This window comes from Bacillus sp. RZ2MS9, from assembly GCF_001816185.2.
In the GTDB taxonomy this organism is placed as follows: domain Bacteria; phylum Bacillota; class Bacilli; order Bacillales; family Bacillaceae_G; genus Bacillus_A; species Bacillus_A cereus.
The window spans coordinates 1,444,559-1,559,901 of the sequence record NZ_CP049978.1; the positions used below are offsets into that span (position 1 = coordinate 1,444,559).

A 115,343-nucleotide genomic window follows, 5' to 3' on the forward strand; every position below is an offset into this window, starting at 1 on the left:
TTTTAAAGAAAATTGGTGAAGAGTGTGCTGAAGTAATTATCGCATGTAAAAATAATGATAAAGAAGAAGTAGTGAAAGAAATGGTTGATGTATTTTATCACTGTTTCGTTTTATTAGCTGAAAAAAATATTACATTGGAAGATGTCATGCGGGAGGTGAAAGAACGAAATGGAAAGCTTTCGAGAGTTGGGGATAGAAGGGAAATAGATACATTATAAGGGGGAATGTATATGAAAGTAGATTATCATCTTCACTTAGAAGAAGGACCGTATTCAATAGGATGGCTTGCTAAAATAAATGAAGCGCTGGAACGTTATGAACCGCTTCAAGAAAGGCATTCTATTGATTGGCTTATGAAAACACAAGAGCGTTTGCAAAAGCGTGTGAAGGAAGGGCCATTTACAACAGAATGGATGGACCTCTATTTAGAAGAAGCTGTGCGAAAAGGTATAACAGAAGTTGGGATTGTTGATCATTTATATCGTTTTCATGAAGCGAAAGGATATTATGAAAAATATGTAGATATTAGTGATTCTAAGCTCGGTCGTATACAGAAGGAATGGTTAGATCAAGTAAGGGTAGTTTCACTGTATGATTTTACAAAGGTCATTGAAGAGGCGAAAGAACGATGGAGTAAAAGAGGTGTCACACTTAAACTTGGAATTGAAGCGGATTATTTTATTGGTTGTGAAGGAGAGTTAAAAGAATTATTAGCGCTAGGAGACTTTGATTATATAATTGGTTCCGTTCATTTTCTAAATGGCTGGGGATTTGATAATCCAGATACGAAAGAATATTTTGAGAAGCATGACCTACGCGCATTATATGATATGTTTTTTAAAACAGTTGAGAGTGCGATTCGTACCGAGTTATTTGATATTATCGCTCATCTTGATAATATAAAGGTATTTAATTATCGATTGGATGAGAATGAACAGCTTTCTTATTATGAGGAAATTGCCTGTGCGTTAGTAGAAACGAATACGGCAACAGAAATAAATGCAGGATTATACTATCGTTATCCTGTTCGTGAAATGTGCCCAAGTCCACTATATTTACAAGTATTAGCTAAGTATGGTGTTCCAATTACGATTTCTTCGGATGCCCATTATCCAAATGATTTAGGGAATTATGTACAAGAAAATGTACAAACATTACTAGCTCACGGTGTTACTCAGGTTGCAACATTTACGAAGCGAGCAAGAGTAATGAGGTCGCTTGAAGAAGAAGTAACAAATTCAAAATGAAACGCAATTTTTTGATGAAAACCGTCCTTTTTGTTCAAAATAAGAAAGAATGAAAAGGAGGGTAAGAAATGGCGAAACAACAAAATAAACAAAATGTACAAGGTGCACAGCAACAAGCTTATACTTCTGAAACGAATGCTGAATCTCAATCGGTTATTGAGGAGCAAATTAGCGATACGGTTGCAGAAGGAACGATTGATGTGAAGCTTGGAAAAGAATCGCAGGAAAAAGCGTAAGAAAAGGGGAGAGTTGCATCTCCTCTTTTTTCATGGAAAAGTGTCGATTTTTAAAACTATAATCAAATTCCTTGGTTTTTATATGTGGATTTCTTACAATGAAATATAAGAGATATCTTATTTTCTATAGAAGAGGTGTTAGTAGTGGCAAAAATATTAGTAGCGGGAAAAATTCCGGAAATTGGATTAGAACTATTAAAAGATCATGATGTAGAAATGTACGATAAAGAGGAGTTAATTTCTATAGATGAATTAACAGAGCGTGTAAAAGATAAAGATGCATTGTTAAGTTTACTTTCGACAAAGGTGCCAAAAGAAGTTATTGATGCAGCGCCTCATTTAAAGATTGTTGCAAACTATGGTGCTGGTTACGACAATATTGATTACAAGTATGCGGGCGAAAAAGGAATTGCAGTTACGAATACACCGAAAGTATCAACGGAAGCGACTGCAGAATTAACATTTGCACTTCTTTTAGCAACGGCGCGTAGAATTCCTGAAGGGGATACGTTATGTCGTACGACTGGATTTAACGGATGGGCACCGTTATTTTTCTTAGGACGAGAAGTTCATGGTAAGACAATCGGAATTATAGGTCTTGGAGAAATCGGGAAGGCTGTTGCAAAACGTGCGAAAGCATTTGGAATGGATGTTTTATATACAGGGCCAAATCGTAAGCTTGAAGCTGAAAGTGAGCTGGGGGCAACGTATGTGATGTTGGAAGAATTATTACAAACAGCAGACTTTATTACAATTAACTGTGCTTATAATCCAAAATTACATCATATGATTGATGAAGAGCAGTTTAAAATGATGAAGAAAACAGCGTATATTGTAAATGCTTCACGTGGGCCAATTATGAATGAAGCAGCACTTGCTCATGCATTAAAAACGAATGAAATTGAAGGAGCAGCTCTTGACGTGTTTGAATTTGAACCGAAAATTACAGAAGAGCTAAAAGAATTAAAGAATGTAGTACTTGCTCCACACGTAGGGAATGCAACATTTGAAACTCGTGATGCGATGGCTGAAATGGCTGTCAGAAATATTTTAGCTGTATTAAACGGTGAAGAGCCAGTAACACCTGTAAATCAAAAGGTATTAGTTACAAAATAAAAAGAAACCTTCCGGACTCGGAAGGTTTTCTTATTTTTCTTTATTCGCTTTTTTAGACGGTCTTTGTCTAATGAATTGAGATAACATGTACAAAATATATAGTGGAATGGCAATAAATAAGAAAACAGAAAAATTTCCAAATCCTGTTTGATACATTGTAATAATGATTCCAACTAAAAATAGTGTAATAATGATGCTATATCGTGGAATTGGTACATCTTTTAAACTTGGGATACGAATGCGGCTCACCATTAAAAATGCGAACGTTACAAATACGGTAATAAGAACGATTTTTGGAATGGTATGTGAAAATAACGTTAAGAAAGCAACAAGCCCTCCCGCTGCTGTAATCGGTACTCCAGTGAAATATTTCATTGAAGTAGAAGATGGTGTTACATTAAATCGTGCTAAACGATATGCTCCGAAAAGAGGGAATAATCCCGCTATGTATAATCCGATGATTCCGTAGTTTGAGAAAGATGTGTAATACATTAAAACAGCTGGTGCTGCACCAAATGTTACGACATCTGCAAGCGAGTCGAGCTCTTTTCCCATTTGTGAATCAACACGTAATAAACGAGCAACACGACCATCAAGACTATCTAACATCATCCCGATAAGTACTAAAATAGCAGCTGATTTATAATATCCTAAAGATGCATAGCCGATTGATAAAAATCCGCTATATAAATTTCCGAGCGTAAATAAGTTTGGAATAGCTGCTCTATACAAAATCTGATCCCTTGCTTTCTGTAATAAATTCTTAATTAGTGTATGAAAGTTTACTTATTTTATCATACCATAAATTTATTCCTCATACGAAAGAAATTACCAATTTGTGAAAGATTTCATAGAAGGATGGTTTGAAAATTAAGTGAAAATAAAAAGAGGAAGCAACTTGTATAAAGTTGCTTCCTTTACTATTCAAATTTCGTTGTCATCGTTCCAGTTTTATATCGATTATTAGGATCGAAGCGTAATAAATCTCCATAAATTAATTTATCGGAGAGTTTTAATTCTGTTTTTGCTTTTTCAATATACGGCTGACATAGCGTCATGTCAGCTTCTTCACCCGTACTTCTTTTGTAGCACATATTTTTTGTATAAACATACTCTTCAGAAACAAAGCTACCATCACGCATTACCATAAGCGGGTCTTTCTCTTTAATAAATAAGTCAGTTCCAAATTCAACGGATTTATTTGTTTTAATACCAAGTAAATGAAGGAGCGTTGGCTTAATATCAATTTGACCGGATACTTTAGAAACAACTTTTCCTTCTTGGCCAGGCACATGAATAATAAGAGGGACTCGTTGTAATTGCATGGAATCGAATGGTGTAATAGTATCTTTTCCTAGGAACTGTGCCATAGCTGCGTTATGGTTTTCGGAAATACCGTAATGATCACCATAGATGACAATAACGGAATTATCATACAATCCTTCTTCTTTTAATTGTTTAATAAATAATTTAAGAGCTTCATCTGTGTAACGAACAGTTGGGAAGTAGCGGTTTACAACACCACTTTCCGAGTTGAATTCATCAACATATTGATCTTCCGGATTTAGAAGAAATGGAAAATGATTTGTTAATGTAATAAATTTTGTATAGAACGGTTGCGGTAAAGATTTTAACTTTGGAATAGATTGTTCAAAGAACTCTTTATCTTTTAATCCCCAACCGACAGACATTTGCTCCGTTCCTGCGTAATCATTTAAATTAAAGTAACGATCATATCCAAGCGCAGGATACATTACATCCCGATTCCAAAACGTTTTATCATTTGAATGGAAGACGGCAGAAGAATATCCGTATTTCTTTAATTGTTCTGGTGTCGCTGTGTATTCATTTGTTGCATGAGTAAAGAATACAGAACCACGATCTAGCGGATAAAGTGAGTTTTCAACGATAAATTCAGCATCAGAAGTTTTACCTTGTCCAGTTTGATGATAGAAGTTATCGAAATAGAAACTATCCTTAATAAATTCATTTAAAAATGGTGTAATTTCTTTTCCATTTATTTTTTTATTAATAACAAAGCTTTGTGTAGATTCCATTGAAATTAAAATTACATTTTTACCTTTTGCAGCTCCAAATAAGTTTTTATCAACTTGTTTGTCTTTTGAGTCTGTATAGTTTTTAATTTCAGAAAACCCATCCCCACTTGCAAATACACGCTCAGCTGAGGACTTGGATTGAAGCGTAATATCAAATAGATGATATGTGTATAAACCTAAATTCTTCACGACAGTTTGACGGTCAAATGAGCGTGAGAACATTTGTGGTTTATAAATAACTGATACAACAATTTGTAGTGCTAATAAAGCTGTTACACCGCTAAAGAAAGTTCGCTTCTCTGAGCGGGAAAGTGGTGTTTTGTCGCCAAATGATGGGAATTTACGCGAAATAAACATTAAAATAATTGCATCTGCAAATAAAAGTAATGTTTTGTACGTAAAGAGTTCTTTTATACTTGTCCCTAAATCAGCCATATTGTTTGTTTGGAATAAAACTGGGAAAGTAACGAAATCGTTATAGAACCCATAAAACATTGCGTTTCCAAATAAAATAAATGACAGTATAAAACTGATTCCAATTATAATTCGGTTTCGGTGCTTAGATGCAAGTAAAGCTAAGCCGAAAAATAAAAGTAACGCAGCTAGTGGATTGATAAAAAGCATGAATTCTTCAAAGAAATTATCAATTTTAATATCAAATGCTAGCTTGTACACAATATATGTTTTAATCCATAGTAAAACGACTGCAACGAGTGCAAATCGCAGTTTTGGAAACAGATGTTGTAGCATAATATACTCCTCTCCTAAAAAGCATGACAGTTCTTGAGAGTCAGTTTGCTTAACGACTCATTTTATATATACGAACAGTCCTTTGTTATTATGATTATTATACTATGAGTATCATTATACGAAAATAAAAGAAGGTTGTGGGCTTTTTTATAATAATCGAGTAGAAAAAGAGTGGTGGGAGACAATAAAACAGAATTTCTATGTATGATAATTATTGTACGCAGAAAGAATCGCGTGATAATACGGAGGTTATAATGCGAAAATTATTATATTTTATAGCATGCAGTAGTGTTATACTTTTTACTTCACCGAGTGTGTCGGTAGCCCAATATGATGCACCTCTTATGGAAGATGCACTTTATTCTGTTTTATTTCCAAAAATAAATAAAGCAATTGAAAAACAATATGGAAGTTTGAAACCTTATCAATGTCCTAAAATTATTAGTTTAAAAAAAGTGTATAGCGGTACATATTTATTTCAAGCAAGTATTGAAGTGACAAAGTATGAACGTGTTGCTGGGAAAATTGCTCCACCATTTGAGAAGGTAACGATTACATTTAATAACGAAGAAGGCGAATGGGAAGTAACAAAGGTATTAGTAAAGCGCTTACCAGACGATACGAAATTAAACTGCAAAAAAACAATATAAAAAATTGTTTGACAAATAAAATGGTCCTTTGGTATTGTTAATAGCAACAATTAGATGTTTGAAAATTAAATAGACTTACCTCATCTACTCTCAAAGGTAGAGGCCGCGATAGGAAAGAGTAAGCTATGGGAGATTTAATGGAATCTGTGATCATAGGTTGAAAGGGACTATTGCCGAAATATAAGAATAACCATCTTATTCATATATTGGGACTGCATTGAATAAATGTAGTACTGTCATAAGATTTATTTTATGGAGAGCTATTTGGAGATGTTGATGCGGTTTCTTATTTTGAGGAGATAACAACTCGTTTATTTTTTCAATATATATTTTTCCTAATAAGAAACGCGTGTGAACATTGTTCCGCGCGTTTTTTGTCTATCTAAAAGCGTGCTGCAATGAATAGAAGATTGGGGTTATGAGTTTTAGAGGAAATAAGGGAGGAATTTAAATGTATTTACACGGCACAAGCCGAATTAATGGGCAAGGACACTTAGAAATTGGAGGGTGCGATACGACGCAGCTAGCAAAGCAATACGGAACACCACTTTATGTATACGATGAAGAGTCTATTCGAGGAAAATGCCGAGCATTTCATCGTGCTTTTAAAGAAAGTGGTTTCTCTTATCAAGTAGCATATGCAAGCAAGGCGTTCTTGTGCATGGAGATGTGCCGAGTAGCTCGTGAAGAGAATATGTCATTAGACGTTGTCTCTGGGGGAGAATTATATACTGCGCTCCAAGCAGGATTTCCGGCATCACGTATTCATTTTCATGGAAATAATAAAACAGAAGAAGAAATAGTGATGGCTCTTCAGGCGAATATCGGTTGTTTTGTCGTAGATAATTTCTTTGAATTAGAAGTTTTACACGATTTAGCGATGCAACATGGAAAGTTTGTGAACATATTAATTCGTGTAACGCCTGGAGTAGAGGCGCACACACATGAATATATTACGACAGGCCAAGATGATTCGAAATTTGGATTTGGCGTTTCAAACGGTCAAGCGATGCAGGCAATTAGATTTGCTTTACAAAAATCCAATTATAATGTGCTAGGGATCCATTCACATATTGGATCGCAAATATTTGAAACAGCTGGTTTTGTTCGAGCGATTGAAGTTCTTCGCCAATTTTTAGTAGAAGTGAGAGAGCAAACAAACTATGTAGTAAAAGTGTTAAATGTAGGCGGGGGATTTGGAATACGCTACACAGAGTCAGATACACCATTAACTCTTGAGACATATGTGCGAGCTGTAACAAGTGCAGTGAGAGAACAATTTACTGTATGTGAATATCCATTGCCAGAAATATGGATTGAGCCAGGCCGTAGCATTGTAGGTGATGCTGGGACAACAATTTATACAGTTGGATCTGTGAAAGATATTCCTGGTATTCGGAAATATGTATCAGTCGATGGTGGAATGACAGATAATTTAAGACCTGCTTTATATAGTGCGCGTTATGAAGCGATGTTAGCGAATCGAGGGAATGATGAGAATGAGGAACTCGTTTCGATTGCTGGGAAATGCTGTGAGAGTGGAGATATGTTGATTTGGGATATTCATTTACCGAAAGTCGCTGCTTCTGATTTACTAGCAGTTTCCTGTACAGGAGCATACGGGTACTCGATGGCGAATAATTACAATCGGATTCGAAGACCAGCCGTTGTCTTTGCAAAAGGCGGAACATCGCAAGTAGTTGTGGAACGCGAAACATATGAAAATATTATTGGGAACGATCGCATACGTATTAAAGAACTTGTCTAAATAGGAAAAGGAGTTGTTCGTATGGGCAATTCCTTTTTTATAAAATAAAATAATTAAAATATATCGGAAAACTAGGATTGAAAAAAATCAGAATTGTGATAAAATACAAATACAAAGCTTATCAAGAGAAGCGGAGGGAACTGGCCCGAAGAAGCTCGGCAACCTGCTTATAGAAAGCAAGGTGCTAAATCCAGCAAAATGGGATCCATTTTGAAAGATAAGGTAAAATATATTACCGAACAGTCTTTTCGAAATGGGAAAGATTTTTTTTATGAATAAAAAGGGGGGCTGTTCGCGTGGGTGTACGGGAACATTTTGCTGAAGTATCCGAGAAGATTGAAGCGATGCTTGCTGATATGAAATATGGTTCAATTACAATTGTTGTGCAAGATGGAAAAGTAATTCAGTTAGAGAAAAGTGAAAAAGTACGTTTAAAGTGAAAAGCGCTGACTAGAAAAACTAGAGGCGGTTTTAACCTATTTTCATTAGGTTAAAACCGTCTTTTTGCTTTTACAGGGGGAAAAAACATGTTGACGTATGAAACGTGGGAAGAAAATGTTGTTTCGTTTTCGGAAGAAGATGAAACAAAAGGCGCGCTATCAGTATTAAAGTGGGCTTATAAAGAATATAAAGATGAAATCGTCTACGCATGTAGCTTTGGGGTGGAAGGTATGGTATTGCTGCACCTTATAAACCAAGTAAATCCATCTGCTAAAGTTGTATTTTTAGATACAAATGTTCATTTTCAAGAAACATATGAATTAATTCAAAAAGTGCGGAGGCGATTTCCTTCATTAAATATTATAGAAAAACAACCGGAACTTACGCTTGATGAACAAGAGAAGTTGCATGGTGAGAAATTATGGGAAAGTAATCCGAATCTTTGTTGTAAGATTAGAAAAATTTTACCTTTAGAAAAATCATTAGTGGTGGAAAAAGCATGGATATCAGGCTTAAGAAGGGAACAATCAGAAACACGTAAGCATACAAAGTTTATAAATCAAGATCATCGTTTTCAATCTATTAAAGTTTGTCCACTCATTCATTGGACGTGGAAAGAAGTTTGGCGATATGTATACAAACATAGCTTGCCGTATAACCCGTTGCATGATGTTGGTTATCCAAGTATTGGGTGTGAGAAATGTACGTTACCTGTTGGGAATGGTGGCGATTCAAGAGATGGTAGATGGGCTGGAAAAGTGAAAACTGAATGTGGTCTTCATTACCAATAAGATGAATCTTGAAATAAAGCTAAGAGAGGATATAGAAAAATGAGCATAGTAAACGAATTAGTAAACCGTATAGATGAGGCATATGACGTATCACAAATTGAAAAAGAAATTAAGTTAGACAATATTGCGTTAAGTGATTTAGAACTATTGGCGACAGGTGGATATAGCCCCCTTACTGGTTTTTTAGGGAAGGAAGATTATGATTCAGTTGTAGAAACGCTTCGTTTAGCAAATGGTAGTGTGTGGAGTATACCAATTACATTACCTGTAACAGAAAAAGTCGCAGAAAGCCTGAAAGTTGGAGAGGAAGTAAAGCTTGTCAACAATGGAAATATATATGGTGTCATTCAAATAGAAGATATTTTTGTACCAGATAAAGAAAAAGAAGCGTTACTTGTATATAAAACAACGGATGAGGCTCATCCAGGAGTGGAAAAATTATATGAACGACCAAACGTTTACGTTGGAGGAACTATTATTCTAACAAAACGCTTTGAAAATAATCAATTTCCTTCTTATCATTTAGACCCAATTGAAACGAGGGAAGAATTTAAAAAACGTGGGTGGAAAACAGTGGTCGGGTTTCAAACGAGAAACCCGGTACATCGTGCCCATGAGTATATCCAAAAGTCTGCTCTTGAAATTGTAGATGGTCTCTTTTTAAATCCGCTCGTTGGAGAAACGAAATCGGATGATATTCCTGCTGATGTAAGAATGGAAAGCTATGAAGTACTTCTTCAAAACTATTATCCGAAAAATCGTGTCTTTTTAAGTGTATTTCCTGCTGCCATGCGTTACGCAGGACCAAGGGAAGCGATATTTCATGCGTTAGTAAGAAAGAATTTTGGATGTACCCACTTTATAGTAGGGCGTGATCATGCTGGAGTAGGAGATTATTACGGAACATACGAAGCGCAAGAAATTTTTACGAACTTTACAGTGGAAGAGTTAGGAATTACACCACTATTCTTTGAACATAGTTTTTACTGCACGAAATGTGAAGCGATGGCTTCAACGAAAACATGTCCGCACGGAAAAGAAGATCATGTTATTTTATCGGGTACGAAAGTAAGAGAATTATTAAGAAACGGTGAGATTCCGCCAAGTACATTTAGTCGTAAAGAAGTAGTGGAAGTGCTAATTAAAGGCTTGAAAAAAGAAGTAGTAACAGAATAGGGAGAGAACGAGATGGATACGAATATTACTTGGCATACAGCTTCGGTTTCAAAAGATGAGAGAAGAGTGAAGAATGGACATCATAGTTTTGTAATTTGGTTTACTGGTTTATCAGCTTCGGGTAAATCTACAGTAGCGAATGCGGTCGCTCGTAAACTGTTTGAAAAGAATATTGGAAATTATGTGCTGGATGGGGATAACATTCGCCACGGTTTAAATAAAGACTTAGGATTTTCTGAAAGTGATCGCATGGAAAATATAAGACGTATTGGCGAAGTGGCAAAGTTATTTGTAGATCAAGGAGCAGTTGTCCTTACAGCATTTATTTCACCATTTCGAGTAGACCGCAAACAAGTACGAGATTTATTAGCGGCAGATGAATTTATTGAAATTTTTGTGAAGTGTCCGATTGAAGAGTGTGAGAAACGTGATCCGAAAGGACTTTATAAAAAGGCAAGGAAAGGTGACATTAAGGATTTCACAGGTATTGATTCGCCTTATGAAGAGCCAGAGCAAGCGGAATTAATTGTAGAAACGCACAAATATTCTATTGAAGAATGTGCAGAACAAATCGTGAAGTACTTACAAGAGCGTAGTTTTATATAGGGGGATAAACAATGAGTTATGAAAAAGTATGGGCTAACAATGAAAAATTAAATCAGACCGAGAAAAATAAATTAGAAAAAGATGGCTTAGAAATTTTTAATGATATTCCTTACTATGCGGAAAATGGTTTCGAATCTATTCCGAAAGAAGAGTGGGATGCCTTTAAATGGGCAGGATTGTATTTACAACGTCCAAAAGAAGCTGGTTATTTTATGATGCGGGTAAATATTCCGTCAGGGATTATTACAAATGCACAGGCAGAAGTACTTGCTTCTATCGCTGAAGATTATGGACGTGATGTAATAGATATTACGACGAGACAGGCGATTCAGTTTCACTGGTTAGAAATTCAGCAAATTCCAGATATTTTTAAAAGATTAGCAAGAGTTGGATTGTCTTCAGCTGGAGCGTGTGGTGATATAACGCGGAATATTACAGGTAATCCGCTTGCTGGCATTGATGCAAATGAATTATTTGATACAACGCATATTGTAAAAGAAGTATACGATTACTTCCAGCATAATGAAGAGTTTTCTAATTTACCACGTAAATTTAAAATGTCTATTAGTTCTAATATTTATAACTCAGCAAACGCAGAGATTAACTGTGTTGCATTTACACCTGCTACGAAAGAAATAGATGGTGAGAAAAAAGTTGGTTTTCATATAAAAGTAGGTGGAGGATTATCAGCCCGTCCGTATTTAGCTGAGGAATTAGATGTATTCGTTTTACCAGAAGAAGTGAAGGCGGTGGCGATTGCAATTGCTACTATATTCCGTGATTTTGGATATCGTGAAAAACGTCATTTAGCGCGTTTGAAATTTCTTGTTGCGGACTGGGGAGCAGAGAAATTTAAAGAGAAACTAATAGAGTATACAGGGCCTTTACAAAGTAAAGGGGAAAGTGCACTCAAAGGATGGAATGCAGGCTATTTTTATGGTGTTCAAGACCAAAAACAAGAGGGATTAAAATATGTAGGTTTTAATGTACCGGTAGGTCGTTTACATGCAGAAGAAATGTTTGAGGTTGCAAGAATCGCAAAGCAATATGGAAATGGACAAATTCGTACATGTAACTCACAAAACTTCATTATTCCGAACGTTCCTCCGGAAAATGTAAAAGGATTACTTAGTGAACCGCTGTTTGAAGCGATATCTGCTAGCCCGAAATCATTTATTGGTCATGCGGTTTCATGTACCGGTATTGAATATTGTAATCTTGCACTAGTAGAAACGAAAGAAAGATTACGAAAAATTGCAGAATACTTAGATACACAAATTGCACTCGATGTTCCAGTTCGAATTCATATGGTAGGCTGCCCGAATTCATGTGGTCAACGTCAAATTGCTGACATTGGGTTACAAGGGGTGAAAATGAAGACGAAGGAAAAAGGCATTGTTGAAGCGTTTGAAATATACGTAGGTGGAACATTGTTAGATGGCGGTGCCTACAATCAAAAGTTAAAAGGAAAAATAGATGGCGAGGATCTACCTGATGTACTCGCATCATTTATAAGTTATTTCAAAGAGAATAAATTACCAGCCGAAACATTTTATGATTTTGTAGGTCGTATTGGTGTAGATACATTACAAATAGCGTTAAATAACGTGCTAGAAGAAGTAATAGCGTCTTAGGAGGGACGATATGGATTTATATCGATTTGAAGCTGTGTTAGTAAATAGTATTGTTCCGATTGTTGTTGTTGCTCAAAGTGAAGAACAGGCATTTAAGCTTGCGGAGATTGAGCTTGAAAAGCATTTTTTACCGTTGCCAGAGGTAAAAGAGATTTCTTTGTTTGAAAAAAAGAAGATTCGAAAAGGTGGGGCATTTGTTATCCATGAGTAGAGATCAGTAATACGAAAAAATAAAAACTTCCATTCTTATATACGAATGGAAGTTTCATTTTAATAGAAGAAATGAGGAGAGATGATGGGAAAGGTTTATATTGTTGGAGCGGGTCCTGGCGATCCAGATCTAATTACTGTTAAAGGGTTGAAATGTATTGAGAAGGCAGATGTTATTTTATACGACCGACTTGTGAATAAAGAGCTGCTTTCACACGCAAAGCCTGACGCGGATTTAATTTATTGCGGAAAACTCCCGAATTATCACACGATGAAGCAAGAGACAATTAACACGTTTCTTATTAAGTATGCGAAAAAAGGAAAAGTTGTAACGAGACTTAAGGGCGGCGATCCATTTGTGTTTGGTAGAGGGGGAGAAGAAGCTGAAGCATTAGCAAAGCAAGGTGTACCATTTGAAATCATTCCTGGTATTTCAGCTGGAATAGCTGCTCCTGCTTATGCGGGCATTCCAGTGACGCACCGTGATGCAAGTGCAAGTTTTGCTATTGTGACTGGGCATAGGAAAGAAGGTGCTGAAGAAGAAGTGAAATGGGAGAGTTTAGCGAAAGGTGTAGAGACTTTAGCGGTATATATGGGGGTTAGTAATTTGCCCTACATATGTGAGCAACTTATGAAGCATGGAAAAGATAAAAGTACGCCAGCTGCTATTATTGAGCAGGGGACGACGTCTATGCAACGCACAGTTGTTGGAACGTTAGGGACAATTGTAGATGTTGCGAAAAAAGAGCAAATTCAAAATCCGAGTATGATTGTAATTGGAGAGGTTGTCCGTTTTAGAGAAAAAATTCATTGGTTTGAGAAGCAGACAGAAAATGCTTATCAAGTAAGTGGAGTGTTGTAAAATGAAAGCCGTCTTATATATATGTCATGGAAGTCGTTTGAAGACAGCGAAAGAAGAGGCGATTCAATTTATTACATCGTGTATGAGCCGTATAGAAGCGACTATTCAAGAAGTTTGTTTTTTAGAGTTAGCGAATCCTTCTATTGAAGATGGTTTTCGTACATGTGTGAAGCGTGGGGCCACTGAGATTATTGCTATCCCTGTTTTTTTATTAGCGGCAGGGCATGTAAAAAAAGATATCCCTTTTGAATTAGAAAAATTAACCAATCAATTTTCGGATGTTAAAGTGACCTATGGTAATCCGTTTGGTGTATCAGAAACACTTGTTAAATCGGTGTATAGCGGAAGTGGCATCGAACAGGAAGAAAAAAATGAAGTGACGTTACTTCTTGTTGCAAGAGGGAGCAGTGATCCTGAAGTATTAAGAGATATAAACTGGATTGCTTCTTTATTTCAAACAAAAGAGAAGGTTAAAAAAGTAGAAGTTTGTTATTTAGCGGCTGCAGAGCCAAAATTTGAGGAGAAATTAAAGGAAGTTGTAGAACAAAAAGAAAAGAACATCGTTGTACTGCCTTACTTGTTATTTACAGGTTTACTTATGAAACATATTGAGAAAGAAGTGCGCCAATATGAATTGGGAGAGATAAAAATCAGTCCATATTTAGGGAAGAATGAAGCGTTTCAAGATATGTTAATTCAGAAAACGACGGAGTTATTGAAAGGAGATCAGTATGTATCCACTTACAGTGCGAGTTAATGAGAAACGCGTTGTTGTTATTGGTGGGGGAAAAGTTGCAGGATTTAAAATTATTCCTTTACTCAAACAGGGTGCGGATATAGTTGTGATAAGTCCAGAATTAGATGCGAATTTAGTAAAACTTGTGGAAGAAAAGAAAATTCGTTGGTATCAAAGAGAATATGAGAAAAGTGATATTAAAAGTGCTTTTTTAGTTGTTGCAGCGAGTAGTGATTCAATATTAAATGAACAAGTTGCTGAAGATGCCGCCGAGAATCAATTAGTAAATGTTATTACAAATCCGGAAAGTGGTAATGTTCATTTTCCGGCAGCGATTCATCGTGGTTTACTTAATATAGCAGTTTCTACTGGGGGAGCGAGCCCTAAGCTCGCAAAAAAAATTCGAGATGATATTGCAAATAAATATGATGAGACATATGAATCGTATTTAGATTTTTTATATGAAGTAAGGTTGAAGTTAAAAGATTTACAGTTAGAAAAGAGGGAACGAAATATATTGCTCCAAGAAGTGTTGAAATCAGTATATGTGCAAAATGAGGGGAAAAGAGAAAGTTTTTTACGTGAGTTAGAGGAAAAGGTTTTAAAATAATAAAAGATAAAGTGCGCTTTACAAATATAAAAATATAATTTATAATCACAAGTAACTTCAATAGATGAAATCGATGAGCAAGAAGAGTACGTATATTTGATGCGTTCAGAGAGCTGGGGTTAGGTGGGAGCCCGGTACGATAAAATATACAGAATGGGCTTGCGAGAGGTATGTTGAACATTGTAGTAGGCAACCCGGGTTCCGCCGTTAAAAGGATAGAGTATCGGAATTATTCCTGTACTTGAACAAGTGGGATTTATCAATCCAATTGAGGTGGTACCACGGTATTTACATTACATATATCGTCCTCTACATGCATATTTGCGTGTAGGGGACTTTTTTATTTTCTAAAGGAGGTGTGCGAGTATGAAATGAAAGTGTATAATTAACAAAAGTTTAAATATTCAGAAAAGGAGAAATTATGATGAAAGAAACACAGCAATGGACGTCGAAAATAGGCTTTGTACTCGCAGCAGCCGGAGCCGCAGTAGGTCTTGGTGCGATATGGAAATTTCCATATGTTGCAGGTAATGGCGGGGGAGGCGCATTCTTCCTTGTATTTTTACTATTAACTTTATTTATAGGTATGCCTCTTCTAATAGCGGAGTTTGTTATTGGACGTAGCACGCAAAAAGAGGCGGTTACAGCTTATAAAGTACTAGTGCCAAATAGCAAATTATATCCTTGGATTGGTCGTATGGGAGTTGTTACTTGTTTTAGTGTACTATCTTTTTATAGTGTTGTAGGTGGATGGATTTTACTTTATTTATATTATAGTGTGACAGGAAGTTTCTGGAATGGAGCAGCTGATTATGGACAATTGTTCGGTGAAACGATTTCAAATCCATTAAGCGCGATTGGAGCACAATTTATCTTTATGCTTTGTACGATTTTTGTTGTAAGTAAAGGTGTAGAGAAAGGTATAGAAAAGGCAAGTAAATACATGATGCCGCTATTATTTATTTTATTTATTGCGATTATTGTTCGTGCGCTAACACTCGATGGTGCTTTTGCTGGAGTAGAGTTCTTCTTAAAGCCAGATTTTTCAAAGCTTACAGCAGATACGATTTTATATGCGATGGGACAATCTTTCTTCTCGCTAACTGTAGGTGCCTCGGTAATGGTAACGTATAGTTCGTATTTAAAGAAAGAAGAACATTTAGCGAAATCAGCAACATCTATTGTAAGTTTAACGGTTTTTGTTACAGTACTTGCAGGATTAGCAATTTTCCCAGCGATTTTCGCATTAGGAGTAAAACCAACTGAAGGACCAGGATTACTGTTTATCGTCCTTCCAGCAGTATTTGCAAAAATACCATTTGGTCAATTTTTCTTTATTATGTTTTTAATTTTATTCTTCTTTGCGACTTTAACATCAGCAATTTCAATGCTTGAAATTGTAGTAGCATCTGTTGCGAAAGGTAATGAGAAGAAGCGTCCGTCAGCATCATTATTAATCGGTATTCTTATTTTTGCAGTCGGTATTCCATCAGCTTTATCATTTGGGATTATGAGTGACGTGAAAATATTCGGGAAAACATTCTTTGATTTAGTTGACTTTTCGGTAAGTAACGTATTGCTGCCGTTAGGAGTACTAGCTATTTCATTATTTGTACCAAATAAAATGAGTAAAGAGTTATTGATGAAAGAATTAGAAGTGACGGAAACGAAGGGGAAAACGTTATTTAACATTTGGTTCTTCTTACTTCGTTATGTTATTCCGGTAACTGTAATAATTGTATTTTTAAATGCGATAGGTGTATTTAAAATGTTTGCATAAAAAAAGGCGGGGATCTCCCGTCTTTTTTTATGTGGATGTTGATGAGTGTAATAAACGATTATATGCTTTATAGGCTGTAGTGACTGCAAGGAATGAACCGATTAAAAATAATACTGAGCCGCCAAATGTAAATATCCGGCCAATATACGTCTCTCTAGCTTCTTCTATTTTTTGTTGTAATTGCGTATTCATATTGATCACCCCGTAAACTATAGGCATTTAGTTATAGTCTATGTAGAATGCCTATATTGTGTGAAGTGTAAATAAAAAACCTCGGTAGGCACCGAGGTTTTTTATAATCCGATATAAGGAGATGGGTCAACTGCGTTTGTCTTGCCGACATTCCATTCTCCAAGATGAAGTTCGAAGTGTAAATGTTGTCCGTATGATTGGCCCGTGTTCCCCATAAATCCAAGCTGATCGCCTTGTTTTACAGTTTGTCCATTCGATACAGAACGGCTATTCATATGAGCATATACTGTCGTATATGTTTTTCCGTTTATACGGTGAGATAAATACACTACGTTTCCGTAACTAGATGATAATTCTGAACGAATAACAACGCCATCTGCAGCGGCGATAATTGGAACCGTTCCCGAAGCAGCGATGTCAATTCCTTTATGGTTATCTAAAGAACGTACACCAAATCCGGAAGTTTTTGATCCAGCTGCTGGTTTGATAAAGCCACCGATGTTTGTATCATGTGGTGTTGGGGCCGCTTGAGTTGCTTGAGCAGATTTAGTAGCTTGTTGTTTGCGAGCCTCTTCTGCCTGGCGAGCTTCTTCCGCTTTACGAGCTTCTTCGGCCCGTTTTTCTTCTTCAATTGCTTTTTGAACAGCTTGACGTTGATTTTCTAAAATGCCTTTGGATTCTTCTAATCCTTCAATCTCTGAATCTACTTTTGCTACTTTCGTATGTAGATCGTTAATAAGAGTTTGTTGCTGTTGTTGGTTATTTTGTAATTCTTGCTGTTTTTGTTCTAGTTTTTGCTCAGATTCTTTCAGGTGTTGTTCTTTTTTCTCAACAGCCTCTTTTTCTGACGTTACAGCATTTTGATCAGATGTTTGTTTTTTTACAATATCTGTATCGTTGTTTAATATTAAACTTACGGAGTACATATTATCAACAAGATCGGCAATATTTGAAGAATTTGTTAGTACCTCTGTAATGATATTTGTACGAGGTTTTTCTTGCATAGATTGTAATCGTTGTTTAATAACTTCCTGACGTGTATCTATGTTTGTTTGTAATTGTTCTATATGTTTCTTTTTGTCAGCAATTACTTGTTGTGTTTTACTAATTTCTTTTTTTGTATCGTTTAATTCAGCTTCGTTTTTATTAATAGAAGTAGTTAATTCATCAATTTTCTTCTGTAATTCTTGAATTTCTTTTTCTATTTGTTCTTTCTCGACTGATTTATTTTGTAAGTCACTTTGTTTGCCTTCTAATTCAGATTGAATGTTAGATAATTTATCTTGATTTGTTTCAGCGTATACGGGTGAAAGTAACGGGGAAGCAAAAATCGTTCCTGCTGCTAAAACACTAAACGCTGCAAATTTCTTTTTCATAGTTGTCTGACTCCTTTCTCTATGAATGTTATATATCATAAGAAGAAGAGTGTCTATCGTTGTAATCATAATGTAAAGAAAACTTTATAAAATTGCTAAGTTTTGTCGGAATTTATCATTTTTCAACTGTAATTGTCATAGTACATACATTTTATTCATATGTGTAACAAAGGTATATTTTGGAATTAATCTGTAAAATGAAGAAGGAAAGTAATCGTTTTTATGAGGTGAAATATTACTTGGAAAGCTAATAAAACACTAGTGAGGAATCGTTCTCATGTTAGGTTTTCTGACATGAGTCTGCTTTTTGTCAAGAAAATTATTTGTGTTCGGGCAAAGTTATTTTGTTGTCAGATTTAAATTTTTGATTTATGATTTTTAACAGGGACAAAATGTAGTGAATTGTCGAATAATATGTAATACTCTTAATTTCTTAGTTTTATAGAGATAGAATGAGAGATAGAGTGACACATCGAAGAGGGGGTTACAACAAATATGAAAAGAATAGGACTTGCATGGCAAATATTAATAGGGCTTGCGCTTGGTATTGCGGTTGGGGCGATTTTCTTTGATAATCCAGCTGTTGTGAAGTACTTACAACCAATTGGTGATATTTTCATCCGATTAATTAAAATGATCGTTGTACCGATTGTTGTAGCAAGTATTGTTGTTGGGGTTGCTGGTGTTGGCGATGTTAAAAAACTAGGTCGACTAGGTGGAAAAACAATTCTTTACTTTGAAATTATTACAACAATTGCAATTATTGTTGGTCTATTAATAGCGAATATTTTCCAACCAGGAAAAGGCGTAAATATGGAGCAGTTAACAAAGACAGATATTTCGAAATATACACATACGACAGAGCAAGTACAAAGTCATTCATTTGCAGATACGTTTGTAAATATTGTTCCAACGAACATTATGAAGTCGTTAGCTGACGGAGATATGCTTGCTATTATCTTCTTCTCTGTACTATTTGGTTTAGGTGTAGCAGCAATTGGTGAAAGAGGAAGACCAGTTCTTCAATTTTTCCAAGGTGTAGCTGACGCAATGTTTTACGTAACAAACCAAGTTATGAAATTTGCACCATTTGGTGTGTTTGCACTAATTGGTGTTACAGTTTCTACATTTGGTCTTGCTTCATTAATTCCATTAGGGAAATTACTAATTGTCGTATATGGGGCAATGATCTTCTTCGTCGTAGTTGTCTTAGGACTTACAGCGAAAATATTTGGAATCAACATTTTCCAATTCTTTAAGATTTTAAAAGACGAGCTGATCTTAGCGTATTCTACAGCAAGCTCAGAAACAGTGTTACCAAAAATCATGGAGAAAATGGAGAAATTCGGTTGTCCGAAAGCAATTACATCTTTCGTTATTCCGACAGGTTATTCATTTAACTTAGATGGATCAACTTTATATCAAGCAATTGCGGCTATTTTCTTAGCGCAAATGTACGGTATTGATTTATCTATTACACAACAAATTACATTATTGCTTGTATTAATGGTTACATCAAAAGGTATCGCAGGTGTACCGGGCGTATCATTCGTTGTATTATTAGCGACACTTGGTACAGTAGGTATTCCACCTGAAGGCTTAGCGTTCATTGCTGGTATTGACCGTATTTTAGATATGGCTCGTACAGCAGTTAACGTTGTAGGAAACTCTTTAGCAGCTGTAGTTATGTCTAAGTGGGAAGGTCAATATGACGCTGAAAAAGGACAAGCTTATTTAAAAGAGATTTCTGAAAAGGGTCAAGCGGCTTAATTATAATATGAACAAGCTCTCACATAATATGTGGGAGCTTTTCTGTATATAGAAGAGGAGCAGACATAATGAAACGTAAATATGGTGACGGTTCTTCGTGGAAGAGACTAATAGAAAAGAGTTATACGGTTAAGCAAGTGGAAGAGGGAATGCTCGGAATACTGGATATAAAAAAGGTGAGAGAGCCTAGTTGTAAAGAATATGATGGTGAAGAACTTTGTATTGCAGCGGATCAGTATACGTGGATTCAATATTTCATAGACGGGAAAAACTTTGCGATTACCGCTATGTTAGATGATCAGAAAAAATTAGTGCAATATTATATCGATGTGGTGAAAGAATATAGAATAGACGATCGTGGTTTACCGTATTTTGATGATTTATATTTAGATGTAGTATTATTACCTAGCGGTAAGGTGTATGTATTAGATGAAGAGGAGCTAGAGGATGCTTATAAAAGTGGTGATGTCACGAAGGAAGAGTATGAGTTAGCTTGGTACACTACGAAATGGATATTAGCAACAATAAAAAATAGTGAATTTTATTGGATTTCAATATTGAAAGAAGAAATAGAAAGGTTAAAATGATTGTTTTATTCAAATTTTTGTATAATTACCAAAAAAATCTATACAAAAAATAATTGACTTTTGTTTTGTAAGCGAGTAAAGTTAGGGAAGAAATTATTATTAAAAAATAAATATGAAACCTTCTTATAAAGAGAGGCGGAGGGACTGGCCCTACGATGCCTCGGCAGCGGACTCGATTTCAGAGTGCTGTGCCAAATCCAGCAAGCGTGTGCTTGAAAGATGAGAAGAGCGTTTCTTATAGATGTATAAGACCTCTTCTCATCGGAAGAGGTCTTTTGTTATTCATTAGAAAAAGGTTGAAACTAGGGAGAGATGGTACTTTGAAAGAAACGAGAGGAAATGGTTTAGCTTTATTACCACTTGGGATATTTTTGGCGCTATTTATTGGTTCTGGGATTATTACAGGTGATTTCTATAAATTGCCGATACTTGTAGCGATTTCAATTGCTGTAGGAGTCGCTTTAGTGATGAATCGTAAAGAAAGTTTTAATGTGAAAGTAGAGCGGTTCGCTAAAGGTGCAGGAAATCCGGATATTATGATTATGGTATTAATTTTTGTGCTTGCAGGTGCATTTTCTGAAACTGCTAAAGGAATGGGTGGAGTAGACTCAACTGTTAATTTAGCGTTAACTATTTTACCGCCAGGATTTATCGTAGCTGGAATCTTTGTTATTGGTGCATTTATTTCATTAGCGATGGGAACTTCAATGGGAACAATTGCAGCATTAGCGCCGATTGCTGTAGGTATTAGTGGTCAAACTGATATCTCAATTGCGCTTGCAATGGCTACTGTTGTTGGCGGAGCGATGTTTGGTGATAATTTATCATTTATTTCAGATACAACAATCGCAGCTGTTCGTTCACAAGGAACAGAAATGAAAGATAAGTTTAAAACGAACTTTTTAATTGTGTTACCAGCGGCTATTATTACAATTGTATTATTAGTAATAGTTACTTCAGGGAGTGACACGCAGATTAAAGCACATAGCTTTGATTGGATAAAGATTTTACCGTACGCAGGAGTACTGATTACAGCGCTACTTGGCTGGAATGTACTTATTGTATTAACTGGTGGAACTGTACTATCTGGTGTTATCGGTCTTATAGATGGAAGTTACACGTTAGAAAGTTTCTTTAAAAGTGTAACGACTGGAATGGGCGGTATGATGGAGTTAGTATTACTTGCTATATTAATTGGCGGTATGGTTGAATTAATCCAATATAATGGTGGTATTCAATATTTAATGAATGTATTAACACGTAATATCCGTTCGAAAAAAGGAGCGGAATTTGGTATTGCTGGTTTAGTGAGTATGACGAATATGTGTACAGCGAATAATACGATTTCAATTATTTTTACAGGCCCGCTTGCAAAAAATATTGCAGATCAATATGAAATAGACCCTCGTAAATCAGCGAGTGTATTAGATCTTTTCTCATGTTGTGTGCAAGGATTAATTCCGTACGGTGCCCAAATGTTAACGGCAGCAGGATTTGCAGCGTTATCTCCAGTTGAATTGTTACCGTATGCATTTTATCCAATTTTAGTTGGAGTATGTGGGATTGTTTCTATTTTAATTGGGTTTCCAAGGTTTTCGAAAGTAGCTGAGAAAAAAGAGTATCATAAAACTGCTTAATTTAATATGAATGTTAGTAATTAAAAAACGTGCAGAGAATAGACTCTGCACGTTTTTTTGCGTAAAGGGCTGAATATGACTCGGTCTTAAGTCTGAGTAGAAAACGGTTCTTAAGCTCGTTATGGAAAGATGAAAAAATAGTTAAGATAAGAGTATCAAATCGAAGGGAGGCAAGCACAAGATGAAACAATTTCTAGCGTTTATCGCAGCCGGTATTTTGGCTTTAATTGCTCTTGGTAGTCTTGCTGGTATTGTAGGATTCGCAATCGGAGCAGGGGTTGTATATTGGAGCTATAAATCATTTGTGCGAGCTAAATCATTTTTTGGAAAGTTAGCTTGGGGTATTGTTGGTTTAATCGGTTTATCCATTGCACTTTCTCATTCGCCAGCATTAATCGGTATCGCTGCTTTAGTGGTTTTATACTACGGATACCGTGAGTGGAAAAAAGAAAAAGATGTAGTTGTTGAATCTGCTCCAGAAAGTTCTAAATCATATAGCAACTTTGAAGATGAGTGGAACAAATTAATGAAAAACTAAAACAATAAATCAAATTATAATTAAAGTAGAAGAGAGGAAGATTTATAATGAAACAATCTTTATTCGGACGTGTACGCGATGCAATTTTAGCTGATTTTCATAACGTGTTAGATGAGAAGGAAAGAAAAAATCCAATTGCGATGTTAAACCAATATTTACGTGATAGTGAGCGTGAAATAACAAAAATTGAGAAGTTAATTGGGCGTCATAAAACATTAAAATCTAACTTTGCTCGTGAGCTTGAGCAAGCACGTTATTTCGTTAATAAAAGATCAAAGCAAGCTATCATTGCTCAAGAATCAGGTGAATTACAATTGCACGAACGTGCGTTAGAAGAGGTAGCTTATTATGAAGGGCAAGTAACTCGATTAGAAGAAATGTATGCAGGTGTTGTAGAGCAAATTGATGAGTTAGAGCGTCGTCTTTCTGAAATGAAAAATAAATTAAAAGAAATGCACGCAAAGCGTATGGAACTAATGGCACGTGAAAATATGGCACATGCAAATCGTCGTATGAATACTGCGATGCATAAAATGGATGAAAATAATCCATTCTTACGATTTGAAGAGATTGAAGATCATATTCGTGACTTAGAAACTCGTATGAATGAAGAGCATGAGCGTGACACATTTGATATGAAAATTGCAAAACTTGAGCGTGAAATGAAAGAAAAGAATGATGTATCGTTAACGAAAGAGTTAACAAAATAATAGTAGTATATTATAAAACAGGCTTATGATATAGTGATAGAAGAAAAGGTGTTGGAAAGCAATGCCTTTTCTTCTATGTATATGTGACAAGAAGGGGGGAGCTGAAATGAAGAAACATTTTTCAAAGACACAATTAATGGGGATGCTCCTCATCATATTTGGGTTCGGTCTTTTTCTTGATATGATACTTGGACATTTTGAACCAGGTGGTCTCATTTTTGCATTTATTATGCTTATGTTTGGAAGGCATTATCGTAAAAAGAATCGTTATGTACGGGGAAATGTATTTTTATTTGTTGGTGGTATCGTATTTTTATTCTTCTTATTTTCATCAGCAGCATTTGTTCTTGTCGTATTTGCTTGTTTAGCTTTAATTGGTTATCAATTGATTCAACAAGGGCATCAGCAAAAAGCAATGAAGGTTGAAATTAAAGAAAAAGGGATGATAGACGAAGAGAAGCAAATATATCGTACAGAACCATATTTGAAAAATATGTTTGTAGGCAATGTGCGAATGATGGATCATATTTATGAACTTGAGGATATTAATGTTCAATATGGTGCTTGTGATGTGGAAATAGATTTAACAACTGCTATGATTCCAGAAGGGGAAACGGTAATTGTTATTCGAGGTGTCGTTGGTAATATTCGTTTATATGTGCCATATGATATTGAACTTTCTTTAAATCATTCTGTTATTGTCGGGCGTGTGCTCTTGCCAGGTCATGAAGAGACAGGGTTTAACCGCAATGTTACATTTAGAACAGAGCAGTATAAAGAGGCTCCTCGACGTATTAAAATTATTTCTTCGCTTGTCGTAGGCGACATGGAAGTGAGGAAAGTATAATGAAGAAACAAAAAAATATTTCGTGGATGTATATTCGTTATTCTATGTTGTCCTCTGTTAGTATCGCACTCATTTGTACAATTGTATATGTATGGAAAAGCGAGCAACAAGTGTATGATTTATTATGGAAGGAATCCATCGCTTCTGTTCCAATTGGCTTGTTTATTATGACTACAAGTTTACTTATCGGGGGAATTGTAGGATATGCAATCGGTTACTATATAGAGCAGCGTATACAAGGATTAAATACGTTTCTATTTGAAGTAGAGCGAGGGAATTTTCCGAGCGATGTTTCGTTTACTGCAGATGATGAATTTCATGAAGTGGAACGAAAAGTAATCGTTCTGGCTCGTCGATTAGAGGAGCAAGCTGGACTCTTTCAAAAAGTAACGAATGAACGAGCTCATTGGAATGAAGAGATGAGACAAGAAGCGATTTCTCAAGAAAGGCATCGTTTAGCAAGGGAGTTGCATGATTCAGTAAGTCAGCAGCTTTTCGCAATGTCGATGATGATGTCAGCGATTAATGAACAAATAACTGAATTTCCAGATGTGACAAAAAAACAATTGCAACTTGTTGAAAATATGGTTGTAAATGCTCAATCAGAAATGAGAGCATTGCTCCTTCATTTACGTCCTGTACAATTGGAAGGTAAGAAACTGACAGAAGGTATAGAGGAATTATTAACGGAATTATCGCGAAAACAACATATGAAAATTGAATGGCTTATTGAGCCAATAGAATTAAAAAAAGGTGTAGAAGATCATTTATTCCGTATTGTGCAAGAAGCGCTATCAAACACGTTGCGACACGCGAAGGCAAAGAAAACAGAAGTGCGCCTTCGAAAAATTGATCAATATGCGATTTTAAAAATCATTGATGACGGCGTTGGGTTTGAAGTAGGGGTTAATAAGGCTGGTTCATATGGCCTAAGATCGATGCAAGAGCGTGTTCATGAAATTGGTGGGACACTCAAGGTACTTAGTTTCCCGGCCAAAGGTACACAAATAGAAGTAAAAGTACCGATTATGATTGAGAGAGGAGGAGAAGTATGATAAAAGTATTGCTTGTCGATGATCATGAAATGGTTCGTATGGGTGTATCGGCATATTTATCTACACAGCCAGATATTGAAGTAGTAGGGGAAGCTGAGAATGGAAGAAAAGGATCAGAATTAGCATTGCAATTAAGGCCGGATATTATTTTAATGGACCTTGTTATGGATGAGATGGACGGTGTCGAAGCAACACGTGCTATTATTCAAGAATGGCCAGAAGCAAAAATTGTAGTTGTAACAAGCTTTTTAGATGACGAAAAATTGTATCCTGTTATTGAGGCTGGGGCGACCAGTTACTTATTAAAAACATCAAGAGCAAGTGATATTGCTGATGCTGTACGAGCTACTTATGATGGAGAAACAGTATTAGAGCCGAAAGTTACCGGGAAAATGATGTCCCGTATGCGTCAAAAGAAAGAGCAACCTTTGCATGATGATTTAACGGAAAGAGAGTTTGAGATTTTGTTATTAATCGCAGAGGGAAAAAGTAATCAAGAGATTGCGGACGAGTTATTTATTGCACTGAAAACGGTAAAGACACATGTGAGTAATATATTAAATAAATTGAATGTAAGTGACCGTACTCAGGCGGTTATTTATGCATTTAGGCATCAATTAACGAAGTGATAAAGTGAAACTTTAATCAGTGGGGAGGTTGTTCCTCCCCCACTGATTATCAGCCCTCACCAATCGGGCTTTTACGGGCAGTTAATGCGGGATAAAGTGAAACTTTAATTGGCGGGGAATTCCTCGCTGATTATTGGCTCGATACAATATAGATTTGGCGTTAAAACTATTGAATGTTTTTATTGACGATAAAAAATGTAAGCGTTATCATTGAGGTATTAACAGTACATATAAAGGGGAGAATGTATATGTTAGTTCAAACTATATTCGGAATGGATAAGTCTAAAAAATTAGGGGATTATGTGAACGCATTACAAGCGCTTTGTGAACAATATAATGTTGAAACAGATAAAATTGCGATTATTGAGGCTACAGAGGAATACTATTTATTTTTAGTAAAGCAAGAAGAGCACTATGATGTTGTCAAGGTAGAAACAGTTGATACGAATATTGAATATTATACGAAGGCTTATAAAATAAGCAGTTTTAATCATACTGCGTATCAAATGTAAAAAAACTCCCTTTTGGGAGTTTTTTTAGGAGGCTTTTACTTCGTGAGATTCGGTTACTAATGGAACTTTTTTCGTACCGCTTAATTTAGCCATTGCAAGACCAATAAGAGCTCCTGCTAATGCTGGTATTAGCCAGCCGATTCCTTCATTATATAAAGGGATAAATTCAAAATATGGTGTGATAAATGAAACTGAAATACCACCTTGTTTTAATCCATCAAATACGCTCACTACAGCTGCTCCAATTAAAGCACCTACATAAACAGAGCGATATCCACCGAAGTATTTATGAAGTAATGATAGTAGTACGAGTACAATCGCAATTGGATACACAACAAGTAGAATTGGAACAGAGATTGCGATAATTTTCGTTAAACCTAAGTTGGCAACTAGTAATCCTAATGCGCAAATGATACTCGCGAACGTTTTGTATGAAAATGTAGTCAATAATGTTGAAAAATATTGGCTGCACGCAGATACGAGTCCAACGCATGTCGTTAAACAAGCGAGTGTAACGATAAGAGATAATAGGAGCAAACCGTATGGACCGAATAATTGTTGTACGATAACAGTAAGTAGCTGTCCGCCATTTTTTGCATATCCGAGCGAGACGCTAGTTGCCCCAAGCCAGCCGAGTGCACCGTATACAAGTACGAGCCCTGTAGCGGCAATAAGCCCTGCTTTTGCTGTGGCGATGGCAATGGACTTACGATCATTCACACCTTTAGAGCGAATTGCATTTACAACGATAATTCCGAATGCAAGTGCTGAAATAGTGTCCATTGTTAAGTAGCCTTCCATAAAGCCTTTGAAGATTGGAGAAGTTTGATACTCTTGCATTGCTGGTCCTGATTGCCCAAGTGGTGTAAATACACTTTTAACAAACAATAAGAAAATAGAGAGTAATAAAATAGGTGTTAATACATTTCCAATACGATCAACAAGTTTAGATGGATTCAAACTCAGCCAAAATACGATAGTAAAGAAGATGATTGTATATACAAATAGCACTAGGCTGCTAGAGCGGATTGTTTCTGGTAAGAAAGAACTAACACCCATTTCATAAGCGACATTTGCAACACGTGGGATGCCCATAGATGGACCGATAGCAATGTATACAATTACTGTAAAGAAAATTCCGAATAATGGATGAACATGACTTGCAAGTTGCTGCATTCCATTTCCAGATAGAGAAATTGCGATAACAGTTAGTAGTGGTAAGCCAACTCCTGTTAGTAAAAATCCAATCATTGCTGGCCAAAAGTTTTCACCTGCATTTTGGCCAAGCATGGGAGGGAAAATTAAATTACCTGCCCCAAAAAATAAAGAAAATAGCATAAGACCCGTGAAAAAAATATGTTTTTTTGATACAGTGTTCATTGTTTTTCCTCCTTTTTTAAATTCATTTGTAAGAACACAAAAAACTCGTCCCTAAAGAAAGGGACGAGTTATATTTACCCGCGATACCACCCTAATTTACACATGTAGAAATAAATCTATATGTATACGGCTTTGCAACGTACAACATGATACGTGTTCCTTGTAACGGGGGACGGCCGGTAAGAACTTACTGTAACATTCGGTTCTACTTCTCGGAGATGATTTTCGGTTACGCGCTGAACGTTGGCTTTCAGCAAATCGCCAACTCTCTGGGGAACAGTTCTATAACGTACTCGTTCTCGTCAATGAATTTTTATTCAAGTATTCTGACAGTATTGTTGCATGTTTTTTTTAGAAAGTCAATATGTTTTTTGAAAGATATATTTATATACGGAAATATCGAAAGTAATATTCGTTGTTGTAAAGGAAATGATGAATTGTAAAATGGGAGTGAAAATTTGCGGAGAATTGTAAATTTTATAGAGAAAATTGATATTTATAGGAGTGAAGAAGGGATTGTTTGAATTTATAGAGAATAATACAACAATCCACTTGCTGGAAAGAACAAACCAAAAGAGGTGACTGAAATGCTTGCGATGGGAGTATTATTTGGCATTATTGCTATAATTGGTTTTATGTGGTTATATTATTCGCGTTCGTTTAAACAAGCAGAAGTTTTACTCTTTCAAAAAGGTAGTTTGTTGACAAATCAGTCTAGATATTTAGTATGTCCGAAGTGTGGAAGTGCACAGGCCAGAAGTGGAGGATATCAAGAGTGTTGCAAAATTAGATTATGAAAGAAAGGAAGCCTCACATTATTTTGTGAGGCTTCCTTCCTTACAACTTCATGGCGCTCCAAATTGTCCATCGATCTCTTTCAATAATAGGAGAGACGTTTTGTAATGCGTTCTGTATATGTTGTAGAAGTTGAGAAAGTTCATCATCTGTTAACTCATATAGAATGGATCGACCTGTTCGAGGAGATAAATCTTGCAATAATGTTTCTACAGAATCATGTATTTTTCGTATTTCCCATTGTGTTTGTGTGGGAAGTACATGAAGAGAATGTTTTTGTAATTCTGTCTGTATAGTGTTGGTTTTTGGACGTCTTTTTGACTCTATTTCAATAAGTTTTGGAAATAGAGAGAAAAAATATCCGCGAATGTGTTCGGGACTTCCTGGAATTGTACAATCTTCAATTGTTCGATCTTGTAAAATAAGTACACCGTTTTTATTTAATATACGAGAAGCTTCACGTAAAAATGTAGGAATGTCTTGTAAATGATGAATAACTGCACGCGAAATAACTATGTCGAATGTTTCATTAGGGTATGGGATATTATGTGCATCACCGTGGATGAATGAAATGTTTGAAAAGTTGTTACAATTTTCTTTTGCAGCTTGTAATATTTCTTTTGAAAAATCAAGTCCCACAACATTATTGGCTCCCATAAGAGCGAGTTCTTTCGTATAAATCCCACCACCACAGCCGATATCAATTATTTGCTTGTTTTGTATTTCTGTAATGTTTTTTACCATTTCAGCCCAAGAAATATGAGCGTTTCTTGTTGCATATGTGTACTTATTATTTTCATCATGAAAATTAATGGACATGATAAAGACCTCCTTTCAATGATTAGTATAGCGTATTTAATAGGATGTCACGTTTTTGTTTTATGTATGAAGATTATAAGGATTTCTTATCGTAAGAGGAGGATTAATTTGAAAGGGAAATATGTATTGGTGTTGTTGTTTGTTATGTTACTAGCAGCTTGTGGTCAAGTTGAGCCGAAAAAAGAAACAAAAAAAGTAGAAGAGACGGTGAATGAAGTGAAAGAAACAATAGGGGTAACCGTTATACAAAAAAAACATAAAGAGAAAAAGTTGCAGGAATCAGAAGCGAAGTTAGTAATAGACATTTTGAATAAAGCTGAGAAACAAGAAATAACAGGAAGCCTCGGTGAACCTGAATATGAAATACAAATTAGTAGAGATGGGAAAAAAGAAACTTATTATGCATGGTTAAGGGGAGAAGATAGACGAGGATGGGTGCAATATAAGAAAGCTATGTATATGTTGAATGAAAAAGATACGGAAAAGCTTTTGGATATATTTCCAAATGTCTCAGAACAAAAAGAAGATGAGATGCAGGTAAGCCCTTTAACGGAAGTAACAAAAAAAGATTTGCAGATTACCGCGTTTCATATTAAAACAGGCGATCAAAACGTGAATTATACGGTACGGTATACGATTTCACAATCACTATACAATAAGTTAGTGAAGGAGCAAGAATATTATTTGCAACTCAATTTTCCAGAAAAAGTTCAAAAATTAATTGGAGCAAAAGAGAGTGAAATGATTTTAGGTGAAAAAGTAAAGGAAGGGTATAAGCAATATGAATTACATGCTACTGTTCCGATAAAAAGCGCTTCAGAATCACAATTAAAATCATTAGAAACATATTACGAAAGTTATGATTTGAAAATATTAAACAGTAAAAAAGAAAAAATAGGTGTGTTTCAAAATATAATTCAGATTGTTAAAGATTATGGTGAAAAAATGAATTTTCAAAGATAAAGTGAGACTTTAATTAGCCCTTACGGATTGGAATGAATATAAACTCGTCAAATCTATATGACCTTTCCTAGGAAATGATAATAGAGAGGGGAAAGCACCCCTCTCTATTACTTTGCTTTTGCAGATGGCTCATTCATTGATTTTCGTGTAATAAGAAAAGAAATCATAAGAGCGGAAAGGATGACAAGGGCAATAAATACGTGATTGGGCAACAAATCTAATAATAATACGTAACTAACGGTATAAAAAATAAGAGTTGAAGCTAAAAACGATAGAGCACCTATTATAAGAGATTGTAAATTCATTTTTGTACACCTCCTTTTATTTATATTTTTGGCTGAAAATGGATTATATAAACATTATTTCTAACAATAGAAAAAAATATGTCATAATAGAGAAAAGAACAAGCTTTGATGAATGATATGATTCATTAATGAGGGATAAAGGAGAGGAATATGAAAAATAATAAAAAAGGATTATGGGGAATTATTGTTGCGATAGGTCTATTTTTACTGTCTAAGTTAAAGTGGGTATTTGCAATTTTTAAATTAGCAAAGTTTTCAACGGTATTTAGTATGTTTCTATCGCTTGGCGCATACGCAGTTCTATATGGTTGGAAATTTGGAGTGGCACTCATTTATTTGTTGTTTGTTCATGAAATGGGCCATTTATGGGCTGCGAAAAGAAAGGGGATCCCAACATCGCCAGCAATCTTTATTCCATTTATGGGGGCCCTTATTGGAATGAAAGAGATGCCGAAAAATGCGAAAGATGAAGCTTACATTGCCTATATGGGTCCGCTTTTCGGACTTCTGTCATTTTTACCCGCGATACCGCTTTATATAATGACGAAAGAGCCATTTTGGGCGCTTGTTATTTTGCTTGGAAGTATGATTAATTTCTTTAATTTAATTCCCGTTTCGCCGCTAGATGGTGGGCGAATTATTTCAGTTGTCAGTACTAAAATTTGGGGAGCAGGCCTTATTTTATTACTTGGCTATTCAATTTACTTTAAAAGTATTTTGGGAGGATTTATTGTTATTATCGGTTGTATGGAGTTATATAGAGTAATAAAGAGAGATGAGCCGATTAAGGAATTAGGGCATAAAATTGATGGGATGAAAGAATATGTTACTAGGCTTGAAGAGGAATTAAAAGAAACGGGTGCTGTACATCGGACTATATACGTGATGCATCATGAGATGAATGCATTAAGACAAAGAGAACGGGAAAAAGAGTTACAAATAGGTGAACTTCAAAAAATGGAAGTGTTAGAGTATCTTTTACCGAAGTTCGAACCGTTAGATTATGTTCCATATGAAAATGAAAAAGATGAGTATACAATTCACATAAGGGAAGCATTTGAAGCGTCAGAAAGAAAATTAAATGAATGGAAAACAGAAAAGGAACAACAAGAAAACTATTATAAAGTGGATGCGAAAACGAAATGGACAGTATTTGCTTGTTATATTGGATTAATGGCTATACTCGGTTACACAGCTTATGAAGGATATATTGTTTTACAAGAACATTTGCCAACGAGAAATGTATAGAAAAATATTGTCGAAATGATAGGAAGAATTTATACAGGAATTATATTTCTACGAGAGAAAGTTACAAGTATAGTCATACATTGTAATATTTTTAGTAGAGAAGGAGTTCTGTATATGAAGAAATTGTTAAGTGTATTCGGGATTATTATCGTGATGATCATTGCAAGCTATAGTCTTATGAAAGTGCTGTTACATTATGCGAATAGCCTGCTGAGGTAAATACAATAGCTCAAATAGAAGATGTGCAAGAAGAGACAAAAGTGCTAAATTTTATTCGAATGACACATGAAAGCTATAATAATTTCTTAAATTACGGTAAAGCAGAGAATTATACAGACGGGGATTGGAATCAATTTAAGCAATGGTTTCAACAACAAGAATCATCGTTAAAAAATATACATACAGAAATAAAGAATGAAAAAATAAAACGTGATGTAAATAGAAGCTATGAAATTGTAAAAAAAGGTGTGGAACTTCAAAATATTGAGTATGTAGTGTATGCCCACCGTGTATATCATGACTTGGATATTATCGTAAATAAATATAGAGGTGAAACGAATATCTGGGGATATACGGAGTTTGGCGATGGGAAAGATATAAAAGTAATTGAACAAGCTATACAAACAAAATAATAAGCTAGCTAGAATTCTAGTTAGCTTATTTTCTTTTGTAAATACAATGTTCATATATTATTCACAAAAACACCGTGTTAATAGTGATTAAAATCACAATCTGCATTATAAGATTCAGTTAAACTAAAAACAGTTAAGGAAATAGAGGAGTGGGATACAATGTTAAGTGCAAAAACAATTGAAATCGTAAAGTCAACAGTACCATTATTACAAGAAAAAGGCGTTGAAATTACAACGAGATTTTATGAAATTTTATTTTCGGAACATCCGGAGTTATTGAATATTTTTAACCATACAAATCAGAAAAAGGGAAGACAACAACAAGCGTTAGCGAATGCTGTTTATGCAGCTGCAACGTACATTGATAATTTAGAAGCTATTATTCCAGTTGTAAAACAAATTGGTCATAAGCATAGAAGTTTAGGTATTAAAGCAGAGCATTACCCGATTGTAGGTACATGTTTACTACGTGCCATTAAAGAGATCGCAGGTGCACCTGATGAAGTTTTAAATGCATGGGGAGAAGCATATGGTGTCATTGCTGATGCATTCATTAGCATTGAAGCAGAGATGTATGAAGAAGCTGCACATAAAGAAGGTGGATGGAAAGACTTCCGCAACTTTGTGATTGTTAAAAAAGTGAAGGAAAGCGATGTTATTACGTCATTTTATTTGAAACCTGAAGATGGAGGGAAAGTTTCTTCATTCATCCCAGGTCAATATGTAACGATTCAAATCAATATTGAAGGTGAGACATATACACATAATCGTCAATATAGTTTATCCGATGCTCCTGGGAAAGAATATTATCGTATTAGTGTAAAAAAAGAAAAAGGTGTAGATACACCAGACGGTAAAGTGTCTAATTACTTACATGAACATGTAAAAGAAGGAGATGTTTTACCAGTAAGTGCACCAGCGGGAGATTTCGTGTTAAATATGGATTCAACATTACCAGTTGTACTAATTAGTGGTGGAGTAGGGATTACACCGATGATGAGTATGTTAAATACGTTAATTGAACAAGATTCAAAACGTAATGTATATTTTGTTCATGCAGCAATAAATAGTAATACACATGCAATGAAAGAACACGTTAAGACAGTAGAAAATGAATATGAACAAGTTAAAGCATATACTTGTTATTCTGCACCGACTGAAAAAGATTTAGAAATGAAGAACTTTGATAAAGAAGGTTTCATTGAAAGTGAATGGTTAAAAACTATTATTCCGACAACTGAAGCAGAGTTTTATTTCTGTGGTCCAGTAGCATTTATGAAGCATATAAATGCTGCACTAACTGATTTAAGTGTGAAACAAGAGCATATTCATTATGAATTTTTCGGCCCAGCAACAAGCTTACAATAAGCAAAAAAACGAGGTATTTATTTTACCTCGTTTTTTATTTGTTCTCGTAATAAACGGTTTACTGTTTCACGACGTATACCTATCAGTTGACCAATTTCGGTTTGTGTTAATATTTCATATATAGGAATGTCACCTAAATATAGGGCGAACCATTCTTGTAAACGATGAAGACGTTCTTTCGGAGAGACGGTTGTCAATTGATCAATTCGTTGTTGCATCATTCTTAATTTAGATTGCAATTGCATAGCGATGTTAGCATACGATTCGGGATTTGCTTGAAGTCTCTCGTACCATTCACTACTAGTGATCGGTTCCACTTCTGTTTTTATTAAAGCGATAGCTGTACCGTGATATTCTTTCGGTGAAATTAAAGAATGATGAGGTATCGTTTCACCTGGAACGATAATGTTGAATAAAAATGGTGTTCCGTCTTCTTCTAGCCGAACTACTTTTAATAAGCCTGTTTTTATAAAGTATAAAGGACCGTCCTCGCCTTGACGGAATAGTACATCTCCTTTGTGTAGAATCAATGTTAGCCCCCCATTAATATGTTTCTATTTCTTCTATTTTAGCGTATATGTATATAGACAATATGCTATTTCAACAGCAATTTCATTGACGAAATGTATGCTATTACAGTAGTATACTATTTAGTGTGTAATAGTACTAGCAATGAATACGCTGTAGGGGGTTTAGTATATTGTTAGATGCGATGAGAATGACGGATATGAGAATTCCGGCGAATGCTATCATTCATGTAGAAGAGATGAAAGGTGGAGTCGTTTTATCCGTTGAAGTAGACGGCCAAATTATTTATACGATGGCTTATGATGAAGAAACAGATAGCTATGCTGAATTATATGATCGAAACGATAAGAGGGCGTGCCAAGTACATGAAGACTTCATGGGGTGGTCACTTCTTCATTAAAAAAGATGTCAATATGACATCTTTTTTTATTAAATCGATAGAATATACAAAGAAATGAAATATAAGGATAAAATTTGTAATAATTGATTTTGCATTGTTAGCACTCTGTAACTGCAAGTGAACTATTTTTTCGCTATCATAAAGATAACAGTCGCAGTTATAGGAGTGGTCAACTTGAAGAAAGTACATATTTCAAATTATATGTTATTATGTGTTTGTTTAATTTTATTTGTTCTCCTCGGAGGATTTTTATATTCATGTGTATAAGAAAAACGCATTCTAAAAAGAATACGTTATAAAAGGGAAATAATGATTAATCTAGTTCCAAGAATAATCAACGTAATACGTAATAAATTAATTACGGCGTTACCACTTAGTTTTGTATTAATGTAAGCCCCGATTTTTCCGCCAATCCATGCACCCGGAATCAGGATTAATGCATAAATCCAGCTGACATTTCCAAGTGAGATGTGAGTTGCAGAACTTACAATTGCTGATAGAAATACGATGAACATTGAAGTTGCTACTGCAATATGTGCTGGGAATGCAAAAAGAAGCATCATTGCTGGAACAAGTAAGGCACCGCCACCAATTCCAAATAATCCAGATATAAACCCAACTATAAAGGCGATAAAGATAGCAAGAAACGGTGGGAATTGGTAGTGTACAGTATTTCCATCATTATCTGTAAAAGAACGCTTAATTACAGACGTATTTGAGAGGGAAAGAGGTTTTAATTTGTCTCGAAGCATAAGTAGAATTGAGACGAATATAAGGAAAATCCCAAAGTATAAAGAAAATGTGTCTTGGTTTAAAAATTTATTTGCCCATGATCCGATAATACCACCAGGGCCGCTTCCGATAAATAAAATAAGTCCACTTTTATAATCTACTCGCTTATGCTTCATGTAAGTAAGGGTGGAAGATAGTCCTGTGAAAACGACTGTTACCATAGAAGTCCCTACTGCAAGTTGTGGTGATAAACTGTGTAATCCAATTAATAACGGAACAATAATAATTCCGCCTCCAAGCCCAACTAGGCTGCCGACTGTTCCGGCGATTAGTCCGATGAAAAGTAACATGATGTATTCCAAAATTGCCAACTCCTCTAAATAACTTATCCATCAATTATTATACACGCTTTTTAATGAGAAATAGGCTTGTTCACAAAAAAGTCGTCTTCCTAGAAAAATAAGGAAGACGACTTTTGATTAGAAAACAAAATGTAATAGGTAGTAAAACAGAGCAGCTAAAGAAGCTGAAATAGGAAGTGTAATAACCCATGTAATTAACATACGTTTTGCAGTTCCCCATTTTACCCCTTTCACACGGTGAGAAGCACCAACCCCTAAAATAGAAGAAGAGATAACGTGCGTCGTACTAACCGGTAAGTGAATGAATGTTGCACCGAAAATAACAAGTGATGATGATAAATCGGCAGCTACACCATTTACAGGACGAATTTTCATAATTTGTCCACCGACAGTTTTAATAATTTTCCATCCACCGACAGAAGTACCAAGCCCCATTGCGACAGCACAAGATAATTGTACCCAGAACGGGATATCGCTAGAAGTATGATAGTTATTAGCCATAAGTGCCATCGTAATGATCCCCATTGCTTTTTGTGCATCATTCGTACCGTGTGTGTAGGCTTGTAATGCTGCAGTGAAAATCTGGAATATACGGAAGTTCTTATTCGTTTTTGTTAAGTTAAAGTTTTTAAATACTACTTTAAAAATACTGTATACGGTATAACCAATAACGAAAGCGATAATCGGTGAAATGATTAAAGCTTCAATAATTTTAATAAATCCTTTAAGATTTAGCGAGCTAATCCCAGCGGCCGCAATTGCTGCACCTGCGATTGAGCCGATAATTGCATGCGAAGAACTACTTGGAATACCGTAGTACCAAGTAATTAAGTTCCAAGCTATCGCCGCAAGCAAAGCAGCTAAAATTACAAGAGAACCATTTTGTAAGGCGAATGGATCAACGATATCTTTTGTAATCGTTTTTGCTACACCTGTAAATGTCATTGCGCCTAAAAAGTTCATAATAGCCGCCATAATAATGGCATGTCTAGGCTTTAGAGCTTTCGTTGAAACAGCCGTTGCAATAGCGTTTGCTGTATCGTGAAATCCATTGATAAAGTCAAAAGCTAAAGCGCAAATGACTACTAAAACGGTCAGTATCAAGAGTGTATCCATGATCAAACTCCTTACGCGTTCTTCATAATAATTGTTTCTAATACGTTTGCAACGCTTTGACAGCTATCAGCTACTTCTTCAAGCTCTTCGTAAATCTCTTTAAATTGAATAATCTTAATCGGATCTTTTTCACGAGAGAATAAGTTCTTAATCGCATGACGGCGAATATCATCACACTGTGATTCATAATCCTTAATCTTAATCGCATTTGTACGAATGTCGACTAATTTTTTGTTAGACATTAATTCAACAGAGTTTGCAATCTCAATCGCACATTGATTAATTGCTTCTACGAATTTAATCATGTATTCATCAGCTTCTGTAATAGAATACATTTCGAACAGACCAGCACTGTGATCTAATCCGTCTAATACATCATCCATACTCATTGCAAGTTGTAGGATGTCCTCACGCTCAATCGGAGTGATAAACGCTTTGTTTAACTCCATAATGATTTCGTGAATAAATGAGTCACCTTTTGACTCATACTCTTTCATGCGCATAGAAAACTCTTTTAAATCGCTAGCATTTTTAATTTTATACTCCACGAAAAACTGCGCGCCTTCTTTTAAATTTTCGGAAACATTCATTAACATTTCAGAAAATTTATCTTTTTTTGATTTAAAGACCATTATTGTTACCCCCACAAAAGTAATATATGTAAAATATATTGGCTAATCAATTCTAACAAAAAACTGTCGTTTTTTAAAACATTTTATCGAAAAGTTTACAAAAACTTAACATAACTCTCGTTGTTCTATTAATAATATTAATATCCAATAGTGAATATCTTACTTGTAGAATGTCCTTTTCTTGCAAAAAGTATGAATGTAAAAGAAAAGCTTTACACTATAGGAATGACTACGTTATTATAATAAATTTAAAAGGCGGTATATTCTTCCTTTTAAAAAGAAGAGTGTAAATAAATGAAGGAAGTGAACGAATGAAATTGAAGAACACTCATTTTAAAAAAATGCTTGAGTGGTTCAATAAGAGGAAGAAACTTCGTAATTCATTAATTGTATTGGGAAGTGTATTCGTTACTCTATTTATTGCTGTAAATATAATAATTTCCATTCAAGACATATCTGAACTAAAACAAGCTGTTCCACAACCGACTTTAATTTATGATGCAAATAATGAGGTCGCAACTAAATTAGCTTCTTCGAAAACAGAAGGCGTTAAAAGAAAAGATATTCCTGATATTATGGTTCAGGCAATTGTTGCAGTAGAAGATAAGGAATTTTTTAACCATCATGGTATTTATTATAGTGGAATTATAAGTGCGGTTTTTAAAAATATTACAGCAGGAGAAGTTGTAGCTGGGGGAAGTACAATTACACAGCAGCTTGCGAAGAATGTATTTCTGACACAAGATCGTACATTTTCTCGTAAAATAAAGGAATACTTTTTAACAAAAAAAATAGAACGTACTTATACAAAAGATGAAATTATTGAAATGTATATGAATCAAATTTATTTTGGGGAAGGTGCTTGGGGTATAAAAAGGGCAGCTAAATCTTATTTTGATAAAGAGGTAAAAGATTTAACAATTTCAGAAGCTGCAACGATTGCAGGCTTAATTAAAGCACCATCTGCATATTCACCTTATAAAAACTTTAACAAGTCAATTGAAAGACGTAATGTCGTATTAAGCTTAATGAAAGAGCAAGGGTATATTTCTGACGAACAGTATAATAAAGAAAAAGAGAGCGGTCTTGTATTAAAACGTGGTGTAGATGATAAATACAAGGGAAAATATTCTCAATATGTAGACTATATTGTTAGAGAAGCAATGGACAAGTACGAATTGACACAAAATGAAATTTTAGCGGGTGGTTATCGTATTTATACAGAGCTTGACCCGAAAAAACAACAGGCTGTAGAAGACGTTGTGAATAATGATAGTTATTTCAAAGATAATGGCTCAGACCAACTGATGCAAACGGGTGTAGTTCTTATGAATCCAAAAACAGGTGGTGTACCAGCTTTAGTTGGAGGGAGAGGACCGTATCAGTTTTTACAGTTTAATCATGCAACCCAATTAAAAAGACAACCTGGCTCAACGTTAAAGCCTTTAGCTGTATATGTACCCGCGTTAGAGCAAGGGTATGAAGTATACGATATATTGAAAGATGAACCATTTAATATTAAAGAATATAAACCACAAAATAGCGATCATACTTTTCACGGTGATGTGACAATGTATGAAGCTGTGGCAAAGTCGTACAATGTTTCGGCTGTTTGGCTATTGGAACAGATTGGATTAGATAAAGGATTGAAATCTTTAGAGCGATTTGGTATTCCATTAGTGCCAGAAGATCGTACGTATCCAATCGCTTTAGGCGGTATGCATGTAGGAACATCCCCATTTGTAATGGCTCAAGCGTATAGTACATTTGCAAATGATGGTGTTCAAGTGGAAGCTCATGCGATTAGAGAGATACAAAATGCGGAAGGTGAAACGATTGGAAAGTGGTATAAGAAAGAGACACGAGTGACAAGCGAGAAAATTTCTCAAAAGATGACATATTTATTAAAAGGCGTTGTCGAAAAGGGAACGGGCGAAAAGGCGAAAGTTAATAATGTTGATACGGCTGGTAAGACAGGAACTACTCAAATTGTAAATGGCCCAAGCACCGGCGCAAAGGATTCATGGTTTGTTGGATACACACCAGATTTGGTAGGTGCGATTTGGGTAGGATATGATAAAACAGATAGCGATCATTATGTTCCGGGTGGTAGTCAAATTACGACGACAATGTTCCGGGATATTATGAAAAAAGCGAACGCAAATCCAGCTCAAAAAGCATTTCAGTTATCGCTCATATCTGAGGCTGATTATAAAAAACAATTGACTACAATAGAAGAGGAAAAACGAAGAAAAGAAGAAGAGAAGAGAAGGAAAGAAGAGGAACAACAAAGAAAAAAAGAGCAACAAGAGTGGATTGATAAAGTGAAAGAATGGATTCCTTCATTTTGGTAAAAGAAAGAGGCGAATAATGAAATTCGCCTCTTTTTTGTATGAAAAACAAAATGAAACTTTAAACGATTGAAATTATCCCTTCTCCGTACTAGTTACTACTCGTTAAGTATAATGTTCGTATTGCCAAAGGATTGAGAATCGTATGTGACAATTATTTTTCCTTTACTAATAGGTTCGAAAGGTAATTCTTCTTCGTAATTACCATTATTTTCATTGTGGATAGAAAGTGTAATTTCATCGATTTTTTTATTTGTATACTGATCTTTAATCGTTTCAGCAATTTGAAGTAACGCTTCGGAACTAGAAGCTTTCGTAATAAGCATTCCCGTTATAACTTTCTTTTCATTTTTTTTTGCATTGGAATAAGGGATGTTGCTTTGTTTCGTATACAAAATTTTGTATGGAACAGTTTTTCTATCTGCTTTTGAAATAGTGGAATATTTTAGAGTTAAAAAAAATCCTACACATAAAATAATGCATACCATAAGAGCAATCCAAATGCGTATTAGTGACATAACTCTCATTTTCATCCCTCTTTCATATCTTTGACTTCACTATTTATCATACAAAATGAGGATTAAGATAGAGTAAATTTGAGGTAAAGAAACGTAAAGAAGGAGCACTTATCCTCCCAAACAAGTGCTCCTTTTTATTAAAAGAGAGATTTAATAGACAATCAAAATCACATCTATTAATTATAAATGTGCTTAGTCCTACCAAAATATTATCGGAAATTGTGGTTAGTAAATTCGGAAGACAGATAGTGTCGCAGTTGTATCGCCCGCAGGTCCTTGAGGCCCTTGAGCACCAGTAGCCCCCGTAGTTCCTCCGCCTAGGCAACCAGATCTATATTGAACTAGAATAGCTTGACCAAGAGCTTGAAGAAGTCTTTCTGTAAGTTCTGACTTAGGGATGTTAATATGGCTACATGCTCTTAATTTGCAACAATCATTACCATAAAATACTTTTCCTTTATTTTTATTGTTCATCTTTTCATTCTTTTCTTTCATAGAATCATTAGTCATTACTATATATTAAAATGAAATTTATACTAAATTCGTGATGGACAAACTACCATTTCTAAAAAAATAAGAAATTGGCCCACCTAGAAAGAAATAAGTAAGATATAGAGAAAGGTTTATATAATGTAAAGAAGAAAAGTGCAACATAAAAAACTACATGCTAATTGTTGGGAGTGTTTAACAATTGGCATGTAGTTCGTGGATTAGTCCTTTATTTACATTGATTTAATTTTTCAAGGGTTGTTTTAGGTAAGATTGGAATTGAAATAGTGAAAGTTGTACCATCTTCATTACTAGTCATTTTTAATGTGCCGTTATGATTTTGGATGATTTTTTTTGTTACTGACAAGCCTAGTCCTGTTCCCGAATCCTTCGTTGAGAAGAATGGATCAAAGATATATTCTTGAATAGCTGGATGAATACCAATTCCATTATCTGTGAAAGTAATCCGAACGAAGTTATTAAGGCGATAACTAGTAATTTGAATAGAAAGAGGTTTGTCGCCTTGAGCATCGACGGCATTTTGAAATAGATTTAAAAACACTTGAACAAGTTCATGTCGATCAATATTGACTAAAATATCATCTAATTCATTAGAGAAGTTATAATCAATTGAAATATTATGCAAGGAGACTTCACTAGCTAGTAACTGTTGAATATAGTCACGTAAAAATGTATTGATGGGAAACGGTTCTCTTGTAAATTCCCGTGTTTTTGAAATGGCTAAAAATTTTGTAATAATATTATTTGCACGATCTAATTCAGGGATAAGCAAGTTTTTAAATAACTCTTTATTTGATGGAGAAATGCTTTCTTGTAAAAATTGTAAGTATCCTCGTACTGTTGTAAGAGGATTTCGTACTTCGTGTGCAATTCCAGCTGCGATTCGCCCTGCTAACGAAAACTTCTCAGCATCACGTTCTGTATTTAAATAATGAAAGACACTAATAACTCTAAAAATCTCCCCGTTATAATCGCGAATAATTCGGTTATTTATAATGCCATAGTTTTTGTCTAAAACTTCTTCATTATATATTTCTGTTCCCGTTTTTAATGTTTCAATTGCTTTAATTTTTTCTTCCGGCAAGTTTAGTAATTGTTGAATCGGTTTTCCGATAATATCATTTCGTATTACACCGAAATCATCTGCAGCAACTTGATTACATAAAGTAATATTCCCTTTACTATCGATAAAGGTTACATGATGTGAAAAGGCATCAAAAATATGTACAAAGTGTTTTTCAAGTTGTTCAAATAAAAATAATGAATCACAAGTAAGTTGAAAATGAGCCTCTTTATTCTCTTTTGGTATTTCTTGAATGGAATGAGTCGTTCTAGTTTTCTTTATTCGTAAACCAATATGTGGATTTTTGTATGTGAAATGATGTGGTAATTGATTCACAAGTTCTTCATAAAAACGTACTTTATTTTCTAGTTCTTCAATTCGTTTTTCATGAGATACAGTAGCATCGTTTGGAAGCATAAATAAATAACCCCTCATTTTAAAAATTCTTCCATATAGTATATCATATTTTTATAAGGATACTCTTAAAGAAAAGGCTACATGATGCAAAGTGTTTGGAAAGTGAATTGAAGATGAAGTTAAAAGGGAGGGGTATATGTGCTGTTTATTGGAGTGACAGGATGGGGAGATCATGATTCTTTATACATAAATCCCTATGAAAATAGAAATAAATTACGAACATATAGCGAGTATTTTCCTATTGTGGAAGTGGATAGTTCATTTTACGCGATGCAACCTGCACGAAATTATATAAAATGGGCAATGGAAACGCCGAAAGATTTTTCCTTTGTCGTAAAAGCGTATCAAGGAATGACAGGACATATGAAAGGTGAAATTCCTTTTTCTACGTTCGATGAGATGTTTGATGTGTATAAACAGTCTATTCTTCCTTTAATAGAAGCTGATAAATTAAAAACAATTTTATTTCAATATCCACCATGGTTTGATTGCAAAAAGAAAAATGTAGATTTTCTTCGATATACGAAAGAAAAAATGGAAGGTTTACCATGTGCAATAGAATTTCGAAATCAAACATGGTTTTATCCAGAAATGAGAGATAAGACGTTACAGTTTCTAGAACAGGAGAAATGGATTCATACAATTTGTGATGAACCACAGGCTGGGATAGGTTCTGTGCCACTCGTGTTAGAGGTTACGAATTCAGACATGGCATTAATACGTTTTCACGGTCGAAATGTTCATGGTTGGCTTGATAAAGGGGAAAATTGGAGAGCGGTTCGCTGTTTATATCGCTACAACAATAAAGAACTGGAAGAATGGGTTGAACGACTAGAGCAATTAAAAAAGAAAACAAAGGATATATACGTACTGTTTAACAACAATTCAGGTGGGGATGCAGCAGATAATGCGAAACAGCTTATGAAAATGATGAACATTACATATGGTGAGCCGAAGCCGGAGCAATTAAATTTTTTTGAATGATAATAAACAAGAAAGGCACTGTACAAACAGGGGGAATGTACAGTGCCTTTCTATATGAAAAAGAGGGGTAACAATGTTACTGAGCGTTTGGTTGATTCATCAATTGTTGGCTTCATAATAAATGATAATGGTTATCATTATCATTGTCAATGGTTTTTTTAAAAATATATAAAAAACTTTATATATTTTAAATAGAGATAAAAAAAGAACAGCGATTAATGCTGTTCTTTTCCATTGACGAATTGTTGTAAATCAAAAGGAGTTATCGCTTGGATAAATTCTTTTGAGATAAGTGTTTGAACGAGAGTGCTCTCAGAGATAGAAGCACCTGTTTTCTTTTCATAAGCTTGTTTTAATAAATCAAGTTTTTCAGCCGTTTCTTTTGGTAATTCAATTGTAAGTGTGTTCATAATTTCTCCCCCTTATTATTAGAGTACCACTACAGTATAGGAGAGACAAGAAAAGAGAATATGAAATATAAAAAAGGTTACCAAATTTTAAAATGGTAACCTTTTTTATGTATAAGAGTTATTAAGCAATACCGATATACTTTAAAGTTTTTGATGGAGTACTGTGATCAAAGAAGTGTTGTAAAAACGCAATATCAACACCTGATTTGTATGCACAATAACCCCAAGTTTTTCGAAGTGTATGTGAGCTAATCCCTTCTAATCCAACTTCTTTTGCAGCTTTGTTTAAAATGTACCATGCATGTTGTCTCGTAATAGATTTTGTTCCTTTTTGAGATTTTAACAATGGTTCATTACGTTTCCAAGTTTTACGTTCTTTCATGTAGTCTTCGATTGCGTGCTGTAAGTCTTCATTTACCGCAAACCATTTATGTTTCTTCACTTTTTCATTGTAAAATAAAATGGAATGGCGAACATTTTCATTTTCATCGATTACATCACTAACTTTTAATTGTAAGATTTCACTTACTTTCAAGCCAGAATTTACAGCTAATACGAATAATAAGCCATCACGTTTCGAAGATTGTAAAAGTATATTTTTGATAGTTTCTAATTGTTTTTCATTTTGAATAGGTTGTCCTGCTTGTTTCATTTCACGCACTCTCCTCTTTTATATGTGTAAAGGAAAGGATTAACTTGTTTCTTACTATAAAGGGAGAGTGTGAATTTCATGTGAACTCCTAGTGAAATTAAGACAAATTATTTGACTTCTTTTACTTTTTGTAAATTGAAATAGAATACAACACTGTTAGTCGTATTATATACACCATACTCGGCATGATGTAGGTCTAAAATGTTTTTTACAATAGATAATCCGAGACCGGTACCTCCAGTGTGACGGCTACGTGATGCATCTAGACGATAGAAGCGATCCCAAATTTTTTCAAGACTTTCTTCAGGGATAGGGTTTCCTGTATTTTCGATTTCGACTTTTACGGTATCTTCTGCTTCTATAATGGAGACTTGTATTTTTTCTCCCTCTGGTGTATACCGAATTGCATTACTTAGTAAGTTCACCACTACTTGCTCAATGCGACTGCGATTTGCTGTAACAAGTATAGAAGGGTCTGCATCGACGTTCACTTGTAAATGTTTTTCTTCCATGCTAAATAATAATTTTGTGTAGACTTGTTGCGTTAATTCACCGATTGAGAACGTCGTCATATCTAGTTTGTAAGTACCAGATTCCAACTTTGCTAATTCTAACATTTCAACAATCAGCCTGTTCATATTTTCTGTTTCTTCTAAAATAACATCAGTATAATACGAAGTATCCTTACTAACACCATCTTTAATTCCTTCTGCAAAACTTCTAATTACACTTAGCGGTGTTTTTAATTCGTGTGATACGCCAGAAATGAATTCTTTTCTTGTTTTTTCTAATTGACGTTCACGTTCAATATCTTGTTGTAACTTTGTATTAGCAACATTTAATCGATCGATTCGATCTTTTAAATTTACAGATAATGTATTGATACTGCCAGAAAGCCCGCCAATTTCATCGTCAGCTGTAACAGGTAATTTCTCGCTGAAATCAAAATTAGCCATTTTTTTTGTAACACGATTTATTTTAATTAATGGCTTTACAATAATTTTTGAGTAGTAGAAGGATAACAAAATAATTACGAGAAACACGATGATTAAGGCATAGACATAATAATCTTTTAAAACGAGCATCGCTTCATTAACAGGCTGCAAAGATGCTATCGCAAAAGCATATTCTGTAATCCTTCCATTTTCTATAATCGGTTTTACAAAGATACTATTTTTTATATTTTCTCCGCCATCTAATATGAAAGTACTTAATTGGTTCGAGTTAGAAGTGCCCTCTCTAATCATATCAGCAAAATATTGAACGGCTTGTAATGTTTCAATATCATTTGCAAGGCGAACCTCAGCTTTGGATGGGAGCTGTAACTTAGTTATAACACCTGTAAAGACGATTCGAGTTGTAGATTTGTATCGGCTCGCAAGTCTATTCTTAGAAGGATTTCCATTAATTGATTGAAAATCCGAATAGAAATGTTCGTTTTGCCATTGATTATAATTCGTTCCTAATTTTTGTGGTGTGATTATATTATTCTCTTGCACGACTCCATCAACATTGATTATTACATCTTTTTTTAAACCTAAATTTTCGAATTTATTATATTCTTCTGGTGTTAAAAGATTATTGAGTGGAATGGAATACTGTTTATTATTGTTGGGATTAAATACATCGATATAGTAATTGTTATCACTTTTAATAATACCGTTAGAATCTAAAAACTGCATATCGGCATTTGTTTTATCATGAAATTCTTGTTTTAGTTTTCTAACCTTCTCATAACTTTTATCACTTTTATCATAATTATCTACGAATTTTTCAAAAGCAGTTTGGACTGTTTTTACTTTCTTATTAATATAAAATTTCTCTAAAAATAGAGATTGTCCTAGGAAAAAAAGTAGGAATATGATTGTAAATAAAGTGGATGTTAATAAAAATAGTTTAAAGACGATACTTCTGTTTTTCACTGCGTCACCTCTTATGAGAAATACTGTAAATGATTTCTTTATCCCGCTTTAACGGGCAATAAGACTCCCACTTCAAAATTCGGCGAATACAAGGGAGTTAAGTGGGAGATCAATTGTCCGTAAAATCCGATTGGTTCAACTAATAATCAGTGGGGGATGGAAAAAACCCCCACTGATTAAAGTTTCACTTTATTATAACAAACGTTACAAGAAAGTAGAGGGGAGAAATCTGTCTCTTTATAAAGTAGTTATTTATAAAAAGTCACATAAAAAGAACTCGCCAGACGTATGACAAGTTCTTTAGTGTACTATTGTTGAATTGCTGCATCTAAAGCGATTTCAATCATTTCGTTAAATGTAGTTTGACGCTCTTCAGATGTTGTTTCTTCGCCAGTGAAGATGTGATCGCTAACTGTTAATACTGATAATGCATTTACACCGTATTTCGCTGCTAATGTGTAAAGAGCAGTTGTTTCCATTTCTACTGCTAATACACCGTAATCTCCAAGTTTTTTAACCATGTCCATGCTTTCACGATAAAACACATCTGCTGTTAAAACGTTACCGACACGAACGTGTAATCCTTTTTCAGTTCCAGCATCATAAGCTTTCTTTAAAAGGTCAAAGTTTGCAGCTGGTGCAAAATCAAATCCTGGGAATGTTAAACGGTTCATATTAGAATCAGTACAAGCCGTCATTGCGATAATAACATCACGAACTTTTACATCTTTTTGAATTGCACCGCAAGTTCCAACGCGAATTAAATTTTTAACTCCGTAGCTTTGGATTAATTCGTTTACATAAATAGAAATAGAAGGAACACCCATACCTGTACCTTGAACAGATACACGTTTTCCTTTATAAGTTCCAGTGAAACCTAACATACCACGCACATTATTATAGCAAGTAACGTCCTCTAGAAATGTTTCAGCGATATATTTTGCACGTAATGGATCACCAGGTAATAGAATAGATTCAGCGATTTCACCTTGTTTTGCTTCGATATGTACACTCATAAAAAAGTCCTCCTTATAATGTATTGATAGAAATCAATATCATTTGCATTATACACTACGAATCCTTTCAATTAAAATCTTTTTATTATTTGTAATATGTGCAAAATAGGAGGATTTCATAAATCATAATCTAGAATATATATCTTAAGAAGTTTTGTATGAATAGAGACAATAAAAATGGTAGGTGATGTTTTGAAAAATCTTGTCATCGGGCTTATTGCGTTAGTACTTATTGTGGCAGGAGGATTTTACATAAAAAAATATCAAGAAAACGAAGAGACTGTAGGAGATGTTCAGGAAGTAAAGTGGGATGTTTCGAATGGAAAGGAAAATGAGAAAGTAGATATTGTATTTCAGTTGTTAAACAACAAGAATAATGAAATTCGTGGTGTAAATGATCAAATGCGGGCAGTGATTGTAGATGGACAGTTAAAAAACATACAACAAATTAAACCCACATTTGCAGGGAACGGGTCATATAAGTTATCTTCCAAAATAGCGAAAGACGAAGAATATACAATATTTTTATACGAAGACAAAAATAAGTCCGTAGAGTCATTCGCTAGGAAGAATTTTGGTAGAACGAAAGAGGAGAACAATAAGAAAAAAGTGAAATTTCCAATCGACAGTGTACTTACAAAAAAAATAGGAGAGTATGAAGTTTCTCTTTTATTTGGTGCATTACATCCGAATGAACCAGTTACGTTAACATTTCAGTTTCAAGCGAAAAAGGGTGAAAAATTGAAATTACATTCAGAGAGAGGAGAAGTAGAGTCACTCTATATAGTGGATGAAACGAAGGAGAATTTTTTATACGCTATGCCTGTAGATACGGATGAACAATTACAATACCGAATTACATTTCCTGCCGAGGGCACGTATAAAATGTGGGGGAATTTCTATATAAATGGTAAGAAGTATGAAAAAGAATTTATTGTACAAGTTCAAAAAAGAAAAAACAGCTAAGAATTTAGCTGTTTTTTCTTTTTCCTATTAATTTTGTTACAGAGAGCATTGTAATTGGTAAAGAATGATTCTTCCTAAATGCTAAATATTTACCGCTCCATGCTGGTTTATATTTTTCTTTAAAATGTCGTAATCCGCTGAAACTATACGTATAACGAACGTTATTAAAGATTGCAGCAGCCACTCGTTCAGACCAGAAAGACTGTGTGGATAAACCAACATTTGAAAGTGGTGCCATACCGATATTAAAGGAGTGGTATTCATTTTCTTTTGCCCACTGGAATAAGTGGATGAAAATTGCGTCCATAATGCCGCTAGGCGCATCTGGATAATATCGCATTAAATCGACAGATAATGATCCGTTTTGATATACAGGCATGAATGTTGTGAATGCAATAATTTTTCCATCCGCATCAGATAATGTTGCGATAGGAGCGCGACTAATATATTCACGATCGAAGTATCCGAGTGAAAAACCTTTCTCTTTTTTTCCACCAAGCCATGCATCTGAAACTTTTCTTAACTCTTCATATAATTCGTCGGAGAAAGGTGGCTCATGAATAGAGAATGTATAGCCTTCTCTTTCAAAACGGTTGAAAGTAGCTCGCATGCCAGCGCGTTTCTTTCCTGTTATTGTAAAGGTATTTAAATCAACAACAGCTTCTTCACCAAGCTTAAAGAAGTTATAACCAAAATCGTGGTATAAACTCATCCATTTACTTTCAATTTGATAGAATACACAAATGTATCCAAATCGATCAGCCTCAGCTAAAAACTCTTGCAATACAGTACGATAGGAGGAAGGGTCCCCAATTGGATCACCTAGTACAATAAGTCGTTTTCCAGTTATTGAGAAGAGAATGAGTGCTTTTCCATCACTACTGAAAAAGAACTGTTTATCTCCTAAAAAACCTAAATGACTAAGTACATTTCCACCATGTTCATCTAAGAAGTTTTGTAATCTTTTATCATTAGCTGGTTGCCCGGGAAATTCATTTCGATAACGATTTGCAATGAGTGAACCAATTAGTAAAAAAGTAGGAACAAAAAAGGCAGCTGCTAATGCACTTCGTTTCACTTGTGTAATATTACGAACGACAAAATCAGGTTTGAAAGCTTCTTTTGCACCTGCAAATAAAATACCTAAGTTTTTATATAAATATAACGTTACAAGTAGGAATATAAAAACTTTTACGATATCGGAAAGTGAGACTTCCATTTTCTCACGTACAAACCTTTTACGAAGCATATACAATACAGCGAGTACGATTAATAAAATAAAAGTTTCTTCAACATCAATTCCTTTTAGTGTGTTAAAAATAGCCGCTCCAATTAAAGAAACAATCGTCATATAATAAGAACGTTTTGTTCCGTAATATATCCCCCGCGAAAGAATGAGGAGGAGAATACCGAATGTTAGCGATAAGCTAAAAGAAAATTGAATAAGATGTTTTGGAGCTAGAATATGTAAGGCGTGTGCCCGATTTATACTTGTCGGTAGAATGGTTGATAAAATAACCATTAAGCCAGCAAATACTGTTAAAGCAGCAGATGCCCAAGAACCTAACTTTCCTAGAAAGTCACGCTGCAAAGTCCATATAACACCAGTTGTCTCTAATGCAGGCGCAATAAAAGGTTTATCTTCAAACTTTTTAATGGCTACTCCTGTCATTTCAAAAGCTGCAAAAATGAGACCAAGGCAGAAGGGCAAGATGTAATAGACGAGACGATATAATAACATAGCAGGGAGTAAAACACCTGTATCGATGCCGTATTGCCCAAGCCCAGTTAAGAAGACAAGATCAAATGATCCAAGGCCACCAGGAACAAGACTAACGACACCAGCTAAAGCAGCAATAACATATACGCCTAAAAACTTTTGGAATTCGATTTCAATGCCAAATAATAGTAATATGACGTACATAACAATACCAGCAGATACCCATTCGACTAATGAAACTAATGAGTATAAAACAGTTGGGTTTTTCTCCTCTTCTTCTTGTTCCTCTGTTTGCGTCGCTTTTCTATTTTTTAATTTAGAAAATCCGATATATATAGGGACGAAAAGAGCGAAGAAGATAAGAACAGGCCATAGCCATGGTTTTTCATGCAAAATAAATCTCGTGTCTAATATTCCGATGAGACCAAGAAATGAAAGAATGGCTAATCCATTAATAAAGGCAGTTGTCATCCAAGCGATACTTTTAATAAGTTTTCCATTTTCTTTTATATATGGACGATAAAGCATTGTGCGTACGCCGGCTCCAACAAGACCACCAAACCCGATAAATCCATTTAAAGTATTAGCAATCCACGAGATACGGAAAATCTTTTGGACAGGGATATCAGCTTTTAAGTAACGAAGCATAACATAGTCATAAAAGAACATTGTTGATACAGCGAATGCACCAAGTGTAATTGCTAAAAAGACTCCTCCAGTTGGAATGTTTTTAATTGTATCAATCGCTTCTAAAAAAGAAATGCCCGCTAATTCTTTTTTTGCTTGAAAGAATACAATTGTTAATACAACAAATGGGAAGACAATTTTCCCGATTTGTAAGAAACGTTTCCATGAAAACGACATAAATACAACTCTCCTTGTATAAGAAAACTGAGACAATAATATTATTATGACAAACTTCAAGAAAAATAAAAAGGTAAATTCCTGTATAGGCGAGCTATTTTTTATATAGGTATATTTAAAAGAATATTTTGTTTATCAGAAAATTAAGTTAGAATAAGATGAAAGAGGGGGAGGGGAGTATATGATTATAAAAGGTTACGTAGGATATGAGTTAGAAAAAGCGAAACCTAATACATCAGAAGATTTTTTTAACAGATCTGAAGTGACATATATATTAAATGGTAAAGAGAAAACTTTTTCGGTTTTATACGTTCGATATTTTGAAGAAGTTTTACAAGAAATTACTCCTTTTGAAGGAAATCCAGTGTATAAAGTAGAAGAACAAAACATATATTTGCGTGATATTGTAGCGATATGTTGTTTAGTGAAAGATAAGGAGCTTCGTGCGCAAAAACGTTTGTATTTAAATAATATGGAAGAATTTCAACAATATTTTGATGAGGGAACGGTGTCGAAAGTACAAGAAATATTGGCTGAATTACATAAAAATAAAAGAGTAGAAATAGCGTGAAATGGCAAAGGAGAGAGAAAAATGTCTAATTTGATGGTTGAAAATCAAACAGAACAAGTTTCTATATTTTTAGAAGATGCTATTAATTTGATAACCAATTATGTAAATTATCATACGTTACCTTCTTTATTAGAGGAAACACCAGCAGGGAATGAGCAATATTATAAAGGGGTATTAGCATCAATGAGACGACTTCTCGTTTTTTGCGAAGAAGGACAGGATGCATGTTTTGTTTTGTTGAATAGCCAGCCATTTCGAAAAACAGCAGCTGAAAAAATTTTATATAAGATTTACCATCAAGTAATTGCAGAGTTTTTTTCACCGAAGAGTGATCATTGGTATGAAAATAGTCGGTCTGCATATACAGGGAAAAATTCTATCGTTTTTCAACAAACACCACCTGCATCTTTGGAGCAAGTGATGAAGAGTTTAGAAGGTAAATTTCAATTGATGCGTGAAGAACTAGAATATTATGAGACGGATTATCAGACAAAGATGTTACACAAATATTGATTGAGGAAAAGAAGCTAAGGTTACTTAGCTTCTTTTCCTTTTGTACAGTTATATAAGGGATTTTCATTGAATATAGTTAAGTGGATAGCATTAGGGAGGTGCAACATGAATCAGCAAGGTGTATTTACAGATTACTTTCATGAAGTAGAAAATTGGTGTGAAAGTGTTCTTCACGTATTAGATAGCCGCGCAATGGAAGTGTATGATGTCCATATGCTTGCCTATAAAATTCAGACGTTATTAGAGCGTATGAAAGAGCATGAGTATGAAACAGATGCAGAGTTTATGTATGAAATAAGCGATGATGTAGAACATATTCAGCATCACTTGCAGGAAGTATTTATGCAAGAAGAAGAGGAATATGAATTATATGAAAGAGGGGATAGTGAACGAGCTGTCCCGATTGGAGGACATACACTCCCGCCATTACCTTATCCGTATAATGCATTAGAACCGTATATTTCTAAAGAAATTATGATGTTACATCATGATAAACATCATCGGAGTTACGTGGAAGGGTTAAATAAAGCAGAGAAGATGATGGAAGAAGCGAGAAAAACAAATAAATTTGATTTAATTAAGCATTGGGAAAGGGAAGCGGCTTTTCATGGGTCAGGTCATTACTTACACACGATATTTTGGAATAACATGAAAAAAGACGGTGGTGGAAGTCCAAGAGGAGCTTTTTCACAACAAATTGAACAAGATTTTGGGAGCTTTTTACGTTTCCAAAAACATTTTACAGAAGCGGCCTCTAAAGTAGAAGGTTCAGGCTGGGCAATTCTCGTTTGGGTACCCCGGTCTGGAAGGTTAGAAATTTTGCAAAGTACACTTCATCAATTATTTACACAATGGGATACGATACCGCTCCTTGTACTAGATGTCTGGGAACATGCGTATTATTTACAATACCAAAATCGAAAAGATGAATATATTAAAAACTGGTGGAATGTTGTAAATTGGCCTGATGTAGAAAAAAGGTTTGAAACTGCGAAACAAATTGAATGGACACCATATTAGACGCAAATTCTCTGCGTCTTTTTTAATGGAAGTAGAAGGAAGATTTCGTTCATATTTTAAAAGGCCAAGCATACACTTGTACAAAAAGTGCCAAAAGGACGTGGGGGGAAATATGAGACGAATTTGTGTAATCATTACGCTTCTTATGATGTATGCAAGCGTTATGCCGATTCCTACATATGCAAAGATGAACAGCAATGTCAGTGCTCGAAATGCTGTATTAATGGAGCAACAGTCTGGTCGTGTATTATACGGAAAAGCAGAACATGAGCCTCAAAAAATTGCTAGTATAACAAAAATTATGACCGCTTTATTAGCTGCTGAATCAGGGAAGATGAAAGAAATGGTATCAGTTAGTAATGAAGCGGTGAGGGTGGAAGGATCGGCAATCTATTTAAAGCCTGGGCAAAAAGTGAAGTTAGAAGATTTAGTATACGGACTCATGCTTAGATCTGGTAATGACGCAGCGCAAGTAATTGCTGAAAGTGTGGGTGGGAGTATAGATGGATTCGTATATTTAATGAATCAAAAAGCGAAAGAAATTGGAATGAAAGATACGCACTTCTCAAACCCTCATGGCTTAGATGGAGATGGATCACATTATTCGTCGGCTTACGATATGGCATTATTAACGAAATATGCAATGGGAAACGAGACATTTAAGAAAATCTTTGGAACCAAAACATATAAATCAGATTCTTGGGATTACCCGTGGAAAAATAAACATAAGCTGGTAACGTCTTATTATGAATTTGCAACAGGAGGAAAAACAGGCTTTACGAAGAAAGCTGGGCGAACGCTTGTGACAACGGCATCAAAAGATGGACTAGATTTAATTGTCGTAACTTTGAGTGCCTCTAGTGATTGGGATGATCATATGAATTTGTTTGATAAAGGTTTTGAACGTTTCAAACAAACGAAAGTTTTAGGACAAGGAGCAATTGCTGAAATAAATGAAAAGAAGTATGCCAACCATGTTTATACGAAAAATAGTTTTTCGGTACCGTTAACTGAAGAAGAAAAAAAGAACGTAGTATTAAAAGTTGAACTCCATAAAAGTATAAAACTTACGGATGGAGTAAAGGTTGGGAAGACAGACATTTATGTTGGTAATGAAAAAGTTGGAGAACGGAATTTATTTTATAGTAAACGGAAGTTAGTAGCTACAACGGGACTTTACTGGAATAATGTGAAAGAAATTTTTTCTTACATGATAGGTGTTGGGAACGATGGTTAATCTCGTATGGGTAGCGATGGCTGTCATTGGGATTGTATACGCCATGATAAATGGCACGATGGAAGAAGTGAATAAAGCTGTATTTGACGGAGCAAAAGATGCGGTAACGATTTGTATAGGACTTATTAGTGTTTTAGTATTTTGGCTCGGTTTAATGAAAATTGCAGAGGAAGCCGGATTGTTAAAAAAATTAGTTACACTTTTTATGCCGATAGTAAAAAGGTTGTTTCCAGAAATACCAAAGGATCATCCGTCCATGGGATTTATTCTATCAAATATGATGGCAAACTTTTTTGGTCTAGGTAATGCAGCAACCCCTCTTGGTATTAAAGCGATGGAACAACTGAAAGAGTTAAATGGAGGAAAGGATTCGGCGAGCCGTTCTATGGTGACGTTTCTAGCATTAAATACATCAGCCATTACATTAATTCCTACGACAGTCATTTCCATTCGAATGACGTATGAATCAGCGAATCCTACTGAAATTGTTGGGGTAACATTTATTGCACAAGTACTTTCTATGATTGGAGCAATTTGGATTGACCGCTATTTTTACCGAAGAAGGAGTAGAAAGGGGCGGAAAAAATGAGTATTGTAAATACAATTTCCTTATGGGTAATTCCTTGTGTAATTGGTTTTATCCTTTTATATGGCACAATAAAGAAAGTACCGACGTATGAATCGTTCGTTGAGGGAGGAAAAGAAGGGATTCAAATTGCAATTTCCATCTTACCGTTTATGGTTGGAATGCTTGTGTCTATTTCTATATTCCGGTCTTCAGGTGCGTTAGACGCAATGATATCGGTAATGAAGCCAATGTTAGATTTGATCCATGTTCCAGCAGAAATTGTTCCACTAGCACTTATACGCCCTATTTCAGGCTCTGCTGGTTTAAGTATTACGACCGATTTAATTGCCACATATGGGCCAGATTCGTTTATTGGGAGATTGGCTTCTACGATGCAAGGGAGTACAGATACGACTTTCTATATTTTAACTGTATATTTTGGAGCGGTTGGGATCAGAAAAATGGGGGATGCACTAAAAGTAGGACTTTTTGCAGATTTAATCGGGATTATATGCTCAATTGTGTTCGTTTCTTTATTGTTTCAGTAATACTATTCATTTTTTACGCTATTTCGCTTATAATACGTATACGACCACTATTAAGGTGTAGCTTAATAGTGGTTTTTTTATGTGGTATTTTTGACAAAATGATGAACTTTTATTGTGAGAAATATGAAAAATATGGACAATAATAAAGGGTAAAAACATGATTTAACCTTTATATGTTTATTATCATCGCTATGTTGTTTAAGTAAGATGAAGCGAATAGCCGTAAAGCGTATGCGGTTGCCAAGTCTTTCTAATGTAAGGTAAGATAAATTCGAGGTGAAAAAAAGAAATGGAACGATTACAAAAAGTGATTGCGCAAGCAGGTATTGCATCGAGAAGAAAGGCTGAGGAATTAATTCAGCAAGGAAAAGTGAAAGTTAATGGAAAAATAGTGAAGGAGTTAGGGACAAAAGTAACTCCTCAAGATAAAGTAGAAGTAAATAACATCCCTCTTGAAAAAGAAGAACCTGTTTATTTTTTACTATATAAACCAACTGGCGTAATTTCAAGTGTATCAGACGATAAAGGAAGAAGTGTTGTAACGGACTTTTTCCCGGAAATTACACAACGTTTATTCCCAATCGGACGCTTAGATTATGATACGTCTGGCGTATTATTAATGACAAACGATGGGGACTTCGCAAACGTATTAATGCATCCTAGATATAAAGTTGAAAAAACATATGTTGCAAAAATAAAAGGGCCATTAACAGGTGAGAAAATTCGCATGTTAGAACGCGGTGTTACGTTAGAAGACGGTAAAACAGCACCAGCACGTGTGAAAATTATTTCTTGGGACAAGCGTAAAGAAATGGCTATTGTACAATTAACAATTCATGAAGGACGTAATCGTCAAGTACGTCGTATGTTTGAAGCGTTAGACTGTAAAGTAGTGAAATTAAAACGTGAACGTTATGCTTTCTTAGAAGTAGGAAGCCTGCGACCTGGTGATGCGAGAGAATTGACACCACATGAGGTGAAACAATTACGCGCGCTTGCTTCTACAAAGCCAAGATAAGCTATAGAGTTAAAAATTCACCAGTGGAGTGCTCTGCTGGTGATTTATTCAATACAACATTTACAGAAGATAATACATAACATTTATCGAGGAGAGGAGAAGTAATATGAAGAAAAATCGCTTATTATTTCGCGTTATTATTCTACTCATTTTATGTGGTGCTGTAGGATTTACCCTTTATCAAGGATTCTTTGCTAATAAAGAGAAAATGCAAATCGGAAAAGAAGCACCTAACTTTGTTGTGACGGATTTAGAAGGGAAGAAAATTGAACTAAAAGATTTAAAGGGAAAAGGTGTATTTTTAAACTTTTGGGGCACGTGGTGTAAACCTTGTGAAAAAGAAATGCCTTATATGAATGAATTATATCCAAAGTATAAAGAAAAAGGTGTTGAAATCATAGCGTTAGATGCAGATGAAACGGATATTGCAGTAAAGAACTTTGTGAACCAGTATGGTTTGAAATTCCCAGTTGCCATTGATAAAGGACAAAAGATTATAGGAACATATGGAGTAGGTCCATTACCGACAAGCTTTTTGATTGATAAAGATGGAAAAGTAGTGGAGCAAATTATAGGTGAACAAACGAAAGAACAGTTAGAAGGGTATTTAAAGAAAATTACTCCGTAATAAAGAAAGCCTTTACATAAGGGGTGCGTGTCTATAGTGCCTCTGGTTTAAAAATTCTGAGTATTGCGGTAACTTGAGGTTAGAATATACAATAGTACATATAGATACAAGGGCGGTGAGAGTGTTGAAAGAAATTAAATGTGAATGTGGACATGTTAATCCGATAGGAACCGTTTTTTGTGAAGCTTGCGGGAAACCATTTGAAAGCAATGAAAATACAAAACTATTGGATATGCGCTATGAGGGGAGTGCACGGAGATCTCTCACGCAGACAAAAACGATAATCGATAAAATTTGGAGCTTTTTCTCTTCTGTAAAAGTGGGTGTATGGCTAATCGTAATAACTTTAGCTGCATCAGCGATAGGAACTATTTTTCCGCAAGAAATGTACATAACTCCAGGGATTGCACCAGCTGAATATTATAAACAAGAATACGGATTTTTAGGACAATTATACTATCAATTAGGGTTTAATAATTTATACGGTTCATGGTGGTATATGATTTTGATTGCTTCTATCGGTATTTCACTTGTGATATGTAGTTTAGACCGTGTTATTCCACTTTATAAAGCTTTAAAAAAGCAAGGCGTAAAAAGACATCCTAGCTTTTTAAAGAGACAGAGATTATATGGGACTGGTACACCGCAAGAAGGTGACCTGGAAAGAGTGCAAAAGAATTTAAAGAAAAGAAACTATAACGTGAAAGTGGAAGACGGAAACGTTTTAGCAGAAAAGGGACGCTTCTCGCGTTGGGGTCCATATGTAAATCATATCGGTCTTATTATCTTTTTATTCGGTGCGATGCTTCGTTTTTTACCGAGTATGTACGTAGACGAAGCACTTTGGTTACGTGACGGTGAAACGAAAGAGATACCAGGGACGGATGGACAATACTACTTAAAAAACGAGAAATTTATAAAAGAAGTTTATGATAAAAGTAAGGACAAGGAAGTTTTTGATGAAGCGATTGATCGTGTAGGCGATAAAATGATTGCGAAAAACTTCCAAACGAATGCCGTATTATATAAAGCAGTAGGAGAAAATATAGCAGGACAAAAACCGAAATTAGAAAAAGTAAAAGAAGCGGAAATTCGAGTGAATGAACCACTGAAATTTGATCAATTTGCAGTGTATCAAGTGGATTATAAAGAAAGTGAATTTAAAAGTATGTCCTTTAACTTACAAAATAAAGAAAATAATCAAAAGTGGGGACCGATTAAAGTAGATTTAACGAATCCTAAGGAAAAATATGATTTAGGAACTGGTTATTCTCTAGAACTATTAAGCTATTTTCCTGATTTTTATTTTGATGAGAATGGAAAACCAAATACGAAAACGAAATTACCAAACAATCCTGCATTTGTATTTAAAATGTTTACACCTGAAACACCAGATGGTGAAGTGAGTTTTGTTGGTATTCAGCAAAATATAGAACCAGATGGAAACAACAAATATAAAATGTCGTTTGCAGGTGTTGAAATGCAAAATGCAACAGCACTTACTGTAAGAAAAGATTTAACGCTTTGGATTCTCGGCATTGGAGGATTTATATTTATGGTTGGTGTCATTCAAGGTATGTATTGGAATCATCGCCGTATTTGGATACAACGTGTTAATGATGAATGGTGGATTGCAGGGCATACAAATAAAAATTGGTTCGGTTTAAAGAAAGATATTGAAAGAGTAATAGAAGGTACAGCAATTCCACAGCCAAATGATAAAGTAATTGATAAAAAAATTAGTTAAGGTGGGGAAACGATATGGTGCAAATAAGTAGTAACTTTCTCTTTACCGCATTTATTTTATATTTAATTGCGACTCTATTTTTTGGGGGAGCCATTAAAGAAAAGGGTCATAAATGGGCAAATGTAGGAATAACGATTACAATTTTAGGGTTTATAGCACAAACAGTATATTTTGTTACAAGGTGGATTGCATCAGGGCATGCGCCAGTTAGTAACTTTTTTGAATTCGGTACATTTTTCGGCATGATGCTTGTAGGAGCATTTATTGTCATGTATTTTATGTACCGTGTAAGCATAATCGGACTATTTGCATTACCAGTTGCGCTTTTATTAATTGCCTATGCAAGTATGTTTCCGAGGGAAATATCTCCGCTTATTCCATCTTTAAAAAGTAATTGGTTACATATTCACGTGACGACTGCAGCAGCAGGACAAGCCATTTTAGCGATTAGTTTTATTACAGGCGTTATGTATTTATTGAAAAATGTAGATCAATCGACGAGAAGTAAACGTACATTTTGGCTAGAGACGGTAGTATTTACACTTGTTTGTACAGTTGGATTTATTGGAGTAACAACGGTATTTTCTAGTATGAAATATGAAGCGAAGTTTCAATGGATTGATAAAAATGAACAACAACTGGAAATGAAGTACAATCTTCCGGCTTTAGTTGGACCGCATGAAGGGAAGTTACTGACAGAAAATAAATTAGAACCGGCAGTTGAAGTTCCAGCAATTGTAAATGCAAAAAAATTAAATACTGTTATTTGGTCAGTGTTAGTTGGAACATTACTGTATATTGTATTAAGACTCGTTTTACGGAAGCGAGTATCGGCGGCACTTCAGCCGTTAGTAAAGAATACGAATAGTGATCTACTAGATGAAATCGGATATCGATCTATTGCAATTGGATTCCCAGTTTTCACATTAGGTGCATTAATTTTTGCGATGATTTGGGCTCAAATAGCGTGGACGCGCTTTTGGGGCTGGGATCCGAAAGAGGTTTGGGCACTTATAACGTGGCTCTTTTATGCTGCAGTACTACATTTACGATTATCTAAAGGGTGGCATGGGGAGAAATCAGCTTGGCTTGCAGTAATTGGTTTTGCAATCATTATGTTTAACTTTATTGTAGTAAACTTAATTATTGCCGGTTTACATTCATATGCATAGAGAAATAAAATAGGAGAGTGCATGTCACTTTCCTATTTTATTTTTGTCAACTTTTCTTCTTTTTTGAGAAAAACATGACAAAGTAGCGGTTGATTTTGTAAAATGATGTCGAGGACATTATATACAGTTCAAAAAAAATACATAGTTTTGGAAAAAAATTGAACAAAATTTATTATTCTTGTGAAGCATAATATGGGAAGTGAAACATTTAGAAGATTGCTTAAATAAACGAGAATAGCGCAACATAATAGTTAAAGAAGGGTAGGTGTGAACCGCTGAGGTGAGAGTACGCAGCGGGTAGAGATGGAAAATGAATCAAGAATTTTAATTGTAGATGATGAGGATCGTATTCGTCGTTTATTGAAAATGTACTTAGAAAGAGAACAATATACGATTGAAGAAGCAGATAATGGTGATACAGCTTTAGAAATGGCGTTGCAAAATGATTACGATTTAATCTTATTAGATCTTATGATGCCTGGTAAAGATGGCATTGAAGTATGTAAAGGGGTTCGTGAGAAGAAAGCGACACCAATTATTATGCTGACAGCAAAAGGTGAAGAAGTAAATAGAGTACAAGGATTTGAAGTTGGAACAGATGATTATATTGTAAAGCCGTTTAGTCCACGTGAGGTCGTGCTACGTGTGAAAGCGGTATTACGTCGTGCTGTACCAACAACATTCTTTACACAAGATACAACGACAAAAGATGTTACTGTATTCCCTCACTTAACAATTGATAACGATGCACACCGTGTTACTGCAGATGGCAATGAAGTAAACTTAACGCCGAAAGAATATGAGTTACTATTATTTTTAGCGAAAGCTCCTGATAAAGTATTCGATCGTGAGCAGCTGTTAAAAGAAGTATGGCAATATGAATTCTTCGGAGATTTACGTACAGTTGATACACATGTAAAGCGTTTACGTGAGAAGTTAAGCAAAAAATCACCAGATGCAGCGAAAATGATTGTTACTGTTTGGGGTGTAGGTTACAAATTTGAGGTTGTGAACGACTGATGCTTTGGAGAAGTGTAGTAGGGAAGTTATGGATGACCATATTACTTCTCGTTTCGTTTGTTCTTGGATTTGTTGCGATTTTACTTTCACAATTTTTTAGAACGTATTATGTTGATATGAGTGAAAATAGACTTCAAAAAGTCGCAACAAGTGTTACGGAATTAATTGAAGAAGGTGCCGATGTAAAAACGATTGAGAACATCGCGTACAAATTCTCTGATCCACTTTCAAGGATTATTATTGTAGAAGATGGCAAGGAAATCTCTTCTTCACCGAAACAAGAAGGGTTAGTCACCCTTACAATGGATAATTTAAAAGAAGATAAAGAATTAGCCGCTGTTTTTACGGACAAAAAAGAAATTAAGAACAACATTAGAAAAGCTTCTGATAGTAGAAAGAATAAAAGCACTGAAAATGATATTGTGATCGTTGGGAAACCAGTGCAATCAAAAAATCAAAGCGCAGTGTTCGTATATGAATCTTTACAAGTGCCAATAAAAGATATGGAGAGAACGACTGATTTCATTTTCTTAGCCGCTGGGATTGCGATTATATTAACAACTTTCTTTGCGTTCTTCTTATCTACTCGGATTACAGCACCGCTTCGTAAAATGCGTGAGGTTGCTTTTGAAGTGTCACGTGGGAAATTTGATGCAAAGGCTCCTATGGTATCTCAGGACGAAATTGGTGAGCTGGCAACGGCCTTAAATCAAATGGGTAAACAGTTGAAGTTTAATATGAATGCTTTGCAGCAAGAAAAAGAACAGTTAGCTAGTATTTTGAGTAGTATGGCAGATGGAGTTATTACGTTAAATCAAGAAGGTGAAGTCGTAGTTATTAATCCACCGGCTGAACATTTCTTACAAGTTTGGCAAGAAGAAAAAGAGATAGAGTTAAGTAAAAAATTACCTTCTGAACTTGTGGAACTATTCCATCTCGTTGTAGAAAGCGAGCAACAACAAGTTGTTGAAATTAATTTACAAAAAGGGAACTATGTAGTTCTTATGACACCACTTTACAATCAAACGAAAATTCGTGGGGCTGTAGCGGTACTGCGAGATATGACGGAAGAACGTCGTCTTGAGAAAATGCGTCAAGACTTTATTGCGAATGTATCACATGAACTTCGTACACCGATGGTCATGCTGCAAGGGTATAGTGAAGCGATTTTAGATGATATTGTGCAAACGAAAGAGGAAATAGATGAGTTTGTTCAAATCATTTATGATGAATCCGTTCGTTTAGGTAAACTTGTAAATGAATTGTTAGATTTAGCTCGTATGGAAAGCGGTCACGTAGAGTTACATATTGGTGAAGTGGACATACATCCGTTTGTGGAAAAAATTGGTCGTAAATTCCAAGGGATTGCAAAGGATAAAGAAGTTGAACTAACAGTTGATTTCCGGAATCAGATTGAAGAATATGCGTTTGATGCAGATCGGATGGAACAAGTGTTGACGAACTTGATTGATAACGCAATTCGTCATACGAATGCGGGTGGACATGTAACGCTTGTAATTGATACGAAAAATAATGGCCTCATTTTTGAAGTACAAGATTCGGGTGTAGGCATTCCAGAAGAGGATATTCCATTTTTATTTGATCGTTTCTATAAAGCTGATAAAGCAAGAACACGTGGGAAAAAGGGTGGAACAGGACTCGGGCTTGCAATTGCGAAAAATATTGTTCAAGGCCATGACGGTAAAATTTCTGTATCAAGTGTTGTTGGAGAAGGAACTACATTCTCTGTATATTTACCGAATCGTATAATTTAGATATGCTTTTTTAAAGTTGATAATGAATAAAGTTCTGCTGTTTTTTATTTTTTTGTAAACTCAATTAAATAAAGAATGGTAGAACTTTTTTCTATCTTGGTCGAATTAAAAATAACAAGAGAGGTGCTGTGAAGAAATGAAATTATATACAAAAACAGGAGATAAAGGAACGACAAGTGTAATAGGTGGCAGGGTTGATAAAGATGATATCCGTGTGGAAGCGTATGGAACAATAGACGAGGCAAATTCTCATATTGGATATGCAATGACTAAGGTTCAAGGCAAGGCTTTTAGAGATATTTACAATGAGCTCGAAAATATTCAACATGAACTATTTGATTGCGGAGGAGACTTGGCAATAGTGGAACAAAAAATTCCTTATAAAGTGACAATTGAGATGGTTGAAAGTTTAGAAAGAAAGATTGATTTATATATAGAAGAAGCCCCGCCATTAGAACGCTTTATTTTGCCAGGTGGTAGCGAGGCGGCGGCTACTATTCATATTGCACGTACTGTTGTAAGGAGAGCAGAACGCTCTATAGTATCATTGCAAAAAGAAGTGAAAATAAATGAAGTTGTCTTAAAGTATGTAAATAGATTATCTGATTATTTGTTTGCGATAGCTCGAGTAATAAATGCCCGATTACAAGTGAAAGATGTGGAGTATAACCGTAGTGCATTAGTTTTTCGTGATAAGAAAGAGAAGGAAGTGGAGTAATTCACTTTCTTTTTTTGTATACTTTTTTCTGTAATATACCAAAATAGAGAAGGTATGGTGGTAATTAGAAAACGGAGGATGTATATGAAAGTTTTAAAATGCGGCGTCATGTTATTGAGTATACTGTTTGTATCTCAATTACATGTTTATGCAGAGGAAAATCGATGGACATGGCCTGTTGAAGGTCAGATAAGTGATTATTTTGGGACAAGGCATGGAAAACACTATGGTATTGATGTAGCTGCGCCGATTGGAACGCCTGTGGCAGCTATTCAAGATGGTAGGGTAACGAAGTCTTATTATTCAAGTAGTTATGGAAATGTTGTATTTATTAAACACGGAGAATATGAGGCTGTATATGCACATTTAAATAAGAGATATGTGGGGCAGGGAGATTATATTTCCAAAGGAGAAAAAATTGGAGAAGTAGGGAACACGGGAGAATCGCGAGGTGCACACTTACATCTAGAACTTCATCAAGGAAGATGGACGATGGCGAAAAAGAATGCGATGAACCCATTGCTTGTTTTAAATGAACAAAGAAATGAAGTTGTTTCTTCATCATTATATGTCGTACAAAAAGGGGATACTTTAGTTAGTATTGCACGGAAATTTAGTATGACACTTAAGGAAATTAAAGAAAAAAATGGATTGCAGCAAGAGCTAATTTATCCTAATCAACAATTATATGTTAAGTGAAGGAAACATTTCAAAAATTAAACTTTGAACAAATTTATGTTCTTCTTAAATAAGGTTCAATGTAAATGAAATTATATGGGCGCTTTTGCTAGAACTATTGAGTGAATTAGAGCATCTATATCTAAAAGAAAACCGTCCCAAAATTTATTTTGGGACGGCTTCTTTTACCAAAAAATAAAGACACATATAAATCCAGAAATAGCTAAATAGCTATATAAGTAAAAAACTTTTGTTCTTGTTTTCTCTTTTGTTCGAAACAGTACGATAGTCGGTTCAATTAAACCGATTGTCAAACAAAGTAGGCCAAGAAGCATACAACCAATCGAAATAGAATACAGGGCGATTTGTGGTGCTTGAAATGGAATCATCCATTTTAATAAAAATGCAATAAGTGCAGTGTAACAAATACTACCGATGTATTTATTCAGTGGTGTATTAGAACGAAAACCAGGAAGTTTTTTTAAGAAAGAGCGGGAAACAACTTCTGTTTGTAAAGATGTATGCTCTTCAATAATTTTTTGAGCTTCTTTTCCTTTTTGAAAAAGAGATAAGATCCAATTTCGCTCACCCTGAAAAATAAATTGAGAAGTTGTCAAATAGTGATCAATCTTCACTTTATTCCAACTCTTCCACGGATGACGCTCACACAATTTTAATTTACTTTCTGTTTTTTTATCATACTGATAAATACTAATGCCATCTTCATCGAAAGTAGCATAGTATGTCTCGTTTGAGAATGTGCCTAAATCAATTGGGCAGTAGAAAAGTAATTCTTTTTTTAAGTAAAAGTATTCTTTTCTTAAGTTTTTTTTCATTGCTTCTCGAATAGAATGTCTCTTGTCTTTTTTCATGACATTTCCTCCATAACTCAGAAAATGTTCTTATCTTAACAATTCAATATCTTATCACTTTTAATTATATATGACTAGGTAATTCAAAAGAGAAATGCCGAATAATAAAAAATATGGATTGTATTGTAAAATATCTCGCAATTTATTTTTTTGTTACGAAAAATAAATAACTAATTTTAAATAAGTTACAATTTTTTAGTTCACAATGTTATGAGGTTGTTGTATAATGAAGGGGAAAATAGAATATCGGTCTATCTTCGGGGCAGGGTGAAAATCCCGACCGGCGGTGATGAACTATTTATGATTTTGTTCTAAGCCCGCGAGCCGTTAAGGCAGGATTTGGTGTGATTCCAAAGCCGACAGTATAGTCTGGATGGGAGAAGATGGAGGTTCAAGCGTTCAAAAAAGATATGGATTTGAACGTCTGTTTGATGTGCCTTAAATTCTCCCTTTGTGTAAAACACAAAGGGTTTTTTCGTTCTATGAAAAAATAGGCATAGCAGAACCTTTCCACTTTCCATGAGATGATCGATGGAAAAGGAGAGAGAAAGATGAAACAAAAAAACAGTGTAGTGCAGATGGTGAGTGTAGCGATGCTAAGTAGTATTGCATATTTACTAATGATGTTAGATTTCCCGTTCCCAGGGCTTCCGCCATTTTTGAAAATTGATTTTAGTGATGTACCAGCTCTAATTGCAGCAATTATCTTTGGACCAGTAGCAGGAGTGATTGTAGAGGCGATAAAGAACATTTTACATTACGGGATTCAAGGAAGTTTAACGGGAGTACCAGTTGGAGAAATTGCAAACTTTATTGCAGGATGTTTATTTATTGGACCAGCAGCTTTCTTATTTAGAAAGTATCGTACTGTGAAGAGTTTAACTACAGGATTAATGCTAGGGACAATTACAATGGCGCTTATTATGAGTGTATTAAACTACATCATCATATTCCCGGCTTACACTTGGTTTTTAAATTCACCGGCTATGTCTAGCGAAGCTATAAGAACAACGGTTGTAACGGCAATCTTACCATTTAATTTAATTAAAGGGATTGTTGTAACAATTGTATTTGTAGCATTATTCTCACGCCTGAAAGTATGGGTGTTTGCAAAAATGAAAAATGCATAATATATATTAAAACCATTAGTAGTGTGAAACTACTAATGGTTTTTTATTAAGGAAAATAAAATTTAGATACAAAAAATGCCCCTCATCAATATGAGGGGCATTTTTTGAAGTTAATAAAAGACTATTCGAATTTTAAAGCGTCTCCGTCAAATGATTCGTCAGCAACTTTAATTGAGTCAGTTGGACAGCCTTCGAATGCATCCATCATATCTTCAATTAATACATCTGGAATTTCAACGATACCTTGGTTATCATCTAATGTTACAAATGCAATACCTTCATCATCATAGTCATAAATGTCTGGTGCAGCAGCGCCACAAGCACCACATGCAATACAAGTATCTTTATCAACGATTGTATATTTTGCCATCTTTTTTCCCTCCTGATAATATGTATGTGAAAAGCTCGCCATAAAAATTATAACCTTATTGTAAAACGGTTTGTAAAACTTTTCAACATAAAATTATAATGATAATGCTTATCAATTAGAGTGTCAACTTATTTTTGAATTATGTCATAAGATTTTCAAAATACGTAAATATGATTTCGTTTGATACAATAGAATATATACAAGTATATAGTTCTTATATGATAAGTTTAATGAGCGAAAGTAGATAGTGTAATTGTACTGAAAAGAATGAAGTTAAGATTGGAAGGTGGAAGCGGTCATGCAAATACAATATACTTTGTTGCATTGTTTAAAACAATTGAATGGTGAAAGAACCGTTTCTTCTATTTATTATTTACTAAAGGGCAAACGTTCTTCGCAAACTTTACAAGATGGAAATATGTTCCGAATTTCTTTTTTGTTCGGAATATATAAATCATTGAATAGAAATGACTATGATGGTGAAGTTGCAAAGTTGTTGCAAGCGAATTTTATTCAAGAAATACATGAAAATACATATGTGTTAACACCTACGGGTAAAATGCAGTTACATAAATGGGGGGAAGTTTATGCTTTTCCGGCGCATTTGCATGGTTTACATTATGGTGAATTAGGTGAAACATTTTGGAAAAGATTATCATTAATTATTCAAACTATATCAAATTTACAACAGAATAATACGAAGTTTATCCCAATTCAGCAAGATACAGAAATAATGATGTGGGTGAAACGTTTTCTAACAGGAATACCATATAAGAGAAGTGAGTTGGCGAGAAAACTATGGACGGAAGTACATAATCTTTTAGAAAAGAGCAATACGATAGAAGCGACGATTGTAACATATCGACTAACGGGTTATGAACGTATTGGTTGTACATTGCAACAATTAGCAGAAATTACGAAACAAGATATATTCAGGGTGTATTTTTTATTTTGGGGTACAATGCATTTCTTTATACAAGAAGTTCGTGATAAAGAAAATGAATTTCCACTATTAGCTGAAATTATATCTTATCCAAATGAGAGAGCTGAATTATTTAGTTTATCCACGAAAAAAACATATAATTTTTGGAGACAAGGACGTTCTTTAGAAGAAATAGCGACGATTCGGAATTTAAAGGTTGCAACGATAGAAGATCATTTTGTTGAAATTGCTTTGCGAGAAAAAGATTTTTCTATTGAAATGTTTATGGAAAAAGAAAAGATAGACAAAGTAATAAAAGTAATTGAAGCATTGCAAACGCGGAAGTTACGTGTTTTGAAACAAGCGGTTGGAGAAGATATCTCTTATTTTGAAGTTCGTCTTGTATTAGCGCGGATGGAGGGTGTAAATGAAACTTGAAGAATATTTATATAAGTGGTTTGGATATTCTGAATTTCGTCCAGGTCAAAAAGGAGTTATTACAGATTTATTAGAAGGAAAAGATGTGATAGCAATGCTTCCGACTGGAAGAGGGAAATCTATGTGCTATCAGTTTCCGGGGCTTATGCGAGAAGGAACAGTGCTTGTTGTATCACCGTTATTATCTTTAATGGAAGATCAAGTGACACAATTAAAGTATGTTGTGAAAAACCGAGTAATAGCATTTAATAGTTTTCGGACATTAAATGAAAAAAGAGAAGCGATGAAAAAATTATCTTCATATAAATTTATTTTTGTTTCACCAGAGATGTTACAGTCGGAGTTATTAATTAGGGAATTGAAGAAAATTCATATTTCATTATTTGTTGTTGATGAGGCTCATTGTATTTCTCAATGGGGTTATGATTTTAGACCGGACTATAAAAAACTAAATGTAGTTATTGAAAATATTGGTTCTCCTACAGTATTAGCATTGACAGCCACAGCGACAAAAGGGGTACTGCAGGATATCGCAAATAGTTTAAATTTAAAGGGTGCCGCGGAACATGTATACTCTATTGATCGTCCTAATATTGCAATGGATGTGCAATTTGTAGAGACGATAGAAGAAAAGAAAGAGGCGCTTTTAGAGCAGGTGATGTATTTACAAGGGCCGGGGATTGTATATTGCTCAAGTAGAGCGTGGACAGAAAGGTTAACGGAATACTTGAGAGGGAAAGGTGTTACTGGTGTAGCTTTTTATCATGGTGGTATGGAACATGAAGAGCGTATGTTAATTCAACAGCAGTTTATGAACGATCAATTGCAACTTGTAATATGCACAAGTGCATTTGGTATGGGGGTAAATAAGGCGAATACGCGATATATTATTCATTTTCATTATCCAACTAATATAGCTTCTTACTTACAAGAAATCGGAAGAGCTGGAAGAGATGGCGAACCGAGTATAGCTATTTTATTATGTAGTCCGCTGGATCATGATTTACCAATTTCAATCATTGAGGATGAATTGCCAAGTAAGTCACAAATACAATTTTTATTTTCTTTACTACAAGAAAGAATGTTTCAAACGAAAGAATTACCAATAGAAGATGTAGAAGAAATTTGTTATAATGCAGCAAGATTTAATGAGCAATATTGGCGTTTCGTTCGTTATCATCTCGAACAGGTTGGAATTATACAACAACGAAGATTATTATTAGAAGGTTTGTCAGATGAAATTATGAACCGATTAATAGCTGAAGTAGAAATAAGGTTGCGTAATAAATATAGTGAGCTAGAAAATATGAAATCATGGATACAAGTTAAAGGGTGTAGACGTGAATATGTGCTGCAACAGTTCGGTTATAGGAAAGAGCAAGAGTTAATTAATTGCTGCGATTATTGCGGTATTATAAAAGAAGATTATAAAAAAAGACGAGCGCAACAATCGGATTTCGACTATAATTGGGAAACAGAGTTACAAAAGCTTTTCGGCCTAGAAAAGATGGAGGAATGATGAACATTCAAAGGCATAATGTTGAAGATATGAGTCCGCAGGAAATAAGGCTGAATCTATATATAACACAGTTAATTATTATCGGTATTGGCTGTTTACTGGCATATATATTATTTCAAGATGTAAAAGAAGTCTTTAATTTATGGAAATGGGAACCAGTATCTATACTTATTATAGGTGGTTTGTTAGCGATTGGTATTGTGTTATTAGATTATGTTGCAATGCGAGTGTTTCCGGAGTCTTGGTTTGATGATGGTGGTATTAACGATAAGATGTTTCGAGGAATGTCCGTTCTACACTTACTCGTTATTACGTTCTTAATTGGTTTTGCAGAAGAATTTTTATTTAGAGGTGTAGTACAGACTCATTTTGGAATTGTAATTGCGAGCTTCGTATTTGCAGTGTTACATATTCGTTATATAACAAAGCCATTTTTGTTTTGTTTCGTCTGTTTCATTAGTTTTGTCTTTGGTTATGTATTTGAATGGACAGGAAATTTGTTTATAACAATCTTTGCACACTTTCTTGTTGATTTTATAATGGGACTCCAATTAAGAAAATAAATGGAAGGTGGTGGTGAACAACATGAGGAAACGAATTCCTGATTTTGAAGAGGAATTAGAAGTTGAGCGAGTGGAAGAAAAAGAAAGTTTACCGCCGCGTAGTGAAATTCATAGAAATAAAGAAAAAAAACAAAAGTTTAAAATAAATCACATTTTCGTCCGGGTTTTAACATTTCTATTCATTCTGCTGCCGATTAGTATTTTGTGGTACACGGATAAATATATTCAGGTGAAGGGTGATAGTAATAATGCCGGAAAAAGTGCGTTTGAAGTAATCTTCTTTGATTCAGCTAAATCTGAGTCGCAGAAACATTCTGAAAAAGTAATAACGCATACTGTGAAAGAGGGAGAAACTTTAGAAAGTATAGCGAAGCAATATTTTTCAGATGGAAATGGAATTGAAGTAATTAAAAAGTATAATAACTTGCAAGAAGATGAAGTGAGTGCAGGTCAAGAATTAAAAATTCCGATAAAAGATAAGTCCACAAAGCAAGAAAGCTAGTGAGTTAAGCGATCACCGTTTGTTATAAAAGCCTAGGATTATCTTTATGAGGAGGGGAGTCAAAAATATGATATGGATTATATTATTCAGTACTCTCATAGGCATGGGGATTTTATTGCTTCTTGTGATGTATAAAGAAGCGATGCGTAATACGGTGTTGGAACATACTTTAGTATTTAAAGAATTTCCGAAAAGTTTTCAAAAAGTAAATGTGTTTTTTATTTCTGATATTCATAGAAGAGTCATTTCGAATTTGTTAATTGAACAAGTAAAAGGAAAAGTAGATCTCGTAATTATCGGAGGAGATTTAGCAGAGAAAGGTGTCTCTTTATCAAAAATCTCTGCGAATATTCAAAAGTTAAGAGAGGTAGCTCCTGTATATTTTGTGTGGGGAAACAATGATTATGAGATAGAATATCATGAATTAGATGCGTTATTATTAGAAAATAACGTAAAAGTTTTAGATAATACAAGAGTGGTATTTGAGTCTGAATTAGGCGAGAAAATTTGTTTGCTCGGTATAGATGATGTTGGATTGCACCGTGATCGTCTAGATTTGGCATTGGCGGATTGTAAAGAAGATGGTTTTCGTATCCTAGTTAGTCACAACCCTGATATAATAAAAAAAATGTCTGGAAATGAACAGATTTCACTTGTCTTAAGTGGACATACGCATGGAGGGCAAATCCGATTATTCCCATCTAAAAAATATTTAAAAGGTGGCGTATATAACCATTTAAATACGATTCTCTTTGTTAGTAATGGGTATGGAACAACATTGATACCACTTCGTTTCCGAGCACCTGCTCAAACACACATCATTACATTGTGCGGAGGGAAATGATGCCAACTCTTAATGGGAAATACAATATAAAAGCCGTTTCGAATATAATTGGAGTTCAGCCGAGTACGCTTCGTGCATGGGAAAGACGATATCAAATTATTGCCCCAAAGCGGAATCAAGCTGGGCATCGTTTATATACAGAAGAGCATATTCAAATTTTAAAATGGTTAATGGAAAAAGTTTCTTCCGGTATGATGATTGGACAAGCAGTTCAATTATTAGAAGAAAATCGTTTGCAGAGTACAGTTCAAAAAGAGATACATTTCGATAAAGAAGTTGTTTTAGTGGACGATTTGCTACAAGCTTTGTTAAAATTTGATGAAATTACAATTGCTGCATTATTAAACGAAGCTTTTAGTATATATTCAACAGAGAAGGTTGTTGCCAGTATTGTTCTTCGAGTGACAGACAAATTATTAACGTCAAAAAATAATAATGAGATTTCAATGGTGCAATTTCAATATGCACTATCATTTTTACAAACGCGTCTAGGGATGGTGTATCACAATGCCTCAATGTTTTCCTCTTTACACAAAGTTATTGTGTTAGAAAAGGATGCATTGAAAGGATTTATTTTTTCAACTTATTTACGCTTAAAAGGATATGAGGCGATATATATTAGGACAAGCTTAGCTGAAGATGGTATGTTATCAGCGGTAGAGGAAATACAGCCGAAATATGTATTTATATCTTTTGCTGACGAACAAGAAATGAAAAAGACGATGAACTTTATAAATTTATTACAAGAAAAAAGGGAATCTCTTTCTGTTGGATTTATCGGAAAGCTAGGCGTTCTAAACCAGTTGGACATTGAAACAATCTTAATTGGTGATACGAAAGAAGAATGGGATGGATGGTTAAAAATGTCGGAATAGTTGTTCGAAAAGAACCATCTATTTTCTATTTCATATAATAAAAATTAGATGCATTGGTTACGTAGGGAGGGTATGAGATGAGGCTGGAACGATTAAATTACAATAAGATAAAAATTTTTCTAACATTTGATGATTTATCTGAACGAGGATTAACGAAAGAAGATTTATGGAGAAATGCACCGAAAGTACAGCAATTATTTCGTGATATGATGCAAGAAGCAAATAAGGAATTAGGATTTGAAGCAGATGGTCCGATTGCAGTTGAAGTGTTTTCTCTACAAGCACAAGGGATGGTTGTAATTGTAACGAAAGAAAATCAAGAAATAGATACAGATGATGAGTTCCGTGACGAGTTTATTGAAATGCAAGTGACTCTAGATGAAAGTGAGCATATATTATATGAGTTTGCTACGCTAGATGACGTAATTAACCTGTCGAATCGCTTATATAACCTTGGTGTAACTGGCGGAAAGCTATATACGTGGGATGAGCGCTTCTATCTTTGGGTGGAAGAAGAGGAACAAATTCAATTGTTAAAGGCGGATTTTATAGCTATTTTAGCGGAATACGGTAATCCGTCTACAGCAACCATTTATCGCATCATGGAGTACGGTAAAGAATTAATGGATGTTAACGCGATAGAACAAATACACAATTACTTTGTGAAAAAACAAAACCTCAGCTAATACAACATAGCTGAGGTTTTGTTCTTATTTGGAGAAGGGAAGGGATGATTGTAAATACTCGAACATACTTTTTGAAAATAAAATATGCAGTTTTATGGGAGTGTGGTTGATGAAAATAAAAAATATTTAAATATTTAAGTATTTTACTTTTCTAAAAGTAATAAAAGGACTATAATAATAGTGAAAACGCTTGCAATAGAAAATAGTTTGTATATATTTGTTAGCGTTTTCTATTGCATTCCAAATTTAAGGGTGTATACTAGGCAATGAAGGTTTACTAAACAAGTGAAATTACAGGGGGTTTACTTACTATGGTAGCCGAAAAGGGAACTCAAACAAAAACACAACAACAAAGGGAACAACATTTTGAACTATTGAATTCAACACAAATTGTTATTAGTGAAGCGTTAGAAAAATTGGGTTATCCAAACGAAGTATATGAATTATTAAAAGAACCAATTCGTATGATGACAGTGAAAATACCAGTTCGTATGGATGACGGGACTGTTAAAATATTTACAGGATATCGTGCGCAACATAATGATGCTGTTGGTCCAACGAAAGGTGGAATTCGCTTCCATCCGAATGTAACAGAAAATGAAGTGAAAGCACTTTCAATCTGGATGAGTTTAAAATGTGGTATTGTTGATTTACCATATGGTGGAGGTAAGGGTGGAATTATTTGTGATCCACGTGAAATGTCATTCCGTGAGTTAGAAAGATTAAGCCGCGGTTATGTACGAGCAATTAGCCAAATCGTAGGACCGACGAAAGATATTCCAGCTCCAGATGTATTCACAAACTCTCAAATTATGGCATGGATGATGGATGAGTATAGCCGTATTGATGAATTTAATTCACCAGGATTTATTACAGGTAAACCGCTTGTACTAGGTGGATCACATGGACGTGAAACAGCAACAGCGAAAGGTGTAACAATTTGTATTCGCGAAGCTGCGAAAAAACGTGGCATTGATATTAAGGGTGCACGCGTTGTTGTTCAAGGATTCGGTAATGCTGGTAGCTTCTTAGCTAAATTTATGCATGATGCAGGTGCGAAAGTTATTGCAATCTCAGATGCTTACGGCGCGTTACATGATCCAAACGGATTAGATATTGATTATTTATTAGACCGTCGTGATAGCTTCGGTACAGTAACAAAGTTATTTAACAATACAATTTCAAACAAAGAATTGTTAGAACTTGATTGCGATATTTTAGTTCCAGCTGCAATTGAGAACCAAATTACAGAAGAAAATGCTAATGATATTAAAGCGAAAATCGTTGTTGAAGCTGCAAATGGTCCAACAACATTAGAAGCGACTAAAATTTTAACAGATCGCGGAATTTTACTTGTTCCAGACGTGTTAGCAAGTGCTGGTGGTGTAACAGTATCTTACTTTGAGTGGGTACAAAATAACCAAGGTTACTACTGGACTGAAGAAGAAGTAGAACAACGTTTAGAAAAAGTAATGGTAAGATCATTTGATTCTATTTATGAAACAGCACAAGTTCGTAAAGTGAACATGCGCTTAGCGGCGTACATGGTTGGTGTTCGTAAAATGGCTGAAGCAAGCCGCTTCAGAGGTTGGGTATAAAATATTATATCTTGAGAAAACGTGATTTCCTTTCGAGGGAATCACGTTTTTTTGTTGAAGTATTAAATGAGGTGTTGTATATGGAGAATGAAATGTTGGAACGAGTAGAACAATTAGAAGAAAAGGTTAATAGGTTAGAGGGAGAACTCGCAAGAACGATGAAAGCTCGCAAAATAAGTACCGTTCGGATGTTCGGGGAAGGGCTACTGTTTCTGATATTTGGTGTGGTTGTAGTAGGGCCGATTATTGCCGTTGTAATCTCAATTTTTACTTGGCTTGCTGAAAAATAAAATAAAATAAAAATAAAAAAGAACGCTTGTTCTACACGAACAAACGTGCTATACTCTCCTTAGATAAACAAAACGGAAATGATTTTAAGGAGAGATAAATGATGAAAATGACAGTAGACCAAAGATTTATGATGCCAGCAGATGTTGTAGAGCGAGTGGAAGTATTACGAAACAAACAAAGCAAGCGTGGCACATTATTACAATCGGTAAATAAATTTTTCGGTTTAGATACGAAAGAAGATTGTGTTTGGTTTTACGGTTTTTATGGAGTGGCTGTAAGTATCTTGTTGTTTATGGTGTTCACTTCAAATATTTTCGATTTTCTCTTCGCGTAAGAAATATGCGATAAGGACATTGCTACCGAATACATATATAAGGAAGTAAGGTAATCTTCTAGAGCGGGAGTTGGTAGCAATGGCGATGTTTCCTATAGAGCGCAATTATATTGGATATGGAAGTTCACGACCGGGGATTCCTCTGACTAAAGTGAGATTTATCGTAAGCCATGATACGGGGAATCCTGGAAGCAATGCGATAGGCAATCGAGATTACTTTAATGAATTACAACCGAAAGCTTCGGCACATACATTTATAGATGATAAAACAATATTGGAGATTATTCCTATAAATGAAGTTGCGTATCATGTTCGATATGGTGTGCCGACGGATAATGACTTATATGGCTATGACGCGAATAAGGCGGCCATTGGAGTGGAACTTTGTTATGGTGGTGATGTTAACTTTTGGGAAGCGTATAATCGTTTTACATGGTATCATGCGTATTTATGCCAAAACTTTGGCTTAAATCCGAAAAAAGATATCGTGTCACATAAAACGCTTGATCCAGCTAGAAAGATTGATCCTGAGAATGTATTAGGGAAACAAGGTATTAAATTTCAACAGTTTTTAGCAGATGTCTATCGGATGTACGTTTCGTTTAGATGACAAATATATGAAAAATGAATACAATAAAGATAGGTGCCTACTGCTGTAAGTAGGTTTTTTCTTGTTTTTATAAATAGTGCATTGGTAGAAGACTAGGAGTGGACGAGTATGCAGAAAGAAACAGTTATTATAATCGGAGGCGGTCCGTGCGGATTAGCGGCTGCAATTTCGTTGCAAAAGGTAGGGATAAATCCGTTAGTAATTGAAAAAGGAAACATTGTAAATGCCATTTATAATTATCCAACTCATCAAACATTTTTCTCTTCTAGTGAAAAATTAGAAATTGGTGATGTAGCTTTTATTACAGAAAATCGTAAGCCATTTCGAAATCAAGCGCTTGCGTATTATCGTGAAGTAGTAAAACGTAAATCTGTACGTGTAAATGCTTTTGAGCGAGTGGAGAAAGTTCAAAAAGATGGAGAAGTTTTTCAGGTTGAGACGACAAAGCGTGATGGAAGTAAGGAAATGTATATAGGGAAATATATTGTTGTAGCAACTGGATATTATGATAATCCAAATTATATGAATGTTCCAGGTGAGGAATTGAAGAAAGTAGCTCACTATTTTAAAGAGGGGCATCCTTATTTTGATCGAGATGTAGTAGTTATAGGTGGGAAAAACTCGAGTGTAGATGCCGCGTTAGAACTTGTTAAATCTGGTGCACGTGTAACGGTACTGTATCGTGGAAGTGAGTATTCACCAAGCATAAAGCCTTGGATTTTGCCGGAATTTGAGGCGTTAGTACGAAACGGTACAATTCAAATGCATTTTGGAGCTCATGTGAAAGAGATTACTGAGCATACATTAACGTTTACAGTTGATGGTGAAGCTTTTACAATCAAAAACGATTTTGTATTTGCGATGACTGGTTATCATCCTGATCATAGCTTCTTAACGAAGATGGGTGTTCAGATTGATGAAGAAACAGGACGTCCAATTTATACAGAGGATAGAATGGAAACGAATGCTGAAAATATTTTCATTGCAGGTGTCATTGCTGCTGGAAATAATGCAAATGAAATATTTATCGAGAACGGTAGATTTCATGGAGATGCGATTGCGCAAACCATTGCATTAAGAGAAAAATAAAAAGGAGCTGTCGGGAAAATCTCGACAGCTCCTTTTTATTCGTGCATAAACATATTTTGAATGGATTCATGAGAATTTGTATTCTCTAATGCAACAAGTAATTTAATGCGTGCTTTTTGTGCATTTAAGCCGTATGTGAATACAATGCCCATATCTTTTAAGTGTTTACCGCCACCTTCATACGAATATACGTCTTGAACGATACCGTTGAAACAGCGAGAAACTAATACGACAGGAATACCTTTATTTAATAATCTTTCTAGGCTAGGCAGTGTTCTTGGAGGGAGGTTACCTTGTCCAAGAGCTTCGATAACAATGCCGTCTACAGGAAGATTTTCGATTGCTGCTAATAATGTATCATCCATGCCAGCATATGCTTTTAGAACAACTACATTTTTAGACACTTTGTTTATCGTATATGATTCGCGATGTACTAAAGCGTGATGGAAGACAACGCCGCGTTTTGTTACCATTCCAATTGGTCCGTATTGTGGACTTTGGAATGTTGCGACATTACTTGTATGTGTTTTTGTTACATTTGTAGCGCAATGAATTTCGTCGTTTAATACGACTAAAACACCTTTTTCTGCAGCTTCATCACAACTAGCAACTTTTACAGCTGATAAGAAGTTATATAGACCATCAGCACCTAACTCATTGCTAGAGCGCATTGCACCTGTCACTACGATCGGAATAGTTGCTTGTACTGTTAAATCTAAGAAATAAGCTGTTTCTTCTAATGTATCCGTACCATGCGTAATAACTACGCCATGAATGTTGTCTTGTTTTACTCTTTCATCAATGATGACTTGTAATTGTAACATTTCGCTCGGTGTCATATGAGGAGATGGTAGATGGAACACATCTTCAACGATTAAATCAACATCGCCTTCTAAATCAGGAATGAATTTTAAAAGAGGATTTTTTTTACCTGGTTGTACGACCCCAGTTTCTTTATCTTCCTCCATTGCAATTGTTCCACCTGTGTGTAAAACTAGGATTCTTTTCAATGCTTATACCCCTTTCAAGTAAAAAAATACATTTAGAACATAACATGTTTTGAGTAAATTCGACAATGGAAATGTATAAAAGTATGCCTCGAAAATGACAATAAAATTAACTGCTATATGTACGATGTATAAAATTACGAAACGAAATGTGCAAATATAGTATAGGAGGGAGAAATTACGTTGAAAAAGATGGAGAGAATTTTTATTCGTATATTGATAATACAATTCATTTGTCTTTCTGTTGTACAATTGTTATTTATACATAAGTCATCAGTGAAATATTTATCTAAAATTGTTTATTATGAGGGTGTTATGGTAAAAAACAAAGTGGAAATCTTGCAGGTGAATCGGTAGTTTTCATTTTCTTCTATGAAGGATTATGCTACAATAATTGAGGATTTAATGACGCGAAGCAAATGAGAAGAAGCAGGGTGAACACCTGCTTTTCGTTTTGTTTTATAAGTGAAAAAATGAGGTGTTACAATGGATAAACGAATTTCAATTGCTATAGATGGTCCAGCAGCTGCAGGGAAAAGTACAGTGGCAAAAGTTGTTGCGAAGGAACTTTCTTATGTTTATATTGATACAGGCGCAATGTACCGTACGCTTACATATGCAGCCCTTGAACAAAAAGTAGACATTGAAAATGAAGAGCAGTTAATGGAAGTTGTAAAGAATGTAAATATTGAGTTTCAGCAAGGAGAAAATACACAGCTTGTATTTTTAAATGGACAAGATGTTTCTGAAGTAATTCGTACACCTGATGTGACGAATCGAGTATCTATTGTAGCGAAACATCGCCTTGTTCGTGAAGAAATGGTACGTCGTCAGCAAGAGTTAGCGAAAAAAGGCGGCGTTGTAATGGACGGCCGTGATATTGGTACACATGTATTACCGGATGCTGAAGTGAAAATCTTTATGCTTGCTTCTGTTGAAGAAAGAGCGGAAAGAAGGCATTTAGAAAATTTAAATAAAGGTTTCGATTCTAATTTAGAGCAGCTAAAAGAAGAAATTGCTCAGCGTGATAAATTAGATTCAGAACGCGAAGTTTCTCCACTAAAAAAGGCTGATGATGCATTGGAATTAGATACGACTTCTTTATCAATTGAAGAAGTTGTCCAAAAAATTATGAGCATTGTTTCTGGAGTGTTTGCGAAATAAAGAAAGGGGATAATCCTCTTTCTTTTTTTGTTTAAATAGAAATGTAAAGGATACGTGAATTGTGAGTCTCTTTCCTTGACAAATGAGCTGATTTGTAAGAAGTTAGTTAAAGAGGAATAAAACTGTCAGAATATATTCGCTATTATATTTCAAAACATACTTTTTTCAAGCTGGTTTTGCTGTATACTATTTATATAGGTTTAATATATTTTCTTGTGAATGTTATTGAAAAAGAGTATGTGATGAGAAATTCTTAAACATGCAAATGAAAACTTTGTTTTCATTTCGTATATACATAAAAAATGCTTTGTCAATTCTGTAGGGAGGTATTTCCATGGTAGAGAAAATGAATGAAGAAGTTATGGATTCAAAAGAATTACAAGTTGGTGACGTTGTTACAGGTTCTGTAACGAAGGTTGAAGAGAAACAAGTGCTTGTAAATGTTGGATACAAAACAGATGGCGTAATTCCAATTAGTGAATTAGCTAACGTTCATATTGAAAAAGCAAGCGATGTTGTAGAATTAGATCAAACACTAGAGTTGAAAATTATTAAATTAGAAGAAGATGATCTTGTCTTATCTAAACGTGCTGTTGATGCAGAAAAAGCATGGGTAGAACTACAAGAGAAATTTACTTCTGGTCATGTATTTGATGTTACTGTAAAAGATATTGTGAATGGCGGATTAGTTGTGGACCTTGGTGTTCGCGGTTTTATTCCAGCTTCACTTGTAGAAGTACATTATGTAGAAGACTTTACTGACTATAAAGGTAAAACATTAGCTGTGAAAATTGTTGAATTAGACCGTGAAAAAAATCGTGTAATCCTTTCGCATAAAGCGGTAGTAGAATTAGAACTAGATTCTAAGAAAAAAGAAGCAATTTCTTCATTAAAAGAAGGGGACGTTGTTGAAGGAACAGTACAACGATTAACTGACTTTGGCGCATTCGTTAATGTTGGTGGAGTGGACGGTTTAGTTCACATTTCACAAATTTCACACGAACGTGTAGAGCAACCTTCTGAAGTGTTAGAGCAAGGTCAAAAGGTTAAGGTAAAGGTGTTATCTGTTGATGCTGATACACAACGTATTTCTTTATCAATTAAAGCAGCTCAACCAGGACCTTGGGAAAACGTTGCTGGCGAAATAAAAGCTGGAGATATTCGTGAGGGAGTAGTAAAACGCCTTGTTACATTTGGTGCATTCGTTGAGATTTTACCGGGCGTTGAAGGACTTGTACACGTATCTCAAATTGCAAATCGTCACGTGAAAAATCCGAATGAAGTATTGGAAATGGGACAAGAAGTAAAAGTGAAAGTACTTGAAGTTCACGTAGCAGAGAAACGTATTTCTTTAAGTATAAAAGAAGCGCTTGAGGAAAATAATGTAACTGAAGATTATAGTCAGTATGAGCCAAATGCTGATTCTGCTACTTTCCAATTAAGTGATATTATTGGTGAACAACTGAAAAAATTAAAGAAATAATGAGGGGTACAAGTGGTAAGGGCAAAACGTAAATTAGATCATATTGAATACGCTCTTTCTACTGGTCAGTCTCGTACGCATGGCTTTCATGATATTGATTTTGTGCATCAAAGCTTGCCAAATTCAAATTATGACACAATAACATGTGAAACAAAAATCGGCGAACTTTCACTAAGTTCGCCGATTTTTATCAATGCGATGACTGGTGGTGGAGGAGAGAAAACGTTACATATTAATGAGCAATTAGCATATGTAGCGAAACATCATAACCTTGCTATGGCTGTAGGTTCGCAAATGGCGGCGTTAAAAGATGAAAGTGAAGCTGCTTCTTATAAGGTGATCAGAAAGGTAAATCCAAATGGTATTTTCTTTGCTAATTTAGGTAGTGAGGCAACTATCGAACAGGCAGAGCGTGCCGTTGATATGATTGAAGCGAATGCATTGCAAATTCATTTAAATGTCATACAAGAGTTAACGATGCCAGAAGGAGACCGTGATTTTACTGGAGTACTTCAGCGCATTGAGAAAATTGTTTTAAATAGTAAAGTTCCTATCATTGTAAAAGAAGTTGGATTTGGGATGAGTAAGGAAACAGTGCAGCAGTTAGCGAACGTAGGTGTAACAGCAATTGATATTGGTGGGCAAGGTGGTACGAATTTTGCTGCTGTTGAAAATGAAAGAAGACAGCGAATGCTTTCTTATTTTAATAACTGGGGCATACAAACAGCAACCTCGATTATTGAAGCAACCTCTACAAATAATAACCTCTCTTTTATTGCATCTGGGGGCATACAAACAGCGCTTGACGTAGCGAAAGCGATCGCATTAGGGGCGAATACAACTGCGTTTGCTGGTTACTTTTTACGTATTTTAATGCAAGATGGTATCGAGAAGTTAGTGGATGAAATTGAGCTCCTACATACAGATTTGAAATTTATAATGACAGCTCTTGGTGCGAAAACGATAGAAGAGTTGCAATCTGTACCTCTTGTTGTAAAGGGTGAAACGTATCATTGGTTAATGCAGCGTGGTATTGATACTGCGCATTATAGTAGGAGATAAAAAATCAACCGTTCGGTTGATTTTTTTTGTTCTATTCTTTTTCGTAATATAAAGTGGAGAAAGGAATTAGTATTATATAAAAATATCATTTCGTAAAAATTGCAATTGAAAAAGGGTTGAAAAATGTAGATGGTGTGTTGTCGAATTACTGGAGAGAACTTAATTTTTAATAGGAATAGGTGAAGATAAAAAGAAGTAATGGGAGGATATAGTGTGCAAAATATTATTTCAATATAAATAGAAAACATTAAACTGATTATGTAAAAGACGGTTTCGTACAATATCGAAACCGTCTTTTTGCATTAATTAGTGCTGGTTTTGTTTTCGAGCCTGTTCTGGTGTATCAAGTCCAGTTGCACCTGGATATTGTAGTGATTGATCACGATCGGATTCAACGCGGCGTGATTCTCGTAGTTTTCGTTCTTGGCGATCTTTACCCATAATGAATAACACCTCCTTGTTAAAAGTGTTGCTGTTATAAGAAAAAACTATGCGTAAATAAAGTGGATTAACTTTCATAAAAAGTTCCCATAATGGAAAACATAGGAGGTGAAGTTGATGGATGGAAGTACTTTTTATTTTGTAGCTTGGATAGGGTGGATCATTGTAACCTTTTTTATGAAAAAGGACCTTATTCGGTGGAAGTTAGGCGCTTGTATACTGATTTTTATAATTTGCTCTCCGTTACATGTAACGATCGCCTCATTCGTGGTATCAGTAAATGCTCTTTTACTTTGTATTATTTCTTTTATAGGGATCACGCTATATTCTGTCTGGAAAAAATTATATAGCTTACTTTCGGCGCTTATTATTGCAATGTTATATACAAGTTTTCATCTGTTAGAAATATATGATCCGATTTGGATTGTGGTGGATAGAGTGTTTCTGCTAAGTAGTGCTCTTGTGTATGCATCGGTGTTATTGCATGGAGATCGCATATTACGATTATGTTCTCTATATGTAGGGATGTTACAAGGAGAGCTGCTAGTGACATTTATTTTTAGGAAATTGAATTTTCCATATGATTACGGTAGTTTAGCATTTTTTGATATCGTCGCCATTTCTACATTATTCATGGCAATATTGTTTTGGATTGCAAAAGCATCAGTATACATGGAACGGTTTAAGAGAAAAACACGTAAAAGAAAGGCGAGGGTAATACATGACTGAATATACACCAGCCATTTTATGCGGCGTAATAGCGGGGACAGTTACAAGGGTGCTAATGCTTCGGACGGATACGCGGCAATATCCGACGAGGCTACATGGGAAAATTATTCATATTGCAATGGGGTTAATTGCAGCTGCTTTAGGAGCGATTGCAATCCCGTCTATTTTGAAAAAAGATTTTTCTGCCATTACATTTCTTACATTAGCAGCGACACAATTTCGTGATGTACGTAATATGGAAAGAAATACGCTTCAACAATTAGATGGGTATGAGCTCGTACCGCGTGGAAATACATACATTGAAGGAATTGCATTAGTTTTTGAAAGTCGCAACTATTTGGCGATGTTAACGTCGTTTGTGACGACGTTTGCATATATAGGGTTTCGTTCGTGGATTGCTGGAGTAATTATGGCGATCATCGCATTTTTTATTGCGAAAAAATTAATGTCTGGCAGAAGGTTACATGATCTTGTTGATATCGAGCATGTTCCGCTTCGGTTTGAAGGAGCGGGGCTATATATTGATAATATTTACATTATGAATATTGGATTGCCAGCAAGACAAGAAGAAATTATGAAATATGGTATGGGTTTTATTTTAAAGCCGAAATCAATTGATGCGATGGTTACAATCTCAAATTTAGGGCAACGACAAGCTATTTTACACGATGTTTCAGTAGCGTTAGGGATTTATAGAGATTCTGGTACACCAGCGCTTGTACCGTTAGCAAAGCGTGATTTAGAGGATGGCAGGGTTGGGATTTTTGTCCTGCCGCAAGATCAAGATGCAGAGAAAGCGATAGGTGTCATAGGAAATGTACCAACGTTAGAAAGTGCTGTCCATATGTCATCGGAAGCCCCGAAAGGAAGGGGAGATAAGAGATGATGTTAGAAAGTGTTATTCTGGCAGTTATAACAACGACTCCAGAAAAATTTGCAGGTGGTGCTCCTTTATTCGTTTGCGAATCGACAGAGGAACTAGAATTTGTTGCAAATAATTTAGAGGCAATTTTAGATGGTATTGCACATCGCTTACAAGAGAATGTATATATTATTGTGAAACATTAGCAACGTGTGTTATAATGTGAGGTGTTTTGATACGTTGAGAAATATTCTGGAATGCAAATCCCTTCTTGCACAAAGAAGGGTTTTTTACATAATAAACAGAAGCAAGTTGAAAGGATGAAAGTATATGCCGAAACCAGTAATAGCGATAGTAGGTCGCCCGAACGTAGGGAAATCTACTATTTTCAATAGAATTGTTGGAGAAAGAGTTTCAATCGTAGAAGATATTCCAGGTGTAACGCGCGATCGTATTTATAGCGCTGGAGAATGGTTAAATCATGAATTTAACATTATTGATACGGGCGGAATTGATATTGGAGACGAGCCGTTTTTGACACAAATTCGTCAACAAGCTGAAGTAGCAATTGATGAAGCGGATGTTATCATTTTTATGACAAACGGTCGTGACGGTGTAACAGCAGCTGATGAAGAAGTTGCAAAAATTTTATATCGTTCAAATAAACCGGTTGTACTTGCAGTAAATAAAGTGGACAATCCGGAAATGCGCAGTGACATTTATGACTTTTATGCATTAGGATTTGGCGAACCATTCCCAATTTCAGGTACACACGGATTAGGGTTAGGTGACTTACTAGACGAAGCTGCACAACATTTTCCAAAGATTGAAGAAGATGGATATGATGAAGACACAATTCGTTTCTCTTTAATTGGACGTCCAAACGTAGGAAAATCATCACTTGTAAATGCTCTTCTTGGTCAAGAGCGTGTAATTGTTAGTAATGTAGCAGGAACAACTCGTGATGCTGTCGATACACCATATAGTAAAGATGGAAAAGATTATGTAATTATTGATACAGCTGGTATGCGTAAAAAAGGAAAAGTGTATGAAAGTACAGAAAAATATAGTGTACTTCGTGCGCTAAGAGCGATTGAACGTTCTGACGTTGTTTTAGTCGTTTTAGATGGTGAAGAAGGAATTATTGAGCAAGATAAAAAAATCGCTGGATATGCTCATGATTCAGGGCGAGCTGTTGTTATCGTTGTAAATAAATGGGATGCAGTGAAAAAAGACGAAAAAACAATGAAAGCATTTGAAGAAAATATCCGTGCTCATTTCCAATTCTTAGAATACGCACCAATTGTTTTCTTATCTGCAAAAACAAGAAAACGTACACAAACATTAATACCGGTTATCGATGAGGTAAATGAAAGTCATAGTATCCGTATTCAAACGAACGTATTAAACGATGTAATTATGGATGCGGTAGCGATGAATCCGACGCCAACTCATAATGGTAGCCGTCTGAAAATTTTCTATACAACACAAGTTGCGGTAAAACCACCGACATTTGTTGTGTTTGTAAACGATCCAGAATTATTGCACTTCTCATATGAGCGTTTCTTAAAGAATCGCTTACGTGAATCATTTGGCTTCGTAGGAACGCCGATTCACATTATCGCTAGAGCAAGAGACTAATGGAGAGGATGTGATTTTATGACAAAAATCACAGTAGTAGGAGCAGGTAGCTGGGGAACAGCGTTAGCGATGGTATTAGCTGACAATGGACATGATGTACGTATTTGGGGAAATCGCCCAGAACTTATGGATGAAATTAATACGAAACATGAGAATGGTCGATATCTCCCAGGCATTACATTGCCAAGCACAATCGTAGCCTACTCTTCTTTAGAAGAAGCATTAGTAGATGTAAATATAGTACTGCTAGTAGTACCAACGAAAGCGTACAGAGATGTATTACAAGAGATGAAAGAAATTGTTACTGAACCAATTACTTGGATTCATGCGAGCAAAGGAATTGAACCTGGTACGTCAAAACGTATTTCGGAAGTGATTGAGGAAGAAATTCCAGAGCACTTAATTAAAGATGTTGTTGTACTGTCTGGACCGAGTCATGCTGAAGAAGTCGGTTTACGACAAGCGACAACAGTTACGTCTGCAGCAAAGCGTATGGAAGCGGCTGAGGAAGTACAAGATTTATTTATGAATAGTTATTTCCGTGTATACACAAATCCAGATATCGTTGGAGTTGAACTTGGTGGTGCGTTAAAAAATATTATCGCATTAGCTGCTGGTATAACTGATGGTCTTGGATTAGGTGATAATGCAAAGGCGGCATTGATGACACGTGGTTTAACAGAGATTGCTCGTTTAGGAAGAAAAATGGGCGGGAATCCGTTAACGTTTGCTGGTCTAACTGGTATGGGAGACTTAATTGTAACTTGTACAAGTGTTCATAGCCGAAATTGGCGCGCTGGAAATATGCTTGGAAAAGGACACTCTTTAGAAGAAGTGTTAGAAAGCATGGGTATGGTTGTGGAAGGTGTAAGAACAACGAAAGCTGCTCATGAATTGGCAGAGAAAATGGAAGTTGAAATGCCGATTACAGCTGCTTTATATGACGTGCTGTTCAATGGGAATAACGTAAAAGATGCGGTAGGCTCATTGATGGGACGTGTTCGAAAACATGAAGTGGAAGCTATACCTGATTTACTGTAAAGAAAAGCGACAGAAGTACATTTGTACTTCTGTCGCTTTTTTTATTTTTTGGGTCTTTTCACCATTTTTTCATTTTTGCATAGGATGAAGAGTAACTTGAGGAGAGGGTGAAAAGAATGGATAATAACATTTTTAATAATATTGAGAAGGAAGCGAAAGTAAATAAAGAGGATATTTTTAAATTAGCATCATCCGTGCAAAATGCGAATTTACGTGATGAAACTGTACTTCGTCAATTAATTCATCAAGTGGCTCTTATGGCGGGACGTGAAGTGCCGAAAGAGCAAGAGGATCAAATTGTAAAAGCGATTATTAATAATAATATGCCAACAGATTTTGGCTCGTTAAGCAAAATGTTTAAAAAATAAATTATGAGAAACAAAGAGTTTGTAGATTGCATATGATAGCCATGAAAGAATGGGAATAGAGCTGTTTTTGGGCATATTTGGTCAACCGAAGCGAGAGATACAATCGCTTCGGTTTTATTTTTGTCTAGATTGGTGAGAAATGCTGGAAAACCTATTGATTAAAGTTATATATTCGCAATTTGTAGTAAAATGTTCTTTTTGTATTTGTTTAAAGATTTTAATTTGTTAAAATAGTATAAAAATAGATTAATAAAAAGGGGTGTGTATATGTCAGAAGGGCTTATGAAAATGTGGTTAGCTTTAGGGGCAATTGGATTTATGTTTTTTGCAGTAAGTTTTATTTTATTAAGTAGACATAAAATAAAGAATAAATTTTTGAAAGGGATTACAGCGTTAGTAGCGTACACCCTTATGATTGTGTCAGGAATTGTTATTTTTCTTGTTGTATTTAGTGGACCTGTACAGCAGTAAATGGAATGGTCTCGAAAATACTACATACAGAGCAAATTAGATTAGTATGAAAAGGTGATGCTAGTGAAAAAATTACATATTATTTTAATATTTTGTTGTATGAGCCTTTTAACGGGGTGTCTGTATCCGAAAGAAAATATGAAGCAAAATGCGGTTCCTTATGAAGATCAGCTACAGGTTGTTCAAAAAGCTGTTGTGACATTTAAGGAGCAAAATGATGGGATATTGCCAATTAAGACGAGGGATATGAGTACACCTATTTATCAAAAGTATCCGATCGATTTTCAACAGATTGCCCCGCGTTACATACAAGAAGCGCCAGGGAATGCGTATGAAAGTGGAGGAGTATATCAATACGTATTAATAGACGTTGAAACAAATCCAACAGTAAAGTTAATTGATGTTAGGATGGCTGAACAAATTCAGGAACTATCTTTAAAGCTTAGGATATATCGTGATGAACATCAATATCCACCTTTTAAAAAAGTAATTTCAGATGGTGTATATGAATTGGATTTCAAAAAACTAGGATATAAAGATGTGCCACAAGTGACAAGCCCATATTCTGGTAAAGGACTTCCTTTTGTAATTAATGAAAAAGGAGAAGTTTTTGTTGATTATAGAATTGACTTATATGACGCTTTGAAAAAAAATGAAGGGCAGTTTGCGGAGGGAGAAGATATTCGAAATATACTTTCAAAAGGATCCCCGTTTGTACCAGCTTATTCTTTACCGTACACAGTAAAGGACGGAGAACCAATTTTTTTAAAATGATAAGTCATGAACCTTTCTTTTAGTGAATAAGTTCTACAAGAAAGGTTTTTTATGTTATACAACTTACGATGCAAACAAAAGATATTTTTTAATAGTCATATGAAATTGGACAAAATTATATGATATATTGTCCGAACTTCTAGAATACCATTATATTATATCAGATATTATAGGCAACGTTAGAGAAGGTATTAGTTGACTATAAACGCGGAATTATTCCCAAAAATTTTGAGGGAGGGAATCACTTGGAAAAGGTAGATATTTTTAAAGATATTGCAGAACGAACAGGCGGTGATATTTATTTTGGAGTTGTAGGAGCTGTTCGAACAGGGAAATCAACATTCATTAAAAAATTTATGGAACTTGTAGTTATTCCAAACATTGAGAATGAGTCTGACCGTCAAAGAGCGCAGGATGAATTGCCTCAAAGTGCTGCTGGTCGTACAATTATGACGACGGAACCGAAGTTTGTTCCAAACCAAGCGGTTTCTATCGAAGTAGATGAAGGACTTGAAGTGAATATTCGATTAGTAGATTGTGTTGGATATACGGTTCCTGGAGCGAAGGGCTATGAAGATGAGAATGGCCCGCGCATGATTAATACCCCTTGGTATGAAGAACCTATTCCATTCCATGAAGCTGCAGAAATCGGCACGCGTAAAGTAATTCAAGAACATTCAACAATTGGTGTTGTAATTACAACAGATGGAACAATTGGTGAAATTCCAAGAAGAGATTATATAGAGGCAGAAGAACGCGTTGTAAATGAGTTGAAAGAAGTAGGAAAACCTTTCATTATGATAATTAATACGGTACAGCCGTATCATCCAGATACAGAGCAATTACGCCAAAGTTTATCAGAAGAATATGATATCCCGGTTATTGCAATGAGTGTGGAGAGTTTAAGAGAAACAGATGTATATAATGTACTTCGTGAAGCGCTATTTGAATTCCCTGTATTAGAAGTGAATGTGAACCTTCCAAGCTGGGTAATGGTGCTAAATGAAGGGCATTGGTTGCGTCAAAGTTATCAAGAAGCAGTTCAAGAAACTGTGAAGGATATAAAACGTCTTCGTGATGTGGATCGCGTTGTTTGGCAGTTTAGTCAATATGAATTTATTGATCGAGCGAGCCTAGCGGGCATTGATATGGGGCAAGGTGTGGCGGAGATTGATTTATATGCGCCAGATGAATTATATGATCAGATTTTAAAAGAAGTAGTAGGAGTAGAAATTCGAGGGAAAGATCATTTATTAAAGCTTATGCTCGATTTATCTCATGCGAAAATAGAGTACGATCAAGTGGCGGATGCACTGCGTATGGTTAAGCAAACAGGATATGGTGTAGCAGCGCCTGCATTAGCGGATATGAGCTTAGATGAGCCAGAAATTATTCGTCACGGTTCAAGGTTTGGTGTGAAGTTAAAAGCGGTAGCGCCATCTATTCATATGATTAAAGTAGATGTAGAGTCAACGTTTGAGCCGATTATTGGTACTGAAAAGCAAAGTGAAGAATTAGTTCGTTATTTAATGCAAGATTTTGAAGATGACCCGTTATCAATTTGGAATTCTGATATATTTGGACGTTCACTTAGCTCGATTGTTCGAGAAGGAATTCAGGCGAAATTATCTTTAATGCCAGAAAATGCTAGATATAAATTAAAAGAAACGCTAGAAAGAATTATTAATGAAGGATCTGGCGGATTAATTGCGATTATACTATAAGAAAAAATCCCTCTCACTGTAGAGGGATTTTTTGTTTTTTTGATTATAAAATAGAAAAATAAACAGTCATTATCTAATACATTGTTGTAAATTGTCAAGTTTCATCAGATTTTCACATTTTCAGAGTAACAATTTCCTTAAAAATATTGAATTATAAAGGAGAATCGTATAATATAGGCGTTGATAATGATTTATCTACATCTTTGTAGTATAGAATTTGCAAAAATTGCCTACAAATGAAAGTAAGACTCATTTTATGATCATTATACAGTCTTATCTTTGGGAGGAGGTGAATGGCATGAACAAGACAGATTTAATCAATGCTGTTGCAGAAGCAAGTTCCCTTTCTAAAAAGGACGCAACAAAAGCAGTAGACGCTGTTTTTGATTCTATCTTAGAAGCTTTAAAACAAGGTGATAAAGTACAACTGATCGGATTCGGTAACTTCGAAGTTCGTGAGCGTGCGGCTCGTAAAGGTCGTAACCCACAAACAGGTGAGGAGATTGAAATCGCTGCAAGTAAAGTACCTGCATTCAAACCTGGTAAAGCGTTAAAAGATGCGGTTAAATAATCCTTACATATTAACAGGGAAGAAGAGTTTCCTTTTTGGGAACTCTTCTTTTTGCTTTTAAAAACATAAATATGCTAGAATGTGTTCGTATCACTTTTAGGTTTTCGGGAGGGCTAGCGGATGGCAAAAGTTAATTTAGAACAAATTGAACATGCAGTACGCCTTATTTTAGAGGCGATTGGGGATGACCCAAATCGTGAGGGAGTACTTGATACACCAAAGCGTGTTGCAAAAATGTACGCAGAAGTGTTCTCAGGTATGCATGAAGATCCGAAAGAGCATTTGCATAAAGTATTCGGAGAAGATCACGAAGAGCTTGTACTAGTAAAAGATATACCATTTTATTCGATGTGTGAGCATCATTTAGTTCCATTCTATGGAGTTGCTCACGTTGCATATATTCCGCAAGGTGGAAAGGTGACAGGGTTAAGTAAATTAGCTCGTACCGTAGATACAATTGCACGTCGCCCACAACTGCAAGAACGTATTACATCAACAGTAGCGAACTCTATTATGGAAGTACTAGAGCCTCATGGTGTAATGGTAGTAGTAGAAGCAGAACATATGTGTATGACGATGCGTGGTGTAAAAAAACCAGGTGCGAAAACAGTAACGACAGCAGTGCGTGGTGTGCTTGAAAATGATGCTGCAGCGCGCAGTGAAATTTTATCGTTTATTAAAACGAAGTAAAGAAAAGCGGGAAACTGCTTTTCTTTTTTTTTTTAGTAAATAAATGATATAGTTTTAACTAGACAGAGTGAGATTAGAAAGATTGCTTACATGAATGGCAGGTGTAGCCAAGTTTTGGTTATAGAAAATAGAGTGTATGTGTTATAATAAGTTTTATGAATTAGAAAACAAGGGTGATTTTTTGTGTGTGACATCTACGGAGGGTATGCGGGTATAAAAGAAAAATTGATGGAGAAATTACGCCATCCTTACTTTATAAACTATATTGAAGAACCATTTATTGATGAAGAAAAGATAGCATTGTTATATGGTGCTTTAAAGAGTGCAAACTTACATATAGAACAAATTGAGCATTACGTAGTAACAATTATGCTTGTACAAATTGCGCTTGATACGCATGAAAGGGTATCAAATAAAGCAGGCGAGGAAGAGATTGAATTCCATAAATGTCGTCAATTAACAGTACTTGCAGGCGATTACTATAGTGGACTATATTATTATTTATTGTCTATGAATCGTGATATTGTTTTAATTCGTGCACTTGCTGAAGGAATTAAAGAGATAAATGAACACAAAATTATGTTATACCAAAAAGCGCATGAAACGACGGATGACATAATGAAAAGCGTAGTAACGATTGAGTCTGCGCTCCTTCAAAAAACATGTGATCATTTTCATTTATCACATTGGAAGCCATTTATCACATACGTATTAGGTGGAAATCGCCTTCAAAAAGAAATTCAATTGTATGCTGATAAGCAACATTCACCTGTTTTTCAAGCTATGCAAGATGCTTTAGGGGATAAAGCAGAAGTAGTGATTATTGGTTGGATGAAGGAATTGAGAAAGAAAGAAAAACAATTTTTAGAAAATCACACAGACATAAATGAAATAAATTCTGTGTTAAGGAATAAATAGAAGACATAAGCAATTTTACATTGGAAGAAGGTACGAGCATGCAACAATCAAAAGAAGAAAGAGTACATGACGTATTTGAAAAGATTTCTGATAAATACGATGTGATGAATTCTGTAATTAGTTTTCAAAGACATAAAGCGTGGCGTAAAGAAACGATGCGAATTATGGATGTACAACCAGGTAGTCAAGCGCTTGATGTATGCTGTGGAACCGCAGATTGGACAATTGCGCTAGCTGGAGCTGTAGGTGAACAAGGAAAGGTTGTTGGCTTAGATTTCAGTGAAAATATGTTATCTGTCGGTAAGCAAAAGGTAGAGGCGTTACAATTAAAACAAGTAGAACTTCTACATGGGAATGCAATGGAACTTCCGTTTGAAGATAACACGTTTGATTATGTGACGATTGGGTTTGGTTTACGTAACGTACCGGATTATATGCACGTATTAAAAGAAATGACACGTGTAGTAAAACCAGGTGGAAAAGTAATCTGTTTAGAAACATCTCAACCAACAATGATTGGTTTTCGACAAGGGTATATTTTATACTTTAAATATATCATGCCGTTATTTGGAAAGATGTTTGCGAAAAGTTATAAAGAATATTCATGGCTTCAAGAATCTGCTAGTACGTTCCCAGGGATGAAAGAATTGGCTCAAATGTTTGAGCAAGCTGGACTTGAACGTGTGCAAGTGAAACCATTTACTTTTGGGGTAGCAGCGATGCATTTAGGTATTAAACCAGAATCAAAATAGAAAAAAGAAGTTTTAGGTTAAGGTGAACAATATGAAGTTACAACTTATGTACTCTTTTTTACGATCGGATATTAATGTGATAGAAAAAGAATTAAAAAAGACAGTTGCTTCTGAACAGCCATTAGTAGAAGAGGCAGCATTACAGCTTATTGAAGCTGGTGGGAAACGAATTCGTCCTGTATTTGTGTTGCTTGCAGGGAAATTTGGAGATTATAAGTTAGATGCGATTAAGCATGTTGCTGTTGCGTTAGAACTTATTCATATGGCTTCTCTTGTTCACGATGATGTTATTGATGCTGCATTTTTACGACGCGGCAGTGCGACTGTGAATGCGAAATGGGGAGATCGTATTGCGATGTATACAGGGGACTATCTGTTCGCTAAGTCTCTTGAATGTATAACAAATATCGAAATTCCAGAGGCGCATCAAGCGTTATCACATACTATTTTAGAAGTCTGTAAAGGTGAAATTGAACAAATTAAAGATAAATACAATTATGACCAAAATTTAAGAACGTATTTAAGAAGAATAAAGCGAAAAACAGCATTGTTAATTGCCGCGAGTTGTCAATTGGGAGCGATTGCTGCTGGTGCTAATCGTGATACGGTAAATCGTCTATTTTGGTATGGGTATTTTGTAGGGATGTCTTATCAAATTATTGATGACATTTTAGACTTCGTTTCCACAGAAGAGAAACTTGGAAAGCCTGCTGGCGGAGATTTACTACAAGGGAATATTACACTTCCTGCTTTATATGCGATGGAAGATCCAGTACTTCGTCAGAAAATCACATCTGTACATGAAAATTCAACAGCAAGTGAAATGCAAGAAATTATTGATGCTGTAAAAAATAGTACAGCAATTGATCAAGCATTTGCGTTTAGTGAACGTTATTTACATAAAGCTTTAGAAATAATAAAACCACTTCCACGTGGAAAAGCAAAGTACGCATTACAAAATGTTGCAAAGTATATTGGAAAACGAAAATTTTAATGTTTATTCTAAAAAATAAAATAATCTCTCTATTTCAAAACTATTGCACAATTGTGATAAGGGTGATAATATGTGTGTGGGGATATACAATTACATACATAATTCAGAAGTGGAGAGATTTTTTATGGAAAAAACATTTCTAATGGTAAAACCAGACGGTGTACAACGTGCCTTCATTGGGGAAATTGTAGCTCGTTTTGAGAAAAAAGGCTTTCAATTAGTTGGTGCAAAATTAATGCAAGTCACTCCGGAAATTGCTGGACAACACTACGCTGAGCATAAGGAAAAACCTTTCTTTGGTGAGTTAGTAGACTTTATTACATCTGGACCTGTGTTCGCAATGGTATGGCAAGGTGAAGGTGTAGTAGATACAGCGCGTAACATGATGGGGAAAACAAGACCACATGAAGCAGCTCCTGGAACAATTCGTGGAGATTTCGGTGTAACTGTTGCGAAAAACATTATCCATGGTTCTGATTCTTTAGAAAGCGCAGAGCGCGAGATTGCTATTTTCTTTAAAGAAGAAGAATTAGTTGACTACTCAAAATTAATGAATGAATGGATTTACTAATTATTTTGAAATAATTTGTAAACGCTTTAATCACTGTGATAATAGTAAAAAGTGCAAGGAGAATAGGGGTATTCTTCTTGCACTTTTTTTATTTTCAGTTAGTTACGAAGTTTGAGCTGTTATGATATGTTGATATTTAAATTAGGCCTATCGGAAATATAGAATAAGAAAATGGTCGATTTATGATATAATTTCTTTAATATTTTTAGAATGATAAAAGTTAATATAGTGAGATAAATACATATACGAAAAGAGGAATAACGTATGCGATATATTACAGCTGGTGAATCTCATGGTCCACAACTTACAACGATTATAGAAGGTGTTCCGGCAGGATTGTCTTTAGTAGCAGATGATATAAACGAAGAGTTAGCTAGAAGGCAAAAGGGATATGGGCGCGGTAGACGCATGCAAATTGAAACGGATCAAGTGCAAATTTTAAGTGGTGTTAGACATGGAGAAACATTAGGTTCCCCTATTGCACTTGTTGTTGAAAATCGTGATTTTGCACACTGGACAAAAATTATGGGGGCGGAGCCTTTAACTGAGCAAGAAGAAAAAGAGATGAAAAGGAAAGTGACAAAACCAAGGCCTGGGCATGCTGATTTAAATGGTGCGATTAAATATGGTCATAGAGATATGAGGAATGTACTGGAACGTTCGTCAGCGCGCGAAACGACGGTGCGTGTTGCTGCTGGTGCGGTTGCTAAAAAGGTGTTAGCAGAACTTGGTATTAAAGTGGCGGGCCATGTAATTGAAATTGGCGGTGTACAAGCTAAGGAGATTACGTATAGTTCAATTGAAGAATTAAAGAGTATTACAGAAGCATCTCCTGTACGTTGCTTAGATGAAGAAGCTGGTAACCAAATGATGAAAGCGATTGATGATGCGAAAGCAAATGGTGATTCAATTGGTGGAATCGTTGAAGTAATTGTGGAAGGGATGCCAATTGGAGTAGGTAGCTACGTGCATTATGATCGAAAACTGGATGCGAAATTAGTAGCTGCAATTATGAGTATTAATGCTTTTAAAGGTGTCGAGATTGGAATTGGTTTTGAAGCAGCGCATAGACCAGGAAGTGAAGTTCATGATGAAATTCTGTGGGATGAGGAGCATGGATATACACGAAGAACAAATAATGCAGGTGGACTAGAAGGCGGTATGACGACTGGAATGCCAATTGTTGTGCGCGGTGTGATGAAACCGATACCTACACTTTATAAACCTCTTCAAAGTGTAGATATTGATACGAAAGAGCCTTTTACAGCGAGTATTGAACGTTCAGATAGTTGTGCAGTGCCAGCAGCTAGTGTCGTTGCAGAAGCGGTTGTGGCTTGGGAATTAGCGACAGCTTTAATAGAACAATTCGGATTAGATCGTATGGAACTAATTCGTGAAAATATTGAGAAACATAATGAATATGCGAGGGGATTTTAATGGGAAACATACATATTCAAACGAAATCAAAAGAATATGATGTACATGTTGGTAAAGAAGCGTTGTCAAACTTAACAACGATCGTTCAAAATATGCAGCCAGCGGTATCTAACGTAATGATCATTTCAGATGAAGCTGTTGCATCACTACATTTACAGACAGTTATCGATGCATTACAAGTAGAGCAGCACGTGTTTTCGTTTGTTGTACCAAGTGGCGAAAAAGAGAAGTCTTTCGAAAATTTCTATGCGGCTCATACGTCAGCTCTTGAAAATAAATTAGATAGAAATTCTTTAATTCTTGCACTTGGAGGCGGAATGATTGGAGATTTAGCTGGTTTTGTTGCTGCATCGTTTATGCGTGGTATTCGCTTTGTGCAGGTTCCGACAACTTTATTAGCGCACGATAGCGCAGTGGGTGGGAAAGTAGCGATTAACCATCCGTTAGGTAAAAATATGATTGGTGCATTCCATCAGCCAGAAGCAGTTGTATATCATACACCGTTTTTACAGTCTCTTCCTGAAAAAGAGTGGCGTTCAGGTTATGCAGAGGTGATAAAGCATGCTCTTATCGGTGATGTGGAGCTATACCATTGGTTAAAAGAAGAAGTGCAAACATTAGCGGATCTTCATGATGAGAAGTTAATCCATATATTAACGAAGGCGATTCCTGTAAAGGCAAATGTTGTGTCACAAGATGAAACAGAGAAGGGTGTACGTGCTCATTTGAACTTTGGACATACGTTAGGACATGCTCTTGAAAAAGAGCTAGGGTATGGAAATATTACTCACGGTGACGGTGTAGCGGTTGGAATGTTATTCGCCATATTTTTAAGTGAGCAAGTGTACAAGGTTGATCTTGCTTATGAAGATATGAAGCAGTGGTTCTTGAAATACGGCTATCCAAAAATGCCAAGAGATTTGAATGTAGAGCGCCTCGTTCAATTGATGAAACAAGATAAGAAAGCAAATGCAGGAGCAATTCATATGGTGCTTATGCAGGAATATGGGGTAGTGAATGTCGTATCTATTTCAGATGAGACTGTTCATATTGCGTTAGAGGCATTTCAAAAAGATATGGTTTAAAATGATAGCGAAGTGCTGTGAAGTGCTCATTTAGAGGTATTCTCGTAATAGTGACGGTTATGACAAAAGATTACAGTAAGGGGCTATAACCGTATTGTAATCAAATTGAATGAAATGACTGGGGGAAGAAAAATGAGAGTGAAAGAGCAATTGTTAACTTTGAGAGCGTATGTGCCTGGGAAAAACATTGAAGAAGTAAAAAGAGAATATGGTTTATCAAAAATTGTGAAATTAGCATCCAACGAAAATCCATTCGGTTGTTCAGCACGTGTGACAGAAGCATTAACTTCTTTAGCGAGCCAATATGCCCTTTATCCAGATGGATATGCCTTTGAACTTCGGACAAAAGTAGCGAAACATTTAGGTGTAAAAGCAGAACAACTACTATTTGGTAGTGGATTAGATGAAGTCATTCAAATGATTAGCCGAGCGTTATTACATGAAGGAACAAACGTTGTAATGGCGAATCCTACGTTTTCACAATATCATCACCATGCTGTTATTGAAGGAGCAGAAGTTCGTGAAGTATCACTTAAAGATGGTATTCACGATTTAGATGCAATGCTAGAGCAAGTAGATGAGAAAACGAAAATTGTATGGATTTGTAATCCGAATAATCCAACAGGTACATATGTTGAGAAACAAAAATTACTTTCATTTTTAGAATCAGTTCCTAAGTCGGCTCTCGTTATTATGGACGAAGCATATTATGAATACGCGGAAGCAGAAGACTATCCGCAAACATTACCACTTCTTGAAAAGTATGAAAATCTTATGGTTTTACGCACGTTTTCAAAAGCATATGGTTTAGCTGCTTTTCGTATCGGATATGCGATTGGGGATGCGAAGTTAATCGGACAGCTAGAAGTAGCTAGGTTACCATTCAATACATCAACTGTAGCCCAATCTGTAGCACTCGCTGCATTAGAAGATCAAGCCTTTTTACAAGATTGTGTGCAAAAGAATGCTGAAGGTTTAAATCAGTATTATGCATTTTGTAAAGAATATAACGTATTCTATTATCCATCTCAAACAAATTTCATTTTCTTAAAACTTGGTATACCGGGTAATGAAGCTTTCGAACGATTAATGAAAAAAGGATATATCGTTCGTTCTGGTGCTGCATTTGGTATCGATGATGGTATTCGTATTACTGTCGGTTTGAAGGAAGAAAATGATGAAATTATAGAGTTGCTGAAAGAGCTTGTAAATGAGCAAGTACAGAAAGAAGAAACATATTCTTAAGAGATTGTGAAGGCTCCTAGTATAGGAGCCTTTTTTATCGCATTCAAAATAAAGGTTGAAGACTGCTAATTAAGTTATTCTGTAAACCACGGTTTGTATGGCTCGATAATTAGTGAGAGAAGTTATTTGCACGGTCATAAAAGAAAGCGGTACAATAGAAGATGATGGTAAGGTATCGGTGTCATATCCGAACCTTTTGAACAATTAACTACTCTGTAAGAAGAAGTATAAGAAGAAGTATGCTCATTCTAAAGGTTGCGTTCTAACAGTGAGTTGCTTATGATAAATGAACAGAAGAGAATATTTTTTAGAATTAAAGGAGACGTTTATGCAAAAGTTTGAACAAGCTGTTTCATATATTGAAAATGGTGAAGCGGAAAAAGGATTACAATTATTAAAAGAACAATTAAAAATTGCGAATGATGAAGAGAAGTATGATATCGCTCGTTACTATCATACGCTTGGATTTACAGATGAGGCATTAGCAATTACTGAAGACTTACGTTTACTGTATCCAGAAGAAAGTGAATTCACTGTATTTTTAGCAGAATTATATATTGATCTAGATAAAGAAGATGAAGCGATTGAAGTGCTTCATGATATTCCAGAAAATGACGATTTATATGTTCAATCGTTATTACTTGTTGCAGATTTATTCCAAATGCAAGGTTTTGATGATGTAGCAGAGCAAAAACTATTAAAGGCGAAAGAAATGATGCCTGATGAACCTGTTATTACGTTTGGGTTAGCAGAATTATATAGTAGTAAAGGTGAAGAACAAAAGGCAATTACTTATTATGAATCGCTATTAGCGGAACATAAAGTAATGGGTGGTGTTGTGATCGCACTTCGCCTCGCAGAAACGTTAAGCGCGATCGGAAACTGGGAAGAAGCGATTTCTTATTATGAAGCAGGCCTAGAGGAACAAAAAGATATTCACTCATTATTTGGATATGCCTTTACATTATACCAAGGTGAAGAATATCAGAGAGCAATTGGTGCTTGGCAAGAACTAAAAGAATTAGACCCTGAGTACGCATCACTGTACATGTATTTAGCGAAAAGCTATGAAAAAGAAGGAATGCTTCAAGAAAGCTATGAAACGCTTCATGAAGGAATTAAAGTAGATGAGCTTTCAGTTCCATTTTATGTAGAGTTAGCGAACATTGCGGCGAAATTAGGGAAAATAGTAGAAGCAGAGGAAGTTCTTCAAAAAGCGCTTGAGTTAGATCCAGGGCATTTAGGTGCAACATTAAAATATGCATATATCTTAAAAGAACAAGAAAAGTACGAAGAGTTAATTGCAATTGTAGAGCGTGCTATTGATAGTGGAGAACCAGATACACAACTACTTTGGGATCTTGCGTATGCAAAAAAACAATTAGAAATGTATTCGGATGCATTAAAACACTATGAAAGTGCATATACTTCTTTTAAGAATCATCCAGACTTCTTAGAAGAGTACGGTTATTTCTTATTGGAAGAAGGAAAACGAAAAGAGGCGAAAGAAGTATTTACCCAGTTATTACAACTAGACCCGACACAAATTCATATTGAAGAATTGTTATATAATTTAGAGGATTTTTCATAAGTTGGAAGGAAACTGAATGCCGCTTCTTGAATCTAAAAAGAAAAGAGAAAGACAGAGGAGGGACTTAATTGCTATGAATACCCCTGTTTCTGTAAACGAGAAGAAGGATTTTGTAAAATGGTTTTTGAATAATTACCAACTGAAACAGCGTGAATGTGTATGGATTCTGAATTATTTAATGAGTCACGACCAATTGATGCATAAAGTCCACTTCGTAGAGCATGCAAAATATTGTCCGCGTGGCTTAGTGATGTCAGCGAATTGTGTGAAAGACACACCGTTTCACTTTTTTAAACAAAATGTTATGACAACAGATGCTGAAAAATCGTTTCATGATATTCGTTTAAATCGAGATGAGGATATTTATATTCAACTCAACTTTAAATCATCGTTTCAAAATGCGAATTATGTAGCTGTATTAGAAGAAAACCCATATCTACCAAAGCATATTGAAGTAAATGAAAAAGATCGTTTACTTGCAGAAAGGTTTTTGGAAGAAAGTGTATTTTCGTTTAGGAGAGAACGCCTTTTGAAACAAATTGATGAAGCGTTAGATAAGCAGGATAAGGAAGCGTTTCATAGATTAACGGCAGAGTTAAAGACTTTATAGAATTTATTTGGATTAATTAATTTTTACAAATTTCAGACTTTTATAAAGAAAAACTACCTATATTGGGTAGTTTTTCTTTTTTTACCTCTTTTAGTGTGGTTTAATATATATAAAGTGAAAGTTCTGTCATTTGCAAGTGAAGGAGGGAAGGGATTTGAAGTGGATTGTAAAAGATGTAGAACAGTTTGAGCAAGCAAGAGAGTATGTTGATACAGGAGTAATACCGCTGTTATCAATTTCGGCAGCAAAAGAAATGAAAATGGTTGTAGAACAAGGTGAATTTATCGAATTGTTGAGCACGGAATTGGAAAGAGAGTATAAAGGAAGAGTGCTTTTACTGCCTGCGTTTACGTATTTGGTAGAAAGTCAAAAGAATGAAAAAGGTCGTTTGCAAGAATGGACAAATCATTTACGAAGTGAAGGTTTTAAGCATATTGCTTATGTTACAAGTGATTTTTCATGGAAAGAGGATATGCAAGAGTTACAGGGAGATTTATTTTGGTTTCCTTCATTAGCGTTAGAACAATTTAGTGATCAAGCAAAAAGAGAAGTTATTCATGCGCATATAAAAAATATAATGGTGATGTTGGAAGAGAAATGGGGAAACTCGCAATAAACAGAAAGTTCTTATTATTATGAGTAGTATGATATTGACCTGTGCATGAGCGTATTATATCATGATAGTGTCCTAGTTTTTATTTTTTATATAATTTATCACGAGGGGACAATTTCTGATAGAGGGGGGAAATTTTCGTGAGCGACAAAGAACATCGCGTGTCAAGAAGACAATTTTTAAATTACACACTCACAGGGGTAGGAGGCTTTATGGCTGCCGGTATTTTAATGCCGATGACGCGATTTGCGCTTGATCCGGTGTTAAGAAAAGAAGCGGGAACAGATATGGTTGCTGTTGCGCAAGTAAAGGATATTACAACAGAGCCGAAGCGTTTCGATTTTAAAGTGAAGCAGGTTGATGGTTGGTACAAGTCTGAAGAACCAAAATCGGCTTGGGTTCATAAAGATGAAAGCGGAGACATTGTTGCGTTCTCTCCAGTATGTAAACATTTAGGATGTACAGTTAACTGGAATTCGGACAAAGCACATCCGAATCAATTCTTTTGCCCATGTCACGGGGGGCGTTATACAAAAGATGGGATTAACATTAAAGGTACGCCACCCCTTGCTCCGCTTGATGTGTACGAGTCTAAAGTGAAAGATGGAACGCTGTATCTAGGAAAAGCGAAGCCAAGAGGGGGTGCAAAGTAGATGTTAAATAAAATTTATGATTGGGTGGATGAAAGATTGGATATTACACCAATATGGCGTGATATCGCTGATCATGAAGTACCTGAACATGTAAACCCGGCACATCACTTTTCTGCATTCGTCTATTGCTTTGGAGGACTTACCTTTTTCGTTACTGTAATTCAAATTTTATCTGGAATGTTTTTGACGATGTATTATGTGCCTGATATTAAAAATGCTTGGGAATCAGTTTACTATTTACAAAATGAAGTTGCTTATGGGCAAATTGTTCGTGGTATGCACCACTGGGGTGCTAGTCTCGTAATTGTAATGATGTTTTTACATACACTCAGAGTTTTCTTCCAAGGTGCGTATAAAAAGCCCCGTGAGTTAAATTGGATTGTTGGTGTTCTTATTTTCTTTGTTATGTTAGGTCTTGGTTTTACCGGATATTTATTGCCGTGGGATATGAAAGCTTTATTTGCTACAAAAGTAGGGATTCAAATTGCAGAGCAAACACCGCTCATTGGTCCTTATATTAAAACATTACTCGCTGGTCATTCCGAAATTGTTGGCGCTCAAACATTAACTCGCTTCTTTGCTATTCACGTCTTCTTCTTACCAGCAGCACTTCTAGGTTTAATGGCCTTCCACTTCATCATGATTCGCAAACAAGGTATTTCCGGTCCACTATAAGAGATTGCTAAATTAAAGGGGAAAGAACTAAAGGAGGGAGATTATGCATCGCGGCAAAGGGATGAAGTTTGTAGGAGACTCTCGGGTACCAGTAGCTCGGAAACCAAATATTCCAAAAGACTATTCTGAATACCCAGGGAAAACAGAAGCATTTTGGCCGAACTTCTTGTTAAAAGAATGGATGGTTGGTGCAGTTTTTTTAATCGGTTATTTATGTTTAACAGTGGCGCATCCGTCGCCGCTTGAGAGAATGGCGGACCCAACAGATGCTGGATATATACCACTTCCAGATTGGTATTTCTTATTCTTGTATCAGTTATTAAAGTATTCTTATGCTTCCGGTTCATTTACTGTAATTGGAGCATTTATTATGCCAGGGATTGCGTTTGGAGCATTACTGTTAGCTCCATTTCTTGATCGAGGTCCAGAAAGACGTCCATTGAAGCGTCCTGTGGCAACTGGATTTATGCTTTTAGCAATTGCATCGATTATCTTTTTAACTTGGGAATCTGTAGCACACCACGACTGGGAAGCTGCAAAAAAACAAGGAGCAATTGTAAAAACAGCGCCAGTTGATAAAAATGATGATGGCTATAAATTAATGCAAAAAAATACTTGTTTAACATGTCATGGTGACAATTTACAAGGCGGGGCAGCAGCACCGGCACTGCAAAACTTAACTTTAAAGCCAGAAGAAATTGCTAAAATTGCGAAAGAGGGAAAAGGTTCAATGCCTAAAGGTGTATTTAAAGGTACGGATGAGGAACTGAAGAAGCTTTCGGAATTCGTTGCAAAGTATAATAAAAAATAATAAAAAGCTGACTACAAAATTTGTAGTCAGCTTTTCTATTTAGTTGGATGAAGTTTGTTATAATAGAGTAGGATTTAATGAATGAATTACTTTGCTTGAAAGGTGTTGGACATACGGATTGGTGTACTTGTATGCAATGTTAAGACAACGCTCGGTATTATTATTTTTATTAATTGTTAACATATTAGGTACAATTTACGGATTTATATGGTACGGAAATCAATTGAAAGAAACGTCACCTATATTTTGGCCGTTTGTACCAGATAGTCCTATGGCGAGTCTCTTTTTTGTCTTTGTTTTAATTGCTTTTTTGGCAAAGAGAAACTGGGGATTAATAGAAGCGTTAGCGATTGTAACTTTAATAAAATATGGTATTTGGGCTGTTGTTGTAAACGGGATTATGATTTACGTAAAAGGGCCTATTGGCCTTATGGGCTACATGTTAATGCTTTCGCACTTCGCGATGGCAGTGCAAGGATTTTTATATGCTCCATTCTATCGTATAAAAAAATGGCATTTTATAGTAGCAGCTGTGTGGACGTTGCATAACGATGCAATTGATTATTTATTTTGGCAAATGCCGCGATATGGAATTATGCATTTGTTTGTAGAGGAAATTGGTTATTTTACGTTTTGGTTAAGTATTGCTGTACTATGTATTACATATTATTGTTGCTTACGTGAGCAAAGGAAACAATTTTCTTTATGATGGTTAGAACATTTAGGGGGAGAACATGGAGAAAAATAAGAGTGGTACAAAAATATTGGATCGATTGATTACTTTAGTTGTTTCATATAGCATAGCATTTTCTATTTTTGCACTCGCAACAACGGCAGTTGTCTATGGAAAATGGCTGTATTATTTTGAAATTGATTTTTTAAATATTCCTGATTTAGCGGATATGACGAAGGATGAAATTAAAAGAAATTACGATGTGCTTATTACATATTTATCCCCGTTTTATGACGGAGCATTACATTTGCCAACATTAGATATGTCCACAAATGGCCGTATTCATTTTGTAGATGTTAAAAATATTTTAGTAAAGATTCAATATGTGATGTATGCGACAATTATGATTGCAGTGATAGGCGGAATTTATTTATTAAAAAAGAAAAATGAAAAGTTTTTACTGCATGGATCGATTTTAACAATCATTTTTCCGATAGCGCTTATGTTACCAATTGCTATTAATTTTGAAAAGAGTTTTGTATTATTCCATAAACTTTTATTTAGTAATGATTATTGGGTTTTTGATCCTGAAAAAGATCCAATTATATTAATGTTACCAGAAGAGTTCTTTATGCATGCTGCGTGTGCTATTTTATTATTCATTTTAGGTGGTAGTATACTTTGTTACAGTTTATATCGATATTTCGTAAAAAAGAAAAGGATGTCACAGAAAAAATTCTCTGCTTAAAGAGAATTTTTTTCTTTGTAAAATGATAATATATTTTTCGGTCTAGTTCTGTTCTATTCTTGTCCAAATTAACATATTTTGTACTAGTAGTTATAGGGGGGACCGGGATGAAGAGAACATTAATTGGATTGATAGCATTTCTAATTATAATGTTTCCGTTACGTATATATGCTGAAGAGTGGAATGAGCTAACAGGGTTGTTAGACGACTCGTTACAGTTAGTGAAGCGTAATGAAGATGAAAAAGCGGTACAAGTATTACAACATTTCTCGGAGCGATTTTTAATAAAGGGGAATGAAAAGAAGCAGGAAGTAACACCAGATCAAGTTAGAGTTATTTCTTTAGCTTACGATAAGGCGCAACAATCGCTCTCTGAAGAAGGTTTAGGTAAGCAAGCTAAAATTGATAATGTGCTGGCATTACAACTTGCTGTTGATGCACAAGTATCGAAATATCAACCACTTTGGATGGAAAGAGAAAGGAAAGTAATGGATGCCTTTTCTCAAATGGAAAAAGCGATGGAAAAAGAAGATGCTGGGCAGTTTCAACAAACGTTAAATACGTTTTTAAATGAATTCAATATTATTTATCCAAGCTTAATGATTGCTTTGCCAGAAAACGAGGTTCAGCGTGTAAATGTTCATTTATCTTATTTAGATGAATTTCGTAACGTTATGTTAAAAACGAAAGGCGGCCAAATGCAATTAGGGATTATTAAAGGGGATTTGCAAAAGATATTTCACACAGTAAAAAAAGATGAAATTGCACCCTCTCTCATTTGGTTTATGACAATTACTGGGGGACTTATTTTCTTCACATTAACTTATGTTGGATGGAGAAAGTATAAAGGAGAAAGAGAAAAAAGAAAAAGTAATGTACATTCTAAAAATAGATAATGCAATAAATAAAGATATGGATTGTAAGGTTTATTCATTGACAATAGTGGCAGAAGAAAATAGAATGAGAAGTACTATAATTAAAACTTCAATGGAGGTTCATGATGTTTTATTTAATTTACTTCGCGATCATAATGATCATACCGTTGTATGCACAGTCAAGAGTACGTAGTGCCTATAGCAAGTATTCACAAGTTTATTCAACATCAGGTATGACAGGAGCGGAAGTGGCTCGAAAAATTTTAGATGAAAATGGATTATACAACGTAGCTGTAGAAGAAACACCAGGTCATTTATCAGACCATTATGATCCAACCGCTAAGACGGTTCGATTATCAACAGATAACTATTATGGACATTCAGTTGCTGGTACAGCAGTTGCAGCACACGAAGTAGGACACGCAATTCAAGATGCAAAAGATTATAAATTTATGCGCGTTCGTCATTCGTTAGTGCCAGTTGCAAACTTTGGTTCGAATATGTCTTGGATTTTCGTCCTAATCGGTATATTTGCACAAATGTCTGGTTTGTTGTTATTAGGTATCATTTTAATGGCAGCAGGTGTTGTGTTCCAGCTCGTTACATTGCCAGTTGAGTTTGATGCGTCAAAGCGCGCAATGCAACAAATTGAAGCGTTAGGTATTGTATCAACAGATGAATATGGGCAAGCTCGTAAAGTATTAAATGCGGCAGCATTAACATATGTAGCAGCTGCAGCTGTAGCGGTATTTGAATTATTACGTCTCGTATTAATGTATACTGGTATGCAGCGTAGCGACGACTAAAGACTATCAATTTTGATAGTCTTTTTTTGTTGTATGGATTGAATTATATAATGTATTGCAAATAGAAATAATAGAAGTAATGCGGAAAGGCGGTGGGGGGAAATGAAATATCCAGATCATTTAGTAAAACAAGTGCAAGAGCGCAGTGCTCCTTATCAACTAGAAGGTTTTTTAAGTGGACAAGGTCCTGAAAATCCCAAATTTATGTTGTTAGGAGAAGCGCCTGGTGAAACAGAAATTCATAATGGGATTCCGTTTAGCGGGAGGGCGGGAAAACAATTAATGGATTTTTTAGAGCGTATTGATGTTACAAGGGAAGAAGTATATATTACGAGCGCTGTTCGAAGTAGACCTTATAAATGGCGAGAGAAAAAAGAAAGAAATGGTGAAATCATACAAAAAAAGTATAATAGAACGCCAAATCGGGGAGAAATAGTTGCCCATGCGCCTTTGTTAGATTATGAATTAGAGAAAATACATCCGAAGCTTATCGTCACGCTTGGAAATATCGGTCTTCAACGTTTAACAGGAAAAAATAAAAAAATCACAGATGTACACGGGCAATTATTAAAACAGCCCATTCAAAAATTAAAGGATATGCAAAGTGCAGAGTTTACATGGTCAGAGAAAGAATATCATGTTTTTCCGACTTTTCATCCAGCTTCCATTTTTTATAATCGGAGTTTATTGGAGCTTATTCATGAGGATTTTGAGAAGCTTAAAAGACTTGTAATAAAAAACTAGAAAAGCTAAGGCGCTTTTCTAGTTACATTTAATTATGTAAAGGGTTTTTATTTTCATCTAACGTAAATCCTTCACCAACTACATCATGTACATCACTTACAGCGACAAAAGCATGAGGATCTACAGAAGTAATGATATTCTTTAATTTCACGATTTCATTTTTAGCAACAACGCAATACAATACGTTACGTTCCACTTTTGTATACGATCCAACAGCTTTTAAAAAGGTTGCTCCGCGCTCCATTTCAGATAAAATTTTGGCAGCAATTTCATCGTTTTTCTCTGAGATAATAGTCGCTCCTTTGGCAGCATAAGCTCCTTCTTGCATAAAATCAATGACTTTAGCACCGATAAAAACAGCAACTAGCGTATACATGCCCTCGCGGTATGATAAATAGGTAAGAATAGAGACTACGATAACGACAGCATCAAACATAAACATTGTTTTCCCCATACTCCAGCCAACATATTTGTGAGCTAGTCGTGCGATAATATCTACACCGCCAGTAGTCCCGCCATATTTAAATATTATTCCAAGGCCGATACCGATAAATGCCCCGGCGAATAAAGCTGCGAGTGTCATATCATTTTGCAAGTTTAAATGTAAGTTGAGTACTTCGTAACGCTGGAAAATCCATAGAAATAAAGATACGCTAAAGGTGCCAATTAATGTATATAAAAATGTCGTTCTGCCAAGTAACCTCCAACCAATAAAAAATATAGGGATATTTAAAATTAAGTTTGAGTAGGAAGGATCAAACTTAAATAAAAAATACAATAATAGTGTAATACCAGTAAACCCACCCTCTGCAAGGTGGTTTTCAATATTGATATTGACAATACCGAAAGAAAATATAGCGGAACCGATTAAAATAAAAATAATATTTCGCATCTTCAATTTTGATGTCATATAGAAATCCCCCTAATTATGTAATGATTGCATTGCTCCGCTGAAACAGTAAAACATAATAATAAGTAATTTCTAGTTGCTAGTGAAAATAGTAAGAACTTGATTGATGTGGGCTGATCTTTTGTGAAAAGCACAAAAGAAGGTTTCACTTTATCCCGCTCTAACGGCTGATAGGAGATGAAGCAAAGAAGAGGGGCAAACCAGCCGTAGGAACTCGATTAGTTCAACTAATCTTTTGCAAAAAGCGCAAAAGAAGTTTCACTTTACCCCGTACCAACGGCTGGTAGGAGATAAAGCTCTGAAGAAAGGCGAACCAGCCGTAGGAACCCGATTAGTTCAACTAATCTTTTGCAAAAAAACGCAAAAGAAGTTTCACTTTATTATAGTCTATCCAAAAATGGGTCGCAAATAGGTGTTTGGCGGGGAATAATATTTGTCAAATCGCGATGAATTGGCTAACATGAAAGAGGAAGGATTAGAGGTGAATAGTATGGAAGCAAAAACGATGAAAGATATGCAGAAAGAAGTAGATGCATATATTGGTCAGTTTAAAGAAGGTTATTTCAGTCCGCTTGCAATGATGGCTCGTTTAACGGAAGAAATGGGAGAGCTTGCAAGAGAGGTAAATCATTATTATGGTGAGAAACCGAAGAAAACAACTGAAAAAGAAAGAAGTATTGAAGAAGAGCTTGGAGATGTATTATTTGTTATGATTTGTATGGCAAATAGTTTAAATATTGATTTAGAGACAGCACATAACATTGTAATGAATAAATTTAATACACGTGATAAAGATCGCTGGACACGTATTGATGAGGGAGAGAAAGAATAATGAAAGAAATTAAAGTAATTATCGCCGGACCAAGAGGACGTATGGGACATGAAGCAGTTCTTCTTATGGAAAGAACGGAACATTTTAATTTAGTAGCAGCAGTGGATTATAAGCATGGTGGTGAGAAGATTTCTGATTTACCTGGCATGCCAGCATTACATGCACCGATTTACGCTGATTTACATACTTGTTTAGATGAAGTAGAAGCAGATGTGTTGTTAGATTTAACAACACCAGAAGTGGGGAAACAACACGTTACACTTGCAGTTGAGCGTGGACTTCGTTCGGTTATTGGTACAACTGGATTTACAGAAGAAGAATTGGCACGTTTAACAGAGAATGCAAAAGAAAAAGCAGTAGGAACAATTATTGCTCCAAACTTTGCAATTGGTGCAGTTCTTATGATGAAATTCTCACAAATGGCAGCGAAATATTTCCAAGATGTTGAGGTAATTGAATTACATCATGATCAAAAATTAGACGCACCATCTGGTACAGCTGTAAAAACGGTAGAGTTAATTCGTCAAAATCGTGAATCAAAGCAGCAAGGTCATCCAAAAGAAGTAGAGCAACTAGCAGGTGCACGTGGTGCAAATGTAGACGGTATTCACATTCATAGTGTACGTTTGCCAGGGCTTATTGCACACCAAGAAGTAATGTTCGGTGGAGATGGACAAATGTTAACAGTTCGTCATGATTCATTCAATCGTGCATCATTTATGTCAGGTGTAAAACTATCAATTGAGACAGTAATGAACCTTGATCATCTTGTGTACGGTTTAGAAAATATTATCGACTAAAGGGGAGACAACGGATGAAAATTGCCTTAATCGCACATGACAAAAAGAAAAATGATATGGTTTCGTTTGCATACGCATATAAACCAATTTTTGAACAACATGAATTATTTGCAACAGGAACGACAGGGCTTCGTATTATGGAAGCGACTGGATTAGTTGTAACAAGATATCAATCTGGCCCTCTTGGTGGAGATCAAGAAATTGGTGCAATGATTGCAAAGAACGATTTAGATATGGTGATTTTCTTCCGCGATCCATTAACAGCACAGCCGCATGAACCGGATGTGAATGCATTGCTTCGTTTATGTGATGTATATGCGATTCCACTTGCAACGAATATGGCAAGTGCTGAAATGTTAATGCACGCATTAGAGCGAGGAGATTTAGATTATCGTAAGTTAAGAAAATGAGGGGAACAATTATGAGTGGATTACATATATTAGCGTTTGGTGCTCATGCCGATGATGTTGAAATCGGCATGGCTGGTACCATCGCTAAATATACAAAGCAAGGGTATGAAGTAGGTATTTGTGATTTAACAGAAGCTGATCTTTCTTCAAATGGAACGATAGAGTTGAGAAAAGAAGAAGCGAAGGTTGCAGCTCGTATAATGGGAGTAAAAACGAGGCTGAATTTAGCGATGCCAGACCGTGGTTTGTATATGAAAGAAGAGTATATACGTGAAATTGTCAAGGTGATCCGTACATATAAACCAAAACTAGTTTTTGCACCGTACTATGAAGATCGCCATCCAGATCATGCAAATTGTGCAAAGCTTGTGGAAGAGGCTATTTTTTCAGCAGGAATCCGTAAATATATGCCGGAACTTTCACCACATCGTGTGGAGTCTTTTTATAATTATATGATTAATGGTTTTCATAAACCGAATTTTTGTATAGATATAAGTGAGTACCTCTCTATAAAGGTGGAAGCATTAGAAGCGTATGAAAGTCAGTTTTCAACAGGGAGCGATGGTGTTAAGACACCGTTAACAGAAGGTTACGTTGAAACTGTAATCGCTCGTGAGAAGATGTTTGGAAAAGAAGTTGGAGTCTTGTATGCCGAGGGATTTATGAGTAAGAAACCGGTTTTATTACATGCTGATTTATTAGGGGGATGTAAATGAAATTAAAAATAGGTATTACATGTTATCCTTCTGTAGGTGGTTCTGGAGTTGTTGGAACAGAATTAGGAAAGCAATTGGCGGAACGTGGGCATGAAATTCACTTTATTACATCGGGTTTACCATTCCGGTTAAATAAAGTATATCCAAACATTTATTTTCATGAAGTGACGGTAAATCAATACTCTGTATTTCAATATCCACCATACGATTTAGCGTTAGCAAGTAAAATGGCCGAGGTTGCACAAAGAGAAAACTTAGACATTTTACATGTGCATTACGCAATACCACATGCAATTTGTGCATATTTAGCAAAACAAATGATCGGAGAGCGTATTAAAATTGTTACAACCTTACATGGAACAGATATTACTGTGTTAGGTTCCGACCCTTCGTTAAATAATTTAATTCGTTTTGGTATTGAGCAATCGGATGTTGTCACTGCTGTCTCGCATTCATTAATTAACGAAACACATGAGCTTGTAAAACCAAGTAAAGAAATTCAAACGGTATATAACTTTATAGACGAACGTGTATATTTCAAGCGTAATATGTCTCAATTAAAGAAAGAATACGGTATAAGTGAGAGTGAAAAAGTACTTATTCATATTTCGAATTTCCGTAAAGTGAAACGTGTGCAGGATGTTGTTCAGGCATTTGCTAAAATTGTTAAAGAAGTAGATGCGAAGTTGCTTCTTGTTGGAGACGGACCAGAATTCTGTACGATTTTACAGATAGTGAAGAATTTACATATTGAAGATCGCGTTTTATTCCTAGGGAAGCAAGATAATGTTGCAGAACTACTTGCGATGAGTGATTTAATGTTGCTTCTATCAGAGAAGGAAAGTTTTGGTCTTGTTTTATTAGAAGCAATGGCGTGTGGTGTACCTTGTATCGGAACGCGGGTTGGAGGTATTCCAGAGGTTATTCAACACGGGGAAACAGGATATTTATGTGAAGTTGGCGATACAACAGGAGTGGCAAATCAAGCTATTCAGCTATTAAAGGACGAGGAACTTCACCGTAATATGGGAGAACGAGCAAGAGAAAGTGTTTATGAGCAATTTCGCTCAGAAAAAATTGTTTCACAATATGAAACGATTTACTATGACGTACTAAGGGATGACAAAAATGGAAAGATTTAAAAAAGCTAGTTCTATTATTGAGACATTAAAGCAACAAGGACATGAGGCTTACTTTGTTGGTGGGAGCGTACGAGATCTTATTATCGATAGGCCGATTGGAGATATTGATATTGCGACATCTGCTCTACCAGAAGAAGTGATGGCTATATTCCCAAGAAATGTTCCTGTTGGTCTTGAGCATGGAACTGTAATTGTTGTAGAAAATGGTGAGCCTTATGAGGTAACTACTTTTCGAACAGAAAGCGAATATGAAGATTTTCGAAGACCTAGTAGTGTTCAATTTGTTCGTTCATTAGAAGAGGATTTAAAACGTCGTGATTTCACGATGAATGCAATTGCTATGACAGAAGAAGGCAAAATGGTTGATTTATTTGCTGGACAGGAAGCCATTCAACAGAGAGAAATTGTGACAGTTGGAAATGCTGCGGATCGTTTTCAAGAAGATGCCCTGCGAATGATGCGTGGTATTCGGTTTGTAAGCACGTTAGGTTTTTCATTAGAAATGAAAACGAAGCAAGCGATTGAAACGCATGGGCATTTGCTAGAACATATAGCAATTGAGCGTATTACAGTAGAGTTTGAGAAACTGTTAACTGGTACATATTGTGTGAAAGGTCTCAAAGAATTAGTAGAGACGAAGCTATTTTCTCATTTGCCATATTTACAAATGTCAGAAGAGAGACTGTTAAAAGCTACGCAGTATAAATGGGATTCTTTCGAAACGGATATTGAGGCGTGGGCATTTTTCTTATATTGTATCGGAGAAGAACATCCATCTGTCTTTTTACGTCAATGGAAGTTTTCGAATAAAAAAATAAAAGATATTGTTGCAGTTTTATTGGCAATTCGTACTAGAAAGGAGAAGGATTGGGATACAGTCCTTCTTTATAAAACGGGAATTCATATCGCTGAAATGGCAGAGAGAGTATATGAAGCGATGATTGAAAGCTATGACCCTACATCTGTTGAACGAGTACAATTAATGTTTCATGCATTGCCAATCCAGGAACGTCAAGAAATGAATGTGACTGGTAATGATTTATTAAACTGGGCAAACAAAAAGCCTGGTCCGTGGGTTGCTGAAATGCTTCAGAAAATCGAAGAAGCAATCGTACAAGGAAACGTAGTTAATGAGAAAGAGCGTATAAGGGAGTGGCTGCAAGCATGCAATCTACTATAAGAAAGCAGTTATTGCAAGTTTTTTCTGAAGCGGATGGCGAGTTTGTATCCGGCCAAACAATTAGTGATAAACTTGGTTGTTCAAGAACTGCTGTGTGGAAACATATGGAGGATCTGCGGAGTGAGGGATATGAACTTGAAGCTGTGCGCCGATTAGGTTACCGAATTGCAAGTAAGCCAGACAAAGTGACTGCTAATGAAATTCAGTTAGGGCTACAAACGAAGCGGATTGGTAGAACAGTGTATTTTGAAGAAACTGTTGAATCAACGCAGCACATTGCAGCAAAACTTGCTTATGAAGGTGCAGAAGAAGGAACTGTCGTTGTAGCAGAAGAACAAACAGCGGGAAGAGGTCGTTTAAGCAGAAAATGGCATTCACCAAAAGGAACAGGGATTTGGATGAGTATTATTTTACGCCCGTCAATCCCAGTTCATCATGCACCGCAACTTACTTTGTTAGCGGCTGTTAGTGTTGCACAGGCAATTGAAAAATGTACAGGTGTAAACGTAGGAATAAAATGGCCAAATGATATTTTAATTCAAGGTAAAAAGGCTGTAGGTATATTAACAGAAATGCAAGCGGATCCTGATAAAATTAATGCTGTCATTATGGGCATCGGTATTAATGCGAATCAAAAGCAAGAACATTTTGATGAAGAAATTCAGCACATCGCTACTTCATTAGCGATTGAATCAGGTAAGCCGATTGTTCGTGCAGAACTTATGCAACAAATCTATTTACAACTAGAAAAATTATATGAAGAATATTTACAAAATGGTTTCTCTGTCATTAAAATTCTTTGGGAAAGTTACGCTGTGAGCATCGGGAAAGAAATTACCGCTCGAACGATGAGAGAGACAATTACGGGGTTAGCAAAAGGAATCACAGAGGATGGTGTATTACTTCTGGAGGATCATGAGGGGAAAGTACATCATATTCATTCTGCAGATATCGAAATTAAGTAAAAGAAGTTCCTCTTTTGGAACTTCTTTTTATTTCAATAGTTTTGAGTTGAATTTGTAACATGATAATAAATTCTTTTCATCTGCAATTCTCCTTTGTTAAGTACTTTCCTCAATTAACCTGCATCATTAGTTTAAGAGTTATACTATATAGTTAAATTGATTACAGAAAAAATCAACTTGGACTTTTTTAACATGCGTTGAAAAAACATGTATCTTTTCAGGATTGAATTATCCATAAAAACTGTATAGCATATATACTCTCGTGTTAAATTTCATATACCGTAATAAGAATAAAAAATTATTTTTTCGAAAAAATGTAGTAATTCCTTTTTGTAGTTTGCTATAATTAGTTCGAATGTGGGCAGTATCAGAGCGAACTGCACCATGATTCGAAGTCATACGAAAAATAATAACTTGGATTCTGCCTTGATCCAATAACGGACTGGGACAGAGGGATGAATAATGCCGACTAACACACAACCCTTCTGCCCTTTTATGGCCAGAGGGGTTTTTTTATATGATTTCGGCCATCTCCTCTCTCCTGCATAAAGGAGGAGTAGTTTTTGAAAACAAAAACAGATTTTTTGAAGATGAAAGAGCAAGGTGAGCCGATTACAATGCTAACGGCGTATGATTATCCATCTGCTAAATTAGCAGAAGAAGCTGAAGTTGATATGATTCTAGTTGGAGATTCTCTTGGAATGGTTGTACTCGGATACGATTCAACAGTACCTGTAACAGTAGAGGATATGATTCATCATACGAAAGCTGTACGCCGCGGAGCGAAAGAGACGTTTATTGTAACTGATATGCCATTTATGTCGTATCACGTATCATTACAAGAAACGATGGTGAATGCACGCCGCATCGTTCAAGAGAGCGGGGCACACGCACTGAAGGTAGAAGGTGCTGGAGAAGTTATATCGACGATTCAATATTTGACGAACGCAGGAATTCCTGTTGTAGCGCATTTAGGTTTAACCCCTCAATCTGTAGGAGTGTTGGGTGGATATAAAGTGCAAGGAAAAGATGCGGAGAGTGCAAAAAAATTAATAGAAGATGCAAAGAAATGTGAAGAAGCTGGTGCAATAGCGCTTGTGTTAGAATGTGTACCAATGCAGTTAGCAGAACTTATTTCAGAGCAACTAACAATACCGACAATTGGGATTGGCGCAGGACAAAAAGTAGATGGGCAAGTGCTTGTTTATCATGATCTTATCTCATACGGCGTAAATCGTGTTCCGAAATTTGTGAAGCAATATACGTCTGTTCAAGAGGAGATTGTGCGTGGGATTTCACAATATGTTACTGAAGTAAAGACAAGGCAATTTCCTGAAGAAAAACATTCGTTCACAATGAAAGAGGAAGAATGCTTAGCGTTATATGGAGGAAAACAATAATGAAAATCGTAACTACAGTGCAAGAGATGCAGCAAATTACGAGCGAACTTCGTGCAAGTGGAAAGAGTATTGGTTTTGTTCCAACAATGGGTTATTTACATGAAGGC

126 protein-coding genes, 1 pseudogene, 4 riboswitches and 2 other annotated features (2 of these 133 running past the window's edge) are annotated in these 115,343 nt (G+C 35.4%); of the genes and pseudogenes, 103 read left to right on the plus strand and 24 right to left on the minus strand.

Annotated elements, in window-relative coordinates:
* The 4 genes from hisE to BHV55_RS07490 form a co-directional block, all read left to right on the plus strand.
* On the plus strand, positions 1-218 hold the 3' portion of the coding sequence (gene hisE / locus BHV55_RS07475; protein WP_000426357.1) for a phosphoribosyl-ATP diphosphatase. Its footprint begins 106 nt before the window's first position; the window shows 218 of its 324 coding nt (coding positions 107-324); its start codon lies beyond the left edge, outside the window; the stop codon is at positions 216-218.
* A gap of 12 nt (positions 219-230) precedes the next feature.
* Positions 231-1,247, plus strand: a complete 1,017-nt coding sequence (locus BHV55_RS07480; RefSeq protein WP_000861846.1) for a histidinol phosphate phosphatase domain-containing protein — start codon at positions 231-233, stop codon at positions 1,245-1,247.
* Between the two features lie 68 nt (positions 1,248-1,315).
* Positions 1,316-1,483 carry a YozQ family protein gene (locus tag BHV55_RS07485; RefSeq protein WP_001118880.1) on the plus strand — a complete coding sequence of 56 codons (168 nt, stop codon included), beginning with the start codon at positions 1,316-1,318 and terminating at the stop codon, positions 1,481-1,483.
* A gap of 144 nt (positions 1,484-1,627) precedes the next feature.
* Positions 1,628-2,599 carry a 2-hydroxyacid dehydrogenase family protein gene (locus BHV55_RS07490; RefSeq protein WP_070757148.1) on the plus strand — a complete coding sequence of 324 codons (972 nt, stop codon included), beginning with the start codon at positions 1,628-1,630 and terminating at the stop codon, positions 2,597-2,599.
* 30 nt (positions 2,600-2,629) lie between these two features.
* Here BHV55_RS07490 and pssA read toward each other — a convergent pair whose 3' ends face one another.
* Positions 2,630-3,331 (minus strand): CDP-diacylglycerol--serine O-phosphatidyltransferase, encoded by a 702-nt coding sequence (gene pssA / locus BHV55_RS07495; protein ID WP_000285417.1) that lies wholly within the window; start codon positions 3,329-3,331, stop codon positions 2,630-2,632.
* 188 nt (positions 3,332-3,519) lie between these two features.
* Positions 3,520-5,406, minus strand: a complete 1,887-nt coding sequence (locus BHV55_RS07500) for an LTA synthase family protein (RefSeq protein WP_000939082.1) — start codon at positions 5,404-5,406, stop codon at positions 3,520-3,522.
* Positions 5,407-5,660: 254 nt separating this feature from the next.
* Here BHV55_RS07500 and BHV55_RS07505 point away from each other — a divergent pair, with 254 nt between their 5' ends.
* From BHV55_RS07505 to BHV55_RS07560, 12 genes are all read left to right on the plus strand, one after another.
* Positions 5,661-6,056 carry a DUF3888 domain-containing protein gene (locus tag BHV55_RS07505; protein ID WP_001228824.1) on the plus strand — a complete coding sequence of 132 codons (396 nt, stop codon included), beginning with the start codon at positions 5,661-5,663 and terminating at the stop codon, positions 6,054-6,056.
* Between the two features lie 89 nt (positions 6,057-6,145).
* A riboswitch (Lysine riboswitch) is annotated at positions 6,146-6,327 on the plus strand.
* A gap of 180 nt (positions 6,328-6,507) precedes the next feature.
* Entirely contained in the window at positions 6,508-7,824 is a 1,317-nt protein-coding gene (lysA, locus tag BHV55_RS07510) for a diaminopimelate decarboxylase (RefSeq protein WP_070757147.1), read from the plus strand.
* Positions 7,825-7,939: 115 nt separating this feature from the next.
* A riboswitch (SAM riboswitch) is annotated at positions 7,940-8,048 on the plus strand.
* Positions 8,049-8,120: 72 nt separating this feature from the next.
* The gene (locus tag BHV55_RS07515) at positions 8,121-8,264 is read left to right on the plus strand and encodes a YezD family protein (RefSeq protein WP_070757146.1); all 144 of its coding nucleotides are present in this window, start codon (positions 8,121-8,123) and stop codon (positions 8,262-8,264) included.
* Between the two features lie 87 nt (positions 8,265-8,351).
* Positions 8,352-9,056 carry a phosphoadenylyl-sulfate reductase gene (locus tag BHV55_RS07520; RefSeq protein ID WP_000959014.1) on the plus strand — a complete coding sequence of 235 codons (705 nt, stop codon included), beginning with the start codon at positions 8,352-8,354 and terminating at the stop codon, positions 9,054-9,056.
* Between the two features lie 39 nt (positions 9,057-9,095).
* Entirely contained in the window at positions 9,096-10,232 is a 1,137-nt protein-coding gene (gene sat / locus BHV55_RS07525) for a sulfate adenylyltransferase (RefSeq protein WP_044584250.1), read from the plus strand.
* 12 nt (positions 10,233-10,244) lie between these two features.
* Positions 10,245-10,838: an adenylyl-sulfate kinase gene (cysC, locus tag BHV55_RS07530; protein WP_000380499.1), complete on the plus strand. Its 594-nt coding sequence runs from the start codon at positions 10,245-10,247 to the stop codon at positions 10,836-10,838.
* A gap of 11 nt (positions 10,839-10,849) precedes the next feature.
* A complete protein-coding gene (locus BHV55_RS07535) occupies positions 10,850-12,472 on the plus strand; it encodes a nitrite/sulfite reductase (protein WP_048568835.1) in 1,623 nt (540 codons plus the stop codon).
* A 10-nt stretch (positions 12,473-12,482) separates the two neighbouring features.
* A complete protein-coding gene (locus BHV55_RS07540) occupies positions 12,483-12,683 on the plus strand; it encodes a DUF3906 family protein (protein WP_000366914.1) in 201 nt (66 codons plus the stop codon).
* An 84-nt stretch (positions 12,684-12,767) separates the two neighbouring features.
* Positions 12,768-13,544, plus strand: a complete 777-nt coding sequence (cobA, locus tag BHV55_RS07545; protein ID WP_000521255.1) for a uroporphyrinogen-III C-methyltransferase — start codon at positions 12,768-12,770, stop codon at positions 13,542-13,544.
* Position 13,545: 1 nt separating this feature from the next.
* On the plus strand, positions 13,546-14,301 hold the full coding sequence (locus BHV55_RS07550) for a sirohydrochlorin chelatase (RefSeq protein ID WP_070757145.1): 756 nt from the start codon (positions 13,546-13,548) through the stop codon (positions 14,299-14,301).
* The gene (locus BHV55_RS07555; RefSeq protein ID WP_000283356.1) at positions 14,276-14,890 is read left to right on the plus strand and encodes an NAD(P)-binding protein; all 615 of its coding nucleotides are present in this window, start codon (positions 14,276-14,278) and stop codon (positions 14,888-14,890) included. Before BHV55_RS07550 ends, BHV55_RS07555 begins: the two co-directional genes overlap by 26 nt.
* Positions 14,891-14,954: 64 nt before the next feature.
* Positions 14,955-15,203 (plus strand) — a binding site (T-box leader).
* A gap of 111 nt (positions 15,204-15,314) precedes the next feature.
* Positions 15,315-16,670, plus strand: a complete 1,356-nt coding sequence (locus BHV55_RS07560) for a sodium-dependent transporter (RefSeq protein WP_000665430.1) — start codon at positions 15,315-15,317, stop codon at positions 16,668-16,670.
* 27 nt (positions 16,671-16,697) lie between these two features.
* Here the strand turns inward: BHV55_RS07560 and BHV55_RS07565 are convergent, their stop codons facing one another.
* Positions 16,698-16,862 (minus strand): hypothetical protein, encoded by a 165-nt coding sequence (locus tag BHV55_RS07565; protein ID WP_001096002.1) that lies wholly within the window; start codon positions 16,860-16,862, stop codon positions 16,698-16,700.
* A gap of 101 nt (positions 16,863-16,963) precedes the next feature.
* Positions 16,964-18,238, minus strand: coding sequence for a murein hydrolase activator EnvC family protein (locus tag BHV55_RS07570; RefSeq protein WP_048568836.1), 1,275 nt, complete (start codon positions 18,236-18,238; stop codon positions 16,964-16,966).
* Positions 18,239-18,733: 495 nt separating this feature from the next.
* Between BHV55_RS07570 and gltP the strand changes: the two genes are divergently transcribed.
* The 9 genes from gltP to BHV55_RS07615 all read left to right on the plus strand — a co-directional run bounded on the left by gltP (position 18,734) and on the right by BHV55_RS07615 (position 26,523).
* Positions 18,734-20,008, plus strand: a complete 1,275-nt coding sequence (gltP, locus tag BHV55_RS07575) for a glutamate/aspartate:proton symporter GltP (RefSeq protein ID WP_000821130.1) — start codon at positions 18,734-18,736, stop codon at positions 20,006-20,008.
* A 68-nt stretch (positions 20,009-20,076) separates the two neighbouring features.
* Positions 20,077-20,595, plus strand: a complete 519-nt coding sequence (locus BHV55_RS07580) for a ribonuclease FAU-1 family protein (RefSeq protein ID WP_048568837.1) — start codon at positions 20,077-20,079, stop codon at positions 20,593-20,595.
* A 120-nt stretch (positions 20,596-20,715) separates the two neighbouring features.
* Positions 20,716-20,821: riboswitch (SAM riboswitch) on the plus strand.
* Positions 20,822-20,915: 94 nt separating this feature from the next.
* The gene (locus tag BHV55_RS07585) at positions 20,916-22,232 is read left to right on the plus strand and encodes a Na+/H+ antiporter NhaC family protein (protein ID WP_000665496.1); all 1,317 of its coding nucleotides are present in this window, start codon (positions 20,916-20,918) and stop codon (positions 22,230-22,232) included.
* A 181-nt stretch (positions 22,233-22,413) separates the two neighbouring features.
* Positions 22,414-22,770, plus strand: a complete 357-nt coding sequence (locus BHV55_RS07590) for a lmo0954 family membrane protein (protein ID WP_000808641.1) — start codon at positions 22,414-22,416, stop codon at positions 22,768-22,770.
* A gap of 47 nt (positions 22,771-22,817) precedes the next feature.
* Positions 22,818-23,480 (plus strand): PspA/IM30 family protein, encoded by a 663-nt coding sequence (locus BHV55_RS07595; protein ID WP_000814134.1) that lies wholly within the window; start codon positions 22,818-22,820, stop codon positions 23,478-23,480.
* A gap of 106 nt (positions 23,481-23,586) precedes the next feature.
* Positions 23,587-24,327 carry a cell wall-active antibiotics response protein LiaF gene (gene liaF / locus BHV55_RS07600; RefSeq protein ID WP_070757144.1) on the plus strand — a complete coding sequence of 247 codons (741 nt, stop codon included), beginning with the start codon at positions 23,587-23,589 and terminating at the stop codon, positions 24,325-24,327.
* Positions 24,327-25,382 (plus strand): sensor histidine kinase, encoded by a 1,056-nt coding sequence (locus BHV55_RS07605; RefSeq protein ID WP_000744326.1) that lies wholly within the window; start codon positions 24,327-24,329, stop codon positions 25,380-25,382. The genes liaF and BHV55_RS07605 overlap by 1 nt, the downstream gene beginning before the upstream one ends.
* Positions 25,379-26,011, plus strand: a complete 633-nt coding sequence (locus BHV55_RS07610; RefSeq protein ID WP_000598707.1) for a response regulator — start codon at positions 25,379-25,381, stop codon at positions 26,009-26,011. Before BHV55_RS07605 ends, BHV55_RS07610 begins: the two co-directional genes overlap by 4 nt.
* Positions 26,012-26,184: 173 nt before the next feature.
* A complete protein-coding gene (locus BHV55_RS07615) occupies positions 26,185-26,523 on the plus strand; it encodes a DUF3922 domain-containing protein (RefSeq protein ID WP_139147409.1) in 339 nt (112 codons plus the stop codon).
* Positions 26,524-26,547: 24 nt separating this feature from the next.
* Here BHV55_RS07615 and brnQ3 read toward each other — a convergent pair whose 3' ends face one another.
* Positions 26,548-27,903 carry a branched-chain amino acid transport system II carrier protein BrnQ3 gene (gene brnQ3, locus BHV55_RS07620; protein WP_001099140.1) on the minus strand — a complete coding sequence of 452 codons (1,356 nt, stop codon included), beginning with the start codon at positions 27,901-27,903 and terminating at the stop codon, positions 26,548-26,550.
* Between the two features lie 56 nt (positions 27,904-27,959).
* Positions 27,960-28,218, minus strand: a binding site (T-box leader).
* Positions 28,219-28,490: 272 nt separating this feature from the next.
* Between brnQ3 and BHV55_RS07625 the strand changes: the two genes are divergently transcribed.
* Complete coding sequence (locus BHV55_RS07625; RefSeq protein WP_000880630.1) at positions 28,491-28,700, plus strand: hypothetical protein; 210 nt, start codon at positions 28,491-28,493, stop codon at positions 28,698-28,700.
* Between the two features lie 40 nt (positions 28,701-28,740).
* Here the strand turns inward: BHV55_RS07625 and BHV55_RS07630 are convergent, their stop codons facing one another.
* Positions 28,741-29,517, minus strand: coding sequence for a class I SAM-dependent methyltransferase (locus tag BHV55_RS07630; RefSeq protein ID WP_070757143.1), 777 nt, complete (start codon positions 29,515-29,517; stop codon positions 28,741-28,743).
* 108 nt (positions 29,518-29,625) lie between these two features.
* Here BHV55_RS07630 and BHV55_RS07635 point away from each other — a divergent pair, with 108 nt between their 5' ends.
* Complete coding sequence (locus BHV55_RS07635; protein ID WP_070757142.1) at positions 29,626-30,480, plus strand: YhfM domain-containing protein; 855 nt, start codon at positions 29,626-29,628, stop codon at positions 30,478-30,480.
* A gap of 107 nt (positions 30,481-30,587) precedes the next feature.
* Here the strand turns inward: BHV55_RS07635 and BHV55_RS07640 are convergent, their stop codons facing one another.
* Complete coding sequence (locus BHV55_RS07640; RefSeq protein ID WP_001053356.1) at positions 30,588-30,785, minus strand: hypothetical protein; 198 nt, start codon at positions 30,783-30,785, stop codon at positions 30,588-30,590.
* A 150-nt stretch (positions 30,786-30,935) separates the two neighbouring features.
* On the opposite strand from BHV55_RS07640, the gene BHV55_RS07645 reads away from it, so the two are divergent.
* From BHV55_RS07645 to hmpA, 3 genes and pseudogenes are all read left to right on the plus strand, one after another.
* Positions 30,936-32,033 carry a site-2 protease family protein gene (locus BHV55_RS07645; protein ID WP_070757141.1) on the plus strand — a complete coding sequence of 366 codons (1,098 nt, stop codon included), beginning with the start codon at positions 30,936-30,938 and terminating at the stop codon, positions 32,031-32,033.
* Positions 32,034-32,147: 114 nt separating this feature from the next.
* Positions 32,148-32,665, plus strand: a pseudogene (locus BHV55_RS07650) (hypothetical protein).
* A gap of 159 nt (positions 32,666-32,824) precedes the next feature.
* Positions 32,825-34,033, plus strand: coding sequence for an NO-inducible flavohemoprotein (gene hmpA, locus BHV55_RS07655; RefSeq protein ID WP_000947317.1), 1,209 nt, complete (start codon positions 32,825-32,827; stop codon positions 34,031-34,033).
* Between the two features lie 17 nt (positions 34,034-34,050).
* Here hmpA and BHV55_RS07660 read toward each other — a convergent pair whose 3' ends face one another.
* On the minus strand, positions 34,051-34,563 hold the full coding sequence (locus tag BHV55_RS07660; protein ID WP_070757140.1) for a Crp/Fnr family transcriptional regulator: 513 nt from the start codon (positions 34,561-34,563) through the stop codon (positions 34,051-34,053).
* A 170-nt stretch (positions 34,564-34,733) separates the two neighbouring features.
* Here BHV55_RS07660 and BHV55_RS07665 point away from each other — a divergent pair, with 170 nt between their 5' ends.
* On the plus strand, positions 34,734-34,961 hold the full coding sequence (locus BHV55_RS07665; RefSeq protein WP_000883009.1) for a hypothetical protein: 228 nt from the start codon (positions 34,734-34,736) through the stop codon (positions 34,959-34,961).
* A gap of 293 nt (positions 34,962-35,254) precedes the next feature.
* On the opposite strand, the gene BHV55_RS07670 is transcribed toward BHV55_RS07665, so the two are convergent.
* The 3 genes from BHV55_RS07670 to BHV55_RS07680 form a co-directional block, all read right to left on the minus strand.
* Complete coding sequence (locus BHV55_RS07670) at positions 35,255-36,055, minus strand: sulfite exporter TauE/SafE family protein (protein WP_000455762.1); 801 nt, start codon at positions 36,053-36,055, stop codon at positions 35,255-35,257.
* A gap of 117 nt (positions 36,056-36,172) precedes the next feature.
* Positions 36,173-37,171, minus strand: a complete 999-nt coding sequence (locus tag BHV55_RS07675) for an inorganic phosphate transporter (RefSeq protein ID WP_070757139.1) — start codon at positions 37,169-37,171, stop codon at positions 36,173-36,175.
* An 11-nt stretch (positions 37,172-37,182) separates the two neighbouring features.
* The gene (locus tag BHV55_RS07680; protein ID WP_000231449.1) at positions 37,183-37,803 is read right to left on the minus strand and encodes a DUF47 domain-containing protein; all 621 of its coding nucleotides are present in this window, start codon (positions 37,801-37,803) and stop codon (positions 37,183-37,185) included.
* Positions 37,804-38,114: 311 nt separating this feature from the next.
* Between BHV55_RS07680 and BHV55_RS07685 the strand changes: the two genes are divergently transcribed.
* Positions 38,115-40,157 carry a transglycosylase domain-containing protein gene (locus BHV55_RS07685; protein ID WP_070757138.1) on the plus strand — a complete coding sequence of 681 codons (2,043 nt, stop codon included), beginning with the start codon at positions 38,115-38,117 and terminating at the stop codon, positions 40,155-40,157.
* A gap of 95 nt (positions 40,158-40,252) precedes the next feature.
* Here BHV55_RS07685 and BHV55_RS07690 read toward each other — a convergent pair whose 3' ends face one another.
* The 3 genes from BHV55_RS07690 to BHV55_RS07700 all read right to left on the minus strand — a co-directional run bounded on the left by BHV55_RS07690 (position 40,253) and on the right by BHV55_RS07700 (position 42,662).
* Entirely contained in the window at positions 40,253-40,681 is a 429-nt protein-coding gene (locus tag BHV55_RS07690) for a hypothetical protein (protein WP_070757137.1), read from the minus strand.
* Between the two features lie 216 nt (positions 40,682-40,897).
* Positions 40,898-41,167, minus strand: coding sequence for a hypothetical protein (locus BHV55_RS07695; protein WP_065704509.1), 270 nt, complete (start codon positions 41,165-41,167; stop codon positions 40,898-40,900).
* A 223-nt stretch (positions 41,168-41,390) separates the two neighbouring features.
* Positions 41,391-42,662: an ATP-binding protein gene (locus BHV55_RS07700; RefSeq protein WP_000937241.1), complete on the minus strand. Its 1,272-nt coding sequence runs from the start codon at positions 42,660-42,662 to the stop codon at positions 41,391-41,393.
* A gap of 138 nt (positions 42,663-42,800) precedes the next feature.
* Here BHV55_RS07700 and BHV55_RS07705 point away from each other — a divergent pair, with 138 nt between their 5' ends.
* On the plus strand, positions 42,801-43,646 hold the full coding sequence (locus BHV55_RS07705) for a DUF72 domain-containing protein (protein ID WP_000897354.1): 846 nt from the start codon (positions 42,801-42,803) through the stop codon (positions 43,644-43,646).
* A 215-nt stretch (positions 43,647-43,861) separates the two neighbouring features.
* On the opposite strand, the gene BHV55_RS07710 is transcribed toward BHV55_RS07705, so the two are convergent.
* The 4 genes from BHV55_RS07710 to deoD all read right to left on the minus strand — a co-directional run bounded on the left by BHV55_RS07710 (position 43,862) and on the right by deoD (position 47,646).
* Positions 43,862-44,056, minus strand: a complete 195-nt coding sequence (locus BHV55_RS07710; RefSeq protein WP_001094860.1) for a DUF3924 domain-containing protein — start codon at positions 44,054-44,056, stop codon at positions 43,862-43,864.
* Positions 44,057-44,177: 121 nt separating this feature from the next.
* On the minus strand, positions 44,178-44,708 hold the full coding sequence (locus tag BHV55_RS07715) for a tyrosine-type recombinase/integrase (RefSeq protein WP_000806236.1): 531 nt from the start codon (positions 44,706-44,708) through the stop codon (positions 44,178-44,180).
* 107 nt (positions 44,709-44,815) lie between these two features.
* A complete protein-coding gene (locus BHV55_RS07720) occupies positions 44,816-46,630 on the minus strand; it encodes a sensor histidine kinase (protein WP_048568843.1) in 1,815 nt (604 codons plus the stop codon).
* Positions 46,631-46,938: 308 nt separating this feature from the next.
* A complete protein-coding gene (gene deoD, locus BHV55_RS07725; RefSeq protein ID WP_000110707.1) occupies positions 46,939-47,646 on the minus strand; it encodes a purine-nucleoside phosphorylase in 708 nt (235 codons plus the stop codon).
* Between the two features lie 177 nt (positions 47,647-47,823).
* Between deoD and BHV55_RS07730 the strand changes: the two genes are divergently transcribed.
* Positions 47,824-48,612, plus strand: a complete 789-nt coding sequence (locus BHV55_RS07730; RefSeq protein WP_048568844.1) for a hypothetical protein — start codon at positions 47,824-47,826, stop codon at positions 48,610-48,612.
* A 4-nt stretch (positions 48,613-48,616) separates the two neighbouring features.
* Here the strand turns inward: BHV55_RS07730 and mprF are convergent, their stop codons facing one another.
* Complete coding sequence (gene mprF / locus BHV55_RS07735; RefSeq protein WP_000010892.1) at positions 48,617-51,196, minus strand: bifunctional lysylphosphatidylglycerol flippase/synthetase MprF; 2,580 nt, start codon at positions 51,194-51,196, stop codon at positions 48,617-48,619.
* Between the two features lie 181 nt (positions 51,197-51,377).
* On the opposite strand from mprF, the gene BHV55_RS07740 reads away from it, so the two are divergent.
* The 14 genes from BHV55_RS07740 to BHV55_RS07805 all read left to right on the plus strand — a co-directional run bounded on the left by BHV55_RS07740 (position 51,378) and on the right by BHV55_RS07805 (position 64,430).
* Entirely contained in the window at positions 51,378-51,767 is a 390-nt protein-coding gene (locus BHV55_RS07740) for a hypothetical protein (RefSeq protein ID WP_000584363.1), read from the plus strand.
* Between the two features lie 21 nt (positions 51,768-51,788).
* Positions 51,789-52,280 (plus strand): YpuI family protein, encoded by a 492-nt coding sequence (locus BHV55_RS07745; RefSeq protein WP_000067556.1) that lies wholly within the window; start codon positions 51,789-51,791, stop codon positions 52,278-52,280.
* Positions 52,281-52,385: 105 nt separating this feature from the next.
* Positions 52,386-53,300, plus strand: a complete 915-nt coding sequence (locus BHV55_RS07750; RefSeq protein ID WP_001075739.1) for a superoxide dismutase — start codon at positions 52,386-52,388, stop codon at positions 53,298-53,300.
* A 112-nt stretch (positions 53,301-53,412) separates the two neighbouring features.
* Positions 53,413-54,537, plus strand: a complete 1,125-nt coding sequence (locus tag BHV55_RS07755) for a D-alanyl-D-alanine carboxypeptidase family protein (protein WP_001252636.1) — start codon at positions 53,413-53,415, stop codon at positions 54,535-54,537.
* Positions 54,530-55,126, plus strand: a complete 597-nt coding sequence (spmA, locus tag BHV55_RS07760) for a spore maturation protein SpmA (RefSeq protein WP_000247811.1) — start codon at positions 54,530-54,532, stop codon at positions 55,124-55,126. Before BHV55_RS07755 ends, spmA begins: the two co-directional genes overlap by 8 nt.
* Positions 55,123-55,653: a spore maturation protein SpmB gene (gene spmB, locus BHV55_RS07765; RefSeq protein ID WP_000029514.1), complete on the plus strand. Its 531-nt coding sequence runs from the start codon at positions 55,123-55,125 to the stop codon at positions 55,651-55,653. The genes spmA and spmB overlap by 4 nt, the downstream gene beginning before the upstream one ends.
* A 289-nt stretch (positions 55,654-55,942) precedes the next feature.
* Entirely contained in the window at positions 55,943-56,671 is a 729-nt protein-coding gene (gene rluB / locus BHV55_RS07770; protein WP_000440556.1) for a 23S rRNA pseudouridine(2605) synthase RluB, read from the plus strand.
* A gap of 106 nt (positions 56,672-56,777) precedes the next feature.
* Complete coding sequence (resA, locus tag BHV55_RS07775; RefSeq protein WP_000742194.1) at positions 56,778-57,299, plus strand: thiol-disulfide oxidoreductase ResA; 522 nt, start codon at positions 56,778-56,780, stop codon at positions 57,297-57,299.
* A gap of 121 nt (positions 57,300-57,420) precedes the next feature.
* On the plus strand, positions 57,421-59,046 hold the full coding sequence (gene resB / locus BHV55_RS07780) for a cytochrome c biogenesis protein ResB (protein WP_000910547.1): 1,626 nt from the start codon (positions 57,421-57,423) through the stop codon (positions 59,044-59,046).
* A 14-nt stretch (positions 59,047-59,060) separates the two neighbouring features.
* Complete coding sequence (resC, locus tag BHV55_RS07785; protein ID WP_000250081.1) at positions 59,061-60,218, plus strand: cytochrome c biogenesis protein ResC; 1,158 nt, start codon at positions 59,061-59,063, stop codon at positions 60,216-60,218.
* A 303-nt stretch (positions 60,219-60,521) separates the two neighbouring features.
* Positions 60,522-61,238, plus strand: a complete 717-nt coding sequence (gene resD / locus BHV55_RS07790) for a DNA-binding response regulator ResD (RefSeq protein ID WP_000426861.1) — start codon at positions 60,522-60,524, stop codon at positions 61,236-61,238.
* On the plus strand, positions 61,238-63,013 hold the full coding sequence (gene resE / locus BHV55_RS07795; RefSeq protein WP_000964697.1) for a sensor histidine kinase ResE: 1,776 nt from the start codon (positions 61,238-61,240) through the stop codon (positions 63,011-63,013). The genes resD and resE overlap by 1 nt, the downstream gene beginning before the upstream one ends.
* Positions 63,014-63,149: 136 nt before the next feature.
* Positions 63,150-63,731, plus strand: a complete 582-nt coding sequence (locus tag BHV55_RS07800) for a cob(I)yrinic acid a,c-diamide adenosyltransferase (RefSeq protein ID WP_000781278.1) — start codon at positions 63,150-63,152, stop codon at positions 63,729-63,731.
* An 84-nt stretch (positions 63,732-63,815) separates the two neighbouring features.
* The gene (locus BHV55_RS07805; RefSeq protein ID WP_000866120.1) at positions 63,816-64,430 is read left to right on the plus strand and encodes a peptidoglycan DD-metalloendopeptidase family protein; all 615 of its coding nucleotides are present in this window, start codon (positions 63,816-63,818) and stop codon (positions 64,428-64,430) included.
* Between the two features lie 164 nt (positions 64,431-64,594).
* Here the strand turns inward: BHV55_RS07805 and BHV55_RS07810 are convergent, their stop codons facing one another.
* Complete coding sequence (locus tag BHV55_RS07810) at positions 64,595-65,281, minus strand: hypothetical protein (protein WP_000710837.1); 687 nt, start codon at positions 65,279-65,281, stop codon at positions 64,595-64,597.
* 249 nt (positions 65,282-65,530) lie between these two features.
* A riboswitch (FMN riboswitch) is annotated at positions 65,531-65,670 on the plus strand.
* Between the two features lie 162 nt (positions 65,671-65,832).
* Here BHV55_RS07810 and BHV55_RS07815 point away from each other — a divergent pair.
* Positions 65,833-66,411: an ECF transporter S component gene (locus tag BHV55_RS07815; protein WP_000810856.1), complete on the plus strand. Its 579-nt coding sequence runs from the start codon at positions 65,833-65,835 to the stop codon at positions 66,409-66,411.
* 121 nt (positions 66,412-66,532) lie between these two features.
* Here the strand turns inward: BHV55_RS07815 and BHV55_RS07820 are convergent, their stop codons facing one another.
* Positions 66,533-66,781, minus strand: a complete 249-nt coding sequence (locus tag BHV55_RS07820; protein ID WP_001151993.1) for a ferredoxin — start codon at positions 66,779-66,781, stop codon at positions 66,533-66,535.
* A 298-nt stretch (positions 66,782-67,079) separates the two neighbouring features.
* Here BHV55_RS07820 and BHV55_RS07825 point away from each other — a divergent pair, with 298 nt between their 5' ends.
* From BHV55_RS07825 to BHV55_RS07880, 12 genes are all read left to right on the plus strand, one after another.
* Positions 67,080-68,141, plus strand: a complete 1,062-nt coding sequence (locus BHV55_RS07825; protein ID WP_001167013.1) for a YpbB family protein — start codon at positions 67,080-67,082, stop codon at positions 68,139-68,141.
* Positions 68,131-69,660: an ATP-dependent DNA helicase RecQ gene (gene recQ / locus BHV55_RS07830; RefSeq protein ID WP_000762979.1), complete on the plus strand. Its 1,530-nt coding sequence runs from the start codon at positions 68,131-68,133 to the stop codon at positions 69,658-69,660. Before BHV55_RS07825 ends, recQ begins: the two co-directional genes overlap by 11 nt.
* Positions 69,660-70,223, plus strand: coding sequence for a CPBP family intramembrane glutamic endopeptidase (locus BHV55_RS07835; protein WP_001025780.1), 564 nt, complete (start codon positions 69,660-69,662; stop codon positions 70,221-70,223). The genes recQ and BHV55_RS07835 overlap by 1 nt, the downstream gene beginning before the upstream one ends.
* 22 nt (positions 70,224-70,245) lie before the next feature.
* Positions 70,246-70,725, plus strand: a complete 480-nt coding sequence (locus BHV55_RS07840; RefSeq protein ID WP_001231553.1) for a LysM peptidoglycan-binding domain-containing protein — start codon at positions 70,246-70,248, stop codon at positions 70,723-70,725.
* 67 nt (positions 70,726-70,792) lie between these two features.
* The gene (locus tag BHV55_RS07845) at positions 70,793-71,569 is read left to right on the plus strand and encodes a metallophosphoesterase (protein ID WP_000637799.1); all 777 of its coding nucleotides are present in this window, start codon (positions 70,793-70,795) and stop codon (positions 71,567-71,569) included.
* A complete protein-coding gene (locus tag BHV55_RS07850; protein ID WP_001142650.1) occupies positions 71,569-72,444 on the plus strand; it encodes a MerR family transcriptional regulator in 876 nt (291 codons plus the stop codon). Before BHV55_RS07845 ends, BHV55_RS07850 begins: the two co-directional genes overlap by 1 nt.
* 77 nt (positions 72,445-72,521) lie before the next feature.
* Positions 72,522-73,130 (plus strand): genetic competence negative regulator, encoded by a 609-nt coding sequence (locus BHV55_RS07855; protein WP_001235397.1) that lies wholly within the window; start codon positions 72,522-72,524, stop codon positions 73,128-73,130.
* Positions 73,131-73,441: 311 nt separating this feature from the next.
* Positions 73,442-74,728: an NAD-specific glutamate dehydrogenase gene (gudB, locus tag BHV55_RS07860; RefSeq protein ID WP_000225173.1), complete on the plus strand. Its 1,287-nt coding sequence runs from the start codon at positions 73,442-73,444 to the stop codon at positions 74,726-74,728.
* A gap of 80 nt (positions 74,729-74,808) precedes the next feature.
* On the plus strand, positions 74,809-75,018 hold the full coding sequence (locus tag BHV55_RS07865; RefSeq protein ID WP_000426768.1) for a hypothetical protein: 210 nt from the start codon (positions 74,809-74,811) through the stop codon (positions 75,016-75,018).
* A gap of 98 nt (positions 75,019-75,116) precedes the next feature.
* The gene (locus BHV55_RS07870) at positions 75,117-75,353 is read left to right on the plus strand and encodes a DUF3961 domain-containing protein (protein WP_001983018.1); all 237 of its coding nucleotides are present in this window, start codon (positions 75,117-75,119) and stop codon (positions 75,351-75,353) included.
* 79 nt (positions 75,354-75,432) lie between these two features.
* Positions 75,433-75,963: a peptidoglycan recognition protein family protein gene (locus tag BHV55_RS07875; protein ID WP_001240655.1), complete on the plus strand. Its 531-nt coding sequence runs from the start codon at positions 75,433-75,435 to the stop codon at positions 75,961-75,963.
* 108 nt (positions 75,964-76,071) lie between these two features.
* Positions 76,072-77,052, plus strand: a complete 981-nt coding sequence (locus tag BHV55_RS07880) for a YpdA family putative bacillithiol disulfide reductase (RefSeq protein ID WP_001168509.1) — start codon at positions 76,072-76,074, stop codon at positions 77,050-77,052.
* 35 nt (positions 77,053-77,087) lie between these two features.
* On the opposite strand, the gene ansA is transcribed toward BHV55_RS07880, so the two are convergent.
* On the minus strand, positions 77,088-78,062 hold the full coding sequence (gene ansA / locus BHV55_RS07885; RefSeq protein ID WP_000822026.1) for an asparaginase: 975 nt from the start codon (positions 78,060-78,062) through the stop codon (positions 77,088-77,090).
* A 180-nt stretch (positions 78,063-78,242) separates the two neighbouring features.
* On the opposite strand from ansA, the gene BHV55_RS07890 reads away from it, so the two are divergent.
* From BHV55_RS07890 to BHV55_RS07905, 4 genes are all read left to right on the plus strand, one after another.
* Positions 78,243-78,416, plus strand: coding sequence for a YpfB family protein (locus BHV55_RS07890; protein WP_000738057.1), 174 nt, complete (start codon positions 78,243-78,245; stop codon positions 78,414-78,416).
* Positions 78,417-78,545: 129 nt separating this feature from the next.
* Complete coding sequence (cmk, locus tag BHV55_RS07895) at positions 78,546-79,223, plus strand: (d)CMP kinase (RefSeq protein WP_000361252.1); 678 nt, start codon at positions 78,546-78,548, stop codon at positions 79,221-79,223.
* A 334-nt stretch (positions 79,224-79,557) separates the two neighbouring features.
* The gene (gene rpsA / locus BHV55_RS07900) at positions 79,558-80,706 is read left to right on the plus strand and encodes a 30S ribosomal protein S1 (protein WP_000229559.1); all 1,149 of its coding nucleotides are present in this window, start codon (positions 79,558-79,560) and stop codon (positions 80,704-80,706) included.
* Positions 80,707-80,718: 12 nt separating this feature from the next.
* Positions 80,719-81,768: a type 2 isopentenyl-diphosphate Delta-isomerase gene (locus BHV55_RS07905; RefSeq protein ID WP_000251037.1), complete on the plus strand. Its 1,050-nt coding sequence runs from the start codon at positions 80,719-80,721 to the stop codon at positions 81,766-81,768.
* A 306-nt stretch (positions 81,769-82,074) separates the two neighbouring features.
* Here BHV55_RS07905 and BHV55_RS07910 read toward each other — a convergent pair whose 3' ends face one another.
* Positions 82,075-82,209, minus strand: coding sequence for a YpzI family protein (locus BHV55_RS07910; RefSeq protein WP_000513900.1), 135 nt, complete (start codon positions 82,207-82,209; stop codon positions 82,075-82,077).
* A 117-nt stretch (positions 82,210-82,326) separates the two neighbouring features.
* On the opposite strand from BHV55_RS07910, the gene BHV55_RS07915 reads away from it, so the two are divergent.
* The 29 genes from BHV55_RS07915 (at position 82,327) to BHV55_RS08055 (ending at position 106,881) form a co-directional block, all read left to right on the plus strand.
* A complete protein-coding gene (locus BHV55_RS07915) occupies positions 82,327-82,938 on the plus strand; it encodes a YphA family membrane protein (protein ID WP_000349095.1) in 612 nt (203 codons plus the stop codon).
* Entirely contained in the window at positions 82,931-83,824 is an 894-nt protein-coding gene (locus BHV55_RS07920) for a YIEGIA family protein (protein WP_000141601.1), read from the plus strand. Before BHV55_RS07915 ends, BHV55_RS07920 begins: the two co-directional genes overlap by 8 nt.
* The gene (locus tag BHV55_RS07925) at positions 83,821-84,006 is read left to right on the plus strand and encodes a capping complex subunit for YIEGIA (RefSeq protein ID WP_000979059.1); all 186 of its coding nucleotides are present in this window, start codon (positions 83,821-83,823) and stop codon (positions 84,004-84,006) included. The genes BHV55_RS07920 and BHV55_RS07925 overlap by 4 nt, the downstream gene beginning before the upstream one ends.
* 124 nt (positions 84,007-84,130) lie before the next feature.
* Positions 84,131-85,441 carry a ribosome biogenesis GTPase Der gene (gene der, locus BHV55_RS07930; protein ID WP_070757136.1) on the plus strand — a complete coding sequence of 437 codons (1,311 nt, stop codon included), beginning with the start codon at positions 84,131-84,133 and terminating at the stop codon, positions 85,439-85,441.
* 18 nt (positions 85,442-85,459) lie between these two features.
* Entirely contained in the window at positions 85,460-86,482 is a 1,023-nt protein-coding gene (locus BHV55_RS07935; RefSeq protein WP_030024641.1) for an NAD(P)H-dependent glycerol-3-phosphate dehydrogenase, read from the plus strand.
* Between the two features lie 116 nt (positions 86,483-86,598).
* Positions 86,599-86,850: a stage VI sporulation protein F gene (locus BHV55_RS07940; protein WP_000369754.1), complete on the plus strand. Its 252-nt coding sequence runs from the start codon at positions 86,599-86,601 to the stop codon at positions 86,848-86,850.
* A gap of 267 nt (positions 86,851-87,117) precedes the next feature.
* Positions 87,118-87,321, plus strand: coding sequence for a DUF2768 domain-containing protein (locus tag BHV55_RS07945; protein WP_001289004.1), 204 nt, complete (start codon positions 87,118-87,120; stop codon positions 87,319-87,321).
* Positions 87,322-87,384: 63 nt separating this feature from the next.
* Positions 87,385-88,095: a hypothetical protein gene (locus tag BHV55_RS07950; protein ID WP_000733110.1), complete on the plus strand. Its 711-nt coding sequence runs from the start codon at positions 87,385-87,387 to the stop codon at positions 88,093-88,095.
* A 245-nt stretch (positions 88,096-88,340) separates the two neighbouring features.
* Entirely contained in the window at positions 88,341-89,819 is a 1,479-nt protein-coding gene (gene spoIVA, locus BHV55_RS07955) for a stage IV sporulation protein A (protein ID WP_000416519.1), read from the plus strand.
* A 298-nt stretch (positions 89,820-90,117) separates the two neighbouring features.
* Positions 90,118-90,390: an HU family DNA-binding protein gene (locus tag BHV55_RS07960; protein ID WP_001043860.1), complete on the plus strand. Its 273-nt coding sequence runs from the start codon at positions 90,118-90,120 to the stop codon at positions 90,388-90,390.
* 120 nt (positions 90,391-90,510) lie between these two features.
* Positions 90,511-91,080: a GTP cyclohydrolase I FolE gene (folE, locus tag BHV55_RS07965; protein WP_001151482.1), complete on the plus strand. Its 570-nt coding sequence runs from the start codon at positions 90,511-90,513 to the stop codon at positions 91,078-91,080.
* A gap of 183 nt (positions 91,081-91,263) precedes the next feature.
* Positions 91,264-91,998 carry a heptaprenyl diphosphate synthase component 1 gene (locus BHV55_RS07970; protein WP_000332851.1) on the plus strand — a complete coding sequence of 245 codons (735 nt, stop codon included), beginning with the start codon at positions 91,264-91,266 and terminating at the stop codon, positions 91,996-91,998.
* Between the two features lie 38 nt (positions 91,999-92,036).
* Entirely contained in the window at positions 92,037-92,750 is a 714-nt protein-coding gene (menG, locus tag BHV55_RS07975) for a 2-heptaprenyl-1,4-naphthoquinone methyltransferase (RefSeq protein ID WP_001187674.1), read from the plus strand.
* Between the two features lie 31 nt (positions 92,751-92,781).
* Complete coding sequence (gene hepT / locus BHV55_RS07980) at positions 92,782-93,744, plus strand: heptaprenyl diphosphate synthase component II (protein WP_000776077.1); 963 nt, start codon at positions 92,782-92,784, stop codon at positions 93,742-93,744.
* 124 nt (positions 93,745-93,868) lie between these two features.
* Positions 93,869-94,315 carry a nucleoside-diphosphate kinase gene (gene ndk, locus BHV55_RS07985; RefSeq protein ID WP_000415883.1) on the plus strand — a complete coding sequence of 149 codons (447 nt, stop codon included), beginning with the start codon at positions 93,869-93,871 and terminating at the stop codon, positions 94,313-94,315.
* A 264-nt stretch (positions 94,316-94,579) separates the two neighbouring features.
* A complete protein-coding gene (gene aroC, locus BHV55_RS07990) occupies positions 94,580-95,752 on the plus strand; it encodes a chorismate synthase (RefSeq protein ID WP_070757135.1) in 1,173 nt (390 codons plus the stop codon).
* Complete coding sequence (gene aroB / locus BHV55_RS07995) at positions 95,752-96,837, plus strand: 3-dehydroquinate synthase (RefSeq protein WP_000526812.1); 1,086 nt, start codon at positions 95,752-95,754, stop codon at positions 96,835-96,837. The genes aroC and aroB overlap by 1 nt, the downstream gene beginning before the upstream one ends.
* Before the next feature lie 132 nt (positions 96,838-96,969).
* Positions 96,970-98,082 carry a histidinol-phosphate transaminase gene (gene hisC, locus BHV55_RS08000; protein ID WP_025967073.1) on the plus strand — a complete coding sequence of 371 codons (1,113 nt, stop codon included), beginning with the start codon at positions 96,970-96,972 and terminating at the stop codon, positions 98,080-98,082.
* A gap of 328 nt (positions 98,083-98,410) precedes the next feature.
* Complete coding sequence (locus BHV55_RS08005) at positions 98,411-99,673, plus strand: tetratricopeptide repeat protein (RefSeq protein WP_001168671.1); 1,263 nt, start codon at positions 98,411-98,413, stop codon at positions 99,671-99,673.
* A gap of 73 nt (positions 99,674-99,746) precedes the next feature.
* Complete coding sequence (locus tag BHV55_RS08010) at positions 99,747-100,283, plus strand: ReoY family proteolytic degradation factor (RefSeq protein ID WP_001095925.1); 537 nt, start codon at positions 99,747-99,749, stop codon at positions 100,281-100,283.
* Between the two features lie 154 nt (positions 100,284-100,437).
* On the plus strand, positions 100,438-100,899 hold the full coding sequence (locus BHV55_RS08015; RefSeq protein ID WP_000871314.1) for a YpiF family protein: 462 nt from the start codon (positions 100,438-100,440) through the stop codon (positions 100,897-100,899).
* A 137-nt stretch (positions 100,900-101,036) separates the two neighbouring features.
* Entirely contained in the window at positions 101,037-101,549 is a 513-nt protein-coding gene (gene qcrA, locus BHV55_RS08020) for a menaquinol-cytochrome c reductase iron-sulfur subunit (protein ID WP_001280593.1), read from the plus strand.
* Positions 101,550-102,224: a menaquinol-cytochrome c reductase cytochrome b subunit gene (gene qcrB, locus BHV55_RS08025; protein ID WP_000932700.1), complete on the plus strand. Its 675-nt coding sequence runs from the start codon at positions 101,550-101,552 to the stop codon at positions 102,222-102,224.
* A 43-nt stretch (positions 102,225-102,267) separates the two neighbouring features.
* The gene (gene qcrC, locus BHV55_RS08030) at positions 102,268-103,035 is read left to right on the plus strand and encodes a menaquinol-cytochrome c reductase cytochrome b/c subunit (RefSeq protein WP_000554603.1); all 768 of its coding nucleotides are present in this window, start codon (positions 102,268-102,270) and stop codon (positions 103,033-103,035) included.
* Between the two features lie 118 nt (positions 103,036-103,153).
* Entirely contained in the window at positions 103,154-103,744 is a 591-nt protein-coding gene (gene lhaT, locus BHV55_RS08035) for a lipoprotein heptaprenylglyceryl N-acetyltransferase LhaT (protein WP_025967075.1), read from the plus strand.
* Positions 103,745-103,769: 25 nt separating this feature from the next.
* The gene (gene lit, locus BHV55_RS08040; protein WP_000414377.1) at positions 103,770-104,456 is read left to right on the plus strand and encodes a lipoprotein intramolecular transacylase Lit; all 687 of its coding nucleotides are present in this window, start codon (positions 103,770-103,772) and stop codon (positions 104,454-104,456) included.
* 107 nt (positions 104,457-104,563) lie between these two features.
* Complete coding sequence (ypjB, locus tag BHV55_RS08045) at positions 104,564-105,352, plus strand: sporulation protein YpjB (RefSeq protein ID WP_070757134.1); 789 nt, start codon at positions 104,564-104,566, stop codon at positions 105,350-105,352.
* Positions 105,353-105,453: 101 nt separating this feature from the next.
* The gene (locus BHV55_RS08050) at positions 105,454-106,137 is read left to right on the plus strand and encodes a zinc metallopeptidase (protein WP_058839490.1); all 684 of its coding nucleotides are present in this window, start codon (positions 105,454-105,456) and stop codon (positions 106,135-106,137) included.
* Between the two features lie 102 nt (positions 106,138-106,239).
* Positions 106,240-106,881, plus strand: coding sequence for a uracil-DNA glycosylase (locus tag BHV55_RS08055; protein ID WP_070757133.1), 642 nt, complete (start codon positions 106,240-106,242; stop codon positions 106,879-106,881).
* Positions 106,882-106,909: 28 nt separating this feature from the next.
* Here BHV55_RS08055 and BHV55_RS08060 read toward each other — a convergent pair whose 3' ends face one another.
* Positions 106,910-107,791: a YitT family protein gene (locus tag BHV55_RS08060; protein ID WP_000202121.1), complete on the minus strand. Its 882-nt coding sequence runs from the start codon at positions 107,789-107,791 to the stop codon at positions 106,910-106,912.
* A 490-nt stretch (positions 107,792-108,281) separates the two neighbouring features.
* Here BHV55_RS08060 and BHV55_RS08065 point away from each other — a divergent pair, with 490 nt between their 5' ends.
* From BHV55_RS08065 to panC, 9 genes are all read left to right on the plus strand, one after another.
* Positions 108,282-108,623 (plus strand): nucleotide pyrophosphohydrolase, encoded by a 342-nt coding sequence (locus BHV55_RS08065; RefSeq protein ID WP_002108639.1) that lies wholly within the window; start codon positions 108,282-108,284, stop codon positions 108,621-108,623.
* Entirely contained in the window at positions 108,623-109,423 is an 801-nt protein-coding gene (dapB, locus tag BHV55_RS08070; RefSeq protein ID WP_000658809.1) for a dihydrodipicolinate reductase, read from the plus strand. Before BHV55_RS08065 ends, dapB begins: the two co-directional genes overlap by 1 nt.
* Positions 109,424-109,437: 14 nt before the next feature.
* Positions 109,438-109,833 (plus strand): methylglyoxal synthase, encoded by a 396-nt coding sequence (gene mgsA, locus BHV55_RS08075; RefSeq protein WP_000684765.1) that lies wholly within the window; start codon positions 109,438-109,440, stop codon positions 109,831-109,833.
* Between the two features lie 11 nt (positions 109,834-109,844).
* Positions 109,845-110,549: a bacillithiol biosynthesis deacetylase BshB1 gene (gene bshB1, locus BHV55_RS08080; RefSeq protein ID WP_000015673.1), complete on the plus strand. Its 705-nt coding sequence runs from the start codon at positions 109,845-109,847 to the stop codon at positions 110,547-110,549.
* Positions 110,546-111,691: an N-acetyl-alpha-D-glucosaminyl L-malate synthase BshA gene (bshA, locus tag BHV55_RS08085; protein ID WP_000768305.1), complete on the plus strand. Its 1,146-nt coding sequence runs from the start codon at positions 110,546-110,548 to the stop codon at positions 111,689-111,691. The genes bshB1 and bshA overlap by 4 nt, the downstream gene beginning before the upstream one ends.
* Positions 111,678-112,871, plus strand: coding sequence for a CCA tRNA nucleotidyltransferase (locus BHV55_RS08090; RefSeq protein WP_000439315.1), 1,194 nt, complete (start codon positions 111,678-111,680; stop codon positions 112,869-112,871). The genes bshA and BHV55_RS08090 overlap by 14 nt, the downstream gene beginning before the upstream one ends.
* A complete protein-coding gene (locus BHV55_RS08095) occupies positions 112,856-113,836 on the plus strand; it encodes a biotin--[acetyl-CoA-carboxylase] ligase (protein ID WP_001192063.1) in 981 nt (326 codons plus the stop codon). Before BHV55_RS08090 ends, BHV55_RS08095 begins: the two co-directional genes overlap by 16 nt.
* 563 nt (positions 113,837-114,399) lie before the next feature.
* Positions 114,400-115,236, plus strand: a complete 837-nt coding sequence (gene panB, locus BHV55_RS08100) for a 3-methyl-2-oxobutanoate hydroxymethyltransferase (RefSeq protein WP_000851108.1) — start codon at positions 114,400-114,402, stop codon at positions 115,234-115,236.
* A protein-coding gene (gene panC / locus BHV55_RS08105) for a pantoate--beta-alanine ligase (RefSeq protein WP_000707027.1) crosses the window boundary here: on the plus strand, positions 115,236-115,343 show its beginning. It continues 741 nt past the right edge of the window; the window shows 108 of its 849 coding nt (coding positions 1-108); the start codon lies at positions 115,236-115,238; the stop codon falls past the right edge of the window. Before panB ends, panC begins: the two co-directional genes overlap by 1 nt.

Coding starts and splice junctions, on each gene's coding strand:
- BHV55_RS07480 (WP_000861846.1), top strand. CDS start 231: ATGAAAGTAGATTATCATCTTCACTTAGAAGAAGGACCGTATTCAATA.
- BHV55_RS07485 (WP_001118880.1), top strand. CDS start 1,316: ATGGCGAAACAACAAAATAAACAAAATGTACAAGGTGCACAGCAACAA.
- BHV55_RS07500 (WP_000939082.1), bottom strand. CDS start 5,406: ATGCTACAACATCTGTTTCCAAAACTGCGATTTGCACTCGTTGCAGTC.
- BHV55_RS07505 (WP_001228824.1), top strand. CDS start 5,661: ATGCGAAAATTATTATATTTTATAGCATGCAGTAGTGTTATACTTTTT.
- lysA (WP_070757147.1), top strand. CDS start 6,508: ATGTATTTACACGGCACAAGCCGAATTAATGGGCAAGGACACTTAGAA.
- BHV55_RS07520 (WP_000959014.1), top strand. CDS start 8,352: ATGTTGACGTATGAAACGTGGGAAGAAAATGTTGTTTCGTTTTCGGAA.
- sat (WP_044584250.1), top strand. CDS start 9,096: ATGAGCATAGTAAACGAATTAGTAAACCGTATAGATGAGGCATATGAC.
- cysC (WP_000380499.1), top strand. CDS start 10,245: ATGGATACGAATATTACTTGGCATACAGCTTCGGTTTCAAAAGATGAG.
- BHV55_RS07535 (WP_048568835.1), top strand. CDS start 10,850: ATGAGTTATGAAAAAGTATGGGCTAACAATGAAAAATTAAATCAGACC.
- BHV55_RS07540 (WP_000366914.1), top strand. CDS start 12,483: ATGGATTTATATCGATTTGAAGCTGTGTTAGTAAATAGTATTGTTCCG.
- cobA (WP_000521255.1), top strand. CDS start 12,768: ATGGGAAAGGTTTATATTGTTGGAGCGGGTCCTGGCGATCCAGATCTA.
- BHV55_RS07550 (WP_070757145.1), top strand. CDS start 13,546: ATGAAAGCCGTCTTATATATATGTCATGGAAGTCGTTTGAAGACAGCG.
- BHV55_RS07555 (WP_000283356.1), top strand. CDS start 14,276: ATGTATCCACTTACAGTGCGAGTTAATGAGAAACGCGTTGTTGTTATT.
- BHV55_RS07560 (WP_000665430.1), top strand. CDS start 15,315: ATGAAAGAAACACAGCAATGGACGTCGAAAATAGGCTTTGTACTCGCA.
- BHV55_RS07565 (WP_001096002.1), bottom strand. CDS start 16,862: ATGAATACGCAATTACAACAAAAAATAGAAGAAGCTAGAGAGACGTAT.
- BHV55_RS07570 (WP_048568836.1), bottom strand. CDS start 18,238: ATGAAAAAGAAATTTGCAGCGTTTAGTGTTTTAGCAGCAGGAACGATT.
- gltP (WP_000821130.1), top strand. CDS start 18,734: ATGAAAAGAATAGGACTTGCATGGCAAATATTAATAGGGCTTGCGCTT.
- BHV55_RS07580 (WP_048568837.1), top strand. CDS start 20,077: ATGAAACGTAAATATGGTGACGGTTCTTCGTGGAAGAGACTAATAGAA.
- BHV55_RS07590 (WP_000808641.1), top strand. CDS start 22,414: ATGAAACAATTTCTAGCGTTTATCGCAGCCGGTATTTTGGCTTTAATT.
- BHV55_RS07595 (WP_000814134.1), top strand. CDS start 22,818: ATGAAACAATCTTTATTCGGACGTGTACGCGATGCAATTTTAGCTGAT.
- liaF (WP_070757144.1), top strand. CDS start 23,587: ATGAAGAAACATTTTTCAAAGACACAATTAATGGGGATGCTCCTCATC.
- BHV55_RS07605 (WP_000744326.1), top strand. CDS start 24,327: ATGAAGAAACAAAAAAATATTTCGTGGATGTATATTCGTTATTCTATG.
- BHV55_RS07610 (WP_000598707.1), top strand. CDS start 25,379: ATGATAAAAGTATTGCTTGTCGATGATCATGAAATGGTTCGTATGGGT.
- BHV55_RS07615 (WP_139147409.1), top strand. CDS start 26,185: ATGTTTTTATTGACGATAAAAAATGTAAGCGTTATCATTGAGGTATTA.
- brnQ3 (WP_001099140.1), bottom strand. CDS start 27,903: ATGAACACTGTATCAAAAAAACATATTTTTTTCACGGGTCTTATGCTA.
- BHV55_RS07625 (WP_000880630.1), top strand. CDS start 28,491: ATGCTTGCGATGGGAGTATTATTTGGCATTATTGCTATAATTGGTTTT.
- BHV55_RS07630 (WP_070757143.1), bottom strand. CDS start 29,517: ATGTCCATTAATTTTCATGATGAAAATAATAAGTACACATATGCAACA.
- BHV55_RS07640 (WP_001053356.1), bottom strand. CDS start 30,785: ATGAATTTACAATCTCTTATAATAGGTGCTCTATCGTTTTTAGCTTCA.
- BHV55_RS07645 (WP_070757141.1), top strand. CDS start 30,936: ATGAAAAATAATAAAAAAGGATTATGGGGAATTATTGTTGCGATAGGT.
- hmpA (WP_000947317.1), top strand. CDS start 32,825: ATGTTAAGTGCAAAAACAATTGAAATCGTAAAGTCAACAGTACCATTA.
- BHV55_RS07675 (WP_070757139.1), bottom strand. CDS start 37,171: ATGGATACACTCTTGATACTGACCGTTTTAGTAGTCATTTGCGCTTTA.
- BHV55_RS07680 (WP_000231449.1), bottom strand. CDS start 37,803: ATGGTCTTTAAATCAAAAAAAGATAAATTTTCTGAAATGTTAATGAAT.
- BHV55_RS07685 (WP_070757138.1), top strand. CDS start 38,115: ATGAAATTGAAGAACACTCATTTTAAAAAAATGCTTGAGTGGTTCAAT.
- BHV55_RS07690 (WP_070757137.1), bottom strand. CDS start 40,681: ATGAGAGTTATGTCACTAATACGCATTTGGATTGCTCTTATGGTATGC.
- BHV55_RS07695 (WP_065704509.1), bottom strand. CDS start 41,167: ATGAAAGAAAAGAATGAAAAGATGAACAATAAAAATAAAGGAAAAGTA.
- BHV55_RS07700 (WP_000937241.1), bottom strand. CDS start 42,662: ATGCTTCCAAACGATGCTACTGTATCTCATGAAAAACGAATTGAAGAA.
- BHV55_RS07710 (WP_001094860.1), bottom strand. CDS start 44,056: ATGAACACACTTACAATTGAATTACCAAAAGAAACGGCTGAAAAACTT.
- BHV55_RS07715 (WP_000806236.1), bottom strand. CDS start 44,708: ATGAAACAAGCAGGACAACCTATTCAAAATGAAAAACAATTAGAAACT.
- deoD (WP_000110707.1), bottom strand. CDS start 47,646: ATGAGTGTACATATCGAAGCAAAACAAGGTGAAATCGCTGAATCTATT.
- BHV55_RS07730 (WP_048568844.1), top strand. CDS start 47,824: ATGGTAGGTGATGTTTTGAAAAATCTTGTCATCGGGCTTATTGCGTTA.
- mprF (WP_000010892.1), bottom strand. CDS start 51,196: ATGTCGTTTTCATGGAAACGTTTCTTACAAATCGGGAAAATTGTCTTC.
- BHV55_RS07740 (WP_000584363.1), top strand. CDS start 51,378: ATGATTATAAAAGGTTACGTAGGATATGAGTTAGAAAAAGCGAAACCT.
- BHV55_RS07745 (WP_000067556.1), top strand. CDS start 51,789: ATGTCTAATTTGATGGTTGAAAATCAAACAGAACAAGTTTCTATATTT.
- BHV55_RS07750 (WP_001075739.1), top strand. CDS start 52,386: ATGAATCAGCAAGGTGTATTTACAGATTACTTTCATGAAGTAGAAAAT.
- BHV55_RS07755 (WP_001252636.1), top strand. CDS start 53,413: ATGAGACGAATTTGTGTAATCATTACGCTTCTTATGATGTATGCAAGC.
- spmA (WP_000247811.1), top strand. CDS start 54,530: ATGGTTAATCTCGTATGGGTAGCGATGGCTGTCATTGGGATTGTATAC.
- spmB (WP_000029514.1), top strand. CDS start 55,123: ATGAGTATTGTAAATACAATTTCCTTATGGGTAATTCCTTGTGTAATT.
- rluB (WP_000440556.1), top strand. CDS start 55,943: ATGGAACGATTACAAAAAGTGATTGCGCAAGCAGGTATTGCATCGAGA.
- resA (WP_000742194.1), top strand. CDS start 56,778: ATGAAGAAAAATCGCTTATTATTTCGCGTTATTATTCTACTCATTTTA.
- resC (WP_000250081.1), top strand. CDS start 59,061: ATGGTGCAAATAAGTAGTAACTTTCTCTTTACCGCATTTATTTTATAT.
- resD (WP_000426861.1), top strand. CDS start 60,522: ATGGAAAATGAATCAAGAATTTTAATTGTAGATGATGAGGATCGTATT.
- resE (WP_000964697.1), top strand. CDS start 61,238: ATGCTTTGGAGAAGTGTAGTAGGGAAGTTATGGATGACCATATTACTT.
- BHV55_RS07800 (WP_000781278.1), top strand. CDS start 63,150: ATGAAATTATATACAAAAACAGGAGATAAAGGAACGACAAGTGTAATA.
- BHV55_RS07805 (WP_000866120.1), top strand. CDS start 63,816: ATGAAAGTTTTAAAATGCGGCGTCATGTTATTGAGTATACTGTTTGTA.
- BHV55_RS07810 (WP_000710837.1), bottom strand. CDS start 65,281: ATGAAAAAAGACAAGAGACATTCTATTCGAGAAGCAATGAAAAAAAAC.
- BHV55_RS07815 (WP_000810856.1), top strand. CDS start 65,833: ATGAAACAAAAAAACAGTGTAGTGCAGATGGTGAGTGTAGCGATGCTA.
- BHV55_RS07820 (WP_001151993.1), bottom strand. CDS start 66,781: ATGGCAAAATATACAATCGTTGATAAAGATACTTGTATTGCATGTGGT.
- BHV55_RS07825 (WP_001167013.1), top strand. CDS start 67,080: ATGCAAATACAATATACTTTGTTGCATTGTTTAAAACAATTGAATGGT.
- recQ (WP_000762979.1), top strand. CDS start 68,131: ATGAAACTTGAAGAATATTTATATAAGTGGTTTGGATATTCTGAATTT.
- BHV55_RS07835 (WP_001025780.1), top strand. CDS start 69,660: ATGAACATTCAAAGGCATAATGTTGAAGATATGAGTCCGCAGGAAATA.
- BHV55_RS07840 (WP_001231553.1), top strand. CDS start 70,246: ATGAGGAAACGAATTCCTGATTTTGAAGAGGAATTAGAAGTTGAGCGA.
- BHV55_RS07845 (WP_000637799.1), top strand. CDS start 70,793: ATGATATGGATTATATTATTCAGTACTCTCATAGGCATGGGGATTTTA.
- BHV55_RS07850 (WP_001142650.1), top strand. CDS start 71,569: ATGCCAACTCTTAATGGGAAATACAATATAAAAGCCGTTTCGAATATA.
- BHV55_RS07855 (WP_001235397.1), top strand. CDS start 72,522: ATGAGGCTGGAACGATTAAATTACAATAAGATAAAAATTTTTCTAACA.
- gudB (WP_000225173.1), top strand. CDS start 73,442: ATGGTAGCCGAAAAGGGAACTCAAACAAAAACACAACAACAAAGGGAA.
- BHV55_RS07865 (WP_000426768.1), top strand. CDS start 74,809: ATGGAGAATGAAATGTTGGAACGAGTAGAACAATTAGAAGAAAAGGTT.
- BHV55_RS07870 (WP_001983018.1), top strand. CDS start 75,117: ATGATGAAAATGACAGTAGACCAAAGATTTATGATGCCAGCAGATGTT.
- BHV55_RS07875 (WP_001240655.1), top strand. CDS start 75,433: ATGGCGATGTTTCCTATAGAGCGCAATTATATTGGATATGGAAGTTCA.
- BHV55_RS07880 (WP_001168509.1), top strand. CDS start 76,072: ATGCAGAAAGAAACAGTTATTATAATCGGAGGCGGTCCGTGCGGATTA.
- cmk (WP_000361252.1), top strand. CDS start 78,546: ATGGATAAACGAATTTCAATTGCTATAGATGGTCCAGCAGCTGCAGGG.
- rpsA (WP_000229559.1), top strand. CDS start 79,558: ATGGTAGAGAAAATGAATGAAGAAGTTATGGATTCAAAAGAATTACAA.
- BHV55_RS07910 (WP_000513900.1), bottom strand. CDS start 82,209: ATGGGTAAAGATCGCCAAGAACGAAAACTACGAGAATCACGCCGCGTT.
- BHV55_RS07915 (WP_000349095.1), top strand. CDS start 82,327: ATGGATGGAAGTACTTTTTATTTTGTAGCTTGGATAGGGTGGATCATT.
- BHV55_RS07920 (WP_000141601.1), top strand. CDS start 82,931: ATGACTGAATATACACCAGCCATTTTATGCGGCGTAATAGCGGGGACA.
- BHV55_RS07925 (WP_000979059.1), top strand. CDS start 83,821: ATGATGTTAGAAAGTGTTATTCTGGCAGTTATAACAACGACTCCAGAA.
- der (WP_070757136.1), top strand. CDS start 84,131: ATGCCGAAACCAGTAATAGCGATAGTAGGTCGCCCGAACGTAGGGAAA.
- BHV55_RS07935 (WP_030024641.1), top strand. CDS start 85,460: ATGACAAAAATCACAGTAGTAGGAGCAGGTAGCTGGGGAACAGCGTTA.
- BHV55_RS07940 (WP_000369754.1), top strand. CDS start 86,599: ATGGATAATAACATTTTTAATAATATTGAGAAGGAAGCGAAAGTAAAT.
- BHV55_RS07945 (WP_001289004.1), top strand. CDS start 87,118: ATGTCAGAAGGGCTTATGAAAATGTGGTTAGCTTTAGGGGCAATTGGA.
- BHV55_RS07960 (WP_001043860.1), top strand. CDS start 90,118: ATGAACAAGACAGATTTAATCAATGCTGTTGCAGAAGCAAGTTCCCTT.
- folE (WP_001151482.1), top strand. CDS start 90,511: ATGGCAAAAGTTAATTTAGAACAAATTGAACATGCAGTACGCCTTATT.
- menG (WP_001187674.1), top strand. CDS start 92,037: ATGCAACAATCAAAAGAAGAAAGAGTACATGACGTATTTGAAAAGATT.
- hepT (WP_000776077.1), top strand. CDS start 92,782: ATGAAGTTACAACTTATGTACTCTTTTTTACGATCGGATATTAATGTG.
- ndk (WP_000415883.1), top strand. CDS start 93,869: ATGGAAAAAACATTTCTAATGGTAAAACCAGACGGTGTACAACGTGCC.
- aroC (WP_070757135.1), top strand. CDS start 94,580: ATGCGATATATTACAGCTGGTGAATCTCATGGTCCACAACTTACAACG.
- aroB (WP_000526812.1), top strand. CDS start 95,752: ATGGGAAACATACATATTCAAACGAAATCAAAAGAATATGATGTACAT.
- hisC (WP_025967073.1), top strand. CDS start 96,970: ATGAGAGTGAAAGAGCAATTGTTAACTTTGAGAGCGTATGTGCCTGGG.
- BHV55_RS08005 (WP_001168671.1), top strand. CDS start 98,411: ATGCAAAAGTTTGAACAAGCTGTTTCATATATTGAAAATGGTGAAGCG.
- BHV55_RS08010 (WP_001095925.1), top strand. CDS start 99,747: ATGAATACCCCTGTTTCTGTAAACGAGAAGAAGGATTTTGTAAAATGG.
- qcrB (WP_000932700.1), top strand. CDS start 101,550: ATGTTAAATAAAATTTATGATTGGGTGGATGAAAGATTGGATATTACA.
- qcrC (WP_000554603.1), top strand. CDS start 102,268: ATGCATCGCGGCAAAGGGATGAAGTTTGTAGGAGACTCTCGGGTACCA.
- lit (WP_000414377.1), top strand. CDS start 103,770: ATGGAGAAAAATAAGAGTGGTACAAAAATATTGGATCGATTGATTACT.
- ypjB (WP_070757134.1), top strand. CDS start 104,564: ATGAAGAGAACATTAATTGGATTGATAGCATTTCTAATTATAATGTTT.
- BHV55_RS08050 (WP_058839490.1), top strand. CDS start 105,454: ATGATGTTTTATTTAATTTACTTCGCGATCATAATGATCATACCGTTG.
- BHV55_RS08055 (WP_070757133.1), top strand. CDS start 106,240: ATGAAATATCCAGATCATTTAGTAAAACAAGTGCAAGAGCGCAGTGCT.
- BHV55_RS08060 (WP_000202121.1), bottom strand. CDS start 107,791: ATGACATCAAAATTGAAGATGCGAAATATTATTTTTATTTTAATCGGT.
- BHV55_RS08065 (WP_002108639.1), top strand. CDS start 108,282: ATGGAAGCAAAAACGATGAAAGATATGCAGAAAGAAGTAGATGCATAT.
- dapB (WP_000658809.1), top strand. CDS start 108,623: ATGAAAGAAATTAAAGTAATTATCGCCGGACCAAGAGGACGTATGGGA.
- mgsA (WP_000684765.1), top strand. CDS start 109,438: ATGAAAATTGCCTTAATCGCACATGACAAAAAGAAAAATGATATGGTT.
- bshB1 (WP_000015673.1), top strand. CDS start 109,845: ATGAGTGGATTACATATATTAGCGTTTGGTGCTCATGCCGATGATGTT.
- bshA (WP_000768305.1), top strand. CDS start 110,546: ATGAAATTAAAAATAGGTATTACATGTTATCCTTCTGTAGGTGGTTCT.
- BHV55_RS08090 (WP_000439315.1), top strand. CDS start 111,678: ATGGAAAGATTTAAAAAAGCTAGTTCTATTATTGAGACATTAAAGCAA.
- BHV55_RS08095 (WP_001192063.1), top strand. CDS start 112,856: ATGCAATCTACTATAAGAAAGCAGTTATTGCAAGTTTTTTCTGAAGCG.